This is a genomic window from Aurantiacibacter hainanensis (assembly GCF_036321025.1).
In the GTDB taxonomy this organism is placed as follows: domain Bacteria; phylum Pseudomonadota; class Alphaproteobacteria; order Sphingomonadales; family Sphingomonadaceae; genus Alteraurantiacibacter; species Alteraurantiacibacter hainanensis.
Map to the genome: position 1 here is coordinate 728660 of NZ_JAZAPB010000001.1, position 113317 is coordinate 841976.

At 65.1% G+C, this 113317-nt stretch carries 103 protein-coding genes and 3 tRNA genes (2 of these 106 cut by a window edge); 56 read left to right on the plus strand and 50 right to left on the minus strand.

The features are described 5' to 3' along the window. Window positions 1-805: the 5' portion of an SPOR domain-containing protein gene (locus AAA989_RS03645; RefSeq protein WP_338241217.1), read on the minus strand. 344 nt of this gene lie to the left of the window's left edge; 805 of the gene's 1149 nt are visible here — the first part of the coding sequence; it begins with the start codon at window positions 803-805; its stop codon lies off the left edge, out of view. A 251-nt stretch (window positions 806-1056) separates the two neighbouring features. Here AAA989_RS03645 and AAA989_RS03650 point away from each other — a divergent pair, with 251 nt between their 5' ends. Genes AAA989_RS03650 through AAA989_RS03660 form a run of 3 tightly spaced genes read left to right on the plus strand, consistent with a single transcriptional unit; the run spans window position 1057 to window position 3694 of the window. Then, on the plus strand, window positions 1057-1779 hold the full coding sequence (locus AAA989_RS03650; protein WP_338241219.1) for an AAA family ATPase: 723 nt from the start codon (window positions 1057-1059) through the stop codon (window positions 1777-1779). A gap of 11 nt (window positions 1780-1790) precedes the next feature. Beyond that, complete coding sequence (locus AAA989_RS03655; protein WP_338241221.1) at window positions 1791-2246, plus strand: hypothetical protein; 456 nt, start codon at window positions 1791-1793, stop codon at window positions 2244-2246. A gap of 14 nt (window positions 2247-2260) precedes the next feature. Further along, the gene (locus AAA989_RS03660) at window positions 2261-3694 is read left to right on the plus strand and encodes an SPOR domain-containing protein (RefSeq protein WP_338241223.1); all 1434 of its coding nucleotides are present in this window, start codon (window positions 2261-2263) and stop codon (window positions 3692-3694) included. A 63-nt stretch (window positions 3695-3757) separates the two neighbouring features. Here AAA989_RS03660 and AAA989_RS03665 read toward each other — a convergent pair whose 3' ends face one another. From AAA989_RS03665 to AAA989_RS03675, 3 genes are read right to left on the minus strand one after another with little or no spacing between them, the layout of a single operon-like run. Next, window positions 3758-4519, minus strand: coding sequence for an SDR family NAD(P)-dependent oxidoreductase (locus AAA989_RS03665; protein WP_338241225.1), 762 nt, complete (start codon window positions 4517-4519; stop codon window positions 3758-3760). After that, window positions 4509-5732 carry a dihydroorotase gene (locus tag AAA989_RS03670; RefSeq protein ID WP_338242175.1) on the minus strand — a complete coding sequence of 408 codons (1224 nt, stop codon included), beginning with the start codon at window positions 5730-5732 and terminating at the stop codon, window positions 4509-4511. Before AAA989_RS03670 ends, AAA989_RS03665 begins: the two co-directional genes overlap by 11 nt. Next, complete coding sequence (locus AAA989_RS03675) at window positions 5729-6760, minus strand: aspartate carbamoyltransferase catalytic subunit (RefSeq protein WP_338241228.1); 1032 nt, start codon at window positions 6758-6760, stop codon at window positions 5729-5731. The genes AAA989_RS03670 and AAA989_RS03675 overlap by 4 nt, the downstream gene beginning before the upstream one ends. 111 nt (window positions 6761-6871) lie before the next feature. On the opposite strand from AAA989_RS03675, the gene sppA reads away from it, so the two are divergent. Together sppA and AAA989_RS03685 are read left to right on the plus strand one after the other, a co-directional pair. After that, window positions 6872-8776: a signal peptide peptidase SppA gene (gene sppA / locus AAA989_RS03680; RefSeq protein ID WP_338241229.1), complete on the plus strand. Its 1905-nt coding sequence runs from the start codon at window positions 6872-6874 to the stop codon at window positions 8774-8776. Window positions 8777-8859: 83 nt separating this feature from the next. After that, window positions 8860-8934: transfer RNA gene (locus tag AAA989_RS03685), tRNA-Val, on the plus strand. Between the two features lie 99 nt (window positions 8935-9033). Here the strand turns inward: AAA989_RS03685 and AAA989_RS03690 are convergent. After that, on the minus strand, window positions 9034-9255 hold the full coding sequence (locus tag AAA989_RS03690; RefSeq protein WP_338241230.1) for a hypothetical protein: 222 nt from the start codon (window positions 9253-9255) through the stop codon (window positions 9034-9036). Window positions 9256-9619: 364 nt separating this feature from the next. Between AAA989_RS03690 and AAA989_RS03695 the strand changes: the two genes are divergently transcribed. From AAA989_RS03695 to AAA989_RS03705, 3 genes are read left to right on the plus strand one after another with little or no spacing between them, the layout of a single operon-like run. Continuing rightward, complete coding sequence (locus tag AAA989_RS03695) at window positions 9620-10717, plus strand: hypothetical protein (RefSeq protein WP_338241231.1); 1098 nt, start codon at window positions 9620-9622, stop codon at window positions 10715-10717. Then, window positions 10714-12189, plus strand: a complete 1476-nt coding sequence (locus tag AAA989_RS03700; protein ID WP_338241232.1) for a lipopolysaccharide biosynthesis protein — start codon at window positions 10714-10716, stop codon at window positions 12187-12189. The genes AAA989_RS03695 and AAA989_RS03700 overlap by 4 nt, the downstream gene beginning before the upstream one ends. After that, on the plus strand, window positions 12186-13430 hold the full coding sequence (locus AAA989_RS03705; RefSeq protein WP_338241233.1) for a glycosyltransferase: 1245 nt from the start codon (window positions 12186-12188) through the stop codon (window positions 13428-13430). Before AAA989_RS03700 ends, AAA989_RS03705 begins: the two co-directional genes overlap by 4 nt. A gap of 61 nt (window positions 13431-13491) precedes the next feature. Here the strand turns inward: AAA989_RS03705 and AAA989_RS03710 are convergent, their stop codons facing one another. From AAA989_RS03710 to AAA989_RS03760, 11 genes are all read right to left on the minus strand, one after another. Beyond that, on the minus strand, window positions 13492-14517 hold the full coding sequence (locus tag AAA989_RS03710) for a histone deacetylase family protein (protein ID WP_338241234.1): 1026 nt from the start codon (window positions 14515-14517) through the stop codon (window positions 13492-13494). A 46-nt stretch (window positions 14518-14563) separates the two neighbouring features. Continuing rightward, on the minus strand, window positions 14564-14860 hold the full coding sequence (locus AAA989_RS03715; protein WP_338241235.1) for an ACT-like domain-containing protein: 297 nt from the start codon (window positions 14858-14860) through the stop codon (window positions 14564-14566). Beyond that, complete coding sequence (locus tag AAA989_RS03720) at window positions 14857-15924, minus strand: Glu/Leu/Phe/Val family dehydrogenase (RefSeq protein WP_338241237.1); 1068 nt, start codon at window positions 15922-15924, stop codon at window positions 14857-14859. Before AAA989_RS03720 ends, AAA989_RS03715 begins: the two co-directional genes overlap by 4 nt. Window positions 15925-16062: 138 nt before the next feature. After that, window positions 16063-16536 carry an Lrp/AsnC family transcriptional regulator gene (locus AAA989_RS03725; RefSeq protein ID WP_338241240.1) on the minus strand — a complete coding sequence of 158 codons (474 nt, stop codon included), beginning with the start codon at window positions 16534-16536 and terminating at the stop codon, window positions 16063-16065. 4 nt (window positions 16537-16540) lie between these two features. Beyond that, window positions 16541-17731 carry a dipeptidase gene (locus tag AAA989_RS03730; RefSeq protein ID WP_338241241.1) on the minus strand — a complete coding sequence of 397 codons (1191 nt, stop codon included), beginning with the start codon at window positions 17729-17731 and terminating at the stop codon, window positions 16541-16543. Continuing rightward, window positions 17728-19308 (minus strand): serine hydrolase, encoded by a 1581-nt coding sequence (locus AAA989_RS03735; protein ID WP_338241242.1) that lies wholly within the window; start codon window positions 19306-19308, stop codon window positions 17728-17730. Before AAA989_RS03735 ends, AAA989_RS03730 begins: the two co-directional genes overlap by 4 nt. Continuing rightward, entirely contained in the window at window positions 19301-20455 is a 1155-nt protein-coding gene (locus AAA989_RS03740) for a YkvI family membrane protein (RefSeq protein ID WP_338241243.1), read from the minus strand. Before AAA989_RS03740 ends, AAA989_RS03735 begins: the two co-directional genes overlap by 8 nt. Beyond that, the gene (locus AAA989_RS03745; RefSeq protein ID WP_338241244.1) at window positions 20452-21459 is read right to left on the minus strand and encodes an N-acetyltransferase DgcN family protein; all 1008 of its coding nucleotides are present in this window, start codon (window positions 21457-21459) and stop codon (window positions 20452-20454) included. Before AAA989_RS03745 ends, AAA989_RS03740 begins: the two co-directional genes overlap by 4 nt. A gap of 56 nt (window positions 21460-21515) precedes the next feature. Beyond that, window positions 21516-23729 carry a TonB-dependent receptor gene (locus AAA989_RS03750; RefSeq protein ID WP_338241245.1) on the minus strand — a complete coding sequence of 738 codons (2214 nt, stop codon included), beginning with the start codon at window positions 23727-23729 and terminating at the stop codon, window positions 21516-21518. A gap of 128 nt (window positions 23730-23857) precedes the next feature. After that, window positions 23858-24868, minus strand: coding sequence for a dipeptide epimerase (locus AAA989_RS03755; protein ID WP_338241246.1), 1011 nt, complete (start codon window positions 24866-24868; stop codon window positions 23858-23860). Beyond that, window positions 24868-26865, minus strand: a complete 1998-nt coding sequence (locus AAA989_RS03760) for a serine hydrolase domain-containing protein (RefSeq protein WP_338241247.1) — start codon at window positions 26863-26865, stop codon at window positions 24868-24870. Before AAA989_RS03760 ends, AAA989_RS03755 begins: the two co-directional genes overlap by 1 nt. Before the next feature lie 138 nt (window positions 26866-27003). On the opposite strand from AAA989_RS03760, the gene AAA989_RS03765 reads away from it, so the two are divergent. From AAA989_RS03765 to AAA989_RS03780, 4 genes are all read left to right on the plus strand, one after another. After that, entirely contained in the window at window positions 27004-27621 is a 618-nt protein-coding gene (locus AAA989_RS03765; RefSeq protein WP_338241248.1) for a helix-turn-helix domain-containing protein, read from the plus strand. Between the two features lie 262 nt (window positions 27622-27883). Next, the gene (locus AAA989_RS03770; RefSeq protein WP_338241249.1) at window positions 27884-28201 is read left to right on the plus strand and encodes a hypothetical protein; all 318 of its coding nucleotides are present in this window, start codon (window positions 27884-27886) and stop codon (window positions 28199-28201) included. Continuing rightward, window positions 28201-28434: a hypothetical protein gene (locus AAA989_RS03775; RefSeq protein ID WP_338241250.1), complete on the plus strand. Its 234-nt coding sequence runs from the start codon at window positions 28201-28203 to the stop codon at window positions 28432-28434. The genes AAA989_RS03770 and AAA989_RS03775 overlap by 1 nt, the downstream gene beginning before the upstream one ends. A gap of 7 nt (window positions 28435-28441) precedes the next feature. Continuing rightward, window positions 28442-29335, plus strand: coding sequence for a sulfotransferase family protein (locus tag AAA989_RS03780; protein ID WP_338241251.1), 894 nt, complete (start codon window positions 28442-28444; stop codon window positions 29333-29335). 3 nt (window positions 29336-29338) lie between these two features. On the opposite strand, the gene AAA989_RS03785 is transcribed toward AAA989_RS03780, so the two are convergent. Next, window positions 29339-30613: a sulfotransferase family protein gene (locus AAA989_RS03785; RefSeq protein ID WP_338241252.1), complete on the minus strand. Its 1275-nt coding sequence runs from the start codon at window positions 30611-30613 to the stop codon at window positions 29339-29341. Window positions 30614-30741: 128 nt separating this feature from the next. Between AAA989_RS03785 and serS the strand changes: the two genes are divergently transcribed. The 3 genes from serS to AAA989_RS03800 are packed head-to-tail and all read left to right on the plus strand — an operon-like array spanning window position 30742 to window position 33884. After that, on the plus strand, window positions 30742-32022 hold the full coding sequence (serS, locus tag AAA989_RS03790) for a serine--tRNA ligase (protein WP_338241253.1): 1281 nt from the start codon (window positions 30742-30744) through the stop codon (window positions 32020-32022). Between the two features lie 3 nt (window positions 32023-32025). Then, window positions 32026-32781: a 5'/3'-nucleotidase SurE gene (gene surE, locus AAA989_RS03795; RefSeq protein WP_338241254.1), complete on the plus strand. Its 756-nt coding sequence runs from the start codon at window positions 32026-32028 to the stop codon at window positions 32779-32781. 17 nt (window positions 32782-32798) lie between these two features. After that, window positions 32799-33884, plus strand: a complete 1086-nt coding sequence (locus AAA989_RS03800) for a potassium channel family protein (protein ID WP_338241255.1) — start codon at window positions 32799-32801, stop codon at window positions 33882-33884. Between the two features lie 12 nt (window positions 33885-33896). Here the strand turns inward: AAA989_RS03800 and AAA989_RS03805 are convergent, their stop codons facing one another. Further along, window positions 33897-34313, minus strand: a complete 417-nt coding sequence (locus AAA989_RS03805) for a DUF1761 domain-containing protein (protein WP_338241256.1) — start codon at window positions 34311-34313, stop codon at window positions 33897-33899. A gap of 85 nt (window positions 34314-34398) precedes the next feature. Between AAA989_RS03805 and rimO the strand changes: the two genes are divergently transcribed. The 4 genes from rimO to AAA989_RS03825 all read left to right on the plus strand — a co-directional run bounded on the left by rimO (window position 34399) and on the right by AAA989_RS03825 (window position 39615). Next, entirely contained in the window at window positions 34399-35769 is a 1371-nt protein-coding gene (gene rimO, locus AAA989_RS03810) for a 30S ribosomal protein S12 methylthiotransferase RimO (protein ID WP_338241257.1), read from the plus strand. Window positions 35770-36121: 352 nt separating this feature from the next. Further along, window positions 36122-37279, plus strand: coding sequence for a PepSY-associated TM helix domain-containing protein (locus AAA989_RS03815; RefSeq protein WP_338241258.1), 1158 nt, complete (start codon window positions 36122-36124; stop codon window positions 37277-37279). Further along, window positions 37276-37476, plus strand: coding sequence for a hypothetical protein (locus AAA989_RS03820; protein ID WP_338241259.1), 201 nt, complete (start codon window positions 37276-37278; stop codon window positions 37474-37476). Before AAA989_RS03815 ends, AAA989_RS03820 begins: the two co-directional genes overlap by 4 nt. A gap of 30 nt (window positions 37477-37506) precedes the next feature. Further along, the gene (locus tag AAA989_RS03825) at window positions 37507-39615 is read left to right on the plus strand and encodes a TonB-dependent receptor (RefSeq protein WP_338241260.1); all 2109 of its coding nucleotides are present in this window, start codon (window positions 37507-37509) and stop codon (window positions 39613-39615) included. Window positions 39616-39633: 18 nt separating this feature from the next. Here the strand turns inward: AAA989_RS03825 and AAA989_RS03830 are convergent, their stop codons facing one another. The 5 genes from AAA989_RS03830 to AAA989_RS03850 form a co-directional block, all read right to left on the minus strand. Further along, window positions 39634-40857 (minus strand): amidohydrolase family protein, encoded by a 1224-nt coding sequence (locus AAA989_RS03830; RefSeq protein ID WP_338241261.1) that lies wholly within the window; start codon window positions 40855-40857, stop codon window positions 39634-39636. Continuing rightward, window positions 40854-42182: an amidohydrolase family protein gene (locus tag AAA989_RS03835; RefSeq protein WP_338241262.1), complete on the minus strand. Its 1329-nt coding sequence runs from the start codon at window positions 42180-42182 to the stop codon at window positions 40854-40856. The genes AAA989_RS03830 and AAA989_RS03835 overlap by 4 nt, the downstream gene beginning before the upstream one ends. A gap of 55 nt (window positions 42183-42237) precedes the next feature. Next, window positions 42238-42975, minus strand: coding sequence for a hypothetical protein (locus tag AAA989_RS03840; protein ID WP_338241263.1), 738 nt, complete (start codon window positions 42973-42975; stop codon window positions 42238-42240). A gap of 8 nt (window positions 42976-42983) precedes the next feature. Then, on the minus strand, window positions 42984-43367 hold the full coding sequence (locus AAA989_RS03845; protein WP_338241265.1) for a DUF6152 family protein: 384 nt from the start codon (window positions 43365-43367) through the stop codon (window positions 42984-42986). Window positions 43368-43432: 65 nt separating this feature from the next. Next, complete coding sequence (locus AAA989_RS03850; RefSeq protein ID WP_338241266.1) at window positions 43433-44008, minus strand: alpha-ketoglutarate-dependent dioxygenase AlkB; 576 nt, start codon at window positions 44006-44008, stop codon at window positions 43433-43435. A 20-nt stretch (window positions 44009-44028) separates the two neighbouring features. Between AAA989_RS03850 and AAA989_RS03855 the strand changes: the two genes are divergently transcribed. Further along, entirely contained in the window at window positions 44029-44445 is a 417-nt protein-coding gene (locus AAA989_RS03855) for a secondary thiamine-phosphate synthase enzyme YjbQ (protein ID WP_338241268.1), read from the plus strand. Here the strand turns inward: AAA989_RS03855 and AAA989_RS03860 are convergent. Further along, window positions 44442-45983 carry a hypothetical protein gene (locus AAA989_RS03860; RefSeq protein WP_338241269.1) on the minus strand — a complete coding sequence of 514 codons (1542 nt, stop codon included), beginning with the start codon at window positions 45981-45983 and terminating at the stop codon, window positions 44442-44444. The genes AAA989_RS03855 and AAA989_RS03860 overlap by 4 nt on opposite strands. A 108-nt stretch (window positions 45984-46091) precedes the next feature. Here AAA989_RS03860 and AAA989_RS03865 point away from each other — a divergent pair, with 108 nt between their 5' ends. From AAA989_RS03865 to AAA989_RS03895, 7 genes are all read left to right on the plus strand, one after another. Next, window positions 46092-46892 carry a transglutaminase-like domain-containing protein gene (locus tag AAA989_RS03865; protein ID WP_338241270.1) on the plus strand — a complete coding sequence of 267 codons (801 nt, stop codon included), beginning with the start codon at window positions 46092-46094 and terminating at the stop codon, window positions 46890-46892. A gap of 151 nt (window positions 46893-47043) precedes the next feature. Further along, window positions 47044-48474: a glucose-6-phosphate dehydrogenase gene (gene zwf, locus AAA989_RS03870; RefSeq protein WP_338241271.1), complete on the plus strand. Its 1431-nt coding sequence runs from the start codon at window positions 47044-47046 to the stop codon at window positions 48472-48474. Continuing rightward, window positions 48467-50281: a phosphogluconate dehydratase gene (gene edd / locus AAA989_RS03875; RefSeq protein ID WP_338241272.1), complete on the plus strand. Its 1815-nt coding sequence runs from the start codon at window positions 48467-48469 to the stop codon at window positions 50279-50281. The genes zwf and edd overlap by 8 nt, the downstream gene beginning before the upstream one ends. After that, window positions 50281-51255: a glucokinase gene (glk, locus tag AAA989_RS03880; RefSeq protein WP_338241273.1), complete on the plus strand. Its 975-nt coding sequence runs from the start codon at window positions 50281-50283 to the stop codon at window positions 51253-51255. Before edd ends, glk begins: the two co-directional genes overlap by 1 nt. A gap of 4 nt (window positions 51256-51259) precedes the next feature. Continuing rightward, the gene (gene eda / locus AAA989_RS03885) at window positions 51260-51880 is read left to right on the plus strand and encodes a bifunctional 4-hydroxy-2-oxoglutarate aldolase/2-dehydro-3-deoxy-phosphogluconate aldolase (protein WP_338241274.1); all 621 of its coding nucleotides are present in this window, start codon (window positions 51260-51262) and stop codon (window positions 51878-51880) included. Beyond that, window positions 51877-54651, plus strand: a complete 2775-nt coding sequence (locus tag AAA989_RS03890; RefSeq protein WP_338241276.1) for a phosphoenolpyruvate carboxylase — start codon at window positions 51877-51879, stop codon at window positions 54649-54651. The genes eda and AAA989_RS03890 overlap by 4 nt, the downstream gene beginning before the upstream one ends. Before the next feature lie 95 nt (window positions 54652-54746). Continuing rightward, window positions 54747-55436, plus strand: coding sequence for a L,D-transpeptidase family protein (locus AAA989_RS03895; protein ID WP_338241277.1), 690 nt, complete (start codon window positions 54747-54749; stop codon window positions 55434-55436). On the opposite strand, the gene tilS is transcribed toward AAA989_RS03895, so the two are convergent. The 5 genes from tilS to AAA989_RS16440 all read right to left on the minus strand — a co-directional run bounded on the left by tilS (window position 55433) and on the right by AAA989_RS16440 (window position 61410). Beyond that, window positions 55433-56395 carry a tRNA lysidine(34) synthetase TilS gene (tilS, locus tag AAA989_RS03900; protein WP_338241279.1) on the minus strand — a complete coding sequence of 321 codons (963 nt, stop codon included), beginning with the start codon at window positions 56393-56395 and terminating at the stop codon, window positions 55433-55435. The two genes, AAA989_RS03895 and tilS, sit on opposite strands and share 4 nt — an antisense overlap. Further along, window positions 56373-57317, minus strand: coding sequence for a tetratricopeptide repeat protein (locus tag AAA989_RS03905; RefSeq protein ID WP_338241280.1), 945 nt, complete (start codon window positions 57315-57317; stop codon window positions 56373-56375). The genes tilS and AAA989_RS03905 overlap by 23 nt, the downstream gene beginning before the upstream one ends. 169 nt (window positions 57318-57486) lie before the next feature. Continuing rightward, a complete protein-coding gene (locus tag AAA989_RS03910; protein ID WP_338241281.1) occupies window positions 57487-58596 on the minus strand; it encodes a helix-turn-helix domain-containing protein in 1110 nt (369 codons plus the stop codon). Between the two features lie 101 nt (window positions 58597-58697). Continuing rightward, window positions 58698-60968, minus strand: coding sequence for a phosphoenolpyruvate--protein phosphotransferase (gene ptsP / locus AAA989_RS03915; RefSeq protein WP_338241282.1), 2271 nt, complete (start codon window positions 60966-60968; stop codon window positions 58698-58700). 85 nt (window positions 60969-61053) lie between these two features. Next, window positions 61054-61410: a YdcH family protein gene (locus AAA989_RS16440; protein ID WP_434781423.1), complete on the minus strand. Its 357-nt coding sequence runs from the start codon at window positions 61408-61410 to the stop codon at window positions 61054-61056. A 35-nt stretch (window positions 61411-61445) separates the two neighbouring features. Between AAA989_RS16440 and AAA989_RS03925 the strand changes: the two genes are divergently transcribed. Together AAA989_RS03925 and AAA989_RS03930 are read left to right on the plus strand one after the other, a co-directional pair. Beyond that, window positions 61446-61643: a YdcH family protein gene (locus AAA989_RS03925; protein WP_338241283.1), complete on the plus strand. Its 198-nt coding sequence runs from the start codon at window positions 61446-61448 to the stop codon at window positions 61641-61643. 120 nt (window positions 61644-61763) lie between these two features. Next, a complete protein-coding gene (locus tag AAA989_RS03930; RefSeq protein ID WP_338241284.1) occupies window positions 61764-62231 on the plus strand; it encodes a DUF1465 family protein in 468 nt (155 codons plus the stop codon). On the opposite strand, the gene glpK is transcribed toward AAA989_RS03930, so the two are convergent. Then, a complete protein-coding gene (gene glpK, locus AAA989_RS03935) occupies window positions 62210-63718 on the minus strand; it encodes a glycerol kinase GlpK (protein WP_338241285.1) in 1509 nt (502 codons plus the stop codon). The genes AAA989_RS03930 and glpK overlap by 22 nt on opposite strands. A 25-nt stretch (window positions 63719-63743) precedes the next feature. Between glpK and AAA989_RS03940 the strand changes: the two genes are divergently transcribed. Beyond that, the gene (locus AAA989_RS03940) at window positions 63744-64622 is read left to right on the plus strand and encodes an MBL fold metallo-hydrolase (RefSeq protein ID WP_434781424.1); all 879 of its coding nucleotides are present in this window, start codon (window positions 63744-63746) and stop codon (window positions 64620-64622) included. Next, a complete protein-coding gene (locus tag AAA989_RS03945; protein ID WP_338241288.1) occupies window positions 64607-65299 on the plus strand; it encodes a DUF4230 domain-containing protein in 693 nt (230 codons plus the stop codon). Before AAA989_RS03940 ends, AAA989_RS03945 begins: the two co-directional genes overlap by 16 nt. Window positions 65300-65323: 24 nt before the next feature. On the opposite strand, the gene AAA989_RS03950 is transcribed toward AAA989_RS03945, so the two are convergent. Together AAA989_RS03950 and AAA989_RS03955 are read right to left on the minus strand one after the other, a co-directional pair. Beyond that, complete coding sequence (locus AAA989_RS03950; RefSeq protein ID WP_338241289.1) at window positions 65324-66550, minus strand: MFS transporter; 1227 nt, start codon at window positions 66548-66550, stop codon at window positions 65324-65326. Window positions 66551-66621: 71 nt separating this feature from the next. Then, window positions 66622-68322 carry a BCCT family transporter gene (locus tag AAA989_RS03955; RefSeq protein ID WP_338241290.1) on the minus strand — a complete coding sequence of 567 codons (1701 nt, stop codon included), beginning with the start codon at window positions 68320-68322 and terminating at the stop codon, window positions 66622-66624. 318 nt (window positions 68323-68640) lie between these two features. Between AAA989_RS03955 and AAA989_RS03960 the strand changes: the two genes are divergently transcribed. From AAA989_RS03960 to AAA989_RS03970, 3 genes are all read left to right on the plus strand, one after another. Continuing rightward, window positions 68641-69336: a hypothetical protein gene (locus AAA989_RS03960; protein ID WP_338241291.1), complete on the plus strand. Its 696-nt coding sequence runs from the start codon at window positions 68641-68643 to the stop codon at window positions 69334-69336. 37 nt (window positions 69337-69373) lie between these two features. Then, window positions 69374-70363 carry a quinolinate synthase NadA gene (gene nadA / locus AAA989_RS03965; protein ID WP_338241292.1) on the plus strand — a complete coding sequence of 330 codons (990 nt, stop codon included), beginning with the start codon at window positions 69374-69376 and terminating at the stop codon, window positions 70361-70363. 66 nt (window positions 70364-70429) lie between these two features. Continuing rightward, window positions 70430-71764, plus strand: a complete 1335-nt coding sequence (locus AAA989_RS03970) for a DUF2254 domain-containing protein (protein WP_338241293.1) — start codon at window positions 70430-70432, stop codon at window positions 71762-71764. Here the strand turns inward: AAA989_RS03970 and AAA989_RS03975 are convergent. From AAA989_RS03975 to lipB, 3 genes are read right to left on the minus strand one after another with little or no spacing between them, the layout of a single operon-like run. After that, a complete protein-coding gene (locus tag AAA989_RS03975; RefSeq protein ID WP_338241296.1) occupies window positions 71751-72659 on the minus strand; it encodes a DMT family transporter in 909 nt (302 codons plus the stop codon). The genes AAA989_RS03970 and AAA989_RS03975 overlap by 14 nt on opposite strands. 17 nt (window positions 72660-72676) lie before the next feature. Then, a complete protein-coding gene (locus AAA989_RS03980; protein WP_338241297.1) occupies window positions 72677-72985 on the minus strand; it encodes a hypothetical protein in 309 nt (102 codons plus the stop codon). A 2-nt stretch (window positions 72986-72987) separates the two neighbouring features. Then, the gene (gene lipB / locus AAA989_RS03985; RefSeq protein WP_338241298.1) at window positions 72988-73662 is read right to left on the minus strand and encodes a lipoyl(octanoyl) transferase LipB; all 675 of its coding nucleotides are present in this window, start codon (window positions 73660-73662) and stop codon (window positions 72988-72990) included. A 43-nt stretch (window positions 73663-73705) separates the two neighbouring features. Between lipB and AAA989_RS03990 the strand changes: the two genes are divergently transcribed. Then, window positions 73706-74566: a hypothetical protein gene (locus tag AAA989_RS03990; protein WP_338241299.1), complete on the plus strand. Its 861-nt coding sequence runs from the start codon at window positions 73706-73708 to the stop codon at window positions 74564-74566. 5 nt (window positions 74567-74571) lie between these two features. Here AAA989_RS03990 and arsC read toward each other — a convergent pair whose 3' ends face one another. Then, window positions 74572-74916, minus strand: a complete 345-nt coding sequence (gene arsC, locus AAA989_RS03995; protein WP_338241301.1) for an arsenate reductase (glutaredoxin) — start codon at window positions 74914-74916, stop codon at window positions 74572-74574. A gap of 133 nt (window positions 74917-75049) precedes the next feature. On the opposite strand from arsC, the gene AAA989_RS04000 reads away from it, so the two are divergent. Then, window positions 75050-77161, plus strand: a complete 2112-nt coding sequence (locus AAA989_RS04000; RefSeq protein ID WP_338241302.1) for a TonB-dependent receptor — start codon at window positions 75050-75052, stop codon at window positions 77159-77161. 37 nt (window positions 77162-77198) lie between these two features. Here the strand turns inward: AAA989_RS04000 and AAA989_RS04005 are convergent, their stop codons facing one another. Both AAA989_RS04005 and AAA989_RS04010 read right to left on the minus strand, forming a co-directional pair. Next, entirely contained in the window at window positions 77199-77747 is a 549-nt protein-coding gene (locus tag AAA989_RS04005; RefSeq protein WP_338241303.1) for a (2Fe-2S)-binding protein, read from the minus strand. 17 nt (window positions 77748-77764) lie between these two features. After that, entirely contained in the window at window positions 77765-78523 is a 759-nt protein-coding gene (locus AAA989_RS04010) for a class II aldolase/adducin family protein (RefSeq protein WP_338241304.1), read from the minus strand. 116 nt (window positions 78524-78639) lie between these two features. On the opposite strand from AAA989_RS04010, the gene AAA989_RS04015 reads away from it, so the two are divergent. The 10 genes from AAA989_RS04015 to AAA989_RS04060 all read left to right on the plus strand — a co-directional run bounded on the left by AAA989_RS04015 (window position 78640) and on the right by AAA989_RS04060 (window position 89027). Beyond that, entirely contained in the window at window positions 78640-79983 is a 1344-nt protein-coding gene (locus AAA989_RS04015; RefSeq protein WP_338241305.1) for an MFS transporter, read from the plus strand. Between the two features lie 9 nt (window positions 79984-79992). Continuing rightward, a complete protein-coding gene (locus AAA989_RS04020) occupies window positions 79993-80883 on the plus strand; it encodes an alpha/beta hydrolase (RefSeq protein WP_338241306.1) in 891 nt (296 codons plus the stop codon). Further along, entirely contained in the window at window positions 80880-82496 is a 1617-nt protein-coding gene (locus tag AAA989_RS04025) for a flavin-containing monooxygenase (protein ID WP_338241307.1), read from the plus strand. The genes AAA989_RS04020 and AAA989_RS04025 overlap by 4 nt, the downstream gene beginning before the upstream one ends. Before the next feature lie 75 nt (window positions 82497-82571). After that, window positions 82572-83111, plus strand: a complete 540-nt coding sequence (locus AAA989_RS04030) for a 2,4'-dihydroxyacetophenone dioxygenase family protein (RefSeq protein WP_338241308.1) — start codon at window positions 82572-82574, stop codon at window positions 83109-83111. Window positions 83112-83123: 12 nt separating this feature from the next. After that, on the plus strand, window positions 83124-83687 hold the full coding sequence (locus AAA989_RS04035) for a 2,4'-dihydroxyacetophenone dioxygenase family protein (RefSeq protein ID WP_338241309.1): 564 nt from the start codon (window positions 83124-83126) through the stop codon (window positions 83685-83687). Further along, a complete protein-coding gene (locus AAA989_RS04040) occupies window positions 83684-84538 on the plus strand; it encodes an SDR family NAD(P)-dependent oxidoreductase (RefSeq protein ID WP_338241310.1) in 855 nt (284 codons plus the stop codon). Before AAA989_RS04035 ends, AAA989_RS04040 begins: the two co-directional genes overlap by 4 nt. A 13-nt stretch (window positions 84539-84551) precedes the next feature. Then, window positions 84552-85670: an NAD(P)-dependent alcohol dehydrogenase gene (locus AAA989_RS04045; protein WP_338241311.1), complete on the plus strand. Its 1119-nt coding sequence runs from the start codon at window positions 84552-84554 to the stop codon at window positions 85668-85670. Window positions 85671-85691: 21 nt separating this feature from the next. Then, window positions 85692-86582: an MBL fold metallo-hydrolase gene (locus AAA989_RS04050; protein WP_338241312.1), complete on the plus strand. Its 891-nt coding sequence runs from the start codon at window positions 85692-85694 to the stop codon at window positions 86580-86582. 6 nt (window positions 86583-86588) lie between these two features. Further along, entirely contained in the window at window positions 86589-87590 is a 1002-nt protein-coding gene (locus AAA989_RS04055) for an alcohol dehydrogenase catalytic domain-containing protein (RefSeq protein ID WP_338241314.1), read from the plus strand. Between the two features lie 51 nt (window positions 87591-87641). Beyond that, complete coding sequence (locus tag AAA989_RS04060) at window positions 87642-89027, plus strand: MATE family efflux transporter (protein WP_338241315.1); 1386 nt, start codon at window positions 87642-87644, stop codon at window positions 89025-89027. 10 nt (window positions 89028-89037) lie between these two features. Here AAA989_RS04060 and AAA989_RS04065 read toward each other — a convergent pair whose 3' ends face one another. The 3 genes from AAA989_RS04065 to AAA989_RS04075 all read right to left on the minus strand — a co-directional run bounded on the left by AAA989_RS04065 (window position 89038) and on the right by AAA989_RS04075 (window position 91854). Further along, on the minus strand, window positions 89038-89832 hold the full coding sequence (locus AAA989_RS04065; protein ID WP_338241316.1) for a response regulator: 795 nt from the start codon (window positions 89830-89832) through the stop codon (window positions 89038-89040). A gap of 339 nt (window positions 89833-90171) precedes the next feature. Beyond that, window positions 90172-90615, minus strand: coding sequence for a response regulator (locus AAA989_RS04070; protein ID WP_338241318.1), 444 nt, complete (start codon window positions 90613-90615; stop codon window positions 90172-90174). 84 nt (window positions 90616-90699) lie between these two features. After that, window positions 90700-91854, minus strand: coding sequence for an N-acetyltransferase (locus tag AAA989_RS04075; RefSeq protein WP_338241319.1), 1155 nt, complete (start codon window positions 91852-91854; stop codon window positions 90700-90702). A gap of 134 nt (window positions 91855-91988) precedes the next feature. On the opposite strand from AAA989_RS04075, the gene AAA989_RS04080 reads away from it, so the two are divergent. After that, window positions 91989-93080, plus strand: a complete 1092-nt coding sequence (locus AAA989_RS04080) for a fatty acid desaturase family protein (protein ID WP_338241321.1) — start codon at window positions 91989-91991, stop codon at window positions 93078-93080. A 10-nt stretch (window positions 93081-93090) separates the two neighbouring features. Here the strand turns inward: AAA989_RS04080 and AAA989_RS04085 are convergent, their stop codons facing one another. From AAA989_RS04085 to AAA989_RS04110, 6 genes are all read right to left on the minus strand, one after another. Beyond that, window positions 93091-93615: a GNAT family N-acetyltransferase gene (locus AAA989_RS04085; protein WP_338241322.1), complete on the minus strand. Its 525-nt coding sequence runs from the start codon at window positions 93613-93615 to the stop codon at window positions 93091-93093. Next, entirely contained in the window at window positions 93612-94709 is a 1098-nt protein-coding gene (gene lptG, locus AAA989_RS04090; RefSeq protein WP_338241323.1) for an LPS export ABC transporter permease LptG, read from the minus strand. Before lptG ends, AAA989_RS04085 begins: the two co-directional genes overlap by 4 nt. After that, a complete protein-coding gene (locus AAA989_RS04095; RefSeq protein ID WP_338241324.1) occupies window positions 94699-95964 on the minus strand; it encodes an LptF/LptG family permease in 1266 nt (421 codons plus the stop codon). Before AAA989_RS04095 ends, lptG begins: the two co-directional genes overlap by 11 nt. 98 nt (window positions 95965-96062) lie before the next feature. Continuing rightward, the gene (gene clpS / locus AAA989_RS04100; RefSeq protein WP_338241325.1) at window positions 96063-96458 is read right to left on the minus strand and encodes an ATP-dependent Clp protease adapter ClpS; all 396 of its coding nucleotides are present in this window, start codon (window positions 96456-96458) and stop codon (window positions 96063-96065) included. 194 nt (window positions 96459-96652) lie between these two features. Then, window positions 96653-97420: a phasin family protein gene (locus AAA989_RS04105; RefSeq protein ID WP_338241326.1), complete on the minus strand. Its 768-nt coding sequence runs from the start codon at window positions 97418-97420 to the stop codon at window positions 96653-96655. 159 nt (window positions 97421-97579) lie between these two features. Then, window positions 97580-99442: a PHA/PHB synthase family protein gene (locus AAA989_RS04110; protein WP_338241327.1), complete on the minus strand. Its 1863-nt coding sequence runs from the start codon at window positions 99440-99442 to the stop codon at window positions 97580-97582. A gap of 164 nt (window positions 99443-99606) precedes the next feature. Here AAA989_RS04110 and AAA989_RS04115 point away from each other — a divergent pair, with 164 nt between their 5' ends. The 5 genes from AAA989_RS04115 to AAA989_RS04135 all read left to right on the plus strand — a co-directional run bounded on the left by AAA989_RS04115 (window position 99607) and on the right by AAA989_RS04135 (window position 105722). Then, a complete protein-coding gene (locus tag AAA989_RS04115) occupies window positions 99607-100806 on the plus strand; it encodes an LL-diaminopimelate aminotransferase (RefSeq protein WP_338241328.1) in 1200 nt (399 codons plus the stop codon). A gap of 102 nt (window positions 100807-100908) precedes the next feature. Next, complete coding sequence (locus AAA989_RS04120; RefSeq protein WP_338241329.1) at window positions 100909-101634, plus strand: winged helix-turn-helix transcriptional regulator; 726 nt, start codon at window positions 100909-100911, stop codon at window positions 101632-101634. Window positions 101635-101718: 84 nt separating this feature from the next. After that, complete coding sequence (locus tag AAA989_RS04125; protein WP_338241330.1) at window positions 101719-103164, plus strand: MFS transporter; 1446 nt, start codon at window positions 101719-101721, stop codon at window positions 103162-103164. Between the two features lie 12 nt (window positions 103165-103176). Further along, window positions 103177-104838, plus strand: coding sequence for a dihydroxy-acid dehydratase domain-containing protein (locus tag AAA989_RS04130; protein WP_338241331.1), 1662 nt, complete (start codon window positions 103177-103179; stop codon window positions 104836-104838). 65 nt (window positions 104839-104903) lie between these two features. Further along, window positions 104904-105722: a hypothetical protein gene (locus AAA989_RS04135; protein ID WP_338241333.1), complete on the plus strand. Its 819-nt coding sequence runs from the start codon at window positions 104904-104906 to the stop codon at window positions 105720-105722. Here AAA989_RS04135 and AAA989_RS04140 read toward each other — a convergent pair. The 3 genes from AAA989_RS04140 to AAA989_RS04150 all read right to left on the minus strand — a co-directional run bounded on the left by AAA989_RS04140 (window position 105719) and on the right by AAA989_RS04150 (window position 109344). Further along, entirely contained in the window at window positions 105719-106012 is a 294-nt protein-coding gene (locus AAA989_RS04140) for a PilZ domain-containing protein (protein ID WP_338241334.1), read from the minus strand. The genes AAA989_RS04135 and AAA989_RS04140 overlap by 4 nt on opposite strands. Window positions 106013-106120: 108 nt before the next feature. Further along, the gene (locus AAA989_RS04145) at window positions 106121-107602 is read right to left on the minus strand and encodes an FAD-dependent oxidoreductase (RefSeq protein WP_338241335.1); all 1482 of its coding nucleotides are present in this window, start codon (window positions 107600-107602) and stop codon (window positions 106121-106123) included. A 17-nt stretch (window positions 107603-107619) separates the two neighbouring features. Then, a complete protein-coding gene (locus AAA989_RS04150) occupies window positions 107620-109344 on the minus strand; it encodes a SulP family inorganic anion transporter (RefSeq protein WP_338241336.1) in 1725 nt (574 codons plus the stop codon). A gap of 134 nt (window positions 109345-109478) precedes the next feature. On the opposite strand from AAA989_RS04150, the gene AAA989_RS04155 reads away from it, so the two are divergent. From AAA989_RS04155 to AAA989_RS04170, 4 genes are all read left to right on the plus strand, one after another. Beyond that, window positions 109479-109552 (plus strand) — tRNA-Cys (locus AAA989_RS04155). Window positions 109553-109610: 58 nt separating this feature from the next. After that, window positions 109611-109686, plus strand: a tRNA-Thr gene (locus tag AAA989_RS04160). A 179-nt stretch (window positions 109687-109865) separates the two neighbouring features. Continuing rightward, the gene (locus tag AAA989_RS04165; protein WP_338241337.1) at window positions 109866-110951 is read left to right on the plus strand and encodes an alpha/beta fold hydrolase; all 1086 of its coding nucleotides are present in this window, start codon (window positions 109866-109868) and stop codon (window positions 110949-110951) included. A gap of 454 nt (window positions 110952-111405) precedes the next feature. Further along, a protein-coding gene (locus AAA989_RS04170) for an alpha-1,4-glucan--maltose-1-phosphate maltosyltransferase (RefSeq protein ID WP_338241338.1) crosses the window boundary here: on the plus strand, window positions 111406-113317 show its 5' portion. 95 nt of this gene lie beyond the right edge of the window; only the first 1912 of its 2007 coding nucleotides appear in the window; the start codon lies at window positions 111406-111408; the stop codon falls past the right edge of the window.

Sequence of the window (113317 nt, forward strand, 5' to 3'; positions counted from 1 at the left end):
AACCTTGCGCATAGCTGGCGCCCGCCTCGGCCGGATTGCTCGTTCCCGTGGCCTGCCGCGCCTGCGCCACGGCATCGCGCGCCGCAACGACGGAGGGCGACACCGCGACCGCAGCGATCGGGCGGGACGCGGCTGTCTCGACCACTGGCGTTGCGGCCTCGGGCACCGGGTCTTCCCTCGCCGCGCTGAGATCGGCGGCGGCCAGCTGCACAGAGCGTGATTGCTGGGCCTCGCTCTCCAGCATGCGGGCCAGCGCCACGCCCGCCTGCCGTTGATCCAGCGGAATATGACTGTCCATCTGTTCGATCGCAGGGCCCGCCTGAGGCAGGCCCGTGGCGTTGGCGAGGGTCAGCAGCGCATAGGCCCGCTCCCAGTCGCGTTCCACCATGTCGCCGTTGAAGTGGGCGATGCCCAGAAGGTACTGCGCGCGCGGGTCACCCCGCTGCGAGGCCGACAGGACATAGGGCAGCGCCTCTTCCCGGCGGCCGTCCTGGAACAGCATCAGGCCATAGGTGTCGGCGGCCTGTATGTGGCCTGCCTCGGCCGCGGCCTTGTAGAACTGTTCCGCCCGCTGCATGTCGGCGGGAACGCCCCGCCCCAGCCGGTAGGCCTGTCCCATGTTGAACATGGCATCGGGATCGCCTGCCTCGGCAGGGCCCACCCATTCGGCAACCGCGGCGTCATAATCCCCGCGCGACCAGGCATCGACGCCGTCGCGCACGGTGGCCCCCAGCGGCGCGCAGAGCGCAAGAGCCGCCAGTGCGGCGCAGCCCCTGATGATCGCGGAATTCCTTCTGTATGGCATGGCTATTCTCGCATCCCTGCTGATCTCTCGCACGATGCCATAGTAAACAAGCTGTTAGCAAAGCGTTTATTCGGGCCAGATATGGCCGACTTTATCGCGTCCGCACAGTCGCAGAGCGTTCAGCCCGGCGAGCAGAAAGCAACAGCCAATCGCTCGCAAATTAACTCAAAATAAAGGGTAGTCTGCGAAGTCCTTTAGCGAAGGCCCGTAATTGAGACTTGGTCGGGTCGCTTGTTCTAGGGGGAATCGCGTTGCGCGTTTTGGCTTTGGCATCGCAGAAGGGTGGCTCTGGTAAGACCACTCTATCCGGTCACCTCGCTGTCCAGGCGCAGCGCGCTGGCGCTGGCCCGGTCGTACTCATCGACATCGATCCGCAGGGTTCGCTTGCCGACTGGTGGAACGAGCGTGAGGCGGAATATCCCGCTTTCGCCCAGACCACCGTCGCACGGCTGGCGAACGACCTTGCGATCCTGCGCCAGCAGGGTTTCAAGCTCGCGGTGATCGACACTCCGCCCGCAATCACCATGGCTATCCAGTCGGTGATCTCGGTCGCGGAACTGATGGTCGTCCCGACTCGTCCCAGCCCGCACGACCTGCGCGCCGTGGGCGCCACGGTTGACCTGTGCGAACGGGCCGGAAAGCCGCTGATCTTCGTGGTCAACGCGGCGACTCCCAAGGCCAAGATCACGTCCGAAGCCGCTGTCGCCCTGTCGCAGCACGGCACGGTCGCGCCGATCACCATTCACCACCGCACCGATTTCGCCGCCTCGATGATCGACGGCCGCACGGTGATGGAAATTGATCCCGAAGGTCGCAGCGCGCAGGAAGTCACGGCGCTGTGGCACTATGTCGCGGATCGTCTCGAGAAGAATTTCCGCCGCACCGTCTTCGCCGCTCCCGGCAGCAAGGCGGCGCAGGCGAACGGTGCTGGCCGCGCGCAGGGCGGAGGCTTCGGCCGCCGCGTTGCACAGTAATGGGCCGCGCCATGACAGAGAGCAACGCCTTCGCATCGCTCGGTCCGATGCTCCTGGCTCGCAAGGGGACGGCAAAGCCGGCCATGCGCGCCCAGCTGACGCAGAACGACCGCGTGCCCGAACTGGGTGACGATTTCGACGATCTGGCCGAAAGCCAGTCGGACCTGGGCTGGAACGACATGGGCAACGACAACGATGTCGTGCCCCTGCGCCCCGCAAAGGACAGGGTTCCGGTTCGCGTTCACAAGACTGTCAACCTGCGCCGCAAGGCGGTGGAACAGGGTCGCCGCGCGGCCTTTACCCTGCGCCTCGACGACGAACGACACCTGAAACTGCGACTCGCCAGCACAATGCAGGATTGCAGCGCCCAGGCCCTGGTTACCCAGGCGCTCGATCGCTTCCTGAGCGAGATTCCGGAACTCGATTCCATCGCCGCGCATGTCGCCGGCAACAAGACCAAGGGCTGAAGGGGAAACATCCTATGAACGGCAAGGAACACCGCAAAGCGATGATCGGCCTCGGCATTTCGACCGCCATGGCCGCGGTCCTGCTGACCGGTTGCGCAGGTACCCCCGGCCCGCGCGCGAACGTGGCCGCCGCCGACGCGGCGCGCGCCATGGAGAGCGGTCGCACGAGCGAAGCCATCCAGCATGCGGAAGCGGCCGTCGCGGCTGATCCGCGCAATGCCGGCTATCGCATGGTGCTGGGCAATGCCTATCTGAACGAAGGCCGATTCGCCTCGGCTTCCACCAGCTTCCAGGATGCGATGACGCTGGGCGACAACAGCCCGCGCGCTGCGCTCAGCCTGGCCCTCGCCCTGACGGGCGAGGCTCGCTTCGACGAGGCCGCGGCCCTGCTGCGCGACTGGGAAGGCGAGATCGCCGCCCCTGATCTCGGCCTGGCCTATGCCCTTGCCGGAGAACCGGAACGCGGCATCCACATCCTCAGCAATGCGATCCGCCAGGGTCAGAACACGGTCAAGGTTCGCCAGAACCTGGCCTACTCCTACGCCGTTGCCGGTCGCTGGCGCGAGGCCCGACTGATGGTGGCGCAGGACGTGCCCGCCGACCAGGTTGGCGACCGCATGGAACAGTGGGCGCAGCTCGCCCACGCCGAGGCCTATCAGCACCGCGTCGCGACCCTGCTCGACGTGCCGACCGGCGTTCGCGACGGCGGCCAGCCGCAGCACCTGGCGCTGGTCGATCGCCCCGACATGGAACAGCTGGCGTCCGAAGCCAGTGTAGAAGCCAGCGCCGATGTCGCAGCCCTGGCGGTTGCCGACACGGGCGGCGAGCTTCCCGCTTCGACCGAACCGGAATTCGGCTTCGACACCTATCAGACCCGCTCGGACTCGCCGCCGGTCAACTTCGCCGAGTCCTTCGTCTCGGATAAGCCCTCCGGCGCATCGCTGGCGGGCGTGGCCACCGATACGATGCGTTTCGTCAGCACGCCGGTGGTGCAAGCGACCCCGCCGCGTCGCGGCTCCGCACCCGAACAGCGTTCTGCTGCGCCGCGTCCGGTTGCCCGCGTGGAAACGCCTGCCTCGACAGCAAGCGCCGCGTCGGCCCGCAATGCCTCCGCGCCCGAACGCGCCGTGGCTGTGAGCGCGGTGGATGATCCCACGCACCTGGTGCAGCTGGGCAGCTTTGCCAGCGAACAGGGCGCTCGCCGCGCCTGGGGCATCTATGTCAGCCGCCACCCGGAACTGGCCAACCACCAGATGGTGATTACCGAGGCCGTGGTTCGCGGCAAGCGCTACTGGCGCGTTTCGGCAGGCGGCTTCGACAGTGCTTCCAGCCGCTCGATGTGCGCAAACGTCAACAACTCTTCCAGTGGCGAAGGCTGCATCACCTGGGCCGCCAGCACGCCGCTGCCCGGCGCCGTGGACGATGGCGTCCGCCTCGCCAGCCGCTGATCCGAACAACGAGAAGGTCGCAAGGCCCCTCTCCGCCCTGTGCGGGGAGGGGCTTCTTCTTGCCTAGAGCGAATAGCCGCCGTCGCTGACCAGCGTGGCCCCGGTCATCGTGCCGGAGGCCGGAGACAGCAGGAACAGCACCTGCGCGGCGATTTCCTCTGCCGTCTCGAAGCGCCCCATCGGCGTCATCCCCGATGCCAGTGCGTCCAGCGCCCCGGCGCGGTCGCCCTGGTGCTTGGCCTTCAGTTCCTCGAAGAACGGCATGCCGTCCCAGATCGCCGTATCCACGCCGCCCGGCGCGATGGCGTTCACCCGGATTCGCCGTGGGGCGCCCTCCTTCGCGGCGATCTTTGCCAGCTGGATGGCCCCGGCCTTCGACGCTCCGTAAGGTCCGATACCGGGCTCGGCCTTCAATCCTGCCACCGATGCCGTCACGACCATGGCCGATCCGTCGCGCGCCAGCCGCATCGCGGTGCGCAGCGAAAGGAACAGGCCGTCGAGATTGACGCCCATCACGCGCCGCCAGTCGTGCAACGCCAGCTTGGCCAGCGGGGCCGCCGTGCCGGCTATCCCGGCATTGAGGAATGCGGCGTCCAGCGCCCTTCCCTCCTGCTCGATGGCATTCCATAGGTCCTCATCGCCCACGTCTCCCGCATGGCGAGACGTTTTGCAGGGCAGGTCCAGCGCCGCCAGCCGCTCCTCGTCGCGGTCGACCAGGGTCAGGTGAGCCGCGCCATGCTCCGCCAGCGCGCGCGCCACGGCTGCACCGATGCCGGAGGCCGCACCGGTAATCAGCGCGGTCTTTCCTTTGAATTCAGAGGTCAATTGCCAGCCCGCCCTTCCAAAGGGCGGTAACCCGGCCCTGCACCGGCTGCCGGTCGAACGGGGTGTTGCCCGCGCTCGCCGCCATCTCGCGCGAATCCACCACCCACGGCGCTTCGGGATCGAGCACGGCAATATCCGCCTCGAACCCTTCCTCCAGCGCGCCGGCTTCCACGGCCAGCAGGCGAGCGGGATTGCGGGCCAGAAGATCGAAGGCGCGCGGCATGTCGATGACCCCGTCCCGCACCAGCGTCAGGGTCATGGCGAGCAGCGTCTCGGCCCCGGCCATGCCCGGCTCCGCATCGGCGAACGGCAGGTTCTTGTCTTCCGGCCCGCGCGGATCGTGGCCGCTGGCGATCACGTCGATCGTGCCGTCGCCGATCCCCTCGATCACCGCCTGCCGATCTTCTTCCTGCCGCAGCGGCGGAGAAAGCCGGGTGAAGGTGCGGTAATCGCCCATGGCGAGGTCGGAGAGCATGAAGTGCGCGGGCGTCACCCCCGCAGTTATCGCCACCCCCCTAGCCTTGGCCTGGCGGACGAGGTCGAGCCCGGCGCGCGTCGTCACCTGCCGCGCGTGAATGCGCGCGCCGGTCATCTCGGCAAGCGCGATGTCGCGGGCCAGGGCAAGGGCTTCTGCTTCACGGGGAGCGCTTGGCAAGCCCAGGCGGGTCGCCATTTCTCCGGTGGTGGCGGCCGCCTGACCGGAAAGTCCCGCATCCTCTGCATGGGTCACCACGACCATGTCGAGCATGGCGGCATACTGGAGCAGGCGCAGCATCACGCCGCTGTTGCCGATCCACTTCCGGCCTGTCGCAATCGCCCTCGCCCCGGCCTCGCGCATCAGCGCGATCTCGGCTAGTTGCGAGCCTTCCAGCGCCTGGGTCGCGCCAGCCAGCGGATGCACCCACAGGTCCGGCTTGCCGCTCTGCGCCAGGAAACGCACGCGCGCCGCGTGATCCAGCGGCGGTGAAAGATCGGGCATCAGCGCCGCGCGGGTGATACCGCCGTAATGAAACGCCTGCTTGTCGATGGCGAAGACGCCCAGATCGACAAGCCCAGGCACGACCAGCTTGCCCCGGGCATCGACGATTTCGTCGCCGTCCCGGCTTTCGCCGATCGTGATCCGGCCCTCGACAGATCGCAGGGTCGCGTTCTTCACCCCTTGCGGCGTGACCAGCGAGCCGTTGGCAATGGAAAGGGGGCGCTGGCGCTTCATACCCATTCTCCCTCTCCCCAGCCGGGTATGCCGCGCGCCTTTCGCGTCAGCACGTCGAGGCAGGCCATGCGAATGGCGACACCCATTTCCACCTGGCTGGTGATGATGGATCGGCCGTCCAGGTCGGCCACCGAACTGTCGATCTCGACCCCGCGGTTCATCGGGCCGGGGTGCATCACGATCGCATCCGGCTTCGCGCGGGCCAGCCGCTCGGGCGTGAGGCCGTAGAGGTGGCGATATTCGCGTGGGCTGGGAATGAACTGCCCGTCCATCCGCTCCTTTTGCAAGCGCAGCATCATCACTGCGTCCGCCCCGTCCAGCGCGGCATCGAAATCGTGGAAGGGCTGCGTTCCCATCTGCTCGATCCCCGCCGGCATCAGCGCCGGCGGCGCGCACAGTCGCACCGATGCACCCAGCGCCTGCAGGCACAGGATATTCGACCGCGCGACCCGGCTGTGCAGGATATCGCCGCAGATCGTCACCGTCAGGCCGGTAAAGTCCTCGGCATCCTCTCCCCGTTCGCGCAGCTTGTGCCGCAGCGCCAGGGCATCGAGCAGGGCCTGGGTGGGATGTTCGTGCTGTCCGTCGCCCGCGTTGAGGACCGGACAATCCACCTTGCTGGCAATCAGTCCCACGGCACCGCTGCTGCCATGCCGGATAACGATGGCATCGGCATGCATGGCATTGAGCGTGACGGCCGTGTCGATCAGCGTCTCGCCCTTCTTCACGCTGGACTGCGCGGCGTGCATGTTCACCACGTCCGCCCCCAGGCGCTTTCCGGCGATCTCGAACGACAGCAGGGTGCGCGTGGAGTTTTCGAAGAAGGCGTTGATGATCGTCAGCCCGGCCAGCGTTTCCGCGTGCTTCGCCGCCTGGCGATTGAAGGTGACGTACTGTTCCGCCTCCGCCAGCAGGTAGAGGATCTCGTGCCGCTCCAGCGACGAAATGCCGATGAGGTCGCGATGCGGGAAGGCACGCCCTCCCTTGGGGAAGCGGCTGCCGGACGAGGCGTTTTGCGGCGATGTCATTAAAGCATGGCCCTTAGTCGAGGGCTGCGGGCCGCTCAAGCTCTTATCTCTGGTCCTTGTCGTCCTTGCTTCCTAAATAGGCAACGAACCGGAACGAGGGAACGCGATTTCATGGCATTTGCAGGCAAGGTCTGGCGGTTGCTGGTCGGCATCAAGGACGCGCTGGCGCTGATATTCCTGCTGCTGTTCTTCCTGGCCCTGTTTGCCGTGCTCAGTGCCCGGCCCAATCCGGGCATGGTGCGCGATGGCGCGCTGCTGCTCGACATCAACGGCTCCGTGGTGGAGGAAGTCGCGCCGATCGATCCGCTGCAGGCGCTCATCTCGCAGACCTTGCCCGTGCGCGAATATGCCGCGCGCGATCTGGTGCGCGCCATCGACGAGGCGGCCGGCGACGACCGGATCGATGCGCTTGCGCTCGACCTCACCGGTTTCCTGGGCGGCGGTGCAGTCCACATGGCCGAGATTTCCGGAGCACTGGACAGGTTCGGCGCCGCGGACAAGCCGATCTACGCCTACGCCTATGCCTACAGCGACGATTCGATGCTGCTTGCCGCCCACGCGGACGAGGTGTGGGTCGATCCGATGGGCGGCGTCGCGATCATGGGACCGGGCGGCGAGAGCCCCTACTTCGATCAGGCGCTCGAACGCTTCAACATCACCGCCAATGTCTACCGCGTGGGCACCTACAAGAGCGCGGTTGAGCCATACACGCAGTCCGGCATGTCGCCCGAGGCGCGGGAGAACCTGTCGCAGCTGCTGGCCACCCTGTGGCAGGAATGGCGCGCCAACGTGACTTCCGCCCGCCCGCAGGCGGATATCGACCTCGTCACCGAGGACGTGGCCGGATGGCTCGCGGCTTCGAACAACGATATCGCCCAGGCCTCCCTTGCCGCCGGACTTGTCGACCGCATCGGCACGCGCGTGGAATGGGGCGAGCGGATCGCCAACGAGGTGGGCGAGGACGAGTGGTCCGACGAGCCGGGCAGCTTCGCCTCGACCCTCTACGATCCCTGGCTGGCCGACGTGAACCGCAGCCTCGAGTTCGGCAACGAGGGCCGCATCGCCGTGGTCACCGTGGATGGGGAGATCAGCGACGGCGAGGCAGGACCGGGATCGGCCGGCGCGGCGCGCATCGCCCGGCTGCTCGACAACGCGCTCGACGACAACCTCGACGGCCTTGTCGTGCGCGTGAACTCGCCCGGCGGCACCGTGACCGGATCGGAAACGATCCGCCGCGCGATCATGCGGCACCGCGATGCGGGAACGCCGGTGGCCGTCTCCATGGCCAACTACGCGGCCAGCGGAGGCTACTGGATCGCCACGCCAGCGGAGCGCATTTTCGCAGAGCCGGAAACGCTGACCGGGTCGATCGGCGTCTTCCTCGTGGTCCCGAGTTTCGAGGACCTGCTAGCCGAGTACGGCGTGACCACCGATGGCGTGCGCACCACCGGCCTTTCCGGCCAGCCCGATATCCTTGCCGGTTTCACACCGGAGGCTGACGCAGTCCTGCAGGCCTCGACCGAGAACTTCTATTCCCGGTTCCTGGCGCTGGTGGCCCAGTCCCGCAACATCACGCCCGCCCGGGCGGACGAGCTTGGGCAAGGCCGCGTATGGGACGGCGGCGCGGCGCGGCAGCTGGGCCTGGTCGACCAGTTCGGCGATCTCGACGCCGCAATCGCCTGGGCCGCAGGTCGCGCCGATCTGGAGGAAGGCTCCTACGAGGTTCGCTTCCTCGGCGAGGAAGCCGCCACTTACGATACGCTGCTGGCGCAGCTGCTGATGGGCGACGACACTGCGCGCGAGGAAAGCGGATCAGACGTCGCCTCGATCTTCGCCCGCCGGGAAGTCGCCCGGCTGGGCCAGGTCATCGACGGGATAGACCGGCTGATGGCCATGGAAGGTGTCCAGGCGCGCTGCCTCGAATGTGCCCTGCTGCCGGGAAGGACACGCGAGACTTCGCCGTCCACAGGAACGGGTTCCTGGCTGTCGCTGCTCGCGCGGCTGGGCCTCGACTGAAACGGTCGCGCACGCTCGCCGCAATCGTGGTCTTGTCTTGGCGCCGGGAAAGTGGCAAAGGCCCGCCCCTGCCGTGAATCGGCGGGCGCGTAGCTCAGTGGTAGAGCACACCCTTCACACGGGTGGGGTCGCAAGTTCAATCCTTGCCGCGCCCACCATCTTTTCGATGACTTGGAAGAGATTCGCGACCTCCGTATCCAATCCGCGTCTCTAACTGGCCTTTGCGACCCAGGGGTCTCGATGATTTCGCGGAATGCTCAACGCTTACGTCTCGCGATTGCAATGACTGTTGAAACCACGGCAGCGAAGACGAGCGCATATCCCACTTTCTCAAAAGTGTTGTCGTAGAAGCCTTCGGGTCGGTCGAACCATCCATCCATTTCGGGGTTGTTGACCACATAGAGCATGAACACCGCCACCCCTACCAGAAGCGCAAGCATGAGCGGTCCCAGTGGCCCTTTGATGTTGCCCCTCGCCATTTAGTTTCCCTCCCTGCGCCCGATCGACCATAGCAGCTTTCTCGCAGGTTCGATCCCTGCCGCGCCCACCATCCTTTCAAGGCCTTGAGCCTCAAGAGATCAAGGCCGTTCCCTCCGAGCATTGTATCTCGAGCGCAAGATGGCGTTCCACGCGCTGGCCGAGTGTCCGCCGCCGCGTGCCCCCTGTGGCGGACAGGCCGGTTTCCGGCGTCCCGTTCCGATTGCAGCGCAAGCCCGGATGAATCCGGCGGATGTCAGCTACCCCGCAGCATACGACGTAAACCACTGTCTGTTACCTGTGCGCCAGACTGGTCTAGCGACCACTTTGAATCTATTGCGCTGAGGAAGCGACGGGAATTGCGACTTGAAGACGACATTTCAAATGGGGCGGATTGCCGTCGGCCTGCAGGGAAGTGGACAGGTTTTCGACGCGATCCATGCGGAACTCGCCGAGAATCTGGCATTCTCGGAAGCCCGGCCCGATCTGGAATTCCAGATCTCTGCGTCGCTGCCGCGAATGTCCTACCGGCGGAACGGCGACATCCTGATCGGGGACGACCGTCTGCGCATCGAGACTTCGGACATGCGCTACGAGCTCGAAAGCTTGTCGAATCCGGCCCGCGTCGATGTCGCCTTCGATAGCCGCGCTCGATTCCTGGCGCGCCATGCGCCCCTTCTCTCGCGCCTGCGCAACTGGAACTATCTCTATCGCGACCAGGAACTCGCGAAGAATTTCATGTATGATCTCTTCGACTGGACGACGCAGCTCGCCCAGCTGGAGCAGGGCCAATCTTACATTCACGCCAGCTCCCTGAAGCGAGGCGATCGCGGCCTGGCGATCTTGGGCTGGGGTGGAGTCGGCAAGACCACCAGCCTTCTCAAGCTGGTCATGGAAGACGGCTGGAAGTTCCTGAGCGACGATCTGGGGATCATCGACACGGCCGGTAACCTCTATCTCGCGCCCAAGCGGTTGCAGGTCTACGGTTACAACTGTGAGGGTCAGCCCCGAATTGCAGAACAGCTGCTTGCCGGACGTTCGATCGGGGACCGGCTGAACTGGTCGGTCAGGATGGCGCTGTTCGGCGGCAAGGCCGTGCGGCGAAGAATTGGGGCGGCGGACCTGTTCGGACAGGACGCCATCTGCGACACGGCACCGCTTACCGACATCATCTATCTGGAGAGGACCTCGGGCGACAGCTATTCGATCGGGGAACTGCCCTCCCACGAGGTCGCCCGAAGGATGTCGGCGATCGTCATGGCAGAAATGGAGCCCTATCCACGGCTGTTGCGCGAGGCAGCGGCAGCGGGTCTTCCCGACGCTCCAAGCATTGCCGACATTCAGGATCGGACCTGCGAGGTACTGGAGCAGGCCTTTGGCGGCAGGCGCTACGTCCTGATACGAACCGGCCGGACAGCCGACCCCGACCGGCTGACTTCCGCCATCAGGGAAATAGTCGGTTGAGCAGGTCGCTCGGCAATCTGGCTGCGACCGGGACGATGCTCAACGGCATGTCGCAGATCGTTCGCGTCGTACTCGGACTGCTGCTGACGCTGATCGTGTCACGCATGCTCACGCCGGACGATTTCGGCCTGATAGCCATGGTCGCGCCGGTTACGGCGTTTGTTGCACTGATCCCCAGTCTGGGCCTGGGGCAGGCGCTGATCCAGGCGGAAGAGCTTACGACGGACCAGATCAACAGCGCGTTCTGGATCAGCCTGGCGCTTGGTATCGCCTGCGCCGCTGCCTTGCTTGTCGCTGCCCCGTTCGTCGGCAGGTTCTTCGAAGACGATCGAGCAGTCGACCTGACGATGGCGACGGCTGCCAACCTGTTCGTAACCAACCTCTCGACGGTGCCCAGTTCCGTGATCATGCGGGAGATGCGTTTCGGCAAGCTTTCGAGCGGCGATCTTGTCGGATCGATCACTCTTTTTGCCTCGACGCTCGTCGCCGCCCTGTTGCTGGACAACTACTGGGCGCTCTGGGTCGGCGCGTTTGCGAGCGCTGTTCTGACGACGGTCTATTTCTGGACCGTTAGCTCCTGGCGCCCGACTGCAACGCCAAACTTCAGGTCCTCGTCACCCCTCTGGAAACTCAGTTCCGCCGTCACGGGTTTCAATGTCCTGAACTTCCTGGCTCGCAACGCCGACAATGTCCTGATCGGCAAGTTCGCTGGAACGTACTCTCTCGGTCTCTATGACCGGAGCTACCGGTTGATGACCTTCCCGCTTGCGAACCTGACCGAGCCGCTGGGACGGGTCATGCTGCCCGTACTCAGCCAGCTGCGAAAGGAGCCGGAACGCTTTCGCCGGGCATTCCTGAAGGTGGCATGGATAGTCATGCTCTGCACGGCTCCGGCCGCCATCGTCATCGCCTCGGCCAGCGAGACAGTGATCGTGTTCCTGCTGGGAGAGCGCTGGGTGGAAGCGGGAGACATCTTCTTCTGGCTGTCCGTCGGCGCGATCTATCAGCCGTTATCCAGCATCACGGGGTGGCTGTTCATCAGCATGGGCAGAAGCCGGGAGATGCTGCAGTGGGCGCTGTTCTCCAGCGTGACGACGATACTCAGCTTCTGTGTCGGGATTTTCTGGGGAGTCGCGGGCGTTGCCATGGCCTATGTGCTGACTTCCATCGCACGCCTGCCGCTGCTCTATCACGGGACCACCAGGCAGACACCGATCTCGAAAGGTGATCTGTACATGCTTCTGCTGCCATCCTGCGCGGCGGGTATCGTCATCGGCTTGCTCGCATATCTGAGCGAACAGGAACCGACCCTCGTCACACTGCTGACCAGGGCGGCAATCTCATATGCGATATGCGCGGGCGTGACGCTGGCCGTACCGGAAGGGAGGCAGGCGCTGATCGAACTCCGAAGCCAGCTGGCAAGCATGCTGCGGGACATGGGAGCGCGAATTAACGGGACGTCCGAGCGATGAAGGTCGCCCTGTTCCTCTACCATTTCCCCGTCAGATCCGAGACCTTCGTGATCCAGCACGCGATGGCACTCTCCAGAGCGGGTGTAGACCTGACGATCATCACGCAGAAGGACTGTGGTGGTTGGGAAAACTTCGATCCGCGGGTGGCGGCGGAACTGAAGGACCGGATCGTAGTCCTGCCCGCGACCGATCGTCCGCGCTGGCCAGTCCAGCTTCTCAGGACCCTGTTCTCTTCCAGCGCCTTGAAACTGCTTCGCCTCTTGCTGTTTTCCGTGCTGGTTGGCCGCAGAGACATCATCCGGGACCTGCCAGTCTGGACGAAAATGGCGCCGATTGGCCGCTTCGATGTCATCCTGGCGCACTTCGGGCCGGTCGGCGTACTCGCCATGATCCTGCGCAAGGCCGGATACTTCGAGGGGCCGATCGCGACAATCTTTCATGGCTTCGACATGAGCCGTCGCAAGGTGGTCAGGAGATATCGCAAAGGCTACTCGAAGTTGTTCGACCTTGGCGAATTGATGCTGCCCATAAGCGAACTCTGGCGCAGTCGGCTGCTCGAGTGGGGTGCGCCGGCCGAGAAGATCGAAGTGCTGCACATGGGCGTCGACTTGCCCGAAGACAGGCCCGACTATTCGCGGGAAGGAAACGATCCGCTTCGAATCCTGAGCGTGGGCCGACTGACCAGGAAAAAGGCGCACGCCGACGTGATCGAGGCCGTCGCCGGGTGCAAGTGCCCGGTCGAACTCGACGTGATCGGAGCCGGTGAGGAGGAGCCGCGCTTGCGCGCGCTTGCCCGGTCCATTGCAGGCGACCGCGTCAACTTGCTGGGGCCGCGGCCGCACAAGGACGTGCTCAAGGCGTTTGCCGAAGCGGACGTCTTCATCCTGCCGTCGGTCACCGCGGATGACGGCGAGATGGAAGGAATCCCGCTCGTCCTGATGGAAGCCATGGCGGCTGGCACTACCGTCATCACCACGAGGCACAGCGGCATTCCCGAGCTCGTGGAGCACGGCGTAACCGGGTTTCTCGTCGATGAGCACGATCCCGCTGCGATCACGAACGTCGTAGAGGGAATCCTTGCCGGCGCGTACGATCTTCCCGCCATCCGCGAGCAGGCATTCGAACGTGTCCGCGAAGATTTCTACAACCCGGAGCTCAACAACCGCCTGCTTGAACTTCTCGAAGGGCTCGCGGTCCGCCACTCACATGACCGGACACCGGTGCAAACAACCGAGCGGTGATGACTCGCAGCCTAGGGTTTGACACACCGGAGGCGCGCTATCGCCCGGCCAGGTCTAGGCTCTAGGTTACCGAGGCGGGGACGCCCATCCCGGCCAGGAAACTCGCGGTGTTCGCACCGAGATCGGCGATGGCGTAACCGCCTTCCATCACGACGAGCGTCGGCACCTCGATTGTCGAGATGAGCTGCGCCATCTCCCTGTAATCTTCGGTCCGCAACTTGAAATGGGAGATGGGATCGCCGGCGAAGGTATCGGCTCCGAACGAGACGACAAGCAGCTCGGGCTGCCAGTCGATCAGCTTTTCAACCACTCCTGCCAGGGCCTCGCGATACACGTTCCACTGCGTACCGCGCGGCAGCGGGACGTTGAGCGTCGTTCCCTGTCCCTCTCCGGCCCCGCGTTCGTCCGCATGGCCCCAGTAGAAGGGGTAGTCGGTAGCGGGGTCTGCGTGGATCGAGGCGAAGAAGACGTCGGCGCTCTCGTAGAAGATGTCCTGCGTGCCGTTGCCATGATGATAGTCGACATCGAGAACCGCGACCCGTGAAAGTCCCGACGAATGCGCATGCTTCGCCGCGATGGCCGCGCTGTTGAGATAGCAATAGCCGCCCATGTAATCGTGGCCGGAGTGATGACCCGGAGGCCGGCACAGCGCGAAGGCGGTGGATTGCTCGCCGGAAAGCAGATCTTCCACCGCTGTCAGCGCCGTCTGCGCGGACCAGTAGGCGGATTTCCAGGTATTCTCGGAAATCGGCGTGGCCGCGTCGAACGCATACCGGCCAAGCCTGGCGTCGATCCGGTCCAGCGAAAGCGCGCGCCTGCGCCGGACGGGAAAGGTGTAGGGAATTGCGTCACCGCCACGACCGGTCTGCTGCCAGTCCGCCCAGGCATCCTGGAGGAATTGCAGGTAATCGGGGGCATGAACGGCCTCTATCGGCGCCATGCCGAAATCGCGCGCGGGGTGACAGTCCAGCAGCGCGGCAATCGCCTCCGCGCGCGCCGGCACCTCGGCATAGGCGGCCCATTCCCCGTTGTGCAGCTCGCGGTCCGGAGCGTGCTCGATTTGACGGGGATCGAAAACGACATGCATTATCCTGGGCTCCGTTCATGCGCGCGGAAATCCGCATTCGCTCGCGCTATCGATGTGCCGGAAACGCCTGAAGTGCAAGGTCCGCCGCACGATTGGGGGGCTCTTGCGGCACCGCCAGATCCACGGATCGCACGCCCACCAGCGACGCCATCTTTCCCGAGACTATCGGGGCGAGGTGCGCACCGATATCCGGGCTTACCAGCCGCACGATCATCTCCTCGCCGTCCCGCGTCACCGTCAGGTCCGGCGCACCCAGGTCGTGCTGCGAGAAAAAGCCGAGCAGGCGACTGAGGAGCGCCGCCCGTGGCTCGCCAACGACGGTGAAGGAAACGCGGGGGCTCATGCTGCCTTCGTCCGCAAACGCCCGGCCGGTTCGGCAAGCAGCCGGCGCGCCATGGCATCCGCGGCGCGGTGCGGCGCCCGGCCTTGCGCGTCGGCCTCGTCGAGAACCCTGGCGAGCCGATCCCCGGTCGCTCGCACGCGGCTTTCGACTTCGGCAAGCGACCAGCCGAGATACTCGGCGCAGACGTTGATGATCCCGCCGGCGTTGACCACGTAATCGGGAGCATAGAGCACCCCGCGATCGGCCAGGGCGTCGCCATCCTCGGGCCGCGCGAGCACATTGTTCGCCGCTCCGCATACGATCCGTGCGCGCAGTTTCTGCACGCTCTCTGCATTCAGCACCCCGCCCAGCGCGCACGGGGCGAAGACCTCACACGGCAAAGTCGCAATCGCGCTGGTCGAGGCGACCGTCGCGCCGTAGCGGCAGGCTACCGCGGCCGCGACGTCGGAGCGCGGTTCGGATACCACCAGTCTCGCCCCGGCATCGTGCAACAGTGCGCACAGGGCGGACCCGACATGTCCCAGGCCCTGCACGGCGACTGTCATGTCGCGCAGGTCGCTGCCGAACTTGCGTCGCACGGCTTCCTGCATCGATACGAAAACACCCAGCGCGGTCCACGGCGACGGATCGCCTCCTGGCCTGCCTTCCTGTCTAACGAGCCCGGCGACGTGGCGCGTCTCGCCTCGCACCATCTCCATGTCGGGAACGCCGGTGCCGACATCCTCTGCGGTCACGTAGGCGCCGCCCAGTTCCTCCACCGCGCGGCCGAACGCGGCGAAGAGAGCCGCTCGGTCGAAGGGTTCAGCAGGCAAGCGCAGGACGGCCTTGCCACCGCCGAGCGGAAGGCCGGCCATCGCGTTCTTGTAGGCCATGCCCTCGGCAAGTCGCATCGCATCCTGCGTTGCCTGATGGCGGTCGCCATAGGTCCAGAGCCGGCATCCCCCGGCGGCGGGGCCCAGCCGGGTGGAATGGAGCACGATGGCCCCTTCCAGCCCGCTTTCGGCATCGTCGATTACGTGCACCGCTTCGGGCGGATGGGCGGCTGGTTCGGCTGGCAAATTCATTCGATGCTCCTGAAATCTGGAGCCTCAATATTCGCGCAGGAGCCGGGGCATTTCTTGCCTGATTTCGCATCGACGGGCTCATCGGCGGGTCGGATCGACCGCGAACCGGGCTGCGCGCGGTCGGTTCGACCTGCAGCGTCACTCTATCGGAAGCGCAGTCGTCGCCTTGATCTCGGACAGGGCGACCGTCGAGTTGACTTCCTGCACGCCGGGAAGCTGGGAAAGCCGGTCGAAGAAGAAGCGTTCGTAGGCCTCGATATCGGGTGCCACTATGCGAAGCATGAAATCCACCTGCCCCATCAGGACGTAGCATTCCAGCACCTCGGGCAATTCGCGGATGGCCTCGGCAAATTCATCGAGATTGGCGCGGCCGTGTGCGTTGAGCTTCACCTGGGCGAATATGTGGGCGTTCAGCCCGACCTTGTGGCGATCCAGAAGCGCGACCCGGCGGCGGATGAAGCCCTCGCGCTCGAGCCTATCGATGCGCCGCCAGCAGGGCGAGGCCGAAAGCCCGACCCGTTCGGCGATGGCGGCGGTGGAAAGCGAGGCGTCTTCCTGCAACAGCCGCAGGATCTTGCGCTCGTAACGGTCTAGATCGGCTTTCCCGTTCATCGCCTCAACGTCCGGCGGCGGCCTCCGCGGCTCGCATGATCCGCAACACGTTGCCGCTGGTCATCTTCTCGATCTGTGCGGGCGTGAAGCCTTCCTCCAGCAATCGCGCGGTTACCCGCGGCAGGTCGGATACTTCCATCAAGCCCTCGATCCCGCCGCCGCCATCCCAGTCGGCACCGAAGCAGACATGGTCGACGCCCGCGACCTCGATCACGTGCAGCAGGGCGGCGAAGTATTTTTCGAAATCGGTATCCCAGAGCGGCTGAGTCTGATCGAGCGCGCGCCAGCGGCGGACGAGTTCGGCTTGCTCCTCCTCGCTCATCGAGGCGATGCTCTCGTACTGCGAGAAGAGTTCGCCGCGTTCTCCTTCGAGGTTTATCTCGCTGAGGAAGATCGTCGACATGCAGATCGCCCCGCCATTATCGGCAAGCTTGCGGATACGGGCATCGTCGAGGTTGCGCGGATGGTCGTAGGCGGCGCGCGGCGAGGTGTGCGAAAGGATGATCGGCGTGGCCGAGAGTTCGATCAGCTGATCGAACGCCGTATCGGAGGCGTGGCTGGCATCGATTACGATGCCAAGCCGGTTCGCTTCGGCCACCCATTCGCGACCCAGCGGACTGAGTCCGTTCCAGCGCGGATCGCCGGTCGCCGCATCGGCGAACTGGTTGGTGCCCGAATGGACCGGCCCCGCCATCCGAACGCCGCGGTCGAAGAACTCCTGCAACAGCGAGACGTCCTCGCCCAGCGGATAGGAGTTCTCGATGCTCTTGAAACCGAACAGCAGGCCCTGCGCGGCAAGGGTTTCCGCCTGCGCCGCCGTTGTGACGGAGCGGATCAGGCCGGGATGCAGGGCAAGTTCCTGGTCGATCGTGTCGGAACGGCGCCGGGCGAAGGCCAGCGCCTCGCGGTATCCCGCGTCGGTAAGCTCACCCTGTTCGGTGTAGACGACGAAGAACCCGCCATCGAGGTTGCCCGCAGCCATCCGTCCCAGATCGACCTGCGCGATATCGTTGGCGAGCGTGTGCGCTTCGGCGAAATCCCAACCCGGACGCCCGAAATTCAGCGGCGTGTCGAGATGGGTATCGAGCACCAGCAATTCCCGGTGCACAGCTTCGGCATCGACGGGCGCTGACGTCGTGGTGGTGCAGCCTGCCGTCGCCAGCAGCGCCGCGACGGGAGCGAGATATCGGATCATTGCGTGTCTCTCACGGGATGCAGGTCGAGGTCATGGTAGTTGAAGCTGAAGTCGGCAATCGGCGAGGCGGCGGCCATCTTCACGCTCTCCACTCGCCCTTGGGCGTCGAGCTGGAAGGTGACCAGCGCGGGTTCGATGCCGCCGTCGGTCAATTCGGTGATGAAGGTATCGTACTGGTAGTGCACCAGCGGGCCCTGCATGTCGGGAGTAGTGGTGAAGTCGATCCACAGGCCGCCGTCACGCTCGCTCACTACAACGTCGCCGTACCAAGGGTCGCGATAGGTCGCGGCATAGGCGGCAAGGGGAAGCGAGGGACCGACCTCGGCGGGTTCGTTCTGGATCGCAGAGACCGCGGCAATTCCCTGGCGCTGCATGTCGGCGATCAGGTCGTCGAACTTGGCCGGCCAGTCATTGAACGGCGCGTCGATGTAATGATCCAGCAGTTCGTACATGAGCCCGCGCCGCAGAGCGCCCTCCTCCGCGTTGACGACGATGGCCAGACCGACATCCTGATCAGGCAGGATCGCCACGGCGGCAATGGAGCCGAACACCGCGCCGTTGTGCCATACGAGCTTGTGTCCGCGATAGTCCTCCACCGTCCAGCCGAGCGCGTAGGCCGTGTAGTCCGCGTTCGCCAAGGCGAGCTCGCCCGGCCACGTGGTGGGCGGCATGACGGTGACGGGCTGCCACATCTCGCGCGCCTGCTCCTCGCTGAACAGCCGCCCGCCTTCGGGCATCGCGCCCTGTGCCAGCTGGATCTTCAGCCACTGCGCCAGATCGTTGGCGCTCATCGCGATACCGCCCGCAGGCAGCGCGGCTGCGCCCAGTTGCTCGTCCTCGTCGAGCACCGTCACTGGACCGTCGCCGCGCACCCGGCCGCTGACGCGCGCGTGCCCCAGGGCGCGGTTCTGCACGGCGCGGCGCGTTTCGTAGCTGGTTGTGGATGAGGTCATGCCGCCGGCATCGAGCACCTCGTCCTTGACGTAGTCCTCCCAGGTCCGGCCCGTGACTTCCTCGATCAGCTGGCCTGCCACGATGTAGAGAATGTTGTCGTAGGCATAGGCCGAGCGAAAGCTGGTCGCCGGCTCGATATAGCGCAGCCGTTCCACCGTCTCGCGGCGCGACAACTGGCCGCGCGGCACGTAGAGGAGGTCGCCCGCCCCCAGCGCCAGGCCGCTGCGATGGACCAGCAGGTCGCGTATGGTGATCTCATTGGTGACCCACGGATCGTACATGCGGAACCACGGCATGTGGTCGATCACCTTATCGTCCCAACCAATGACGCCATCGTCGACGAGCGTCGCGAGGGCGGCGGTGGTAAGCGCCTTCCCGGTCGACCCGGTGTAGAAGATGGTATCGGCATCGACCGGCTGGTTCCCGCCCATCTCGCGCACGCCCCAGCCGCGCGCCAGGGTGGTCTCCCCATCCTCGACGATGGCAATGGCGATGCCCGGCGCGCCAGATTGTTCGCGCAGGGTCTCGACCCGTTCGATGAAACCTTCGGGAGGATCGGCCAGGACCGGCGCGGCAAGCAGGGCCAGCGGAAGGGCGGCCAGTGCGGTGATAGCTCTAGACATGGGCAGTATCCGTTCGAGGGGGAATCTCGCCGTCATCGGCCGGTCCGCGCAGTCGCAGGACCCCGACCGTCAGCAGCGGTACGACGAAGGTGACGAGGAAGACCAGCGCCATCAGGCGGTAGCCCGAGGCGATGAGATCGACGAGGCCGATTGCAGTGGCGGCGAACATGCAGCCGACAAGTACGGCGACGGTCAGGGCCGGGCGCAGCCAGCGCGGTGCCTCCCTGTCGGGCCGGCGCTTGTCGTGCAGGTGCAGAGCGCGCTCGTTCAGGGCATGGATCACGCCAACGCCGCTTTCCAGCAGCGCGCCCAGCACCATGATCTGGAAGGCAAAGCGGAAGGCCGGGCTGTCGAGGCGCTGGAGGATGTAGTCCGATGGCAGGGTGGCGCCCAGGATATCGGGATAGAATGCCATCATGGCGATCAGGAATGCGAGCGCTGGCAGCATGGCCATCGGTCCGGCGATCGCGCCCGCCACCGCTGCGTTGCGGCGCGAGGTGAAGTGGCTCAGCAGCGGCAGGATCATGACGGCGGCAACGATGTTGTAGACGCCGTAGGTGATGCCCGAGACGGGCCATTCGGGAGCGAGGCCCCCCGCCGCCAGTGTCTCACCGATAGGACCGCCGAACCGCGACAGCGCCAGCACCAGGAACAGCGCGTAGACGAGGTAGAGAAAGCCGGAGACGAACTTGAACATCGTCTCCACCGCTGCCTCGCCCGCACCCGCAACCAGCGCGATGGCGACTGCGAGCAGAACGGTACCCACCCACGACGGGACGGGAAACAGGCTGGCGACAACTTCCCCCGCCGCCGCACCGAACACGGCCAGCAGGAGGATGCAGAAGGTGATGAAGCACACCTCGAACACGATGGCCGCCGGGCCGAGCAGTCTGTCCATGAAGGCGCGGTAGTCGAAAGCCTGCAGGTGGAACGCGAGCGCGAAGGTAAGCGCCGCAACGACGCTCCACATCGCGGTGGCGACCACCATTGCCAGCAAGGCACCGTAGGGCCCCTGGCTGAGAAAGTACTCGGCCAGTTCGCGGCCCGTGGCATAGCCTCCGCCGATGATGATGCCCTTCAGCGCGAAGGCGGGCAGCAGGTAGCGCCGGAAGAAGGTATTGCCGTCCGCTGGCGCTAGCGCTGTCACGACAGGCAGTTGTCGACGAGCCGGTCGAAGTCCGCCCCACCGCGGACAGGATCGGCAACCGGGAGGCCCAGTCGCTGGCTTTCCGCAGCGCACAGCCTTGCGGCCTCGTCGGCTGACATGCTGGCGGTGTTCAGGCTTACGCCGCCACAGCGGATTGCAGGGTTGGTCAGCTTGCCCAGACGGACGGTGAGGTCGATCACCTCCTCCACGCTCGGCAGGGCAAAGCCGTCGAGCCCGAGGATCATCTTGCGGCCGGGGTGATGGCACACCACGAAGACATCGGGCTGGCTGCCATGCAGCAGACCCAGGGAAACCGCGGCGTAGGACGGGTTGAAGAGCGAGCCCTGCCCTTCGATCACATCCCAATGGCCTGGCGCGGCATCGGGACTGAGCCTTTCCGCCGCCCCCGATTCGAAATCGCTGACGACGGCATCCATCGGTATGCCCCCGCCCGCAATCATGATGCCGGTCTGTCCGGTCGCCCGGAAGTCGGCGTCCTCGCCCCTCGCCACGAAGACGCGGTGCAGCGCCAGGGCGGTGTACTTCTTTCCCAGCGCACAATCGGTGCCGACGGTGAGCAGTCGCTTGCCGCTCCGCTTCCGGCCGCTGGCAACCGGGATGTCGGACGGTGGCACGCGAACATCGATCAGCCGCCTGCCACTACGCTCCGCAGCAGCGGCCAGGCCGGGAATGTCCACCAGTCGCTTGTGCAGACCGCTGATCACATCGAGCCCGGCTTCGACCGCTTCGAGCAGGGCCGCACTCCAGCTTTCGGGAATGACGCCGCCGGGGTTGGCGACGCCGATAACCATCGCCTGCGCACCCGCGGTGCGCGCCTCGGCCGGGGTCATGGCTGGCAGCCCGGTTGTTACGCCGGTTTCGCCCAGCGCATACTCGCCGACGCACTTGTCCGATGCCCAGTCCGCAAGACCGAACGCAGTCTTGGCGAAGCTGGGCTCGGTCACGTCGCCCAGGAACAGCAGGTATGGCTGCGGCAGCCCCATGCCTTCTGCCTCTGCGCCTGCAGGCCTTTCGGCAAATATCGCGGAGGAGGACAAGGTTAGAGCCCGGCCGTCAGCGACACGCCGAAAGTGCGCGGACGGATTACACCCGTGGCGATCGCGCCACCCGGGTACAGCGGGAAACCACCGAACACGTCGACCGCGGTGGTCGACGTGCGTCCGCGGCTGTTGCCAAGGTTCTGCACATAGAGGTCCAGCTCGACCCGGCCGAAATCCACACCGGCCCTGAGGTCCAGGACGTTATAGCCATCAACCGTGCGCTGGCGGCCATTGGCGAGGCGGAAGGCTTCGTCGAAGCTGGCCGACTGTTCCGATACATGCCGCAGCGATCCGCCCAGGCTCGCCTCGATTCCGTTCGAGAGTTCCCAGTTGTAGTCGGCGATGACGGCGGCGCTGAATTCGGGGGTGAAGGGAAGCTTGTCGCCGTCGAACCCACCGATCTGCGTATCCGCGGTGAGTTCGGCATCGGTATAGGCGCCGTTCACGGTCAGGTTCAGGCCGGGCACCGGCTCGGCACCGGCCGAGAATTCCACGCCCTGACTACGGGCGCTGCCACCGTTGGCGTTAAACCCGAAGCCGTCCTGTATGGCGAGCAGCTGGATGTCTTCCCAGTCGATGTAGAAGGCGGCGACGTCCAGGTAGAGACCCCGATCCGGCGTCTGGGCCTTGAGGCCCACTTCATAGCTGATCACGGAGTCCGAACCGTAGGTGGCGAACTCCTCGGGTGCTCCGGGGGGAAGCACGTTCGGGCCGCCGGGGCGGAAGCCCTTGGCGACACGGGCGAAGATCGAGGCATCGGGACTGAGTTCGAAGCGGGGTGCAACCGAATAGGTGAAGACGTCTTCCTCGGACCGGAAGGTGGGGAACTCGGTGAATCCGCCCACGAGGATGCCGTCGGTCACCTGGCTCGCGGACTGCTCGTTGTCGCTGTAGCGACCGCCGATGTCGATATCGAACCGGTCGCCCAGATGCAGCGTGACGTTGGCGAACCCGGCGACCTCGCGATAATCCGAAAGAACCTGCGCGAAACCGATGGCCGGGAGCCCGTCGATCGGGGTCACGGTGCCGGGCGTGGCGACGACGAAGTCCTGTTCGATCTCGCCGTCTTCCTCGGTGTAGTAGATGCCGACAAGCCAGTCGATCAGCGTGCTCGTCCCGGTCAGGCGGACTTCCTGCGTGAACTTCTCGGAATCTGTGATCTGGTCCTGGAAGAAGTCGTTCGGCGTGCCCAGAACGGCCTCGATCAGGCCCGAGAGGGCGAAGGTGTAGTCGGTCCTCAGATCCTGTTCCTGCGTGGAAAAGCTGGTCGAGGAGGTGAGCGTGCCGAAGCCCAGGTCTATGTCGGCGGTGGCGTTGTAGACACGGTAGTCGAGGTTGCTGAAGCTGGGCGTGTACTGCGCATTCGTGAGACCGTCGGGTAGGATCTCAAGCGTATCGGGATCGGCCAGGACGAGCGAGGGCGCATCCGCCCGAATGTTCTGCATGATCGCGGTCAGGCGCAGGTCGATGGTCTCGGTCGGCATCAGCAGCAGTGACGCGCGTCCGCCATAGGACTTGGAATCGTTGATGTTCTCCTCGACGTCGGAGCCGGCGGTGCCGATCGAATCCACGAAGCCACCATTCTCGCGGTAGACGCCAGAGGCGCGGAAGGCCGCCGCATCCGAAAGCGGGAGGTTGATCACGGCATTGCCGTAATAGCTCATGTCTCCCCCGTCGGTCGTTTCCAGCCCGACCCGGCCGCGCGCCTCGATGCCTGCGGTCGACGGGGCATTGGTCACGAACTTGAGAACACCGCTCAGCGAACTTGCGCCGTAGAAGGTGCCCTGCGGGCCGCGCAGCACCTCGATCCGGTCGATGTCGAAGGTGTCGAAATCGCCTGCCAGCACCGCGCCGTTGACGAGACCGCTGCTCGAACCGAACGGCGTTTCATCGACATAGACGCCGACGGTGGACGCGACCCCCTCCGTATTGACGCCGCGAATGATGAGGCGGCCCTGGCCGGGGCGGCTCTGGTCAAGCTGAAGCCCGGGAACATTCACCAGGTAATCCTGGAAGCTGTCGGCATGCTGGTCTTCCAGCGTGCTGCCATCAACGACGGTCAGCGACTGCGGAACTTCGATCAGCGTCTGGGAGCGCTTCTGCGCGGTGACGATGATCGGGTCGTTCGTCGACGTCGATGCGTCCTGCGCGTAGCTTGGTGCGGCAAGCACCAGAATTGTCGCGGAGGCGAGAAAAGCGGCTTTTACCCTCATGGTCTGGTCCCTCGATCTGGTCGCCCGTCTGGCCAGCGTGATTGGCAGCCCTGTACGCGACACGTGAATCGTAATCCGAGGACTATTGTCCTAATTAGAAAATTGTCAACCTGTTCAGGATTTTTGTTTTACGGCCATCCCCAGATGTCCTGAGGGGCAGTGATCTGTCCGTGCGCATAGGACACGCCCGGTGCGCGGTCGCGGGCGAGAAACGTGGGGCCGTCGAGGTCCACGATGTCGCACAACTGGCCCAGCAGGTATGACGGTGCCATCGACAGGCTCGTGCCCATCATGTTGCCCACCATCAGGCCAAGCCCCAGCGCGCGGGCGCGCCGCGCTATCTCAAGGCCCTCTGTCAGGCCCCCGCACTTGTCGAGCTTGATGTTGACGATGTCGAACCGGCCAAGCAGCGCCTCTGTATTGGGAAGCGTCACCGCGCTTTCATCGGCGGCGAAAGGCAAGGGGCGATCGAAGCCGTCGAGATCGGCTTCCCGGCCGCGCGCCAGGGGTTGCTCAAGCAGAGCGATCTCGAGCCGAAGCATGGCCGGCAGGATTTCCCGCAGCGCCGGCAGGTCGTACCCCTGGTTGGCGTCGACCCCGATCCAGGCCTCCGGCCTCGCTTCGCGAACCGCGGTCATCCTTTCGGCATCGAGTTCGGTCTCGCCGGTCAGCTTGAGCTTTACCGGTGCCTCCGGATCGAGCGCGATGGCCGCCCGCGCCATCGCATCCGGTTCGTCAGCGCCGAGCGTGATGGTAGTCCTCAGCGGTCCCGGCTCCGGCAACTCGGCCAGCTGCCAGACAGGTTGGCCCGACTGCTTGGCCTCGAGATCCCAGTAGGCGCAGTCGATGGCGTTGCGTGCCCCGCCCGGCGGCAGGATGCCCTGCAATTCCTCCCGAGTGGCGCCGCCCTCGATCAGCGATTGCGCGCCTTTCGCCTCGGACAGCATGTGATCGGCATCGTCGCCGAGGTAATAGACCCCCGCGCCCTCGCCCCTCCCCGTGTGAACGTCGTCCGAAAGTTCGGCCAGCAGCACGGTTGTCGCCTCGAAGACATGCCCGGAGATCCGGAACGGGCGCTTGTAAGGGAATTGCTCCAGCTTCAGGTCGAGCGAGAGACGGCTTCCACCTGCCCTGCCCATCAGTAGACCAGGCCGAAGCCGTAGAGGTTGAAGCGAATAGTGATGTAGGCGAGGACGAGGGCAGCAAGGACCAGCAGGGCGGCCCCCAGCTTCATCGTCCAGTGACGCCCGTTCCTGAAGCAGTTCCACAGGTGCCAGATGGCCAACAGCAGCAGGCCGATCGTGGCCACGGGCGTCAGCACGCGTAGCGACTGTAGCAGCCAGTCGAGACTGCCGCTCAGCGATCCGATATCGGCGGTGAAGGCCGCTACGAGCGCTACCCAGCCACCCAGCGCCAGCAGCACCAGCCAGCAGAAGATCCGCGTCAGGCGGTAAGCCAGCAGGGAACGCTCGGTAAGAACGAACTCCGCCTTGAACCTGCGCCGGACCAGCGCACGCACCGGCCAGGCAATTGCCGCAAGGAGGACCATGGCAAGGGCGAAGGCCGCAGCCGGGAGCAGCCAGCCCGGATCAGCTCCGAACGGTACGGGTTCGAGCACCGTGAAAGGAGAAATGGTGTCGATGCTGAAGCGCACGACCTCTCCGTCCTCAACCTGCGCCGCCAGGCGTTCGCCGGTATTCCGGTCGCGCCAGACGAACGGCTCCACCTCGACCCAGTCGCGCGGCCCCGCGGACAGTCCGTCCAGCGCGGGGAACTGCAGCTGACCGTTTTCCCCGACCGTGACTTCGGCGGGGCTGAGCAGGCGCAGCGCGCTCATGAAATTGGTGAAGGAGCCGCGGCTCATCGTGTAACGACCCGCCATCATCTCTGCGTGCTCGCGCGCGGTTTCCGCATCGATAGGCGTATAGTCCACGTTGCCCGGCAGGTAGCGCTCGGCGAAATTCTGCACCAGCGCGCTGCGGATGGCCTGCGGAGCGCTATCCGTGCCGTCGCTGTTGACGGAGATGTAGATGCCGACGTCCTGCTCGGGAAACAGCACCAGGTTGGTATGGAAATACCCCGTGTCGCCGGCATGCGCGATGGCGCGATTGCCGTTGATCCACTGCTCGTAGAAACCCAGCGCCATGGTGTTGAGCGGACCCACGCCCGGGGCACGGTATTCGTGCATCATGCGAGCCGTCTCGGGCTCGAGCAGCGGACCGCCATCGGCCAGATGGGCCTTCATGAAAGCCGCCATCGCCGCGCCGCTCGCCGACATGCTGCCGGCCGGCGCGGGTATCACGATCTCGAATGGTTCGGCTTCGCCCGAAACCGTGGTGTAGCCCTCGGACATGAAGGGCTCGAACCGCTCCGGCAGCGGCTGCCGGAACGTGGCGTAGGTCATTCCCAGGGGCGTGAAGATCCGCTCGTCGACGTAGTCGTCGAAATCCATGCCGCTGGTGCGCTCCACGACACGGCCCGCAAGCGCGGTGGCATAGTTCGAGTAGGCGGGCGTGGTCCCCGGCGCGAACACGCGTTCGGGCAAGGATTCCCGCGTGTAATCCGCCATCGTCATCACCGTGTCGGGATCGCTGCTTATGAGGTTTCGCACTGATTCCTCGAAACCGGCCGTATGCGTCATGATCTGGCGCATCGTGATAGGCTCGCCGTCGTAGGGCGGTATCGTGAAATCGAGATATTCGTTCACATCGGCGTCGAGGTCGATGCGCCCCTCTTCCACCTGCTGCATCACCGCCGTCCAGGTGATCAGCTTGGACACCGAGCCCGGACGGAACAACGTCGTCTCGGGATCGACCGGCTGACGCTCGGCGACGTCCGCAAACCCGTATCCCTTCTGCGTCACCGTCGTGTCGCCCTCGACGACGACCACCACGGCACCTGCAATCTCGCCGCGTGCCAGAGCGTAGGGAAGGAAGCCGTCCAGCCAGGCCTCGACATCGGCTTGATCCAGTTGCGCGGTCGCGCCCTGAGGATCGGCGCTCTCGGCCAGACTCTCTTCGGTTTCGGTTTCCTGTGCGTCGGCCGTCGACAAAGTTTGCGGCACCTGCCCCTGCGCGGCGAGCGATCCGAGCGCGAGCAAGGCGGCCAAGGCGGCGAATTTTCTGGTCAGGCGCATCACGGTTCCCTGATTTACTTGGCGAGCTTCTTGCAGCTAGCCGATAGTGCTAATAGGATGACCGCCATCAAATTGGCGTCACGGGGACATAATGATCCTGATTAGAAAATTGTCAATCCAAGTGTCGAAAGGATCGTTGTGACTGCCAAGACCCCGACCCTGGGACGCGTCATGCGCGATATTCGGAAGCGCAAGGGGTGGACCCTCAAGGAGATGAGCGCGAAGACGGGCATTCCCGTCTCGACCTTGTCCAAGGTCGAGCACGATCGCCTCACGCTCACCTACGACAAGTTGCAGCAGGTCAGTCGGCGCCTGAATATCCGCATGTCGGATCTCTTTGCCGAGGAAAACGAGGAGGAAGTCCAGCCGGTCACCGCCCGCCGCAGCATCGCGACACTGGACAATGCGGTGCAGGTGACGACCGACAATTACGACTATCATTACCTCTGCACCGACCTGCGCAAAAAGCGCATGATCCCCATCGTCACCCGCATCCGCGCCCGGAGCGCCAGCGAATTCGGCGACCTTGTTCGTCACCACGGCGAGGAATTCATCTACGTGATGGAAGGCCGGATAGAGGTCATCTCGGAATACTACGACCCGGTCACGCTCGAGGCGGGAGAGGGAATCTATCTGGATTCGACCATGGGCCACGCATACGTGACCGCGGAAGGCTGCGACGAGGCGGTGGTGCTGGGCGTCTGCTCCAGCGCGGATGACGGACTGCTGGATTCACTCATCAACCTGCGGGGCTGATCGAACGGACCGCCCGCGCATCCGGGTCTAGCAACGATCGCCGCCATCCGATCAAGCGCCCCTTTTCCAAAGACATATCCTTCGAATTAGCCATTGTGATTATGTGCCTGTCCTAGCGGGCACCGGACTATACCGATGCCCCCTTCCTGCATCGGGCGAGTTTCTGCATTCTTGCGACCTACCTGGGGAATGTTGGCCGGATACCAGTCGGCGAACCCGTTCGAACCGATCGTGCAGAAAGCTGAATGAGGGAAGACCGGGTTTGATATTCACAGATCCTCTTTTCCTTTTCGTATTCCTCCCAATCGCGCTGATTGCATTCCACCCGATCGCCAGGTCGGTCTCGGCGGCGTTCTTTCGCTACGGCACCTTCGTCAGCTTCTTCCCGCAACTGATCATCGGGCCGATCACCTACGTCGGCGAAGTCAAACCGCAGATCCAGTCAAGGCGCTTCCTTCGCCTCAATCCCGTCGACCTGGCCGCGGGGCTGGGCTTCATTTCGATCGGCATGTTCAACAAGGTCATCACACGTGGCTGCAATCGTGCCGCGTGCTGGAACGCGGTGGGGAACGGCGCGTGATGAAAGGCCTTTTCGAAACCGCCGCGCAGGCCGGCGTCCAGACATTACGCGCTGAATACGTTCCGGCGGATCGCAACGGCATGGTGTCGGATTTCTACAGCAGGCCGGGTTTTACCGTATCCGAAGAACACGACGATGGCACAGTAATCTATTCTTGTGACGTTCCGGACTATGAAAGCCATCCAACTTTCATAGAAGTGAGCGTGGTCAGATCGTCACAACCAGGTATATGAAGAACCAATGCAATTTCGTGACATAGATTTCATCATCATTGGCGCCGCGAAGTCGGCGACTACCTGGTTGCAGACCCAGCTGCAGGCGGATCCGGCCATCTACATGCCTGATCCGGAGCTTCACTATTTCTCGCGCGAGTATGATCGCGGCGAAGACTGGTACCTGTCGCATTTCAAGGATGCGAAGCCGGGCAATACGATTGGCGAAAAGTCCAATTCCTATCTCTATCAGACCGAAGCCGCCGCCCGCCTCCACCGCGACGTGCCGCAGGCGAAACTGATTGCCCAGCTGCGCAACCCGATCGAGCGGGCCTATTCAAGCTATTGCATGCTCTACAGGCGCGGCGAAGTCAGCGCGGACATCGCATCCTACCTGGATCCCACGGTCAGCCAGCATGTGCAGATCCTGGGTTCCGGAAATTTCCCTTCGCACCTTGAGCGGTTCATCGACCTCTTCGGGCGCGAAAAGCTTCTCATCCTGTTCTTCGACGGGGTGAAGGCCGATCCCGAGGCGCAGATGACACAGGTGCGTGCTCACCTGGGCCTGCCGCCCCGACCGCTGGCCACCAAGGCGCGTCGAAAGGTGAAGGACAAGTCGGCGCCGCTGGTCCCCGCCGGTTTGCGAAAGCATCTTGGGTGGATGAAACCCCTGGTGCGCCCCCTGCGCGGTTTCGGCCCGTTCGAGGCCGCCCGCGGAATGATTGCGCGCAAGGTCGACTATCCGCCGCTTACGGACGAGCTGCGCGAACGTCTGAACGAGTATTACGGCCCCTCCATCGAAGTTCTGGAGCAGATGAGCGGCCAGTCGCTCGCCCATTGGTACACGCCGAAGGACGACCCCGTTGAACAGGTCTGCCCGGAAGTGGAGCGCCGGGCGCGAATTGCTTCCGTGACTGGCTGAGGCCTAGCGACCGATCGCGCGCGTTTCCCGCAGGACGTCGAACCGGCGGGCGTAGTCGCCCAGTTCATCCATCACGTCATCGTCCGTCAGCCCGAATTCGTTCAGGCTATAACGATGCGGCTGACGCTTGAGAGCGCTGGCCTCCTCGCAATAGGCCTCCATGGCAGGCCACGCATGGGCGACATCGAGGTCGAGAAAGCGGTAGATCCGCTTCATCGCCGCGCGCCAGTCGCGATCGACATCCTCGAAATGCACGTCGATCATCCGGTCGGGGGCGATCGACCTGCGGCTCTTTTCCATGCGCTGGATCTGCACACGCGTCTTGCGAAGCCATTCCCGGCCCACGTCCTGCGCATCGGCGTGGTCGGAATAGATGCAGGTCTGGTTCCAGGCGAGCGATGACGAGCTGGCGACCACCTGCCGGGGGTCGCGGTGCGTGAAAATGAAGCGCGCATCGGGAAAAACGCGGAGCAGGGCATCCAGATCGAGCATGTGCTGCGGCGTCTTGAGCACCCAGGGCTTGAGCGAACTGGCCTGCTGCGACCAGCCGATCAGCCGCAGCAGGCGGGCCATCTGCGTATAGGCCGGTGACGCATCCTGCGCTTCGCACCAGCGACCGTAGCTCGGCACGTGCCACTGCGCCTCGTGCTTCATGCCCCAGAACGAGTTCACGAACAGGCCCAGCTCCTCTTCGGGCTGCATCGGTCCCGTGGGATGGATGGAAAGCGTCCGCGGGTTGGCGAGGTCGGCGACCTTGCGAGCTCGCCTCGCCAGCGTGACCCGGTCGTCCTTCCCCTCGAACGTGAAGCCGGGATAGGGCACCGGCGAAATCGTCTCGAAGCTGCGCATGTGCGCGAAACGCCGGTCCGCGGCGAGCAGCCGGTGCAGCCGCGTCGTGCCAGAACGCATGGGACCGACCACGAACACCGGGTTGAGCAGGGGCCGAGCAAGGATTTCGGGATGCGTGGCAAACCACTGCTGCGCCCGCAACCGGTCCACCAGCACCTTCTCGCACTGCTTCATCGCCACCCAGGCGCCGGCCTCGTGCAATTGCGCTTCGGATTCGAGAGCCTGCAGCAGAACGGCAAACGGTTGTTCGAACCACGGATCGCCGAAATCGTCGGATCCGGCCCGAACCGCCGCGCGATCCATCAGGGTCTGCTTGTCGAAGGTCGCGGGCTGCATCAGCCCTGCACCGATAGCTAGGCGCGTGGCGCCTTTCACGATGTCCACGAAGCGGGTGCGCCGCGGAGGTTTCTCTATAGTCCTGTCCAGCAAATCAGGTCCTTGTCCATCTCCTCCGCGTGCCTTTTCCAGTTCCCGAACCGGCCAAAAGTTCCCGCCGTGCGCAATCGCGCGCCTCTATGCTGGACAAGCGGCAATCTGGCGGGGCATAGCCCGCGGCCATGCATGACTTGCGCTATATCCGAGAGAATCCCGACCAGTTCGATGCTGCCCTCGCCAGGCGCGGGGCAGACCCCGTTTCCCGGCGGATCCTCGAGCTCGACGAGCAGCGGCGCCAGCTGACCACGCGCCTGCAGGAGATGCAGAGCCGCCGCAACGAAGCGTCCAAGGCGATCGGCCAGGCCATGGGCCAGGGCGACAAGGACAAGGCAGAGGCGCTGAAGGCCGAAGTGGCAGAGATCAAGCAGTCCATGCCGCAGGTGGAGGACGAGGAGAAGGAGATCGCGGCGGCGCTCAATGCTGTGCTGGCCTCTCTCCCCAACCTTCCCGCTGATGGAGTTCCGGAAGGAGAGGACGAAAGCGACAATCTCGAGGTCAGCCGCTGGACGACGCCCCACAGCCTGCATTTCAAGGCGAAGGAGCATGCCGACCTGGGGCCGCCGCTGGGCATGGATTTCGAAACCGCGACCGCAATGTCCGGCGCGCGCTTCACTTTCCTGCGCGGCCAGATGGCGCGCCTCAACCGGGCGATCGCGCAGTTCATGCTCGATCTGCAGGCAGGCGAGAACGGCTATACCGAGTGCGCCCCGCCCCTGCTGGTGCGTGACGAGGCGGTATTCGGCACCGGCCAGTTGCCCAAGTTTGCCGAAGACCTGTTCCAGACGACCGACGGGCGCTGGCTGATCCCCACGGCCGAGGTTTCGCTCACCAATTCCGTGCGCGAACAGATCCTCGACAACATTGCCGAGCCGATCCGCCTCACCGCGCTGACGCCCTGCTTCCGGAGCGAAGCCGGTGCCGCGGGCAAGGACACGCGCGGCTTCATCCGTCAGCACCAGTTCGACAAGGTCGAGCTCGTCTCGATCTGCCGGCCCGAAGACGCCCATGCCGAGCACGAGCACATGGTGGAAAGCGCCGAGAGCGTCCTTCGCGCGCTCAAGCTGCCCTATCGCAAGATGCTGCTGTGCACGGGCGACATGGGTTTCGGCGCTCGCAAGACCTTCGATCTCGAGGTATGGCTGCCGGGGCAGGATGCCTACCGCGAGATCAGCTCGATCAGCTGGTGCGGCGATTTCCAGGCCCGGCGCATGAATACGCGCTACCGGCCGGAGGACGGCGGCAAGAAGACCGATTTCGTCCACACGCTGAACGGTTCGGGCCTGGCCGTGGGTCGCACGCTTGTGGCGGTTCTGGAAAACTACCAGCAGGAAGACGGTTCGGTCGTGGTGCCCGAAGTCCTGATGCCCTATATGGGCGGTACCGAAAAACTGGTACCCGCCTGATCCATGCGCATCCTGCTTACCAACGACGACGGCATCCATGCTCCCGGGCTCAAGGTGCTGGAAGACATTGCCAGCCAATTGTCCGACGATGTGTGGGTCTGCGCTCCGGCAGAAGAGCAATCGGGTGCGGGCCACTCGCTGACCCTGCACCATCCCGTACGCCTGCGCGAGCACGGGAAGCGGCGGTACAGCGTGACGGGGACGCCCACCGACTCCGTCAATCTGGCCCTGCGAAAGCTGTTCGCGGATCGCAAGCCCGACCTTGTGCTTTCCGGCGTCAACGCGGGCGAGAACCTGGGCGACGACATCACCTATTCGGGCACCATTTCCGCGGCGATGGAAGCCGCGCTAGCAGGCATTCCGGCCATCGGCCTCAGTCAGGCGTTCCGCGAAAAGGGGCCGGGTTTCGACGCGGCCTCGCAGTGGGGCAAGCGCGTGCTGGAACCGCTGATCGACATGCAGATGGCCAAGCGAACCCTGGTGAACGTCAACTTCCCGCCACTGCCCGCAGACGACGTGCGCGGCATCCGCGTCGTGCGGCAGGGCTTCCACGACTATGCCCGCGGCTCCCTGGCGGAGGGCACGGATCCGCGCGGGCGCAAATACTACTGGTTCGGCCTGCAGGATGCAGAGCACACGCTGGACCACGGCACCGATCTCGAAGCCGTCGATGATGGCTACGTCGCGGTGACGCCCCTGCAACTCGACCTGACGCACCACTCCGCAATTTCGGATATTGCCGACAGGTTCGTTGCGTGACCGGAACGCGCTGAGGGATGGCTCGCTCGCACATCAAGCCGGAGCCCCGGCGGGTAGGCAAGCGCCGCTTTGCCCCGCTGCGCCGGGCGGTCAACATTCCGGTCTGGGGCGACCTGTTCATTCGCCTGGGGCTGGCCGTCTTCCTGATCTTCATCGTGGTGATGATCCACTGGTGGGACCGCGAAGGTCTGGTCGACAATCTCGACGGCCATGTCAGCTTTCTCGATGTGATCTATTTCACGATGATATCGATCACGACGACCGGCTTCGGCGACATCGCCCCCATCAGCGACAGGGCGCGGCTGGTGGAAGCGCTGATCGTGACGCCGGTGCGTTTCGCCGTGCTGTTCATTTTCGTGGGCACTGCCTACAACTTCCTCATCAAGCGTAGCTGGGAGAAATTCCGCATGGCCCGCATCCAGGACCAGCTTTCCGATCATGTCGTCGTCCTCGGCTTCGGGGTCTCCGGATCGGAGGCCGTGGGCGAACTTATCGAGCGCGGCACCGACCCCGCCTGCATCGTCGTGATGGACATGGACGAGGAACGCCTCGAACAGGCCGAAGCGCTGGGCTGCAACGTCATCGAGGCAGACGCCACGCGCGACGAGAACCTGGAGGCGGTTCGCATCAGCAAGGCCCAGACCGTGCTGGTATCCGCCGGCCGCGACGATGCCTCGATCCTGATCGTCCTGACCGTGCGGCACCTCGCGCCCAAGGTCCCGATCAGCGTCGTCGTGCGCGCCGCCGACAACGAACTGCTTGCGCGCCAGGCGGGTGCGGACAACGTCATCAACCCGGTGCGGTTCACCGGCCTGCTGCTGGCAGGCAGCGCGCGCGGGGCGCACATCGCCGACTACCTGGGCGACCTTGCGTCCATCACCGGGCGGGTGCAGCTGGTGGAACGCGAAGTCCTGCCCGAGGAGATCGGCAGACCGCTCAGCGAACTTTCCACCGGCGGCCGGGGCCTGCGCATCTACCGCAACGGCGGTGCCTGCGGGTTCTGGGAACACGAGGCGGATTGCCTCCAGGCCGGAGACATCGTGGTCGAGATCCGCCCCTCGGTCGACCAGGAGGACCAGGACAAGGCCGGAGCAGAGGCCTAGGCCTCCCTTTTCTCAGCCCAGCGCGACGAAGACCCCGCCAGCCGCTGCCATGCCGACGACCAGATAGGCGGCGTCGATCGCGAACAGCTTCCCCGGGCGCATCTGGAACAGGTAGTTGATCCCCAGCGCCGGGGCCATGATCAGCGCACCGAACCCTACGGCCATCATCATGATGACATGCGGCTGTGCGCTGGTGCGGGCGATATTGTGACCCAGCATCAGCACCACCAGCATCTCCAGCAGGAAGGCCAGCAGCATGATCAGCCAGGTCGGGTTCTGCCCCTCCCGCGGTCCCTGCTTCACCATTTCGTCGGTAATGCCGTTCATCTCGCGCCACGGCTTGCCGAACAGCGGGCCGTACCAGAGCGCCCCGATCACGAAAAAGGCCAGCGCGCCCAGCACCACGGCCAGCAGATTCACATCGCCCATATTCCCACTCCCCAAGTCGACCCGGGTCCGCGTCCCGATACGGCTCTAGCCCAAAGGCGCAATCGGGTGTAGGGGGCCGCGCATCATGGCATCGCAGATTCCCGAACAAAAGCGCGTGGGCATGGTCAGCCTCGGCTGTCCCAAGGCGCTGGTCGATTCCGAGCGCATCCTCACGCGCCTGCGGGCGGACGGCTACGCAATGAGCCCGGACTACCAGGGCGCCGACGTCGTTCTGGTGAACACATGCGGCTTCCTCGACTCCGCGAAGGAGGAGAGCCTGGAGGCCATCGGCGAGGCGATCAACGAGAACGGTCGGGTCATCGTGACCGGCTGCATGGGCGACGAGGCGGAACTGATCCGTGCCCGCTTCCCCCAGGTGCTCGCCATCACCGGCGCGCACCAGTACGAGGACGTGGTGGAGGCCGTGCACGAGGCCGCTCCTCCCAGCCAGGGGCCCTATATCGACCTCGTCCCGCAGCCCGACGTCAAGTTGACGCCGCGGCACTATTCCTATCTCAAGATCAGCGAGGGGTGTAACCACTCCTGCGCCTTCTGCATCATCCCCACGCTGCGCGGAAAGCTGGCCAGCCGCCGGATCGATGCGGTGCTGCGCGAGGCGGAGAAGCTGCTGGCCGCCGGCACGAAGGAACTGCTGGTGATCAGCCAGGACACCAGCGCCTACGGCGTCGACACCCGGCACGAGGAGCGCGAATGGAAGGGCCACCCGGTCCGCGCCCACATGACCGACCTTGCCCGCGAACTCGGCCAGATGCGCACCACCGAGGGCGCGGTGCCCTGGGTGCGCCTGCACTACGTCTACCCCTACCCCCACGTGGACCAGGTCATCCCGCTGATGGCCGAGGGATTGCTGACCCCCTACCTCGACATTCCCTTCCAGCACGCCAGCCGCAGCGTGCTGAAGGCCATGAGGCGCCCGGCGAACGAGGCGAAGGTTCTCGAACGGCTGAAGGGCTGGCGCGAGATCTGCCCCGAGATCGCGGTGCGGAGCAGCTTCGTGGTCGGCTTCCCCGGAGAGACCGAGGACGACTTCAAGTACCTGCTGGACTGGCTGGAAGAAGCGCAGCTCGACCGGGTGGGAGCTTTCCGCTTCGAACCGGTGGAAGGCGCGGCGGCCAACGCCCTGCCCGATCCCGTGCCCGAGGCGGTGAAGGAAGAACGCTTCGCCCGCGTGATGGAAGTCACCGAACGGATCAGCGCCGCCAAGCTGGCCGCCAAGGTCGGCAAGACCATCCCCGTGATCATCGACGAGGTGGGCGAACCCGACGAGGACGGCGACGTGGGCGCCACGGGCCGCAGCCAGGCCGACGCTCCGGAAATCGATGGGCAGGTGTTCCTGCGCAACGTCACCGAAACTCTGGAACCCGGCAATTTCGTGGACGTGGAGGTGGAAGACGCCGACGCGCACGACCTGTTCGGGGTCATCTCCGCCGGCTGAATCGAGGAAATGCGGAACGCCCAGGCGGGTGTTTCGAAAATTTCCGTTCCGTTGCAAACATCTGAGAACAAATGCTTCGCCGACAATTTCGCGGAGAAAAATGTCACCTTCCGCAGAGTTGAAGCCGGAGGCGCACCGATACGTCAGAACGGACGGTGTGAAAGAGCGGCATCGGGCTGAAGGCTTGTGGCTTTGTAGGACAGCCGTCAGTCATCCGGGACACCCCTGGGCGACGTCGCGCGACCTCCTGCTATTGCAAATGATTATCATTGACCGTCGCGAGTGCAATCTCTAGCCAGCGCCACTGCCGCCTGTGGATTCGCCGCGGGCGTGAAGAGAATCTGGGGCGCGCATGCGACGGTCGACGATCAAGGGGTGGTTCCTGGTCCACAAGTGGACCAGCCTCGTCGCGACCCTGTTCCTCCTGATGCTTTGCGTCACCGGACTGCCGCTCATCTTCCATGACGAGATCGACGCGGCATTCGGCGAAGACTACGACGCGACCCTGCCCGGTGCGCCTTCCGCCGAATCCGGGCTGCCTCTCGATACCATGCTCGAAACCGCGCTGGCCCAGCGGCCCGGCGAAGTGCCGCTGTTCATGGCCTTCAGCCAGGAAAGCCCGCTGCTGACCGTTACGACCGGCCCCGCGCCCGATGCGCCGGGCGATGAGATGACCCTGCTTTTCCTCGACCGTTCGACCGGAGAATCGCTCGGTCCCGCCCCCGGCGGCGGCTTCATGGACTTCATCCTCCAGCTTCACACGGACCTCTTCCTCGGCCTGCCGGGCATGCTGTTCCTGGGAGTGATGGGCGTGCTGTTCGTCACCTCTCTCGTTTCCGGGGTCGTGCTCTACGCGCCGTTCATGCGCCGCCTCCACTTCGGCACACTGCGCACGCGGCGGAGCCGGCGGGTGCGCCGGCTGGACCAGCACAACCTGATCGGCATCGTCGCGCTGGGATGGATGCTGGTGGTCGGCCTGACGGGGGTTATCAACGCATTTGCCGACCCCCTGGTCGACAGCTGGCGCAACGGCGAACTGGCCGAGATGACCGCGCTCTACGAAGGGCGCGGCGCCCTGCCCCCAGAAGACTACGGCTCGCTGGACGCGGCCATGGCCTCCGCGCAGGAAGCGCTGCCGGGGCGGTCGCCGCAGTTCATCGGCTTTCCCGGCGGCGACTGGAGCACCGGACATCACTACGCCGTGTTCTTCCAGGGTGACCGTCCGCTGACACAGCACATCCTCACCCCGGCCCTGATCGACGCGCGCAGCGCCCGGCTTACCGATGCGCGCGCGATGCCCCCACTGAACCAGGCGCTGATGCTGTCGAAACCGCTCCACTTCGGCGACTATGGCGGACTCCCGCTGAAATTCGCCTGGGCCGCCATGACGCTGCTGACGATCTGGGTCCTGTGGACCGGCGTCATGCTGTGGCTTCGTCGCTCGCCCGCACACATGGAACGACGGATCGACGAGATCGCGCTGGGGGCGATGGAAGGCCAGCCGGCATGAAGGCCATGGCACCCCACCGCCGGCGGCGCCGCGCGGGCGTCGCAACCGTATTCGCCATTCCCGCCCTTCTGCTGGTGGCAACCGTCGCGGGTCTCGTCATCGGCCTGACCGGCGACGGATTACCCGATCTGCTTTCCTGGGGCCTGCTTGCCTTGCCCCTCGTCGTGCTCGCCCGTTGCTGGGCGCGGCGCGGCTGACCCATCTTCTCCACACAGACAGGACCACTCATGACGCACCGTCTTTCTGCCATTTCTTTGTCCGCACTGGCCGCCGCCCTTGCCGTCCCCGCCGCTGCGCAGGATAGCGATGCCATCATCGTGACGGCCCAGCGCAACAACGCCACCGAAGTCGTCAACGGCGGCGATGCGGGCGTGCTGGGATCGCAGCGCGCCGAAGACCTGCCATTCGCCATCCGCAGCTTCGACGAGACGCTGATATACAACCAGCAGCCGCTCACTATCGGAGAGGTGCTGGAGAACGACCCCACCGTGCGCACCACCTACGGTTTCGGCAACGCGGCCGAACAGTTCGTGATCCGCGGCTATTCGCTGTTCGGTGACGACGTGGGCGTGAACGGCCTGTACGGCATCGCCCCGCGCCAGCTCGTGGCCCCGGAACTGTTCGAGCAGGTGCAGGTGCTCAACGGCTCCAGCGCCTTCCTCAACGGGGCGGCGCCGGGCGGATCGGGCATTGGCGGCAGCGTCAACCTGGTGCTCAAGCGGGCTGGCGAGGATGGCGCCCGCGCCACCGCGACCTTCGTGGGCGACGGCCATGTCGGCGGCAGTTTCGACGTGTCGCGCCGCTTCGGTGAGAACCGGGAATTCGGCCTGCGCGTGAACGGCGCCTATCGCGATGGCGAAGTCGCCATCGACCGCGAGGATCGTCGCACGCAGGTTCTTGGCGGGGCGCTGGACTACGATGGCGGGGCTTTCCGCGCCGCGCTGGACATCGCCTACCAGGAAGTGCGCGTGGACTCGCTGCGTCCCAAGGTCAGCTTCCTCACCGACGAGCTGCCGCGCGTGCCGGATGCCGATGCCAATTATGCGCAGGACTATACCTACACCGAACTCACCGACGTGTTCGGGACGCTCAGCTTCGAGCTGGACCTTGCCCGAAACGTGCTGGCCTATGCCAAGCTGGGCGCGCGCAGCGGGGACGAGGAAGGCATCTACGGCGGCATCCAGGTGACCGATGCCGACACCGGCGCGGCGACGAGCGGCTTCCACTCCTTCATCCCCTACGAGCAGGACAATCAGGCCGTGGAGGCCGGGCTTCGCGCACAGGTCGCGACGGGACCGATCACGCACAGCCTGAACGTGGGCGGCAACATGATCTGGCAGGAAGACCGGACCGCCTACGACTTCTTCAGCCCGTTCGAGACGAACCTTTACGACACCGTGCAGGTGGCTCCCCAGCCCACCGCCTTTGCCGGGGGCGACCTCGACGATCCCTACCCCATCACCAAGCGCGAGCTTTCCAGCCTGTTCGTCTCCGACACCATCGGCCTGCTCGACGATCGCATCCTCGTGACCGGCGGGCTGCGCTGGCAGGATATCGAGATCGAGCGTTTCAGCTATTTCGGTGGCGGGCTGGACACCAGCTATGTCGAGGACGCGGTGACCCCGGTTGTCGGCGTGGTGGTGAAGCCGGTCGAGGGGCTGTCGCTCTACGGCAATTACATCGAGGCCCTGCAGGAAGGGCCGGTCGCCCCGCTGGACCCGGAAATCTCCAATCCCGGCGCCGTGCTGGCACCGCGCATGTCGACGCAGTACGAGGTCGGAGGGAAGGTCTATTTCGACCCTTCGATCTTCGCCACCGTGTCGCTGTATCGCATCGAACGACCCGGCGAGGGCTTCGTTACCGACGGATCGGGCGAGACCCGCTTCGACTATGTGGGCGAACAGTCCAACAGCGGGATCGAGCTGACCCTGAACGGCGAGGTCGCCCCCAGCCTGCGCGTTATCACCGGCCTGGCATGGGTCGACGCGGAATTCGACAGCGGGCTGGACGCGCCCGGCGTGCCCGGTTTCGCGGCGATCGCGAACGTCGAATGGGATGTGCCCTTCGCGCGCGGGCTGACGCTGAACGGCCGCGTGACCCACACCGGCGAGCAGGAAGCGAATGCGGCCAATACGCTGCAACTCGACAGCTGGACCGTGCTGGACCTTGGCGCGCGCTATGTCTTCGCGGCGGGCGAAAGCCCGGTGACCCTGCGTCTCACCGTCGATAACGTGACGAACGAGGCCTACTGGGCGTCGGCTTTCGACGCCTTCAACCCGGCGCTGCTGCAGGGCACGCCGCGCACGGTGAGGGCTTCCGCCTCGATCGCTTTCTGATCGCCTGTGGCGAGGCGGTCAGCGTACCGCCTCGCTCACCACCTCGCCCTCGATCACCACGCCCGTTACGTGGCTGGTGTATTCGAAGGGGTCACCGTCGAACATCGCCACGTCGCCGTCCTTGCCGACTTCGAGGCTGCCGATGCGCTCGTCCATGCCGATGATGCGGGCGGCGTCGATGGTGACGCTGGCCAGCGCATCTTCACGCGAAAGGCCGTTGCCGGCGGCGAAACCGGCCTCCCACAGCACCACGCGGGTCTTGGGCACATAGGCCTCGTATCCCGATTGCAGCGCGAAGGGTATGCCAGCCTCGGCCAGCACGCTGGCGGTGGTGAAGGCGGCGTTTTCCATCTCGCCCTCGTTGCGGGCCATGGTGGGGTGGAGGATGACCGAGACGCCGGCCTCGCGCAGTTCGTCCAGCATCATGTGCGCATCCGCCGCGCCGTCTATCACCACGTCGATGTCGAACTCGTCGGCCAGCCGCAGGGCGGACTGGATATCCTGCGCACGGTGGGCGGTGACGAGCAGCGGGCGTTCGCCCTGGATGACCGACCGGAACGCCTCGTTCACCAGGTCGCGCGTGCCGTTTTCCTCGGCGTCGTCATCATCGTCTTCCATGTCGCCGCTCTGCGCCTGCACCAGTGCCTGGCGCAGCATGGCCATCTGCTTGGCGCGCGTGCCGGGAGAGCCTTCCTGGTCGAGCGCCCAGGCACCCAGGTTGGCGACGACCATCGTGCCGTCCTCCACCAGCGCTGTATCCACGGTATTGCCCACGGTCTTCACCACCATGGTCTGTCCGGAGACCAGCGCGCCGGGGCCGTGGCCCGTGTGCAGCGTGGTGGTGCCCAGTTCGCGCACCCACTGCACCAGCCGGTCGTGCGGGTTGTAGGCGTCTACCGCGCGCAGGTGCGGCTGCACCGGTTCGGAGTCGTCGAGCTGGTCCTGATCGTCAGGCTGGTTCAGGTAGCCGGTCAGGCCGACGGTGGAATGGGCATCCACCAGTCCCGGCGTCACGATGGGCGCTTGCAGCACCTGCATGCCGGTGGGGATGGTCGTGCTGGCAGCCGGGCCGACCGCGGTGATGCGCCCGTCCTCGATCACCACCACGCCGTCTTCGATCACGCCTGCCGAACCCATGGTCCACACCTGTCCGCCGCGCACGGCGACGTCCTGCGCGAAAGCGGTGGTGGAAAGCAGCGCGGTCGTGGTTGCGGCGAGGATCGTCTTGCCAAGAGTGTTCATCGGGCGTCTCCCAGCATGCGCGCTTCGCGTTCGAGAACGTGGGTGTTGGTCTGCGGATTGCCCGCGCCGTAGCCTCCTGTGGCCATCAGCAGGTCCTCCGGATCGGAGCTGTCGTAGAGCAGTTCGCCCATTACCCAGGTTTCCGCAACGTCGGTATAGACCGACAGCGGATCGCCGGTGAGCACGACGATATCGGCCATCTTGCCGACTTCCAGGCTGCCCACGTGTTCGTCCAGGCCCAGCTGCACCGCGCCGTTGATGGTGATCGCGCGCAGGGCGCCTTCGCGGCTCATGCCCGCACGCACCGCGATGCCGGCCTGGCGGAACATCATCCGGCTATCGACGATGTTGTCGTCCGAATGCAGCGAGACAAACACGCCCGCCTGTTCCAGCCGGGCGGCGGTGTCGATATCGGCCTCGGCCGCTTCCAGCTTGCCGCCGGGGCTGTCGATCAGGATGGCGGAGACGGGCACGCCCGCCGCGGCAATCTCGCCGGCCACCTGCCCGCTTTCGATGCCGTGCTGGATCAGCATGTCGAACCCGAACTCGCGGTGCAGGCGCAGCGCGGTCATGATGTCGTCGCTGCGGTGGGTGTGGAAGTGCACCAGGCGGGTGCCGTCCAGCACCTCGCACATGGCATCCATCCCGAGGTCGCGCGGAGAGCGGTCGCCCTCGCAGTATTCCTGCGCGGCGACGAAGTGCGAGCGCACCATGGCGGCGCTGCGCGCACGGGTGGAGGGAAAGGCGGTGCTTTCGCGCAGGGGATTGGTGCCGTTGGCCATCTTCATCCCGCCCAGCACGTTGCCGTCCTCGTCCATCCAGGCATAGTCCTCGATGGTGTTGCCGTCGGCCAGGTGCATGTAGAAGGTCTGCCCGCTCATCAGATAGCCCGAACCCGGCATGATGTTGGCGGTGGTGACGCCACCCGAACGGGCGCGGTTGATGGAACTGTCGCGCACGTTGATCGAATCGAGCGCGCGCACGTCCGGCTGGATCGCGGCGGAGCTGTCGGCCCCGGAAACCTGCCCGATATGCGAGTGGGTATCGACGATGCCCGGCAGGATCACCATGCCCGTGGCATCGCGCCGCTCGGCATCGGCGGGGACGGCCACGTCCGCGCCCACGGCCACGATCTCGCCGCCCTGAATAACCAGCGTACCGCCTTCTATCGCACCAAGGCCACTATTGCCTGCCATGGTGTAAATGGTGGCATTTTCGAAGGCGATGGGCCGATCCTGGGCCAAGGCCTGCGAGCCGAGGGCCGATGCCGACAGCGCGGCCGCCATGGCGGTGACGGCCATGGCCGCGCGTTTCAACGAATGCATGAAAGTCCCCTTTTCGTTGCAGCGGAGACTAACGCCGGAAAAGGTGCGCGCAAGCCTATTCGGCGGCGGAATATTCCAGCGCGAAGGAAGGATCGCATTCGTAGGGATAGACATGCTGCCCTTCGCGCTTTTCCCACTCGATCCAGCGGACACCGGCGTTGGTTATCATCGCCGGATCGGAAAACCACTGCGTGGCTACCAGCCGCCCGCTCTCGTCATCCAGGCGATAGCGTTCGACCATGCGCAGGTCCTCGGAATGATCGAGGCCGTTGTTGGTGATGGTGCTGGGCGTGATGTGGCTCGTCTCGATCACCAGGTCGCCGCCCTCCCAGTGCCCGGTGGAGAAGCCCATCTTGGAATGTGGGTAATTGTCCGGCGCCTCCCGGCCGTCCATGAACACCAGCCGCACCTGATCGAAATATTCGTAGCGGATCACCACCAGTTCGTCGGTCTGGTGGATCTCGAACGGGAACGGGCCTTGCAGCGCGTAGACGATGCTGGGCGGCAGGCAGACGCGCGACAGGGTCATCTCGTCTTCCGGCTGCCAGTCCTCGGCTCGGGCGAGGGCCTCTTCCGTCGGCTCCAGCCCGCCGTATTCGCCGCGCGGAAATTCCACCACGCCGGTGTCCTCCACCAGCACGGTTCCCTCGGGCAGTCTCTCCAGCATGTCGGGCGCCGGCTCTCCCAGGTCGAAGACGGGGCCCCAGAACCCCGTAAGGTCGGGCGGCGCGTCCTGCCCCTGTGCGGGAACGGCAAGCAGCAGCGCGGCGGTAGCGGCGGCAGTCAGTCGCATGGATGCCATCAATCGTCGTTCTGGCCGAAAGGCGCGTTGCCGATCAGCGCGCCGCCGGCATCGCGCGCCGATTGCAGGCGAATGTAGCGCCGGCCGTCGCGCGCGCGCCAGCCGGTCAGCGTCACGGTTTCTCCGGGTCTCAGGCTGGACCTGTCCCAGCCGCGTCGGCGCAGCACGACGGGCGCATTGGTTTCAGCGCGCCATTCCTGGCCGTCGACATCCAGCACCACGGTGCCGTGCGGATTGGTGAAGCGGAAGGAGGTGACCGTCCCTTCCAGCGATACGGTATCCTCCGGGTCGAAATAGACCGCGAAGGAATGGTGGGCAAAGGCCGGGATGGCCAGCGCCAGGCCCAAAGCCGTGATGGGCGCGATAAATGCCGCGATACGCATGATTTCTCCTTCCCGCAGCCAGCATGCCGCGAAATCGCGGAGGGGTCCAGCCGTCTTTGGGGGAGTCAACGCAAGCTGCGGAAGGTGATCGACCAGCGCGGCTGGTCCATCGGCGTTATCGAATGTTCCCACTCATCGCGCACCTCGTCCGCCAGCAGGTAGGCGGCGCGCGGAGCCAGTGGCACGGCGCGGCGTTCGAATCCGTTCTCCCCGCGTCGACGGCGCAGGCGCAAGGTGGCTGGCGCGCCAAGCGAAAGGCCCACTACGGTGTCGTACTGCGGGCGATCCCGATGCCAGCCAATGCCCGCGCCGGGATCGTAACGGATCAGCAGCGCCTGCTGCAGTGCCTGCGGCGACAGCCCCAGTTGCGGAGCCAGCCTTTCGCGCAGGTCCAGCAGCCATTCGGGTAGCGGCGGCGCGGGCGAGGTGCGGCCGCGCTGGAAATCGTAGGCGGAGCCGTAGTAGGCGGTCAGCCGCTTGCCGGTCCATTGGCCGAAGCGGAACGGTTCCAGCGGCGCGGCGTCGATCCGCGCGATCAGCGACTTCTCAATCGCGAGTGAGATCGCATCGGGCACCAGCCGCAGGCCCGGGACGGGCGGCGACGCGGGGGCATCGGGAAACAGGTCTATCTGCGCAGTCATGCGTCCCTATATAGGAAGCCATGCAACACGATCAGCACCGCTTCACCATCCAGACCGACGGCCAGGCCCTGTACGAATTTACCGACGAGGTGGCGGGTTGGCTCGACCAGACAGGCATCGAGACCGGCCTTGTCACGCTGTTCTGTCGCCACACCTCAGCCAGCCTGCTCATCAACGAGAACGCAGCGCCCGCCGTGCAGCGCGATCTGCTGCGCTGGCTTGACCGGGCCGTGCCCGAAGGCAGCCAGTACGAGCACGACAGCGAAGGCCCGGACGACATGCCCGCGCATATCCGCACCATGCTGACGGGCGCCTCGCTCAGCGTGCCTGTTGCGAACGGGCGCATGCTGCTGGGCACCTGGCAGGGCCTCTACCTCGCCGAACACCGCCGCGCACCGCACCGGCGCGAGATCGTGGCACATATTGTCGGCGCCTAGCGCGCGCGGCTTCCCGCCAGATCTGCACGGCGAATGGCCAGACGCGGGGTAAATCGCTCCGGGATTTGCCGCACGCGCTTCTCGAAGGCAGAGACAAGCTCGGGATGGGTGTCGAGCAGATCGTGCACCCTGGGTAGCAAGCCAGGCAAATGGAAGAAGCCGAAGGTTTGCGGCTGATAGGCATCGGTGATCTTCTCGTATCGATCATCGTCGGCAAGCACTTCAGCCACCAATCCTGCCGACTCATCTTCGAGCCCCGCGCAAAGAAGAGCGTCGGCGGCGACGCCGGGATGTTCGGCGGCATTTTCGCGGAGGAATTCGAGCTCGACGGCCGCGTCCTCCCCGCGATCGAGCGCCGATAGCGTGCACAACTGCGTGCCAGCCACCAGCATACGTGCATAGGTAGTGCCCTCGGTGGTGGCGATCTCGCGCGCCAAGGCATTGGCTTCCAGCGCCTCGTCCCAGCGACCAAGCCGGGCCAGGCGAATGGCGCGGTTGATAACGAAATTGACGACCCACAGGTTCTCCTTGGGGTCGTAGCTCGCCAGTCGATCGAACACGGCGTCGGCCTCTTCCTCGCGGCCCAGCGTATCAAGCGAGTAGCCTTCTATGTTCATGGCCCAGGCCTCGCCCTCTGCGATGCCATCATCGCGATGGTCGATGGTGGTGCGTGAAAGGGCGACAGCCTCCTCGAAGCGGCCATCCATGTAGAGCGCACGCACGGCATCGCCGAAGAGATCGCGATCAGTCGGATCGGCTTCGAGTTGCGCGGCAGTCCAGTCGACATAGGCGCCGCTCACATTCGCCAAGTTTTCGCCCGCTCGGGCTTCGATCTGCGGCCACAGAGAGGCGAGTTCGCGGTCGGCCAGCATCACTGCATAGTCGTTCGGCAGGCGAATATGATCCAGCAGGTCGAGCGCGATCTCCGGGCGATCGTCCCGGGCCGCGCGATTCAGCGCCCGTGTGGCAAGCGAACTGTGCAGCACCGGGTCGAGCCTCTCGAACAGACCGCCTTCGTAAATTTCGAGGGCGAGCAAGTCGAATTCGTCGCTGCGCCCGGTGGAGCTCATCGTGCGGGAAAACGCCCAGACGCTTTCGGGTGGCAAGGCCGTCAGCCCAGCCCCCGAGGTGTCCGTCATGAGATTGGTGAAGCGCAGGAGGGCGGCATCTGCCTCGTCCAGTTCTTCGTAAAGAGCGAATGCCATCGCATCGAAGGCGGGCATTGGCTGGCGGCGTTCCAGGGCCTGAAGCGCGTCCATGGCGCGGCGATATTCCCCCTGCTGCGTTGCGCACAGCAGTTTGGCGATCTGGGTCGCTGCGTCCGCCATGTCGGGCGGACTGATTTCGCGTCGGGATATCTCGGCGACCAGCGCCCTGCCGAAATCGCAAGGTTCGTTCATCCAGCGATCGCCGCCAAGCTGCTCGAGCAAAGCGTCGTCCGCGAGCTTCGACAGGTCCGCTTCCTGTGCAACCGCCGGCTGCGGCAGGACGGCCAGCCACAGGGCCGCGCCCGCAAAGACATTAATGCTCAATTTCATGGACTTGCCCTCCCCTTCCGCCTTGCATGCCGATTGTCGCCAGAGCTGACCAGCATTTTGTCGGATTTTGGCAGAAACTTACCGACGCTCCACTCGTTCGCCCCGCATATGCCAATCGATATCTCCGCCAACTTTGCGTTTCACCTCGACCAGCCGACAGACCTGCTCCTGCAGTTCGAGGCCGCGGCGATCCCCGAACAGAAGATCCTCTCCAGCGACACGCAGCTGTCGCCGGCCATGCACACGGCACGCGTGCCCGCCCACAACAGCGTGGGCGAACGCATCTGGGTGCGCGCGCAGGGCGACTACAGCGTGGAATACACCGCGCGGGTAGAGGTCGAGCGGATGGTGCCTGACCTTGCCGGCCTGAAGCGCATGGACCCGCACGACCTGCCGGGCGAGGCGGTCGAGTACCTGTTCGATTCCCGCTACTGCCAGGCGGAACGGATGCAGAGCTTCATCGCCGACCGCTTCGGCCACCTGTCCGGCGGCGAGCAGATCGTCGCCATGTGCGACTGGATGGCGGACAATTTCCACTACGAACCCGGCGCATCCGACGCCACGACCACCGCCCTCGACACTTTCGTGGAACGGCGCGGAATCTGCCGCGACTACGCGCACGTGATGATCTGCTTCGCCCGCGCCTCCACCATTCCTGCCCGCTACGTCAGCTGCTATGCGCCCGGGGTGGAGCCGCCCGATTTCCATGCCGTGGCGGAAGTGTTCCTGAACGATCCCACCACGCCCGGCGGCGGCGCGTGGTACATCGTCGATGCCACCCGCATGGCCGAATCGGATCGTACCGCGAAGATCGGCATCGGCCGTGATGCCGCCGACGTGTCCTTCCTCACCACCTTCGGCTTGTCCAAGTTCAAGGACTGCAGTGTATCGGTGAGCGAAAGCGATTAGACCGGCAAAGTTATAATTCGCTTCTTGTGAACGTTCACAGGATAACCTAGACAGCGCGGCGGGCAAGGAAAACGAATGTTAATGTTGCGACGCAGCATGGAGGGACGTTAGAACTGGCCCCGATATCCTGCACGCAGACCACGGAGACCGCGTGAGCACCAAGGCACAAACGCTCATTCTTTTCGGCGCCACGGGCGACCTGTCGCGGCGCATGCTGCTGCCGTCCCTCTGCGCGCTGGACGCGGAAGACCTGCTCCCCTCCGAACTGGAAATCATCGGCACCGCCCGCTCGGAACTGACCAACAACGAGTTCCGCAGCTTTGCGCGCGAGGCGATCGAGAAGTTCCTTCCGGCAGAGCGCCGCGGCGGAATGGCGGATTTCCTCAACCGGCTGCGCTACAGCCAGATGGATGTGACCACGCCCGAAGGCTACGCCGAACTGGCCGAGAAAGTGGGCAAGGATCGCGAGATCGCCATCTTCCTGTCGACCGCTCCCAGCCTGTTCAAGCAGACGATCGAAGGGCTGGCCACGCACGGGCTGGCCGACGATCGCTCCCGCATCTGCCTGGAAAAGCCGCTGGGCACGGATCTGGAAAGCAGCTGCACCATCAACGATGCGGTGGCGGGCGCATTCCCGGAAAGCCGCATCTTCCGCATCGATCACTACCTCGGCAAGGAGACGGTGCAGAACCTTATCGCCCTGCGCTTTGCCAACATCCTGTTCGAGCCGCTGTGGAACTCGCAGCACATCGACCACGTGCAGATCACGGTGGCGGAGACGGTGGGCCTGGAAAGCCGGGTGGATTTCTATGACGGCGCGGGCGCGCTGCGCGACATGGTGCAGAACCACATGCTGCAACTGCTGGCGCTGGTGGCGATGGAGCCGCCCAGCAGCTTCGATGCCGGCGCCGTGCGCGACGAGAAGGTGAAGGTGCTGCGCGCCCTGCGCGGCCTGACCGACGAGGAGAGCGTGACCGGCCAGTATCGCGGCGGGGCCTCCAACGGCGAGATCGTCCCCGGCTATGACGAGGAACTGGGCCGCGAAAGCGATACCGAGACATTCGTCGCGCTGAAGGCGCATATCGACAACTGGCGTTGGCAGGGCGTGCCCTTCTACATGCGCACCGGCAAGCGTCTGCCCGAGCGCGTGACCGAGATCATCGTCAATTTCCGCAGCGTGCCCCACTCGATCTTTCCCGACGCGAGGCTGAAGCCCAACAGGCTTGTGATCGGCATCCAGCCCGAGGAAAACATCTCGCTGTCGATGATGGCCAAGGTGCCCGGCATCGAGCACGAGGGGATGACCCTGCGAGAAGTGCCGCTCGACATCCGCATGCCCGACGCCTTTACCGGCAAGCACAAGCGCATCGCCTACGAACGCCTGCTGCTGGACCTGATCGGCGGCGACCAGACGCTGTTCGTGCGCCGCGACGAGGTGGAGGCGCAGTGGAAATGGATCGACGCGATCCGCGCGGGCTGGGAAGCGGAGGGCAAGACGCCCAAGACCTACAACGCCGGAAGCTGGGGCCCCAGTGCGGCCATCGCCCTGGCCGAACGTGACGGAGTAAGCTGGCATGAGTAGCCTCGACCCCATCGTCGAACGCGTGACGCAGCGCATCATCGAGAAATCGAAGGATACGCGCCGTGCCTATCTCGACCTGATCGACCACGAGGCCGACAACCAGCCCGAGCGGAGCCAGGTATCCTGTTCCAACCTCGCCCACGCCTATGCCGGCGCGATGGAAGACCAGGATGCGCTGAAGGCCAATCGCGGCCCCAACATCGGCGTTGTCAGTGCCTACAACGACATGCTGAGCGCCCACGCGCCCTACTATCGCTATCCCGAGCGGCTGAAGATCTACGCCCGCGAAGTGGGCGCGACGGCGCAGGTCGCCGGCGGCACGCCTGCCATGTGCGACGGCGTGACGCAGGGCGAGACGGGCATGGAGCTTTCCCTGTTCAGCCGCGACGTGATCGCGCTTTCCACCGGCATCGCCCTTTCCCACGCCATGTTCGACGGCATGCTGCTGCTGGGCATCTGCGACAAGATCGTACCCGGCCTGCTGATGGGCGCGCTGCGCTTCGGCCACCTGCCCGCGGTCTTCGTGCCCGGCGGCCCCATGCCCAGCGGCGTTTCCAACAAGGAAAAGCAGCGCGTTCGCCAGCTCTATGCGGAGGGCAAGGCGACGCGGCAGGAACTGCTCGACAGCGAACTGGGCAGCTATCACTCGCCCGGCACCTGCACCTTCTACGGCACCGCCAATTCCAACCAGATGATGATGGAACTGATGGGCCTGCACGTGCCCGGCGCCGCATTCTTCCAGCCCGGCACGAAGATCCGCCAGGCGCTGGACCGTGCCGCCGTGCACCGCGTCGCGGCGATGGGCCGGGGCGGCAACGACTACCGTCCGCTGGGCCACTGCATCGACGAGAAGGCCGTGGTCAACGCCGCGGTCGGCCTGCTGGCGACCGGCGGCTCCACCAATCACGCCATTCACATCCCCGCCTTCGCGCGGGCGGCAGGCGTGCAGATCGACTGGACCGATCTCGCCGAGCTTTCCAGCGCGGTGCCGCTGCTCGCGCGCGTCTATCCCAACGGCTCGGGGGACGTGAACCACTTCCACGACGCGGGCGGCATGGGCTTCGTCATCAAGGAACTGCTGGGCGCGGGGCTTGCCCATGCCGACGTGATCGGCGTTGGCGAGGAACGCGGCATGGCGCAGTACGCGCAGGAGCCGTGGCTGGAGGAAGACACTCTCGGCTGGCGTGACACCGGGCCTTCCGGCGACAAGGAAATGCTGCGCCCCGCATCCAGCCCGTTCCAGCCCGACGGCGGCATGCGGCTGGTCGAGGGCAATCTCGGCCGCGCCTGCTTCAAGTCCTCCGCCGTGGAGCGCGAACGCTGGACCGTCGAGGCACCATGCCGCGTCTTCTCGACGCAGAAGCAGGTGGCCGATGCCTTCAAGACCGGCGAACTGGACAGGGACGTGGTGGTCGTCGTCCGCTTCCAGGGGCCGCGCGCCAACGGCATGCCAGAACTGCACAAGCTTACCCCGCCGTTGGGCGTCCTGCAGGATCGTGGATACCGCGTGGCGCTGGTTACCGATGGCCGCATGAGCGGAGCGAGCGGCAAGGTGCCCGCCGCCATTCACTGCTCGCCGGAAGCGCTGGGCGGTGGCCCGCTGTCGCTGCTTCGGGATGGCGACGTGGTGAAGGTCTGCGCCGAGACCGGCACGCTTTCCACCACTGCCGATCTCTCCACCCGCACTCCCGCACCCGACCCCAAGCCCGACATGGGCACGGGGCGCGAACTGTTCGCCATGATGCGCGCCAGCGCCGACGAGGCGGAACGCGGCGGCAGCGCGATGCTCGCACTGGCGGGGCTGTGATGGAACTGGTCACCGTAGATATCGGCGGCACCCACGCCCGCTTCGCCATCGCCAGCAAGAGCGGTGACGGCACGATCGTGCTCGACGAGCCGATCACACTGCACACCGAGGATCACGCCAGCTTCCAGACCGCGTGGGAGGATTACCGCGCGCAAAAGGGCGGCAGTCTGCCCGATGCGGTGTCCATGGCGATTGCAGGGCCAGTGGGCGGCGACGTGATCCGGTTCACCAACAACCCGTGGATCATCCGCCCTGCCCTGGTCGAATCCAAGCTGGGCGTTTCGCGCTTCACCATCGTCAACGATTTCGAGGCCGTGGCCCACGCCGTGGCCCTTGCGAGCGAGGACGAATACATCCACCTGACCGGGCCGGAAGGACCGCTGAAGCCCACCGGCCGCCTGTCCGTTCTCGGCCCCGGCACCGGATTGGGCGTGGCGCACCTCTACCGCGAGCCCGATGGCAGCTACCGCGTTTCCGCTACGGAGGGCGGTCACATCGATTTCGCCCCGCTCGACCCGATCGAGGACGCGATTCTCGCCCGTCTGCGCAAGCGGCACCGGCGCGTGTCGGTGGAGCGGGTCGTTTCCGGTCCCGCCATCGTCGATATTCACGCCACCCTCGCTGCGCTGGAAGGCCGCGCGGTGCACGAGCAGGATGATGTCGCGATCTGGACCGCGGGCATGAACGGCTCTGACAGCCTGGCCGAAGCGGCCATCGACCGCTTCTGTCTCTCGCTGGGCGCGGTCGCGGGCGATATCGCGCTGGCGCAGGGCGGCTTTTCCGGCGTCGTGATCGCAGGCGGGCTCGGCTACCGGCTGCGCGACCACCTGCCCAAGTCGGGCTTTGCCGAGCGTTTCCGCGCCAAGGGGCGCTTCGAGAACCTGATGGCGGGCATTCCCGTCAAGCTTATCACCCATCCCCAGCCCGGCCTGTTCGGTGCTGCGGCGGCATATTTCCAGAGCCACGGAGACTGACACCATGAGCGCACCCGACAACATCGAGGAAATCATGCTCAGCGCGCCGGTCGTCCCGGTTCTGGTGGTGGACGACGTGGGCCACGCCCGCGAGACGGCAGAGGCACTGGTGGCCGGCGGGCTGACGGTCCTCGAAGTGACGCTGCGCACGCCCCATGCCATCGAGGCGATCAAGCGCATGAACCTGGTGCCCGGCGCCATCGTCGGCGCGGGAACCGTTACCAACAAGAAGGAACTCGATGCCGCTCTTGCGGCGGGCGCGGAATTCATTGTCTCCCCCGGCCTTACAGAGCCGCTGGGCCAGGCCGCCATAAAGTCCGGCATACCGTTCCTGCCCGGCATCGCCACCGCCAGCGAGCTGATGTTCGGCCTCGACATGGGGCTGACCCATTTCAAGTTCTTCCCCGCCGTAGCCAATGGCGGCGTCCCCGCGCTGAAGGCGCTGGCCGCGCCGTTCCGCCAGTGCAAGTTCTGTCCGACCGGCGGCATCACGGCCGAAACCGCGCCCGACTGGCTTGCGCTGGACCCGGTGCTGTGCGTCGGCGGAAGCTGGGTCGCGCCCAAGGGAGCCTCGCCGGAAGAAATCGAGAAACTGGCCGCAGAAGCCAGTGCGATGGGCCGATGACCGGCGTCTCCGACCTTACGCAGCGCCTGCAGGACCTGCACCAGCGCACGGTGGAAACGCCGCTGTTCAACCCCGTCTTCCAGCTGGCGCACGATCTTTCGCGCGACCTCGAAGCGGGCGAGATGACGCTCGACGATTTCGAGTCGCTGATTGGCGAGCTCGAGGTTGCCGCGCTTGGCGACAGGGCCGAACGGCTCGAGCGCATGGCATCGCCCATTGGCGCCGACGCCAACCGCGCGGCGCTGGGCGAGACGCTGGAGACACGGGATTTCGATGCCTTCCGGGCGCAGTGGGAACGCCCGCAGCTGCACGCGGTCTTCACCGCTCACCCCACCTTCCTGCTCACTCCTGCGCAGTCCGATGCGGTGGCCGATGCCGCCAGCGGCGGCGCGCCGATCTCCGCCGATTGCGTGGGCGGCGAACGCCCGCAGGTCACGCTGGCCTACGAGCACGAACGCGCCATGCGCGCCATCGCCCATGCGCAGGACGCGCGCGATACCATCGTTGCGCAGCTGCTGGCCCATGCCCGCGACACCTGGCCGGACAAGTGGCACAAGCTGGTGCTGCTGCCGTTCCGCTTCGCCAGCTGGGTGGGCTACGACATGGACGGGCGCACCGATATCACCTGGTCCAATTCCATCGGTTTCCGCCTGGCGGAAAAGGCCGAGCGGCTGGCCCGCTACGTCACCTCGCTGGAGGCGATCGATCCCGATCACGACCTGCTGGCGGAACTTCGTCCCGCTGCCGACTATGCCGCCGAGCGTGCGCAGGATTTCGCCGCCGACCTTTCCGATCCCGCCGCGCTGTCGGTCGCGGCCAATCGCCTGACGGCCAGCGATCCGCGCAAGCTGCTGAGCCTCGACCGCTATATCGACGCGCTCGAAGTGGAAATGCAGACCTGCGGCGACGGCGACAGGGCCGTCGCGCTGAAGACGCTGGCCGCCGCTATGCGCGCCGACGGGCTCGGCATGGGCTGGATCCATTTCCGCGTGAACGCCAAGCAGCTGCACAACGCCATCCGCCGCCGGATCGACCCTGACGGCAATCTCGACCTCGCCAGCAAGGGCGCGGTAGTTCACCTCAACCGCGCGATCGAGAAGCTGGAGCCGCGCCGCAGCAATTTCGGCGCGCTCGCCATCGAGGCGAGCACCGCCATCCGGCAGTTCCTGGCCATGGCGCAAATCCTCGCGCACATCGACGCGGATGCTCCCATCCGTATGCTGATTGCCGAGTGCGAGGAGCCTGCCACGGTGCTCGCCGCGCTCTATTTCGCGCGGCTTTTCGGGATAGAGGGCAAGGTCGACGTCTCGCCGCTGTTCGAGACCGAAAGCGCGCTGGAACACGGCGGTCGCCTGCTGGACGAACTGCTGGCGGAGCCGGTCTACCAGCAATACGCCAAGAAGCGTGGCCGCGTGGCCATCCAGACCGGGTTTTCCGACGCGGGTCGCTTCGTGGGCCAGATCCCCGCCAGCCTCGCCATCGAGCGGCTGCAAGGGCGCCTGGCGGCAGCGATGGACGCGAACGGGCTGAACGATGTCGCCGCGCTGATCTTCAACACCCACGGCGAAAGCATGGGCCGCGGGGCGCATCCTTCCAAGATGGCGGACCGGCTCGACTGGGCTCTCTCCCCCTGGGCCAAGCGCCGTTTCGGGCGCGCGGGCATCGTTCTGGAACCCGAAGTCAGTTTCCAGGGCGGGGACGGCTACCTGTGGTTCTCGACGCCCGAGCTTGCCCGTGCCACGCTGACGCGCATCGCCGTGCTCAAGCCCGCACAGACCGCGCTCGATGTGCCAAAGGACATCTTCTACCAGCGCACCGACCTGTCGCTGGATTTCTACCGCGCGGTGAAGGAACACCAGCGCGAGCACTTGGAAAGCCGCACCTACTCGCGCGCCATCACCGCCTTTGGCCTCGGCCTGCTCAATTCCACGGGCAGCCGCGTCAGCCGCCGGCAGAGCGACCTCAACGCCGACCGCGAGATGAGCCTGCGGCAGATCCGCGCCATCCCGCATAATTCCATCCTCCAGCAGCTGGGCTACCCGGTGAACGTGATCGCCGGGATCGGCGACGCGGCCGAGGGCAACTACGAGGAAATCGGCGCCCTCCTGTCGGAGAGCGCGCGTGGCCGCGAACTGATGCGGCTCGTCCGCGCGGCGAACGCGCTCGCCAGCGTGAAGACCGTGGCCGCCTACGGTGAGCTGTTCAATTCGGCCTACTGGGCCAGCCGCCCCTATCGCGGCACCGAAAGTCACCTGACCGCGGCATGCGAAAGCCTGAGCGAATACCTGGTGAAGGACGACCGCGTGGGCGTGTTCCGCCGCCTCGCCAGCCGCCTGCGCGTGGACGCCATGAAGTTTCACCGCCTGCTGGACCACGTGCCCGACGACGCGCCTACCGAGAACCGGGAGGAAAAGCGGCGCATGATCGGCGTGCTGCAGGCCCTGCGCCTTGCCCTGCTCCAGGCGATGTTCATTCGCGCCGTCAGCGTGCCGGTGTTCAGCCGCGCCAACGACGTGTCGCGCGACGACGTGCTGGAAATGGTCTTCACCCTGCGCGTGGACGAGGCGCTGGCCCAGCTGCGGCGCGCCTATCCCACGCACTTCCCACGCATCGACCGCTTCGACCTGACCGAGCCGACCGACTGGCCCGACGGCGGAGACGAGGGATACGAGGCCATCCACCGCGACTTCATCGACCCGATCGAGCGCGCCCACGGACTCAGCCTGCGGATCTCCACCGCCATCGCCAACGTGTTCGGCGCGCATGGTTAACAATTGCCGGCGTGCGTTTCAATCAGGGACGCGGGCGGCCTGCCCACTGGCGCGCGGGCGCGAAAAGGCGCATTATCCGCAGCATGACCGGTAGCATGAAATGGATCGCAGGCCTTCTTGGCGTCGTTGCCCTAGCGGGCAGCGCGCTGCTGCTTGGCCAGGGCACCCAGGCCCATGCGCAGATGGAAGACTGGCTGGCGTCCGAGGACGTGCTGGCGGACAGCGCCGAGGTCGTGAGCAGCGCGGCGGGCGATGCCGTCACCTTCGTCGCCAGCGAAATGGTGCAGGACGTGCCGCCCTACGATCCCGACGATCCCTTCGTCATCAAGCGCGTGCTGCCCATCGAAGGGCCGATCCGCTACGGCGAATGGCACTGGGACGATGAGGGCGTGCCTGATGGCCCGCTGGTGGTGACGGTGGACCTGCAGGCGCGCGTGATCAGCGTGTTCCGCAACGGCTACGAGATCGGCGCTGCCGCGGCCCTGCTCGGCACGCCTGAGCATCCCACGCCCACCGGCACCTTCCCGATCCTGACCAAGGAACGGCACAACGTTTCGGAGAAATACGACAACGCCCCCATGCCCTGGACCCTGCGCCTGACCTGGGACGGCGTGGCCATCCATGGCGGCTCCACGGTGGAACGCGGCTATGCCAGCCACGGATGCATCGGCGTGCCGGACGAATTCGTCTCCCGCCTCTACGAGATCGCCGAAGTGGGTGACGTGGTGATCATCACCGATGGCGTGATGACGGGCGTTGGCGGGAGCCTCGCAGTCGAGAGCTAACCGGTCCTGCGGGGCGGCTCGGGACGAAAGACCCAGTTCCCGTCTTCTACGGAAACCATTACGCCGGCCAGGTTTCCTCCTCGACCTGCAAGCAGGTGTTTGACCAGTTCGGCAACCTGTCCGCCCCTCGCGACCCCACCGAATTCGTTGAGGCCCTCCTCGACGAAGCTCAATTGCAGGAGCCGCGGCAACCTCTGGGGCTTCTCGATGCCGTAAACACCGCGGTCTGCATAGCAGTGCGTTTCGCGCAGCAAATTTGTGCACCACTCGAGGGCGGAATCGGCATCCGCCAGGTGGCGCGCCGAGGCGGCCACCGCTTCGATATCGAGCCAGTCGGCATTGGCGAGAGCCTTTCGCAAACGAGACCTGTCGAAACGGTCGTCGGCGTTGCTCGGATCATCGACAAATCGAATTCCGGCTTCGGCCAGCGAGCGCAGTTCGGCCCGTCGAAATCGCAGAAGTGGCCGGATGAGTCGTCGCAATCGCGATGGCGTCCATCCTTGTTCGCGGACACCGGCGAGGCCCGACAGGCCGCTTCCCCGGTTGAGACGCATCAGCAAGGTCTCGGCGTGGTCGTCGGCATGGTGGGCAGTCGCGATCGCCGGTAAACCGCGGCGCTTCGCCCAATCGGCCAGCGCTCGATAGCGTGCCTCGCGCGCTTGCGCCTGCACGTTCCCCTCGCCCACCTCGACGCTCAATACCTCGCACCGAACCCCGCGTTCCTCGCAGGCGGCGACCACCAGCGCGCACTCGTCTTTCGCTTCGGGTCGCAAGCCATGATCGACCGTAGCCACCTCGAACCCGCCGGGAATTGCCTCCTGCGCCAGGAGCAGCATGGCCATGGAGTCGGGCCCGCCGCTGACGGCGAGGCCGAGCTTGCCGCCCTGGGGATTCAGCCGGTCGAGCGCCTCTCTGAAGCGCTCGACCAGGGCGGGATCAATTGCAGTCGACCCGGCCATTCAGGCTGCCGTACTGGTCGGCAAGGCGCCCGGCGGCGAGCGCCGCGTAGGTTTCGCCGAACTCGGCCAGCGCGATGCAGGCGCGGCCGGTGTCGCCTAGCGCGATCATCGATTCGGCGAGGTAGAGCAGGCTGTCTGGCGCACGTGCGGCATTGCTGTCGGACTGGTAGTTCTCGAAGAAATGCGTCGCTGCCGCGCGCGGCTCTCCCGCATCCAGGAACGCCCGGCCCAGCAGGTTGCGGCCGTAGGTGGTGCGCCAGTGATCGGGATACCGCTCCACGAACATGGAAAGCTGCTGCTGCGCTTCGGGATAGAAGCCGGCGTCCCACAGGCGGAAGCCGTAGACGTACTCGTCGTCGCCAGCATCGCCGGTCGCCGGCTTGGCGATGGCCTGCACGGCCTCCACACGCTGGGGCGACGGACCGCTCGCGGCCTCGTTGCCACCGCCGCTCGCGGTGATGTCATCGTCTTCACCGGCGAAATCCACACTCTCGCCTTCGTCGGGAATGGGAATGACGCCGGACGGACCGGAGCTCGTGGCCGTGGGCGGCGCGCTGTAGGTTGCCGCCAGGTCCTCGAGCTCGCCCAGACGCGCTTCCACCGCGGCCAGCGCGTTCTCGTTCACTTCGGTCGCGGCGGTCAGGCGGGCCAGCTGGCCTTCGATGGAATCGAGCCGCGAGAGCACGTCCGTCAGGGCGGACGTCGTGATCTCGGGCGAATTGTTCTGCGGCTGGCGCACTTCGGGGGTAATCTCGGGCTCGAAGAAACGCTCGTCGCCGCCGGGGAAGACCTCGCGCTGCAGCGCGTTGATCTGTCTCTCGATGCGATCGAGCCGGTCGTTCACCTGCGCCACGGCAGGCATGGGGACAGCAATCGCGACCAGCCCGGCACAGATGGCGCCGCGGGCAATGGCAAATGGCATTTTCGATTTTGCTGGCATTGCCGGCAATCTCCTTGGATTCGATACGGACCTTCGCATGCGAACATGCCAGTCGCTTGCAAGATAGACGATTAACGCGAGCGGGAAACCGTCCCGTTCGCGCATTTCCCCCGTGAAGGACGCATCGCCTTCCCGGCAGGTGGCCGACGGATCACTCGACCTCGGGCGATACGCCGCCTTCATCGGGTTCCGCCGGGATCGCGCGGGGCGGCGCGGTGGCGGCCGGCGAGGGCGTCGGTTCCGGATCGTCGGGTTCGCTCGTGGCGGTCTGAGCAGGCGTCGGCTGGGCCGTGCGCGTCGGTGTAGGCGTGGGCTCGGGCGGCGGTGCAGCCGTCGTGGTGGCAGCCGTCGGCTGAGTGCTCGCCGCGGTCGTGGTAGAGGCCGTGCCCGCCGCGTCTGCGGGCGCCGGCGTACCCAGGCCAAAGCCGATCGTCTGTGTAACGCCCGTGCGCGCCAGCAGCGCCTCGGCTGAAATCGGCACGTCCTGAACGGTTTCGAGTTCGTTCGAGAGCTTGCCCACGGGTCGACCGCCGATCGTGATGGCCAGCCTGTCCGGCCTGCCGGTGATCAGTTGCGGGTTCTGCGCATCGGCGGGCACGGTGAAGGTGTCGCCTTCCTGCAGCGTGCCTTCCTGCAGCACGTTGCCTTCGCCGTCGTAGAAGCGCACCCACGCCTCCCCCTCGGCCGTGAAGACGACTTCGCCGCTGGGCTGCGGCGCGGCAGTCTGTGCCCGCGCCTGCTGCGCTTCCTGTGCACGCTGCTCGGCAAGCGCCTCGGCCTCTTGCCGCTCCTGCTCCACCAGCGAGGGGATTTCCGCTGCCGGGGCGAACAGCGCCCGGGCGGCGAAGAAGATGCCGATCAGCAGGATGACGACCGCGAAAAGCGAGAAGTACAGCAGCCGCCCGCCCGGCGCGCGCGAGGGATCGCCCGGTTCGAAAGAGCCGCGTGCCTGCGTATCGTAGCGTGCTTCGGCCGAGGCGAGTTCCATTTCCTCGCGCACCATGGCCACGGTCTCGTCCTCGTTCAGGCCCAAGGTCTTGGCATAGGTGCGCGTGAAGCCAATCGCATACGTGCGGCCGGGCAGGGAATCGAACTCGCCCGCCTCGATATGTTCCAGGTGGCGCCGCGAGATACGCGTTTCGGAAGCGACCTGGTCTATCGTCAGGCCCTTGCGTTCGCGCGCGCCGCGCAGGTAGGGGCCGACGCCGCCGCTGGCATCCCCGGTCTCTTCGATATCGATGTCGTCTTCAGAATCGGTCATTACCGCTCCAGCAGAATTGTGCTGGGTTGTTTGCGAACCCGTCGTCACTACCCCAATCGACCCGAGCCTTCCAAGTCAAGCGATTGTGCCGCGCTAGGGCGCTATTCCACTTCTATTTCGCGCGCCTGGGCCCAGGCCTGCAATTCGGCGCGCATATTCGCCGGCGGATTGGCCAGCCAGCCCGCCATCGCATCGCCGATCTCGCGCGTGTCGACCTTGCGAATCAGTTCCTTGATCGGGCCGACAGCCGCTGGCGTGATCGACAGGCGGCGAATGCCGATGCCCAGCAGCGCCAGCGCTTCCAGCCGCCGTCCGCCCATCTCGCCGCAGACACCAAGATCGACAGGGTGGCCCACGCAGGTCTGCACCACGCGCCGCAGGAAGCGCAGGATGGCGGGACTGAGCCAGTCGTAACGCTCTGCCAGCATGGGGTTGGCCCGGTCGGCGGCGAACAGGAACTGGGTGAGATCGTTGGTGCCGATGGAAACGAACGACAGTCGCGGCAGCAGCATGTCCAGCGTTTCCGCCAGCGAGGGCACTTCCAGCATCACGCCGTAATTGATCGCGCTGGGCAACTTGTGCCTGCGGCCCTTCAAGTAGGTGAGCTGGTGGTCGAACACTTCCTTCGCGGCATCGAACTCCCACGGTTCGGAAACCATCGGGAACATCACGTTCAACTCGCGTCCCGCCGCGCCTTCAAGCAGGGCGCGGGCCTGCGCCTTCATCAGACCCTCGCGTTCCAGCGCCAGGCGCAGCGCACGCCACCCCATGGCGGGGTTCTCGTCTTCCTTCGCGATATCGCTGGAAATGTAGGGCAGCGACTTGTCCCCGCCGATGTCCACGGTGCGGAAGATAACCTTCTTGCCCTTCGCCGCGTCCAGCACGTCGCGGTAGAGCCGGGCCTGCCGCTCGCGCTGGGGCAAGGCAGCGGAGACCAGGAACTGGAACTCGGTGCGGTAGAGGCCGATGCCATCGGCCCCCGTCATGGCCACCATGCCCACGTCGTCGCGCAGGCCGGCATTCATCATCACCTGGATCCGCTCTCCGTCGCGCGTGAACGGCTCCACGTCGCGCAGCTTGGCGTAGGACGCCTGCTTCTCGCGGCTGCGTTCGAAGCGCGCTTCGAACGCGGACAGCACGCCAGCCGAGGGGCGCACCGTCACCTTGCCGGCATCGCCATCCACCAGCATCTCGTCGCCCTCGCGCACCAGGCCGCGCACGTTGGGCACGCGGCCGATGACAGGGATGCCCATGGCACGCGCGACGATCACCACGTGCGCGGTGAGCGAGCCCTGCTCCAGCACCACGCCTTTCAGCCGGCGCTTGTCGTATTCGAGCAGTTCGGCCGGGCCGAGGTTCTTGGCGACCAAGACGGAATCGTGCGCCAGGCCCTTCTGCGCCGCCGTGCCCAGCTGCCCGGAAACGATGCGGATCAGGCGATTGGCCAGGTCTTCCAGGTCGTGCATGCGGTCCTGCAGCAGCGGGTCCTGGATTTCGCGCATCCGCATGCGGGTACGCTGCTGCACGCGCTCGATGGCGGCCTCTGCCGTGAGGCCGGAATCGATCGCCTCGTTGATGCGCCGCGCCCAGCCCTCGTCGTAGGCGAACATCTTGTAGGTCTCGAGCACCTGCTCGTGCTCTCCGCCAGCGCCGAAATCGGCTTGGTTCGCCATGTTGTCGATCTGCTCGCGCATGCGATCGAAGGCAAGGTAGACGCGCTCGCGCTCGGCCTCGATATCCTCGGCCACCGTCTGTTCGATGTGAACGCGCGGCTGGTGAAACACCGCCTTTCCGATGCCGAGACCCTTCACCAGCTTCAGGCCGTCGATGATGTTCTGCCCAGTCTGCGCGGTGGACATGTCGTCCAGCGCCTCGCCATCCACGAGGCCTGCGTTGTGGATCAGCTCTGCCAGCACCATCGCAGTGGTCTGCAGCGCCTCGATCTCCACTTCCTCGTACTTGCGCGGCTCCACATGCTGCACGGTGAGCACGCCGATGGCGCGTTCGCGCCGCACGATCGGAACCCCGGCGAAGGAATGGAATTTCTCCTCCCCGGTTTCGCTGCGGTACTGGAATTCGGGGTGGGCGGCGGCCTCGTCGAGGTTCAGCGTCTCGATGTTCTGGGCGATCGTGCCGGTCAATCCTTCGCCCACGCCCAGCCGCGTAACGTGGACGGCGGCCTGGTTCAGGCCCCGCGTCGCAAAGAGTTCAAGCATTCCTTCGCGCAGCAGGTAGATCGAGCAGACCTCGCTCGACAATTCTTCTGCAATGATCTCAACCACCTGGTTCAGCTTGGCCTGCGCATGGGTGCGCGAGGCCATCACTTCGTGAAGGCTGGTGAGAATCTGTCGTGCGGAAGCGGCGGCGGTCATTGACTAACCGCCTATAGCACAATGCGCGATTTGCAAATTCCCGGCCCCGCAACCTGTGCGGTGCGAGGCCCGGAATGAGGAAGGATCAATGCAGCGCGATCTCTTCCTTGAGGCGCAGCTTCTGCTTCTTGATTGCCTGGATTTTCGCGGCATCGGGTGCGGGACGGTTCATCTCTTCACGCAGACGACGGTCGAGCCCTTCATGTTTTTGCTGGAGGGCTTGGACGTGCGAAGTTTCCATGGGGGCAGTCTCCTTGACAGTCTGGGCCGGAACAGCCCGGCCCGCGTGGTGACCCATCGCGGCAACTGCAATTTCGACTCGCGAGACAGCAGTCGCCGCGTGATTGTCATCAAACCATAATAGTCCTAATTCTCCAAACACCATGGCGACGAAACGCCCCAGACGGGCGCTGTCACGCTGGCGGGCACGGTGCTCGCTCAAAGCAAGCCGCAAGAGAGGGGAGCCTGACGGCGAGCATGACCGAGGACGAAATGCGCAAGCGCCTGGCCGCCCTTCGGGTGGAGCATCGCGACCTCGACTTTGCGATAGATGCGCTGGTGCAGGCGGGCGGGCCGGACCAGTTGCAGGTCGCCCGGCTGAAGAAGCGCAAGCTGCGCCTGCGGGACCAGATCTCGTATATCGAGGACAACCTCACGCCCGACATAATTGCCTAGAATCAAGCGCTCGGGTCGCTGCCCGATTTCCGTATCCGAACGGGACAGACCGGATTCCCTGTCGGAATTTACCATTCGGCGAGTGGCCTGCCGCGCGGCAGGGCGCTAATGCTGCAAGCGATGACACAGCACGCCACCATATCCCCCTCGATCATAGAGACACTCTACGAAGACGCGCTGCTTCTGGCCGAGGAGGCACGCGTCGTATTCGGCATGGACGACGATGCCGACGACCTGGGCGAAGACGCCAGCGTGGCGCATGTGGTGATGAGCTGCGAGGCGCTGCGCACCACGACCCGCATGATGCATGCCATTGCCTGGCTGCTGAACCAGAAGGCCTATCTCGCCGGAGAAATCAGCGAATTCCAGCTACGCCACCACGGGCGCCTCCCGCCGGCCCAGCCATCGCTTTCGGTGGACGACCTGGCCGTGCTGCCCATCTACGTGAGGGACCTGGTGGATCGGTCCGTGGCCTTTTACGAGCGCGTGGAGCGACTGGACGGCGGCTGGCGGCAACGCTTCGAACCGCGGCCCGCCGCCGTGCACCGCCTGCGCGAGCGGCTGGGCTACGCCTTCGCCGTGCGCTGATCGGGCAAGGGGCGCACTCTCGCAATAGCATCGCTCCAGCGGGCGAGCCGCTGCTGGCGCACGGCATCGTCCATCTCCGGCTCGAAACGACGCGTTGCGCCGATCATCGTGCGCGCCGCCTCATCGAGATCGGCCTTCATCCCGCAACCCACCGCCGCGAGCATTGCCGCGCCCAGCGCCGTTGTCTCGACGAAATCCGGGCGAGTGACCGGCAGGTTGAGCAGGTCGGCGATATCCTGCGCCATCCAGTCGTTCACGGCCATGCCGCCGTCGATCCGCAGCCCCGTCCATTCGCAACCATCGGCAGCGAAGGCTCCGGCAAGATCGTGCGTCTGGTGCGCCATCGCCTCCAGCGCAGCGCGGGCAATGTGCGCGCGGCCGGTATCGAAGCCGAGCCCGGCGATCATGCCGCGCGCGTCGGGCTGCCAGTGGGGCGCGCCAAGGCCCGACAGCGCCGGCACGATCACCACCCCGCCGCTGTTCGGGATGGAACGCGCAAGCCCCTCGGTCTCCGCCGCGGTCTCGATCAGCCCCAGCGTATCGCGCAGGTACTTCACGAGGCTGCCCGCCACGAACACCGCGCCTTCGATGGCGTAGTGCCGCTTTCCCTCCAGCTGGTAGAGCACCGTTCCCAGCAAGCGGTGGTCCGATGACGGCACCTGCGTGCCGGTATTGGCGAGGATGAAGGCGCCCGTGCCGTAGGTCGCTTTCGTCTGGCCGGGCGCAAGGCAGCCCTGGCCGATGGTGGCCGCCTGCTGATCCCCCGCCATGCCGCAGATCGGGATTACCCCGTCGAACAGGTCTTCATGCGTGCGGGCCAGTTCGCCGGCGCTGTCCGCCACGGCGGGCAGCGCGGCCATGGGCACCTGGAAGAGGTCGCACAGGTCCGCATCCCAGTCGGCGCCGTCCAGCGCCAGCAGCAGGGTGCGGCTGGCGTTGCTGGCGTCGGTGACATGGTTGCGGCCCGCGGTCAGCTTCCACACCAGCCAGCTTTCCACCGTGCCCAGCGCAAGCCGTCCGCCTTTCGCCGCATCGGCCACGGCCTCCTCGTTCTCGAGCAGCCAGCGCATCTTCGTGCCGGAGAAATAGGGATCGAGAAGCAGGCCGGTCTTCGCGCGGACCGTATCCTCGTGACCCGCTGCCTTCATTCGCGCGCAGATATCCGCCGTGCGGCGATCCTGCCACACGATGGCGCGGGACAGCGGCTCTCCCGTCGCCCTGTCCCAGGCCACCACGGTCTCGCGCTGGTTGGTGATGCCGATGGCGGCGATGCGCGCGGCCCCTCCGGCCTTCTCCATCATGGCGCGGGCGCAGTGCAGCGTCTTCGACCAGATTTCGGCAGCGTCGTGTTCCACCCAGCCGCTGCGCGGATAATGCTGCGTCAGGTCCGCCTGCTCCACGCCGCGCAGGGCTCCGTCCTGCGCGAACAGCATGGCGCGCGTGCTGGTCGTGCCTTCATCCAGAACGAGGATTGACTGGTCGATCATTGGCTTTCCTCTCCTGCCTCGCCATATGCGCAGCATGGCGCTTCCCCCGCAACCCTGGCCGACAGGCGAAATCGAACAGCTCGAACCGCTGGTGGAGCGGGTGCTGGCACCCAACGCCTCGCCCTTCACCTACACCGGCACGCAGACCTATATTGTGGGCACAGAGGAAGGGATCGCGGTGATCGATCCCGGTCCGAACGAGCCAGCGCATCTGGACGCGCTGGCCTGCGCCATTGGCGAGCGGCCGGTGCTGGCGATCATGTGCACCCACACCCACCGCGATCATTCTCCCGCCGCCGCGCCGCTGGCGGTGATTAGAAATGCGCCCATCGTCGGCTGCGCGCCGCTGCACATCCACAGCGACGCCCCGCGCGTGGATGCCCCGTTCGACCAGACCTACGAGCCCGACCGGGTGATGGAAGACGGCGAAGCGATGACCGGCCCCGGCTGGACCCTGCGCGCCGTGGTCACGCCAGGCCACACCTCCAACCACCTTTGCTTCGCGCTGGAGGAATCGGGCGCGCTGTTCACCGGCGACCACGTGATGGGCTGGTCCACCAGCGTCGTCGTGCCGCCCGATGGCGACATGGCCGACTACATGAAGAGTCTCGCGACCCTCTACGAAAGGGAGGATCGCATCTACTACCCCGCCCACGGGCCGGCGGTGGAGAGGCCGCGCCAGCTGGTGCGCGGGATGATCGGACACCGCCGCCAGCGCGAACGGCAGATCCTGCGCCTGCTGGGCGAGGAAGCGCGCAGCATCGATGCGCTGGTGCCGGTTATGTACAAGGGCGTGAACGAGAAACTGTGGCCTGCCGCTGCGCAAAGCGTGCTGGCCCACCTGCTGGATATGGAACAGCGCGGCGAGGTTCGCCGTTCGGGAGAGATATGGTCGACGATCTGAAGCAGAGCGAGGGCAGCCGCGTGCGCCCGATGGACCCGCCCGCAGGCCCGCCGCCCGCGCGCACCATGCAAAGGGGCGCACCCTGGCTGGTGGTGCTGCTGCTGGTGGCGGCGCTGGCATGGCTCGCGTGGGAGAAGTGGGGGCCCGAAGAGCGCGGCGACATCGTCGCCACTTCCATGCTCACTTTCGAGCGACAGAACGCGCTGACGGTCTTTTCCAGCCGGTTCGACGTGGTGGCCGAAAGCGTCAGCACGCCCAGCGTCGGCCCGTTCGACGTGGATGCGCTGCAATCGCGCCAGGCCATGATCGTGCCCGCGACGGTGGAATACCGGCTGGACCTGTCGGACATGGACCGGGGCGATTTCGCCTGGGACGAGGCAAGCCAGCGCCTCGACGTGACCTTGCCCCCGATCGAGGTTTCCACTCCCAACCTCAATGAGGCGGAGGCGCGGTATTTTACCGACGGGCTCTACGTCAGCCGCGACGCTTCCGTCTCGCTCAGCCGCAACAATTCGCAGCAGGCGATGGAACGAGCGGTCGATTTTGCCAGCAACGCCGAAGTGATGGGCCTAGCCCGCACGGCAGCCCGCAGGGCCGTGCAGCAGAACCTCGAGATACCGTTGCAGGTCGCAGGTTTCGGCGAAGTCGACGTGAACGTCCGCTTCGAGGACGAATAGGATCGCCGCGCCCGGACGCGCGGTCTAGGCCGGGCTCTCGCTCTCTTCCTCCAGCACCGCCGCCATCGGCGTGGTGCGGGGCAGGGACTGGAAGGCCTGCTGCTCGGCCCCCGGCACCGGCGCGCTGACCGCCGTGCGCCACAGGCCGAACACTGCCGCGAGCACGGAGACCACGCCGATTGCACCGAACAGTCCCGGCGGGCCGAGGGTGGCCATCGCCGCCGAACCCAGCATCGGCCCGACCGCCGCGCCTACCGAATAGATCAGCACCAGCCCGCTGCTCGCCCCCACCCGGTCGCTTTCGGAAAGGTGGTCGTTCGAATGGGCCACGCACAGCGGATAGAGCGCGAAGGAGAAGCCGCCGAACAGGGCGCCGATGGCGAATATCGCGATCGGCTGGCGGACCATTGCAAGAGCCGCGCACAGGATGGCCGTCGCCAGCAGGCAGGCAATGATGACGCGGCGCCTGTCGAACCGGTCGGACAGTCGGCCGAGCGGGTATTGCAGCGCCACGCCGCCGCTGATGACGATGGAGGTGAACAGCGCGATCTGTGACAGCGGCAGGCCCACGCGCTGCACGAAAACAGCGCCCAGCGCATAGAACGCGCCCAGCATCACGCCTGTTGCCACCGTGCCCACGATGCCGAGCGGAGACGCGTCGTAAAGCCGCCGCAGCGAGAAGGGAGCGACCTCCTCCAGCACTGGCTGCTCGATGCGGGTAAGCACCACAGGCAGCACCGACAGCGAGAGCAGGACGGCGGAGGCCATGAAAGGCAGGGCGGGCGAACTGTCGCCGAGGTTCAGCAGGAACTGCCCCACTGCCTGCCCGGCGTAGAGCGCGATCATGTACGCCGCCAGGATCGCGCTGCGATTGTCGGGCCGCGCCACCCGGTTCAGCCAGCTTTCCAGGCATACGAACACGCCGCTCATGGCAAAGCCGTCGGCAAAGCGCAGCACCACCCAGAAGGCGGGCAGGTCGACGATGGCATAGGTCAGCGAACTGGCGGAATAGAACGAGACGAAGGCGGCGAAGGCGCGGATATGGCCGACGCGCGCGATCAGCGGCGATACGCGCAGGGCGCCAAGCGTCAGTCCGCCGAAATAGCTGGTGGCGACCAGGCCGATCAGCAGCGCGCCCTCTCCCGCCGCTTCCAGCCGGATCGCGATCAGCGTGCCCAGAAAGCCGCTGCCGGCCATCAGCACGAATATCGCCACCAGCAAGGTGCGCACATTGTTGAGCGAGGCGATCATGTCGCGCCCCTAATCCCCTTGGCCCGGCTATGCCACCCCGCAGTGATCCGGGATCCTGCGGATGGCCGGGCTTACTTGCCTGCCGCGAGGGCCTCGCACCCCTCTGCAGTAGTGGGCACCCCGTGCCGCTTGCGGATCAGGTCGTAGATCACGGCTTTCAGGATCGATGCCGCCATCAGCGCCACCACGATCGAGAATGGCAGCGCCCCGATGATCATGGTGACGCGAATTGCGTCGATCCCGCCTATGATCAGCATCGATCCCACCATGAAGGCGAGGGCCGCTCCCCAGAACAGGATATGGCGGCGACGCTGCCCGTCCGTCTCGCCCGCGCCGTTGATCGTGTTGACGATCAGGATGGCGCTGTCGGTACTGGTGATGAGGTAGGTCATCAGCAGCACAACCACGAGTGCGGACACAACCCAGGCAAGTGCCGGATCCAGCAATACCGCCAGCGTTGCATAGAGCTGGTCCGAGATGCCGGTCTCCACGATGCTGCCGTTTGCCACGCCGCTCAGTTCGAGTTCTATCGCGGTGCCACCGACCAGGGCCATCCACACGAAGCACATGAGCGATGGCACCAGCAGCACGCCGAGCACGTATTCGCGCACCGTGCGCCCCCGCGAAATCCGGGCGATGAACATGCCGACGAAGGGCGCGAAGGCGATCCACCACGCCCAGTAGAACACGCTCCAGTCGAGCTGCCACTGCACCAGCGCGTCGCCGGTCTCGCTACCGCCTTCGAACAGCGTCAGCGCGGTGTAGGGGAGCGTGCGGAGATAGTCGTACAGACCCACGCCGAGCAGTTCGAGGGCATAGAACTCGGCACCGGCCACGGCGAACAGCGCAAGCAGCGCGAAGGAAAGGCCCATGTTGAGGTTGGACAGCCACTTGATCCCCTTGCCCACGCCCGAGAGCGCGCTGAGCGTCGAGGCGCCCACTAGCAGGACGAGGGAGATGATGATGGCGGCGGGAGTGGAACTGCCCTCAGCGTCCACCAGCCAGTTGCCCAGACCCAGCCGGTCCAGCCCGGCGACGAACTGCTCTACGCCCAGGCCCATCGTCACCGCCACGCCCAGGATGGTGGCCACGACGGCGACGACATCGACGACGTGCCCCGCCCCGCCCGACATGGCCTTGCCGAACAACGGCGCGAGGGCCGAGCGGATCGTCAGCGGCAGGTTGCGGCGATAGGCGACGTAGCCGATGGCCAGGCCGACCAGGCCGTAGGTGGCCCATGCGGCCAGTCCCCAGTGCAGGAAGGTGTAGATATAGGCCGGGCGTACCGCCTCCTGGCTCAGCGGCTCGATGGCGCCCCTGATGATATCGGGGTTGTTCTGGAAATGCGCCAGCGGCTCTCCGGTGGAGTAGGTCAGCATGCCGATGCCGATGCCCGCGCCGAACAGCATGGAAAACCAGCTGAAGCGGCCGAATTCGGGCTTCTCCCCCGGATTGCCGATGCGCAAGGTGCCCGACTGCGGAATGACGGCAAGCACCAGCGCGGTCAGCATGACCGCGGCGACGAGATAGACGTACCAGCCGGAAAAGGTGGCGATGATCGTGCTGTTTGCCGCTGTCAGCGTCTCGGTCGCGCTGATGGGAAAGAATATCGCCCACATGATGATCAGCGACACGATAATCTTGGAAGGGATCGTCACCGACCGGCTGAACCCGTCGTAGAAGCCGCGGTCGTGGGTGTTGATCGGCAGGTCGACCAGGGGCGGATCGATCGGGGCACTCTGCGCCGTCGCTGTCGGGACCTGCTGTGTCACTGGTGTCTCTCTCCGTTTCGGCCCGCCATGCTTACTCTCCTACGCGGCAGGCGCAGGCTTGATCCGCAGTTTCCGGGAGGACGCGAAGCATAGGCAAGGGACCGGCAGATGCAAACCGGGGCCGGAAACCTGGCCCAGGGCCCTCGAACAGTCCCTCCGCGCCACTCGATTTTCGATCTTCCGCGACTCGTTGCGTGAGAGTATCAGAGCTGTCGGGACGCTAGACTGGTTCGAGGTAATCGAGACATGGCTTCCGTGCCCTTTTCTACTCAGACGGAGCGGGGGGAACTCCGCTTTTTCTTCGTCATGGCCTGCGTAATGGCGGCGACCATAGTCGGAGGCTTTTCATTCAATCTCGCGGCTGGACGCTCTACCTTCGCGGTTCCGCTCGTCGTTCACCTGCATGCCGTGATCTTCATGGGCTGGGTGGCTCTCTACCTCGCCCAGAACGCGCTGATCTTCGGCGGCAATCGCAAGCTGCACCGCAAGCTGGGCTGGGTCTCGCTCATCTGGGCGCCGCTGATGGTAGCGGGCGGACTGGCCATCATGCGCTTCACGCTGCAGGAAAGGGGCGGTCCGCCCTTCTTCGACCAGAACCAGTTCCTCATCAGCAATCCGCTCCTGCTGTTCGGCTTTGCCGGGCTCGTGGCGTGGGCGGTGACGATGCGCAGAGATACCGGGTGGCACAGGCGCCTGATGTTCGTCTCCTTCGCCATGCTGACAGGCCCGGGGTTCGGTCGCCTGCTGCCCATGCCTCTGCTCATTCCCTATGCATGGCATCTGACGGCGATCCTGCTTCCGCTGGTCTTTCCGCTGATCGGCATGCTTGCGGACAAGCGCCGCTACGGGTCGGTGCATCCCGCCTGGCTGTGGGGCACGGGGATCTTCATCGCGCTACAGGTGCTGGGCGACGTGATCGCCTACAGCTCGCTGGGCTACCAGTTCACCGAGTGGTTCCTGGCCGGAACGCCGGGGGCGGAGCGAGGGATGCAAGCCTTCATGCCGCCAATGTAGCCTTGTTGATCGGTGCCGGAGTGTCTATCTCCTGCCCATGACAACCCAGCCCGACCGTCCGCTTTCCGGTACCGACCTGCGCGAGGAGATCGAGCGCCTGCGCAAGGAGCGCAACGCCGTGATTCTGGCCCACTACTACCAGAAGCCCGAATTGCAGGACCTGGCGGATTTCGTGGGAGATTCGCTCGAGCTGTCGAAGAAGGCGGCGGAAACCGATGCCGACGTGATCGCCTTTTGCGGCGTGAAGTTCATGGCCGATACCGCCAAGATCCTGTCACCCGAGAAGATCGTGGTGCTGCCCGACATGGAAGCCGGCTGCTCGCTGGAGGATTCATGTCCGCCCGACAAGTTCCGGGCCTTCCGCGAGAAGCACCCCGATCACATCGCGCTGACCTACATCAACTGCTCGACCGAGGTGAAAGCCCTGTCGGACGTGATCGTCACCTCGTCCAGCGCGGAGACGATCCTGGAGCAGATCCCGAAAGACCAGCCGATCATCTTCGGCCCGGACCGTCACCTGGGCGGCTACCTCAACCGCAAGTTCGACCGCGACATGCTGCTGTGGCCCGGCGTCTGCATCGTGCACGAGGCTTTCAGCGAGCGCGAGCTGATGAAGCTCAAGGCCCAGCATCCCGACGCGCCCATCGCCGCGCACCCGGAATGCCCGCCGCACATCATCGACCATGCCGACCACGTGGGCTCCACCAGCTCGATCCTGCAGTTCGCCAAGACCTTCGAAGGCGATACGCTGATCGTCGCGACCGAGCCGCACATCATCCACCAGATGGAAAAGGCCCTGCCGGAAAAGACCTTCCTCGGCGCGCCGGGTGCGGACGGCAACTGCAACTGCAACATCTGCCCCTACATGGCGCTCAACACCATGGAGAAGCTCTACCTCTGCCTGCGCGATCTGGAACCGCGCATCGAGATCGAGGAAAGCCTCCGCATCAAGGCCAAGGCCAGCCTCGACAGGATGCTGGAGATGGCCAGCGGGACGATCGGCAAGGGTGATCTGGGTCGGGCTTGAAGTCCATTTGCGCGCCGCGCTGCGAGGGGATGGCAACCGCTGCCCTTCTCGGGCATTACATAGGTTATGAAAGCCGAAATCCTGTGGGCGTGGCGGCGGCTTAACGCCAATTACTGGTTCTACCCCGCGCTCTTCGCAGTGTCGGCGCTTTTGCTGGCCTTCCTCTGCCTATGGGTGGATCGCAGCGGCAATGCCGACTGGCTGAACAATCTTGCCTGGAAAATCGCCTGGCTCGATCCCGCTCGGCCCGAAGGCGCCTCCACGATGCTGCAGGTGATTGCAGGCAGTATGATTGCGGTGGCTTCCACCGTATTTTCCATCACCATCGTGGCGGTCAGCTATGCCAGCGCCAACTACGGCCCGCGCTTGCTGATCAATTTCATGGAGGACAAGGGAAACCAGCTCTCGCTGGCCACTTTCATCGGCACTTTCGTGTTCGCGCTTACCGTACTGCGCACCGTGCGCGCGGCAGACGAACCTCCCACCAATCCGCTCGGCGCTGCAACCACGTTCCCTGGCTTCGTGCCTCAACTCTCGCTGCTCTTGGCCTTCATCCTGATGATCGTATCGGTCGGTGTGCTGGTGTTCTTCCTCAATCACGTGCCTTCCAGCATCCGCATCAACAACGTCATCAAGGACATCGGCAAGCGCTTGCTGACCGCTGTTGAAGATACCTATCCAGACAAGGGCGAAGATGACGAACCCGGCGATCGGCCGCGGGGATGCGCGCTGAAGGCGACCAAGGCAGGCTATATCCAGTTGATCGACTTCGACGATATCCAGAAGCTGGCCAGCAAATGCGAGTGCGATATCACCCTGATGGTGCGCACCGGCGATTTCGTGCACGAAGGCCTGCCCATCCTGGAAATCGCAAACGGCGATTGCGACGATGACTGCATGGAAGATCTTCGGGCCTGCTTCACGCAAGGATCTTCGCGCACGCCCGAGCAGGATCCGGAATTCCTGATCGACGAACTGGTGGAAATCGGGCTTCGCGCGCTTTCTCCCGGTATCAACGATCCCTTCACCGCCGTCACGTCGCTACACTGGCTCGGGGCCGCCACGGCGGACCTTGGCAGCAGGCGTCTGGTCAAGGCAGTGTGCAGCGAGGATGTGGACGAATGCCGCATCTATCCCGTGGCGGACGATTTCAAGCACTTCGTCCAGCGCGGCTTCGGCGCGATCCGCAGCGCCGTGGCGACCAGCCCGATCGCTACCAAGATCATGCTCGACGTACTGCGCGACGCGGCGCTGACGATGGACGGCGAAAAGCGCCGCGAGCTTCTGCTGGGCGAGGCGGCGCAACTGCGTGAACAGGCAAGGCTGGCGCTGGAAGGGCCGGACAGGCGCGAGGTGGAAGATCGCTTCGACGCCATCATGGACGACTTCAAACGGGATTGACGCGCGGGCGCGGCGGTTCCTTCGGAGCGGTCACGCGCGCCAGCACCAGCGCACTGGCCACCAGCACGATCCCCACCAGGTCCAGCGGCACAAGCCATTCCCCGAAGGCCAGCCATCCCACCAGCGCGGCGACCGCCGGCTGCGTCAGCAGGGCAATCCCGATGACGAGGGGCGAGAAGAGCTTCAGCGAATAGACCAGCAGGCCCTGCCCTACGAGCTGGCTGGAAATGGCCAGCATCACCACCGGCGTCCAGTCGCCCGGCCAGAACGGTTCGCGCAATGCCATGGCGACGACGAACAGCACCGCCACGCTGGCGCTGCTGGAGACGGCCAGCAGGCTCCAGCTGCCGAAACTGCGACGGGCGTCCTGCAACAGTATCAGGTAACCGGCATAGAGCAATCCCGCGAGCAGGCAGAACAGGTCGCCCACGAAATTCGCCGCTGACAGTTCGAGGGAGCGACCCAGCAGGATGCCGGCCCCGGCAAAGGCGGCAAGGATGGCGGGCCACTCGCGCCCGTGCGGCAGGCGCCGCAGCATCACGAAGCCCCATACCATCAGGATGACGCTGCCCGAGTTGCCGAACAGCACCGCATTGGCCAGCCGGGTGTCGCCTATGCCCACGTGCCATGTCGCGATGTCGAGGCCGAAGAATACGCCGCCGGCCAGCACGGCCAGCACCGCCTTTTTCGAAATGCCGCCCAGTCGTTCGCCGCGCATAGCAGCGATGAGGAACAGGAATGGCAGCGCCAGGGCCACGCGCCAGAACCCGGCGCTGACCGGGCCGGTATCGGCCAGGCGCACCAGCCACGGTCCGCAGGCCAGCGCGACGTTGCCCACCAGCAGGGCCGCCAGCCCCAGCGCCCTTGTCGCTATCGGTTCTGGCTCGCCGTCCATCCTTTCGGCACCAGCGCCTAGTCTTCGACCTCGGTCCCGGCCTCTGTCTCCACTGCGTCCGCGGGCGCATCGGCAGACGTATCCGCGGTTGCATCCCCCGGCGCGCTTCCGGCGGCGTCCTCTGCCTGTTCCATCAGCGGCGCCTGGGAGCGCACCTGGTCCAGCGGCAGCATCTCGTCGCTGATGGTGCCTTCCAGCACTTCGCCCGATGCCTCGCGGCCGTCGTTCTCAACCGTGGGCTCGGCATCGTCACCGCAGGCCGAAAGGGCCAGCAGCAGCGGCGAGGCCACGAGGATGGCAGCGGCTGTCTTGGGGCGAATGGACATGGTCAGGCAGTCTCCGGAGTCGACATCGCGCCGAGGAAGTCCGCAGCGCGCGCCAGCAATGCCTCATCCCATTCGTCCGAGGCAACCGTCTTTCCCAGCGCCGCCATGCTGGTGACGCCATATTCCGCGATGCCGCAGGGAACGATGCCGCCAAAATGGGAAAGGTCGGGCGAAAGGTTCACGGCAAATCCGTGCATCGTCACCCACCGCCGGACGCGAACGCCGATGGCACCGATCTTGGCCTCGGCGCCGCTGGCATCGTGGGTCCAGATGCCGATGCGTTCTGGCACGGCGAACGCATGCACCCCAAAATCGCCCAGGGTGGCGATCACCCAGTCTTCCAGCGCGTGGACGAACTGCCTTACGTCGCGCGATCGCTTGCGCAGGTCGAGCAGCACGTAGGTCACCCGCTGGCCGGGGCCGTGATAGGTATAGCGCCCCCCGCGCCCCGTCTCCACGACGTCGAACCGGGGATCGACCAGTTCGGCCAGGTCTGCGCTGGTGCCCGCCGTGTAGACGGGAGGGTGTTCGAGCATCCACACCAGTTCCTGCCCCTCGCCCGCCGCCAGCGCGGCATTGCGCGCCTCCTGCTCGGCCAGCGCCTCGCGATAGGGCACCTGCCCTATGGATCGACGCCATTCGATGGCCGGATCGGGAGCGGGATGGGCAAAGGTCATGGTTTGGCGATTGCGTGGCGGGTGCGAAGGCGCTTATCAAGACATGATTTCGCAAGGGGTGGACGGCATGCAGGAAAAACTCGATCTCGAACGCGCGTGGAACCGGGCAACCGCCCTGATTTCCGCCAACCGCGACGTGATCCTGGTGGTTGCCGGCGTGTTCTTCTTCCTGCCCAACGTGATTTCCACCCTCCTGCTTCCCTCGGGGGAATCCCTCGCCATGCAGATGGACGCGCAGGGCGACCAGCCCGATCCGGCCGAGATGATGGCACTGTTCGTAGATTACTTCGGGCAAAGCTGGTGGATCTACCTGCTGCTGGGACTGGTGCAGGCAGTCGGCGTGCTTGGCCTGCTTGCCCTTCTCACCGACCGTTCGCGACCGACCGTGGGTGAAGCGCTGGGCTTCGGGGCGAAAGCGCTGTTGCCCTATATCATTGCCCAGTTGCTGATCGGGCTTGCCCTGATGCTCGCCCCGATCCTGCTGATTTTCCTCGGCGCGGCGGTCAACCCCGGCGTGGCGGTGATCCTCGGCTTCGTGGGACTGATCCTCGCCATCTACCTGTGGGTGAAGTTCTCGCTGCTTTCGCCGGTGATCGCGATCGACCGGATAATGAACCCGGTGGCCGCGCTGCGCCGGTCGTGGCGGCTGACCAAGGGCAATTCGCTGCGCCTCTTCGCGCTCTACTTCCTGCTGATCATCGCCGTCTTCGTGCTCTCGCTGGTCGCCAGCATGGTGTTCGCGCTGTTCACGGTTCTGGGCGAGACGATCGGGCTGTTCGCTGCGGCGATCGGCGGCGGGCTGATCTCCATGGCGTTCACCACGGTGATGCTCGCGGTGCTGGCCGCGGTCCACCGCCAGTTGAGCGGCGGCACCGCAGAAAGCGCACGCGAGACCTTCGAATAGTCAGGTCAGAGGATTTCCTCGACCCGCTCCACCGGGCGGCATAGCCGCACGCCCTTCCCGGTCTCCACCAGCGGACGTTCGATCAGTTTGGGATCGGCTGCCATCGCATCCAGCACGGTGTCGGCATCGGCATCGGTCAGGCCGCGCTCCTTCGCGTCGGTGCCGCCGAGGCGCAGGCCCTCGCGGGGCTCCATTCCCGCATCGGCGTAGAGCTGCGCCAGCTTCTCGCGCGAAGGCGGGGTCTTGAGATACTCGACCACCTCCACGTCCACGCCTTCGCGATCCTGCAGGATCGCCAGCGTGGCGCGAGACTTGCTGCATTTCGGGTTGTGCCAGATGGTTGCCTTCATGGCCGCGTAGCTCCTCGTTTGCCGTTGCCCGCCCCTAGCGCGCGAACTTTTTCACGCCAATGGCACATTGGGTGTTGTCACTGATAATCATTCTCAATAGAGGCGTCTTGCAAATGAATTGCATTAACGACTCATGAGGGAATTTCTTATTCGTACGACCACCGCCCGCTTCGCCCTGCTGGCCAGCGTTGCCTTCCTTCCGACCCCCGCCCTGGCCGATGCCGCCGCGGAAACGGAGGCGCAGCGCGACTACCTGCCCAACAACATTCTGGTGACCGGCGCGCGCGATACCTACGTCGGCGACGACGGCAGCAGCGCAACCAAGACGCCCACCCCCATCATCGACGTGCCCCAGGCAGTCACCGTCATCACCGCCGACCAGCTGGAAGACCAGGGCGTCACCAGCCTGAACGATGCGCTGCGGTTCGTGCCGGGCGTCAGTCTCGAAACCGGTGAAGGCCACCGCGACGAGGTGTTCATTCGCGGCCAGGAAACGACCGCCGATTTCTACCTCGACGGCCTGCGCGACGATGCCCAGTACTATCGCCCGCTCTACAACGTAGAGCGCGTGGAGGTGCTGAAGGGCGCCAACGCGCTAATCTTCGGTCGAGGCGCGGGTGGCGGCGCGATCAACCGCGTCTCCAAGATCGCCAGCTTCGACATGGCGGAATATGCGCTTGGCGCGCAGGTCGATACCTTCGGCGCCTTCGCCCTCTCCGCCGATGCAAACATGCCCGCCGGTGAAGGCGTGGCCGTGCGTCTCAACGGCACCTACGAGGAATTCGACAACCATCGCGACGTCTACGAAGGCCGCTTCTACGGCTTCTCTCCCACGCTGACAGCGCAGCTTGGTCCGGACACGCGCCTCTATGCCTATTACACCTACGACGATGACGAACGCGTCGTCGATCGCGGCCTTCCTTCGCTGAACGGCGGCCCGCTGCGCGGCTATGACGAGACCTTCTTCGGCGACCCCGACTACAATTTCAGCGACGTCGCGGTGCATATCGCCCGCACCCGCCTGGAACACGATTTCAGCGAGGCCTGGAGCGTGAATGCCAGCCTGCTGTTCGCCGATTACGACAAGTTCTACGCCAATATCGTGCCCGGTGGCGGCGCGACGACCAGCACGGTCAACCTGAGCGGCTATGAAAGCGGCACCGACCGGCAGAACCTGATCGGTCAGGTCAATCTCGTCGGCCAGTTCGACACCGGCTCACTGGGCCACACCCTGCTGCTCGGCGCCGAATTCGGGGCACAGGATACCGATTCCGTGCGCGATCGCGCGCTGTTCAACAACGGGGCGGACACCGGCGTTACCGTCGCGCTGGACGACACGATCTCGGTTCCCGCCTTCACGCTGGAGCCGCAGCGCGCCAGCACGTCGGAACTCTCCACCTTCTCCTTCTACGCGCAGGAGCAGCTGGATATCGGCATGCTGCAACTGGTCGCGGGCGTGCGTTACGACCGCTTCGACCTGGAAAGCACCGACCTGATCACCGGGTTCGACGGGGCGCGCGTGGACGAGCGCTGGAGCCCGCGCTTCGGGGCCATCCTGAAACCGCAGGAGAACCTCTCCTTCTACGCCAGCTACGCCGAAAGCTTCCTGCCGCAGTCGGGTGACCAGTTCACCGTCCTCGGCCAGCAGGACGAGGCTCTGGATCCGGAAACCTTCGAGAATATCGAGGCCGGCGTGAAGTGGGCGCCGCATCCCGAGCTGCTGCTGACAGCTGCCGTGTTCCGCCTGACCCGTTCCAACACCACCGCGCCCGATCCCGCCAACACCGGCCTGGTGATCCTGGCGGGCGAAAGCGAGGTCGAGGGGTTCGAACTGGGCCTGGTGGGCGAACCGGTCGACGGCCTCTCGCTAAGCCTTGGCTACGCCTATCTCGACGGCGAGATCACGGCAGACACGACCTCCGCCGACGCCGGCACCACGCTGCAGCAGGTGCCCGAGCACCAGGTCACCGCCTGGGCGCGTTACGACTTCACCGAGCGGCTGGGCTTCGGCGCCGGTGTGACGCACCTGTCCGAACAGTTCGCCAGCCTCAGCAACAACGTGGTGCTACCCGCCTATACCCGCGTGGATGCTGCCCTGTTCTTCGAGGCGACCGACAACCTGTCCTTGCAGCTGAATGTCGAGAACCTGTTCGACGAGGACTATTATCCCTCGGCGCACGGCGACAACAACATCCAGCCCGGAGCGCCGCTGAATGCGTCGCTGGGTGCAAGGCTGCGGTTCTGAGTCGACTATCCTCCCTGTCGCGAGGCGACGGGGAGGATTATTCCTGCCGGGCCCCTCCGCGCATGCCGGGCACGGCACGCGCGGCGTCTTCCGGATCGATCCCCGGCGCCGGAGCGGCGCTGATGGTTTCGCGTCGCTGCATCACGCGGCTTGCGCGCTGCACGGCGCGCACAAGGCGGGGATAGACCCCGCACCGGCACAGGTTCGGGATGGCTTCGCGGATCTGCTCCTCCGACGGGTCGGGGTTTCCGCGCAGCAGGCTTGCCGCCGCAATCGCTATCCCCGGCGTGCAGAAGCCGCACTGGATCGCCTGCTCGGCCACCAGGGCCTGTTGCACCGGATGGCTGCGATCAGGGCTCAGGCCTTCGATCGTGGTGATATAGCGACCTTCCGCCTCGGCCAGCGTGATCAGGCAGCTGCGCAGCGCCTCGCCATCAACCAGCACCATGCACGCGCCGCAGTCGCCCACGCCGCATCCGTACTTGGTGCCGGTCAGATTGGCCGCATCGCGCAGGGCGTGCAGCAGCGGGGTTTCCGGGTCCATGTCGAAATCGACCGGACGCTCGTTCACCGTCATGGCTGTCATGGAAATGGGTTTGCTCGTCAGTTGCGCCAGCTAGAATCGATCTGGTCGATCTTGCGCGTCCAGGCGGCGAAGTCCAGCTTGCCGAAGTCGTCCGTCAACTGTTTGTCGCGGTCGCGCTGGTGCTGCTCGATGACGTCGGGCGGAACGACGATGGGGGCGCCAAGGCTGGCGGTCTTCACCTGCACCTCGCAGGCGCGTTGCAGCATGTAGTAGAGCAGGAACATCTCGTAGATCGTCCGCCCCATCACCACCGGGCCGTGGTTCTTCAGCATCAGGATTTGGTGATTGCCGGCGTTCTTGACCAGCCGCTCCCCCTCTTCGGAACGCACAGTGATGCCTTCGAAATCATGGTATCCGATCGCGCCTTCGAAGAAACACGAATAGAAGTTGCTCGCCTGCAGCCCGCCTTCGGTGGCGCATACCGCCATGGTGTCGGGCGTGTGCGTGTGCACGATGGCGTGGGCGTGCGGCAGGTTCTTGTGGAACACGCTGTGCTGGGTGAACCCGGCCAGGTTCACCGGGTGCGGATTGTCGCCGACCTTCTTGCCCTCCTCGTCGATCTTCACGAGGTTGGACGCGGTGACTTCCTCCCACAGCAGGCCGTAGGGATTGATCAGAAAGTGGTTCTGCGTTCCCGGAACACGCAGGGTGATGTGGTTGTAGATGCTCTCGCACCAGCCAAGATGCGCGAAGATGCGGTAGGCCGCTGCCAGGTCCAGCCGGGCCTGCCATTCCTCGGCGCTGCAATCCATTTGCGGCTTCAGCTGCGTTGCCATGTCGAACTCTCCCTTTCGCCGCGGACTATAGCACCGCAAGATTGACTTTGTCACAGGGCTAGGCAAACCCCGCATCAAGCCGCGAGAAAGCGGCATGGGAGAGGATTGTTTCAACAATGGCCACGCAACCGGCACATTCGCAAGGACACGAGAGCGCTGCGGGCAATTGGGTTACCAATTCGCCTGCCTACCAGACGCTGCTGGTCCTGCTGCTCAGCCTGAATTTCGGCATCGTCTTCTTCGACCGTCAGGCACTGAACGCGCTGATGCCGATGGGGGTGCAGCAGGAATTGCAGCTGTCGCAGACGGAGATCGGGCTGCTGGCCGGCGGCCTTTCGTTCAGCTGGGCCATCGCCGCCTTCTTCGTGGGCCGCCTCTCCGATAGCCTCGGCAAGCGCAAGATCCTGCTGGTGATCGCCACCATAGCCTTCTCTCTGTGCAGCTTCCTCTCGGGCCTCGCCACCAGCTTCCTGTTTCTTTTCGCGGCGCGGCTCCTGATGGGCGCGGCGGAAGGCGGCGTGATGCCGATCAGCCATGCGATGGTGGCAAGCGAGGTGAACCCAGAACGGCGAGGCCTGGCGCAGGGCGTGGCGCAGAACCTCGGCTCAAACCTGCTCGGCAGCTTTGCCGCGCCCGTGGTGCTAGTGGCCTTCGCCACGGCCTTCAGCTGGCGCGAGGCTTTCTACCTCGCCGCCCTGCCCGGCCTGGTGAGTGCGGCCATGATCTGGTTCCTTCTGCGCGAGCCGGAACCTGCCGCCGAAACACCCGCGCAGGTCGGCGAAACCGGCGATCACCATTCCTCGATCGGTTTTCTCGAGGCGCTGAAGGTTCGCAACATGTGGATCTGCGTGGTCGTGGGCGTACTCCTGGTGGCGCATTTCGTGATCACCTGGGCTTTCATGCCCAACTTCCTCGTGCAGGAACGCGGCATGGACGCAACCTCGATGAGCTGGCTGGTCGGCTCTCTCGGCATCGCAGCGGCAATCTACAGCTTCGCGGTCGCCGGGCTGTCAGACCGCATCGGACGCAAGCCCGTGATGGTGTTCCTGCCTTTTCTCTCGCTGGTCGGTCCGCTGGGGGTGATCTTCCTTGATCCCGCCGCCTTTGCGGGAGACGGCCTGCTTGGCCTTTCCGGCTATGCCACGGTGCTGATACCCATCTTCTTCATCGGCTGGATGGTGAACGGCATCTTCCCGATCTTCATGGCAACGATCCCGTCGGAAAGCTTCCGCCCGATCCACCACGCCACGGTTCTTGGCCTAGCCATGGGCAGCTGCGAAGTTCTGGGCGGCGTGTTCGGGCCGCCTGTCGCAGGCATGTTGAACGATCTCTTCGGCGCCGACACATTCCTCTATGTCCTGATGGTGCTCGCCGTCATCGCGGGCTTCGTTTCTATGGGTCTGCAGGAAACGGCTCCTGCCGCCCTGCGCCGCCGCGGCGCGACCGCGCGACCGGCCTGAGGTAGCCCGATGACGGACCCCGCCCTTGCCGAACTGATCGCGGGCCTTCGCGAAGGCGGGCCGGACCTTGCCGCCGATCCGGAAACGCTGCGCCCCGCCTACGAGGCGCTGTTCGCGACATTGCCCGTGGCGGACGACCTCGCCATCGCAGAGAGCGAACTGGGCGGCGTTCCCGCGCTGCGCGTCGCTGCGCCGGGTGTGGATGAGAGCAAGGCGATCCTCTACCTGCACGGCGGCGGCTATGTCGTCGGCAGCGCGCAGGGCTATCGCGGACTGGCAGGCGAAGTATCGCGGGCGGCCAACATGCCCGCGCTGGTGCTCGACTATCGCCTCGCCCCCGAACACCCCTTCCCCGCCGCGGTGGACGATGCCGTGGCCGCCTACCGCGCCCTGCTGGCGGACGGTCCGGCCCCGGAACATATCGTCTTCGCCGGAGATTCCGCAGGCGGCGGCCTTGCCCTGGCGGCCATGATCAGGCTGCGCGACGAGGGTGCCCCCCTACCCGCCGCAGCCCTGCTGATATCGCCATGGGCCGATGCCACCTGCACCGCCGCATCCCTCGAAAGCAAGGCCGCGGAAGATCCCTCGCTGACAACGGAGGGGCTGGAGGCCTGCGCCCGCCACTATCTTGGCGAAGGCGACGCCGCGCATCCGCTCGCATCACCCGCGAGGGCCGACTTATCGGGTTTGCCGCCCTTGCTGGTGCAGGTCGGTTCCATAGAGATCCTGCTCGACGACGCACTGGCGATCGCCGCCAACGCGGGCGCGGCGGGCACAATGGTGCGGCTGGAGGTGCATCCCGGCCTCCCCCACGTCTTCCATGCCTTTCAATTCATACTCCCCCAGGCCAAGGCCGCGCTGGTCGAGGCGGGAGCCTTCCTTTCCGGGCACACGGGATGAGCGCCGCCCACCGCCTGGATGCGCTGGTGGTGGGGGCGGGATTTGCCGGGCTCTACATGCTGCACAAGCTGCGGCAGGAAGGGTTCGACGCAAAGGTGGTGGAGAAAGGCTCCGGCGTCGGGGGCACCTGGTTCTGGAACCGCTATCCCGGCGCGCGGTGCGACATTCCCAGCATCGAATACAGCTACAGCTTCGATCCCGAACTCGAAGCCGAGTGGCGCTGGACCGAACGCTACGCCGCCCAGCCGGAAATCCTGCGCTACCTGGAGCACGTGGCGGAGCGATACGACCTCAACCGCGACATCGTGCTGGATACGCTCGTCACCTCGGCACAGTGGAACGACGACAGCCAGCGCTGGACGGCCGAAACCGATGGCGGCGATACCTACGACGTCCAGTTCCTGATCCTCGCGACCGGCGCATTGTCCGAGCCGAAGCAGCCTGACATTCCAGGGCTGGAAAATTTCGAAGGCCAGGTGCTCCATTCGGCCATGTGGGACGACAGCGCCGACCTTGCGGACAGGAACGTCTGCCATTTCGGCACCGGCTCCACCGGAATCCAGGTGGTGGGCGAGGTGGCGAAGATCGCCAGGCACCTCACCGTGTTCCAGCGCACGCCCAATTTCGCGGTGCCGGCGGGCAACCATCCCTTGCCGGAGGACTATCTCGAAGACCTGCTGCCGCAGTATCCCGAACTGCGTGAAAGAGCGCGCACGTCGCCGCTCGGCTGGTTTCAGGGGCCGTGGCCGGGCAGCGCCAAGGCCGACGATCCCTCCGCGCGCGAGGAACGGCTGGAGGAAGCCTGGAAGGCCGGCACCACCGGACTGCTGCAAGCCTATGCGGACCTGCTGTTCGACGAGGAATCCAACGCCTACGCCGCCGATTTCGCACGCCGCAAGATCGCCGAACTGGTCGACGATCCGGAAAAGGCCCGCAAGCTGACGCCCCACGGTTATCCCATGGGCTCGCGCCGCCTGTGCACCGAAGTCAGCTTCTACCAGTCGATGAACCGCGACAACGTGGACCTGGTGGACGTTCGCGAGGAGCCGGTGAAGACGGTAACTGCCGATGCGGTGGTGACGGAAAGGGGCAGCTACCCCGCCGACGTCATCATCCTTGCAACCGGCTTCGAAGCCTGCGTCGGCGCGATCAGGGCCATCGACATACGCGGACGCGACGGGCGTTCGATCCGCGACGAGTGGGACAACGGGCCACGCGCCTACCTTGGCCTGGCGGTAGAGGGCTTCCCCAACATGTTCGCGATCACCGGTCCCGGCAGTCCCTCGGTCCTGTCGAACGTGGTCGTTTCCATCGAACAGCATGTCGAATGGATCGCCCGGTGCATGGCGGACATGCGCGAGGGCGGGCACACGGTAATCGAGGCGACCCCGCAGGCGGAAGCGGACTGGATGCAGCACGCGCACGAGGTTGCGCACCAGACGCTCTTCCCGCGCGCCAACAGCTGGTACCAGGGGCGAACGAAGGACGGCCGACAGGTCTTCATGCCCTACGTCGGCGGCGTCGGTGCCTACCGCGAGAAGTGCGAGGCCGTCGCGGCAAACGGATACGAGGGGTTCGCGCTGCGACAGGTCGACCGCAAGACGGTCGCATAATAACGGCCGTTAGGGTAAGACAGAGTCAACACGAGTCTCCGCCAGGCGAGACCGGACACACGAAGGAGAGTTGAAATGGCCACCCAGATGAAGGCACCGCCGTCCAGCAAGAAAGAGATCGTCGACGTCGGCTACGCCTACAAGGACCTCGTTCACCGCACGAGCCCCGGTGGACGCTACATCGACACGCCCAGCGACGAGGAAAGCCCCTGGGTTCCCTTCGGCGACAATGCGGCCATCAAGCACGTCGCTTTCGACGTGCGTCAGAACATCTTCTCCAACATCCTGTGGGTGAAGAGCCCGGGCACGATCGGCACACACCTGCATCGCGGGACGATCCTGATGGTCTGCCTCGAAGGCAGCGTGCGCTATCTGGAGTACGACTGGGTGGCGACCCCGCCGGGCGTGATCCTGGAAACACCGGGTGAGAGCCATACGCTGGTCACCGAGCATCCCGAAGGCGTGAAGCTGTTCGGCTGGATGCAGGGCCCGATCGAGTTCTACGACGAGAACGCCAACCACATCGAGACGACCGACGTGTTCTGGTTCATGAACCACTACGAGACCTACTGCCGCGAGAACAACCTGCCCATCAACGAGAAACTCTACCTCTAAGGGAGCCGAAAGATGGCCACGCAGGACAAGCCCAAGTCGACCCTGGGCGCGAAGACCGCTGCCGAAGCGGGCGCGTTCAGGATCGTGAACGTGCCCGAGACCTACAAGCACGTGATCGACGAATACGTGCGCGACGGCACCTATGTCTCCACCGACGAGGCGGAGAGCCCGTGGGTGCCGTTCGGCGACAACGCCGCGATCCGGCACCTCGCCTTTGACATCCGCAACAACGTCTACGCCAACGTGCTGTGGATCAAGAGCGCGGGCGTGATCGGCACGCACAAGCATCGCGGCATGGTGTGGGCGATCGGGCTGGAGGGCAGCTTCCGCTACCTCGAGTACGACTGGGTTTGCCGCCCGGGCGATTTCATCACCGAATTCCCCGGCCACGCGCACACGCTGGTGACGGACGAGCCCGACGGCATGAAGGCCTTCTTCTGGATGCAGGGCGCCAACGAGTTCTACGACGAGAACGGCGATCACGTGGAAACGCTAGACGTGTGGTGGTTCATCAACCACTACGAGAGCTACTGCAAGGAACAGGGAATTCCGATCAACCGGCAGCTGTATCTGTGAGCGAAGAGCCAGCGACTCTCGATCAGTTCGACATCAAGGGCCGCTCGGCCCTCGTTACCGGCGCGGCGTCGGGCATTGGCCTCGCCTATGCCGAGGTGATGGCCGAAGCCGGCGCGAAGGTGACGATCACCGATATCGATGCCGAAGGCGCCGCGCGCGAGACGGACCGGCTGGTTCACGAAGGCTTCGAAGTTCGCTGGGACACCTGCGACGTTTCCGACTTCGACCAGGTGGCCCGCGCGTTCGACCATCACGTAGACGCCTATGGCGGCTGCGACATCGCTTTCGCCAATGCCGGGCTGGACGTGGGCAACGGATTCTGGAGCCCGGAAGACAAGCGCAATCCCGAAGGCCAGATCGACGTCTACGACAAGGACAGGTGGGACAGGTCCATCGCCATCAACCTCACCGGCGTGTTCCACACCGTGCGCGAGGCGGCGCGGGTGATGAAGGCCAACACGGAACGCCGGGGCGGCTCCATCGTCATCACCTCGTCCAACGCGGCCGAGGTGAACGAGGCGATCGTGGGCGTACCCTACATGGCGGCCAAGGCGGGGGTGAAGCACTTCATGCGCCACGCCGCCTATGAACTGGCCGCCTACGGCATCCGCGTGAATGCCATCGCGCCCGGCCCCTTCGTCACCAATATCGGCGATGGATGGGTAAAGAAGAACCCCAAGGCGAAGGAAGCCTGGGACAAGCTGGTGCCCGTCGGCCGCATGGCCGAGACCTACCAGATAAAGCCGCTCGCCCTGCTGCTGGCCAGCGATGCGGGCAGTTATATGACCGGCAGCCACGTGATGATCGACGGCGGAATGCAGCTGGGTCCGATCAAGCCCCTCGACGACTAGGATAGATGCAACGATGACAACACCCGCGCGCGCCGCAATCTGTCGCGGCAACAGCGAACCCTTCAAGATCGAGGACGTCGAACTGGACGACCTGCGCCCCGACGAACTGCGCGTCCGCGTGGTCGCCTGCGGCGTGTGCCATACGGACATGGCCGTGCGCGACGAGCAGTTGCCCGTTCCGCATCCGGTGGTGCTGGGCCACGAGGGCGCTGGCATCGTGGAGGAAGTGGGCAGCGCGGTAACCGTCGCCAAGCCGGACGACCGAGTGGTGATGAGCTTCAACAGCTGCGGCGACTGTCCCTCGTGCGAGGTGGATGCGCCGACCTATTGCTACAATTTCTTCCCGCACAACTGGTCCGGCGCCAGGGCTGATGGCTCGCCCGTCATGTTCAAGGACGGCGAGAAGATGAACGCCAATTTCTTCGGCCAGTCCAGCTTCGCCACACACGCCATCGCGCACCAGGCGAACACCGTGAAAGTGCCGGACAGCGCGGCGGACATCCCGCTGGAACGTCTCGCGCCCATCGGCTGCGGCCTGATGACGGGCGCGGGCGCGGTGTTGCGGTCGATGGAAGTGCGCAAGGGCATGCCGATCGCCGTCTTCGGCGCGGGCACCGTGGGCATGGCCGCAATCATGGCGGCGAAGATCGTGGGCGCGGAGCCCATCATCGCGGTGGACGTGAACGACGAACGTCTCGCCCTGGCGAAGGAACTGGGTGCCACCCACACTTTCAACGGCAAGGACGGCGCGATCGACAAGATCAGGGACCTTGTGCCCCAGGGCCTCGGCTATGCGTTCGACACCACCGGCATCAACACCATTATCCAGGACGCATGGAGCCTGCTCGCCCCGATGGGCATCTGCGGCATCGTCGGCGCGTCCTCACCCGAGGACAACCTGACCTTCAACGAGAGCCAGATGATGGGCGGCGGTCGCCGGGTGATGGGAATCCTCGGCGGCGACAGCGATGTCGGCCCGTTCCTGTGCGAATTGCTGGATTACCACGTGAAGGGTCAGTTTCCCTTCGAAAAGCTGATCGGCTATTTCGATTTCGACCAGATCAACGAGGCCATCCACGCCAGCGAGGATGGCAGCGTGGTGAAGCCGGTCCTGCGTATTTCGCAGGAGTAACTCGTCCGGGGGGAAGGGATCATGTTTCGGATCATTGCCGGCTGCCTCGCACTGGCCCTGGCCAGCCCCGCGCTGGCAGACCATCACGACGAACCGCCGCTGAAGGTTGAAGTGCTGCGCACCAGCGCGGGATCGCTGCATGTCAATTCCGCCCTGATCATGGGCGAACGCGATGCCGTGCTGGTCGATCCGCCGTTTACCCTTGCCGACGCGCACCGCGTGGCGGCCATGGTCCTCGATAGCGGCAAGAACTTGACGCATATCTTCGTGACGCACGATCACCCGGATCACTTCTTCGCTATGGAAGTGCTGGCCGATGCCTTCCCCGAGGCGGAGATCGTCGCGCACGAGACCGTGGTCGCCGACATCTGGCGCTCGCTTCCCTTCAAGGTGGAGCGGTGGAGTCCGATGCTGGGAGACAACGGCCCCGCCCATCCCAGCGCCCCCCACGCGCTGGAGGGCGATACGATCATGCTCGAAGGCCACGAATTGAGGGTGCTCGGCCCGATGCAGGGCGACCACGTAAATTCCACCGCCCTGTGGGTGCCGGAAATCCGTGCCCTGCTGCCTGGAGACCTCGTGTTCAATGAAGTTCACCTGTGGCTGGGCGAACATGACATGGACCGCGTGGTTGCCTGGGGCCAATCGATCGAGACACTCGCCGCGCTGGAACCCGAGATCGTCGTCGCCGGTCACGCCCGGCCCGGCTTGCCCGACGATGCCAGCGGCCTCGCCTTCACCGCCGACTATCTGGAGGCCTGGCCAAGCCTTGCAGCGAACGCAGCAGATTCGGACGACATGCAGAGGCTGGTCCGCGCCGCCTATCCCACGACGATCGACGTGCTCGACGATTTCATCCTCGTCAATTCCACCGAAGTGGCCGTGGGCGAACAGCCCATGTGGACGGAATAGCCCGCCATGAAAGCCGTCACCTTCCAGGCCCTGCACCAGCCGCTGGCGTACGAGGACGTGCCCGACCCGGTGCCGGACGAAGGCGAACTGGTGATCGAGGTGGGGCGCTGCGGCATATGCGGCAGCGACCTCCACATGACCGAGGACGCGGCCTACGGCTGCCAGCATGGCGACGTGCTGGGCCATGAGTTCGCCGGCGAAGTGGTCGCCCTGGGCAAGGCTACGCAGGGACACAGGGTGGGCGACCTCGTCTCGGTCATTCCGCTGATGAGCTGCGGCGCCTGCGAAGCGTGCCGCAAGGGCGCGGTGCAATGGTGCAAGAGCTTCGGCCTGCAAGGGGGCGGCTATGCCCAGTACGCGGTTACGCGGCCCAACCAGTGCGTGCCGCTGCCCAGCGACCTGACGCTGGCAGACGGCGCGATCATAGAGCCGCTGGCGGTTGCGCTGCACGGCATCAACCTTTCGGGGATGCGCACGGGCGACCGGGTGCTGGTGCTGGGTGCAGGGCCGATCGGGCTTGCCGTAGCCTTCTGGGCCAAGCGTTTCGGCGCGGGGAAGGTGGCCGTGCAGGACATCGCCACCTACCAGCAGGCCCGCGCGCTGGAGATGGGTGCGGACGTGTTCGTGGTCGATCCCGAAAACCCGGTCGAGAGCGCCAAGCAGGGCCTTGGCGGCGAAGCGGACCTCGTGTTCGAGTGCGTGGGCATTCCCGGCCTGATCGACCAGGCCGTGAAGCAGGTGCGCCCCGACGGCACGATTATTCTGCTGGGCCTGTGCACCAAGCCCGATACGCTGAATACCTTCGCCATGCTGTCCAAGCAGGTGAAGCTGGTGACCAGCGCCTTCTTCACCGTGCCCGAGTATGAGGCCGCCCTGGCAGCTCTGGATGCGGGCGCGATCGCTCCGCGCCTGCTGGTGACCGATACGATCAGTCTTGCCGACACGCCCGAGGTTTTCGAGAGCCTCAAGCGCCGGACGGAGCAGTGCAAGGTGTTGATCGCGCCGTGACAGGCCCTTAGGGCAGCTTGTGGCCACCCCGGCCGCTCGCCAAGGGGGCGCATGACCAAGGATATCGCCGAACAGCGCGGCAAGCGCGCAAAGCTTGTCGATGGCTCGATTGCCGGCCATCTCGTCAGGCAGACGACGCCCGCCGTGATCGGCGTGGCCGCGATCATGTCGGTCGGCGTGATCGACGCCTATTTCATCGGTCAGCTGGGGGCCAACGAACTCGCCGCCATCAGCTTCATCTTCCCCGTCATCACCGCGCTGCAGAGCCTTGGCGTCGGGGTGATGGTCGGCATCAACTCGGTGGTCAGCCGCGCCCTTGGTGAAGGCGACGAGGAACGCGCCCTTGCCCGGGCCAACCTGGGGCTGATGCTGGGCCTTGCCGCCGGAATCACGCTGGGATTGCTGCTTTTCCTTCTGCGCCAGCCGCTGTTCCAGTTGATGCAGGCCGATCCCGAGATCCTGCCCCTGATCGACGAATACATGATGCCCTATTCGTTCGGGTTCGTGATGATGATGACGATGATGGGCGCCAACGGCGTGCTGCGCGGACAAGGCGCGGCCAAGAGCAACACGGCCGTGCTGGTGATCTATTCGGTGGTGAACTGGATACTCGACCCGCTGCTGATAACCGGCGCTTTCGGCATCGAGGGGTTTGGCGTGGCGGGCGCGGCCTATGCCACCATCGGCGGCTGGGTGGCGGGCATCGTGGCCGCTTTCGTGCTGATCCAGCGGCACGACCTGCCGCTGAAGCCATCTGCCGTGCGCAATTGCCGCGTGGCCGTGCAGTTGAAGGCGCTCACCCGCGTGGCAGGGCCTGCGGCCTTTACCAATTCCATCAATCCCGCGGGCCTGGCGATCCTCACCTCGTTGCTGGCGGCAGAGAGCACTGCCGCGGTGGCCGGGTTCGGCGCAGGCGGGCGGCTGCAGAGTTTCGCGGTCGTGCCGCTGCTCGCGCTGTCGGGCTCGATCGGGGCCATCGTAGGCCAGAACTGGGGAGCGCGGCAATATCAGCGGTCGCGCCGCGCGCTGCTGCAGGCGGGCATGTTCTGCCTCGGTTACGGTCTTGCCGCCGCGCTCGTCCTCTACAGCTTTCGCGGCTGGTTCGCGGAACTGTTCAGCGACGACAGCCGCACGCTGGAGGCGACTTCGGCCTATCTCGCGATATCGGTGTGGGGGTATGCCGGCTACGGCGTGCTGATCGTGGTCAACGGCGCGCTCAACGCCATCGACAGGGCGAGCAACGCCCTTGCCCTGTCGATTTCGCGCGTGCTGCTGGTGATGGTGCCCTTCGCCTGGCTTCTGCGCGGAGCCCTGGGCACCGAAGCGGTCTACCTGGCGGAACTGACGGCAAACCTGCTGGGCGGCCTTGCCGCCGCAGCAATCGCCTGGTGGGTGCTGTGGAGGCGCCCCGGCGAGGATGGTGCCGGGAGCGCCTGATCAGCCTGACCTAGTCGAGGGGACGGCTCGAGCCGAAGAACAGCGCCTGGCTGATCGCCGCGCGCACCGTGTCTTCCTGGAACGGCTTGGTGATGAGATAGGTCGGCTCCGGCCGATCGCCCGTCAGCAGGCGTTCGGGATAGGCGGTGATGAAGATCACCGGGACGGATTCGATGGCGAGAATGTCGTCCACCGCATCGAGACCCGAGGAACCGTCGGCGAGCTGGATATCCGCCAGCACCAGTCCGGGTGTCTTTTCGGCGACTACGTCCTGCGCCTGGGTGCGCGTGGCGGCGGTGCCGCAGATTTCGTGTCCGAGCGACTTCACGAGGTCTTCAAGCTGCATCGAGATCAGCGGCTCGTCCTCGATGATGAGGACGTTGGTGCTGCTCTCGCGCTCGATCTCGGAGACGGCTTCGCGCACCAGTTCGTCGACATCGCTCTCGTCGATGTCCATGATCTCGGCGGCTTCGTCGTGAGAAAAGTCCTCGACCGTGGTCAGCAGCAGCGCCTGCCGGTTGATGGGCGTGATGCGCTTCAGCTGGTCCTGGGCGGCGACCTCGTGCGCGCTGCCCGTGCTCTGCGCCTCTTCCACTTCCATGTAGGCGCTGGACCAGACCTTGTTGAATGCCTTGTAGAGGGGAACTCGCCCGCCTCGAAGACTGTCGGCAAGATCGTCATCGGCGAGGGCCGCTTCTAGCGTGGCCTGAACGAAGGCATCGCCGGTCGACTGGGAGCCAGTCAGAGCCCGTGCATAACGGCGGAGAAATGGAAGATGTGCGGCGACTTCTGCACCAATACTCATAGATACCCTTCCCGGTAATTCATTCCACGTGAACGCGCGCAAGGCGGATGGGTTCCGCATGACTTGCCGCGCTAAATCCTAGCCTCGAATGGCCCCTAAATCGGGCCATTGCAAACCCCCACGAAAATAAATTCAAAAATTTTTATCGGGGCGGGAACTGCATTCGCAGACGGTCATTTAGCCTATGTCACCGCCGAGACCCCCCCTCCCGTCCAAGCGGCTGGTGATACGATCCCGAAAGGCCTCCGATCATAAGATCGGAGGCCTTTTTTTCGTCTGACATTGGGAATGGAGAGGGCGCGAGCCCATCGTTGCCTGGCGCGCCGTTGCCTTGCGCGCCTAGCCCAGCAGTCGGGAAAACAGGCCGCGCTTGCGATCGCCGGCCAGTACTTCGACGAGTTGTTCGGGATCGTAGGGTTTCTCGAAAATCGGTCCCATCTCGGCGATTTCTGGAGGAATGTCTTCCGGCGATCCGGTGGAGAAGGCGATCCGTGGCCGCTTGGGCCCCAGCATGTCCACCAGCTCCGCAAGAGCCCACCCGTCGTCGCGATCGGCAAGGTGCACGTCGAGCACGAGAGCGTCGAGCTTCTCGTCCTTTTCCAGTTCGGCCATCGTCGCCTGCATCGTGTGGCACACGATCACTTCCGTGGCGCCGCCATCCAGCAGCGCCTCCTGCAGCGACATGGCCAAGACGGCATCATCCTCAACCAGCAGCACGCGGCCAAGCGACTTGGGCTTGGCCTTCTTGCCGCGGCGGGATTTCGGGTCAGGGGTTTTCGTCATTTGCCTCCGGCAGGATGCAGAACCGCATCAGCATTCCAAACGAGATGAAAAGCCAGAGAGTTCCCCGGCTTTGCCAGGCCGCCGTCAGAGCCGCTTCTCGTAGAGACGGTATTCGCGGTTGACCGAGGCGCCGATGGCATCGGCAATGGCCTTCATCCCCTGGTTATCCTCCAGGATCCAGCCGACCTCGGCCCGCTCGGCATCGAAACGGCCGACGGAATAGCGCCGGATGTATTCGATCATCATGAAGGCAAGCTGGCTGGCCATGCGGCTGTTCTGGTACTTGGGGATCACGCCCATCAGCGGCACGCGCCAGTTGATCGAATCCGGATTGCGCAGCCACCACAGCAGCTTGAGCCAGTTGAACGGCAGCAGCTTTCCGCCGTAGTTGATCAGCTTCAGGTTGATGTCGGGCCAGGCCAGCATGAAGGCGGCCGGCTCTCCGTCGACAAAAGCGATCATGTTGGCGCCCTGCTTGGTGAGCGGTTTCAGCTTGTTGGCAGCGTAGACCTTCTCGCTTTCCGTGAACGGCACGTAGCCCCAGTTGGTCGACCAGGCGGCATTGAGGATATCCATGCAGATCGCGGCATCGGATTCGAAATTGTCGACGTCCACCATGCGCACCTTGATGCGGCTCGACTTTTCGCCCGAGGCGACGATGCGATTGATCAGCTCGGGAAAGCCGCCCTCCACCTTCAGGTCGTAGGTGAACAGCTTCTTCGCGACTTCGTATCCCTGCGCCTCGACCCAGCCTTCGTATTCGGTACGGTGATGGCCCATCATGATCATCGGGGGGTGATCGTGCCCCTTCACCAGCAGGCCGGGCTCGTCCCACACCGACAGGCTGAGCGGCGCCAGCACGCGGGTCATGCCCTGTTCGCGCAGCCATTCCTCGGCACGGGCGATCAGCGCGGCCATGACCGCCTCGTCCTGCGATTCCATCATCCCCCAGTTGCCCGTTCCCGGCCCCATGCCCTGCTCGGGGGGCTGGGACAGCGCCAGTTCGTCGTAGTGAGCGGATATGCGGCCGACGACCTTCCCGCCACGGCGGGCGAGGAAGAGTTGCACCTTGGCATGTTCGAAAAACGGGTTCTTCCCCGGTGTCAGCAGCGCGCGCACTTCCGAGCGCAATGGCGGCACCCAGTTCGGGTCGTCCTTGTTCACTTCGTAGGCGATATCGATGAACGCGTTCAGGTCTCCCTTGCCCGAAACGGGTGCAATATCTATCTGCTCGCTCACTCGGTGGGCCTTTCGTTCATTGCAGGTTCGCTCTCGATAGGCACAAACGCCGAGTCAAGCGCCGCGCCCCAATGCCACGGGGATTGAATGGGCGCATCGCACTTTTGGAAATTTTGCACTATAGAGCCCGCCTTATGGACGCGACGAGCAACACCACTGAGCAAGAGGCCGCTGCCAATCCCGTGCAGCGTCGGCGCATTCACGCGCAAATTCCGGACGACAAGGCCATGCTGCGGGCGGCCGCCGAACTGACGCGCGATATCAATACCGCGCGCCCGGACATCTACTGGCCGGACATGATCGGCTCGGCCCTGCTTGGCTATGGCACGCTGGCGGGTGCGATCCTGGTGGAAAGCACCTGGCTGGCGGTGGCGCTGGGCATCGTCTCGGTCTTCGCGCTCTACCGCGCGCTGCTGTTCATTCACGAGATCACGCACCTTCACCGCGATGCCCTGCCGGGCTTCCGCACCGCGTGGAACCTGCTTGTCGGCATCCCGATGCTGACGCCCAGCCTGATGTACGAAAGCGTCCACACGCTCCACCACGCGCGCACCAAGTACGGTACGATCGAGGATCCGGAATACATGCCCCTGGCGCTGATGAAGCCCTGGAGCCTGCCGGTCTTCGTGCTGATCGCGGCGCTGGCGCCCATCGCACTTATCGTGCGCTGGGGCGTGATGGCCCCGCTCGGCCTGGTGTTTCCCCCGCTGCGGCGTTTCGCCTGGCAGCGGCTTTCGGCGCTTTCGATCAATCCCTCGTTCCGCCGCCGCCCGGCGGACGAGAAGGACCGGGGCTGGTTCCTGTTCCAGCAGATCGGCGCGAGCGTATGGGCGATATTCCTGATGACCACGCCGTTCTGGCTGGGCTGGCGGCCGCTGCTCATCGCCGCCGCAATCACGGCCGCCGTCGCGGTATTCAACCAGCTGCGCACGCTCGTGGCGCACCTGTGGGAGAACGACGGCGAGGCCATGACGGTGACGGCCCAGTATCTCGACAGCGTGAACGTTCCGCGCTTCATTGCCGGCATCTGGGCACCGGTGGGCCTGCGTTACCATGCCCTCCACCACCTGATCCCGTCCATGCCCTATCACTCGCTGCACGAGGCGCATCGCCGCATCAGCGCGCACCTGGGCGAAGGATCGACCTTTGCCGAGGCCAGTCATGGCGGCATGTGGCCGCTGGTGGGAAGGATCGCGCGCAGCACGATGGGGCGGCGCGAAAGTTGAGAACGGCTGGCTAGTCCAGCGTACAGATCATCGCACAACGCCGATCGCGCGGCAGCCCGGCGGCCACGGCCGCCTCGAGACCCGCGGCAAGCCGGGGATGGTCGCGCACCTGCTCCACCTCGACGAATCCGTGCCGGGCGTAGAAGGGCGCATTCCAGGCAACATCGCGAAACGTGTGCAGCGTGATGGCGCCGAAGCCTGCGTTTCGGGCGTCGATCTTGAGCGCGCGCAGGAGGGTCCCGCCGATACCCCGACGCTGGAAGGCAAGGGCGACGCTCAGTTCGTGGAGGTGTAATTCCCGCCCCGCCGGCCGCGCGGCGGCGACGCCCACGACTTCGTCATCGCAGGTGGCGGACAGGCTCTGGCGCTGGTCGATGATGGCTCGGTACTGCTCGGCGGTACGCGCAGGCGGCATGGCGATGCCCGCCAGCGAAGCATCCGAACCGAACAGGCGCGCGGCATCTTCCTCGACTTCGGCGAATTTCGGAGCGTCTTCGGAACGCGCCAGGCGCAGGGACCAGTCGAGGTCGCTCATTCCTCGGTGCGGATCAATACCGTCTCGCCAACCAGCAGGAACAGGAAGAACGGGGCCCAGGCTGCCAGCAGGGGCGGATAACCGCCGAAGCTGCCCATTGCGAGCGCGGCATTGTCGACCACGAAATAGGCAAAGCCCAGCGCCATGCCGATCACCGCGCGGGCAAACAGCTTTCCCGACCGCGCGAGGCCGAAGCCCGCAACGGCACCCAGCAGGGGCATGAGGACGGCGGAGAGCGGACCTGAGATCTTGTGCCACCACTTCGCCTCGAGCTCGCCGGTTCGCCTGTCCGCGCCCTGCAAGGCATCGATGCTGTCGGATAGTTCGGCCAGCGGCTGCCCGTCCGGGTCCACGCGGCGCAGTTCCACCTGCGAAATCTCCACGCCGGGAGCGACCACGACCCGGTCCAGCTGCTGCGTGGAGGCGCTGGCGACATTGAAGCTGGAGGCATCTTCGAGCAGCCAGCCAGGCGATGCGAAGCTGGCGCGATCGGCGGTCACCTGGCGGGTGATCATCCCGTCATCGTCGCGTTCGTAAAAGGTGACGTCGGTCAGCACCGTGTCCGTACCCGCGCCCGACAGCGTCGCCCCCATCAGCACGTCGTTGCCGTCGTTGAAATAGACATTGCTGCGCACCTGCCGGTCTTCGGGGATCGCGGCATATTCGACGTTTTCCCACGCCTTCAGCGTTGCCGTGGCGCGGGTGACGATGCGTTCGTTGAAGACGAATGAAATGGCCGCGACGACAACGCCCATCAAGAGAAGGGGCGCCAGGATCTGGTGCGCGGACATGCCGGCCGCCTTCATCGAGATCACTTCGGAGTTCTGGTTGAGCCCGGCCAGGGTGATGATCGTCGCCAGCAGCACGGAATAGGGCAGGAACCTCGCCACCAGCTGCGGACCTCGCAGGGAGGCATAGAGCCAGATTTCCGCGTCGCCATTGCCTTCGATGGCCAGGATGTCCCCGGTCTTGCCGAGCAGGTCCAGCATCAGCAGCACCAGCACCAGCATCGCCAGGACGGCGATGATCCGCATGGCGAACATCTTCGCGAGGTAGATCGTCAAGGTGCGTGACGGGAAGAAATCAAGCAGCATGGGGCATCGCTTCGTGATCCTCGTCCTGCATCTGCAAGTCGTCCTCCGGCACCAGGCCCCGCAGCTTGTCGCGGCCGACCAGCTTCTTCAGGCGGCGTGCGATCTTGGCGTAGAAGCTTTCCAGGAAGCCGATGGCCTGCCCGCCGGGCACGAAAGCCACCTGGTAATACATCCAGGCAATCAGCGCGAAGAGCACGGCAAACGGTCCCCAGAGGGCAAGGAACGGGTCTATGCGGCCAATCTCGGCCACCTCGGCCCCGTACTGGTTGATCTTGTGATAGGCGACCACGATCACGATCGACAGGAACACGCCGAGCGCCGACGTGCTGCGCTTGGGCGGTACGGCCAGCGCCACCGCCAGGAACGGCAGCATCAGCATCATCACCACCTCGACCATGCGATAATTGAAATTGGCCTGGCTTCCCACGCGCTCGTCGGCGGTACTGTCGGGGTTCCAGCCGATTTCCAGCAGTTCGGGCAGAATGTATTCGCGTTCGTCCTCGCCCCGGTCGCGGAACTGCTCGAGCGCGGGCAGGTCGATCGGCAGGTCGTGCTGGCTGAAACTGAGCACGCGGGGGCTGCCTTCGGGCACGCCGTGAACGATGACCCCGTCCATCAGCCTGAGGATGATCGTGTTGCGATCCTCACGGTTGGCGAGGAACCGCCCCTCACGGGCGGATATGGACAGCACCTGCCCCTGATCGTCGGCGACGCGCGCGAACACGCCCATCAATTGCCGGCCCTCGTCCTCGCTTCCCTCGATGCGCAAGGCCATCCGGTCCTCGATGGCGTTGAATTCGCCAACCTTGATCGATGCGCCCAGCGCGCCCGATCGCAGTTCGAATTCCATCTCCTCGTAGGCGAAGCGCGCCTGCGGCTGGATGTAGCCGACGATGGCGAAATTCACCGCGACGAGCGCGAAGGTGATCAGGAAAGGCACGCGCAGCAGCCGGGTGTAGGACCAGCCGACGGCGCGCATCACGTCCAGTTCGCTCGACAGCGCCAGCTTGCGGAAGGCGAAGAGGATGCCGAGCATCAGCCCAAGAGGAATGGCCAGTCCGGCGTATTCGGGCACGAGGTTCACCAGCATTTCGAAGACGACCCCGATGGGCCCGCCCTCGGTGCTGACGAATTCGAACAGCCGCAGCATCTTTTCCAGCAGCAGCAGGCTGGCCGCCAGAACGAACACGCCGATCATCGGCACGACCACGAGCCGGAAGATATATCGATCTGTGGCGGTAATGAAGCGGGACACGTGCCGTCTCGACGCTGCGGGATAATTTCAGTTCCCGCGGGCCTTAGCGGCAAATCGCCTCGCGGTCATGTATTGATTGGCTGGGTTAACGAACCGGCTCAGGCCTTTTCCAGCGTGCACTGCAATGGGTGCTGATTTTCGCGAGCGAAATCCATCACCTGGTTCACCTTGGTCTCGGCGACCTCGTAGGGGAATATGCCGCAGACACCGACGCCGCGCTGGTGGACGTGCAGCATCACCCGCGTCGCCTGCTCCAGGTCCATCCGGAAGAAGCGCTTGAGAACCATCACGACGAATTCCATCGGCGTGTAGTCGTCGTTCAGCAGCAGCACCTTGTACTGGCTGGGCTTCTTGGGCTTGGCGCGCGTCTTGGTGGCAACCCCGACCTGGCCCGCGCCATCGGCGTCGTCGCCATCCACGCCGCCCTCGTCGCCATCGTCTGCGGCACGGACGGACCAGCGCTGGGCGGTCAGGTTGTTGTCGAGGGCGTTCATTTCAGGCGCGAATATCGTATCAAATGGGCTGGCTGCAAGTCCGCGGCTGCAGATTGTCGGTTAGCATACGCGGTTAAGCGACGACACGTGGAGCCTGCACAGCATTCGGGCCGGACAGCATGGCTGCCCGGCCCGTCAACTGGTCGCCTTGGGAGAGGAGAGGTTAGGCGACCGGAGGAGAGCTCGCGAAGGTCTTAGGCGACCTTCGACATCTTTTCGGTGGCGACGTTCACGCGGCCGGTGATCGGCGCGACCACGTCGTTGGCCAGCTTCATCGTGGCGTCGGTATTCTTCGAGGTGGCGGCGATCATCGCATCGAAGTTGCGACGCATGATCTTGCCCTGCAGCTGGAACAGCTCGGTCGGGCTCTTCACGCCGGCCATTTCCTTGATGTCGGCAGTGGCGGTCTCGTAGGCGGTCTTCGCTTCGTCGGCGAAGGTCTGGCCCATGCCCTGCACGCCTTCGGCGAACAGCTTGCCACTCTCGACGACGGCTTCGACATTGCCCTTGGCGAACTCGGTCATCTCGGTCATCGCTTCGGTGCTCTTGTCATAGGCAGCCTGCGTACGAGCCTGCATTTCGTTGACGGCGCTGGTCATCGATTCAGTGATCTGAGCGGTATAGTCGAAGTTCTTGGTAGCCATGATTTTTTCCTTGAGCTGGGTAACTGACGGTTGGGTCTTGGTCGCCTTGGCGGTCTTGGCTGCGGGGGCCTTGGAGCGCTTGGCGGCGGGAGATTTCGCAGTAGCCGGCTTCTTGGCCGGAGCAGCCTTCTTGGCAGCTGCCTTCTTCGGCGCTGCCTTCTTGGCGGCTGGAGCCTTCTTCACCGGAGCCTTCTTTGCGGCGGCAGGCTTTGCCTCGCTCTTCGCCTCGGGCTGCTTCGCGGCCGGCTGGGCGGTTTCGCTGGCGGCAGCGGAAGTCTTCTCAGCACTGTCTTCGGTCTTGGACGTGGACTCTGCCATGTTTCCTCGCTTGCGTTTCGTAGCATCCTGAAGCCCTGATACTCTCTCGGGCCTCTTGCTGCACTGCACAAATAGTATTCTGCAGGCGCGAAGTCAAGGAAAAATGTTGCACTGCACCATAGCCCCGAGAACGGCCCGTTTCGGCCGTTTTAAGGGGCCTCAGCGCATCTTCACGAAGCGTCCTGGCGCGTCTTCCAGAGCCGGGTTCGACTTGCTGCCCGGCTTCCGCCGACCGGTTGCCTTCACCTTGCCGCCAGACTGCGCCTCCAGCCACTGCAGCCAGTCCGGCCACCAGCTGCCGGGATGCTCGGTCGCCCCCTCGACGAATTCCTCCAGCGAGGCGAATTCGCCGTCGTTCGTCCAGTACTGATACTTGTTCGCCTCGGGTGGGTTGACCACCCCCGCGATGTGCCCGCTTCCGGCCAGCACGAAGCGATTGGGGCCAGAGAAGTGCTTCAGCGCCTCGAACACGCTTTCCGGCGGAGCGATGTGATCCTCCCTGCCGGCCTGGATGTAGGTGGGCACCTTGATCCGGGTCAGGTCGATCGACGTGCCGCCCGCTCCCAGCGCGTCGGGCTGAACCAGCAGGTTGTCCCGGTAGAGGTCGCGCAGGTAGGCCGCATGCCATTTCGATGGCAGGTTGGTGACGTCGCCGTTCCAGTAGAGCAGGTCGAAGGCCGGATAGTCCTCGCCCAGCAGGTAGTGATTGACGACGTAGTTCCAGATCAGGTCGCTGCCCCGCAGCATGTTGAACGTGGCTGCCAGATAGCGTCCGTCGAGATAGCCGCCCTTGCTGGCCTGGCGGATGAACTCGAGCTTCCCCTCGTCGATGAACAGCTTGAGATCGCCTGCATGTTCGAAGTCGACCTGCGCGGTGAAGAAGGTTGCGCTCTTCACCTTGTCGCCCTCGCCGCGCCGCGCAAGGACAGCCAGCGTCGCCGCCAGCGTCGTGCCGGCGACGCAATAGCCGATGGTGTGGACACTGGGCACCTTCAGCCGCTCGCGAACAACGTCGATCGCCTCGATCTGCGCGAGAATGTAGTCGTCCCAGTCGACATCGGCCATGCTCTCGTCGGCCGATCGCCAGCTGACCAGCAGCACCGAAATGCCCTGCTCCACCGCCCAGCGCACGAAGCTCTTCTTCGCGCTCAGATCGAGGATGTAGAACCGGTTGATCCAGGGCGGGAAGATCAGCAGGGGCACGTCCATCACCTGCTCGGTCGAGGGCGTGTAATGGATGATCTGGAACAGCTTGCTCTCGTAGATCACCTTGCCCGGCGTGGTGGCGATATTCTCGCCCAGGGTGAACTTGCTGGTATCGGTATGCGTCAGCTGCCCTTTTTCGAGGTCGTGCGTCAGGCGCTCCAGCCCGCGAACGAGGTTCTCCCCTTGCGTTTCCACCGTGCGCTCCAGCACGACGGGGTTCATCAGCGGATAGTTGGCCGGGCTCATCGCATCGAGAACGCCCTTGGTGGCGAAGCGCAGGTTCTCCCGGTCCTCGCGCGACAGTCCTTCGGCGGAATCGATGCTTTCGGAAAGCCGCTGCGCGAACAGCAGATAGGTCTGGTGGATCAGGGCATAGACGGGCTGTTCGCGCCACGCCGGATCGGCGAAACGGCGATCCCGGAAGGGCAGTTGCGCTTCCTTCTTTTCCCCGTCCTGACGGTACTGCGCCAGCACGTCCTGCCACAGCTGCACCCCGTCGGCCCACAGCTTCTGCTGCCCCTCTGCATCCAGCAGGGGGTTAGCGGCGGACCACTTTCGCATCGCTTCCATCCAGCTTGCCGGATCGGTCAGCAGGGGAGCGGCGCGCTGGTCTTCGGGCAGGCAGAACTGCAACCAGGTCTCCTGGAATTCCATCAGCGCCTGCCCCATGGCGTCGATGGCGTTCTCGTCAGGCACGGAGTCGGCCGCCTGCGGCGCTATCGTCTGCATCATCTGACGCGCGGCCTCGCCCTGAATGCGCAGCATTTCGGTGAAGATGTCGGCGGCCTCTTCGCCGCTCTTGGTGTCTTTCGCCATGGCCTGGCCCTTATAGGGAAGTTTGCGGCAATTGGGAGACGCGTTCGGGGAACGATTGCCAAAGCGACCATTTTCAGGGGAGAAGCGCAGCTGCGTTGCGCTCCGCCGGGCTTTCAGCCAGATAGGCGGCACTCCACACGAGCCACACCCGAAAGAAGGAACAGATGGACCAGCAATTCTACCGCATCAAGCGCCTCCCGCCCTACGTCATCGCCGAAGTCAACGCGATGCGAGCGGCCGCGCGTGCGGAAGGGCGGGACATCATCGACCTGGGCATGGGCAATCCCGACCTGCCCCCTCCGCAGCACGTGATCGACAAGCTTTGCGAGGTGGCGCAGAAGGCCGACGCTCACGGCTATTCGCAGTCGCGCGGCATCCCCGGCCTGCGCAAGGCCCAGGCCAATTATTACCAGAACCGCTTCGGCGTCGATATCGACCCGGAGACAGAGGTCGTCGTCACGCTGGGGTCGAAGGAAGGGCTGGCCAGCCTCGCCACGGCGATCACCGCGCCGGGCGATACGATTCTGGCGCCCAACCCCAGTTATCCGATCCACACCTTCGGCTTCATCATCGCCGGTGCCTCGATCCGCAGCGTGCCGACCACGCCCGATGCGCGCTATTGGGAGGAGCTGGAGGCGGCGATGAACTTCACCGTGCCGCGGCCCACCATCCTGGTGGTCAACTATCCCAGCAACCCGACGGCCGAAGTGGTCGATCTGGCGTTCTACGAACAGCTCGTCGACTGGGCCAAGTTCCACAAGGTCTGGCTGCTGTCCGACCTCGCCTATTCCGAGCTCTACTACGACGGCAAGCCGACGCCCTCGATCCTTCAGGCCAAGGGCGCGAAGGACGTGGCGGTGGAATTCACCAGCCTTTCCAAGACCTATTCGATGGCCGGTTGGCGGATGGGCTTCGCCGTGGGCAACCCCACGCTGATCTCTGCCCTGTCGCGCGTGAAGAGCTACATCGACTACGGTGCCTTCACTCCGATCCAGGCGGCGGCCTGCGCGGCGCTGAACGGTCCGCAGGACATCGTCGAGAAGAACCGCAACCTCTATCACAAGCGGCGTGACGTGATGGTGGAAGCCTTCGGCCGCGCGGGCTGGGAAATCCCGCCCCCGCCCGCCAGCATGTTTGCATGGGCACCGCTTCCCGAACCGCTGAAGGACATGGGCAGCCTGGAATTTTCCAAGCAGCTGCTGACCAAGGCCGAAGTCGCGGTGGCGCCCGGCGTAGGCTACGGAGAGGACGGCGAGGGCTATGTCCGCATCGCCATGGTCGAGAACGAGCAGCGGCTGCGCCAGGCGGGCAGGAACATCAAACGCTATTTCCAGGACATGGGGATGGAAATCCCCTCGACCTGAGGCCGCCGCGCGGCCTGTTGTTGCCTGAATGGTGGCAAACCCGGATTGATAAGGTGCCCGAATGCTGCTGCCTTGCCGCACGGGCAGGGTAGGAAAACACGCATGGCCGTTTTCGGCTGGATAGCTGGCGAGGACGCTCCTCCCGCACGGTGGGATCTGCGCCGCGCGGGCTGGACGCTATGCGCCGGGCGCGACGGGTGCCGGGCCGAATGTCGGCACGTGCTGATCTGCGATACCCGCCTCCTCGACATGTCAGGCCGCCTGGCCCTCGCGCAGGCGGACCGCCCTGCCTGGCGCCTGATCCTGCTCGGGGTCGAGGACGCCGCCGAGCGTGGTCGCCTGTTGTCGATGGGATGCGCAGAAGCGCTTTCCGGAGATACCGGTCTGCACGAACTGGAGGCACGCTGTCGGCGGGTGACGGACATGTTCGGCATGCTCCCCCGATGGCGGGACGTCGGCCCGCTCACGCTCGACCTGTTCCATCGCGATGCCAGATCCGGCCAGCGCTGGCTCGGCCTCCACCCGCGCGAGTTCAGCCTGTTGTGGAGGCTGGCCGATACGCCAGGCCAGCGCGTCAGCCGCAGGCAACTTGTCGCCGATGTCTGGCGACTCAATCACGAGCCGGAAACCAACAGCGTGGAAGTCCACGTATCCAGATTGCGCGCCAAACTGGCGGCGGCAAAATGCGATTCGCTGGTCGAGACGGCTCCTGAAGGCGGGTATCGCCTGGCCGATCCGCGACCCTTCATGCTGCCGGTAACGCCGGTGCAGGCCGATGCGCTGGACGAATACCTTCGCGACCTGGGGTGGACCGGCGCAAAGGTGTGATACGCCCCGCTATGTTGGGGCTGGCGCAGCGGCGCGTTGGCGTTTAGTCTCCCCCGGACAAAATCAATAAGGGAGAGAACCGCAATGGCGAGCACGCCCGAAGGCAGCAATGGCCGCACGCTGGACATTGCCAAATTCCTGGGAGACGTGCGTCCGACGCGGTTCTCGCTGGGCGGGCGCAGCGTCACCCTGCCGTTCAACGGCTTTCAGCTGCGCATCCTGATCCTGTGCAGCCTCGTCACCTTCTTCGACGGGCAGGATTTCACCGCCCTTCCCTACGCTCTCCCCTACATCCGCGACGAGTGGGGCATCAGCGACGACATGACCGCCTATGTCACCATGGCCGCATTCGTCGGGCAGATGATAGGTTCGCTGTTCGGGGCCTATCTGGGTGACGTGTTCGGACGGCGCCCCGTCATCATCGTCTGCACCGTCGGCAGCGCCATCCTCACCACGCTGGTGGGCTTCGCCACGACTCCCGAGATGCTGATCGGCCTGCGCTTCATTTCCGGCCTTGCCATTGGCGGGCTTCTCGCCCCGGTGTGGGCCCTGAGTATCGAGAGCATGCCCAAGTCCATGCGCTCCACCTCGGTCACCGTCATCATGCTCGGTTTCAGCTTCGGTGCTTCCTCTGCTGCGCCGATCGCCAACTGGACCGCGCCCTACCTCGGGTGGGAGGGCATCTTCTGGGTATGCGGCGCGATGACCGGCGTGTTCGCCATCGTCCTGTATTTCATGCTGCCCGAAAGCGCGCGCTGGATGGTTGCGAAGGAAAAGCCGCGCGCGAAGATCGTGCCCATGCTCTCGCGCTTCGATCCGGGATATGAGGTTCAGGCCTACGAACGCTTCGAACTGTCTGACGAGCGCAAGGCCACGACCAGCGAGAACCCGTTGCTGAAATTCCGCGAACTGTTCCAGGGCGCGCTGCTGATCGTCACCCCGCTGATCTGGTTCGCCTACTTCTTCTCCAGCATCGCGATCTACCTGAAGAATGCCTACGGCGTCCTGTTCATGGAGGCGCTGGGCATCGCGCGAACCGATGCCGCCTGGCTGGCCGCGGCCAGCGGCATGGCGGGTGCCATCGGCGGCGTGGTGCTGCTGGCGCTGACGGAAAAGCGTGGACCGGGCTGGATCGCCTCCGCTCCGCTGATCGGGATCCCGATCGTGCTGGTCGTCGGCTTCGGTTTCGTCACCGGCGGCTGGCCCTTGGCCGGAATGCTGCTGGTCGGCGCTATCTTCGTGGGCGCGGGCCATGCAGCGGTGATCTCCATCACCAGCATCTATTACCCCAGCGCGGTGCGCAGCTTCGGCGGGGGCTGGGCCAGCTTCATGGCCAAGTTCGGTGCCGTCGCCGCGCCTTGGATCGGGGCGACCGCGGGCTTCCTCCAGGGGGCGCAAGGTGCACGGGAAGGCTATGTCTTCACCGCCGCCTGCCTGCTGGGGATCGTGATCTGCGTGCTGGCCCTCGCCTACTACGCGCGCGGCCTGAAGCAGTCCGACATTCCTGCCGCCGCCCAACCAGCAGAATAGGATCACCCAACCATGGTCGAATTGCGCTCGCTCGCCGCGAACAACCCCGGTCGCCGTGCCAACTGGAAGGCCCTGGGCCTGTCGAAGGAGGACATGGAAAAGCCCAAGATCGCGGTGGTGAACAGCTCCAGCGAACTGGCGATATGCTATGCCCACCTCGACGGCATCGCCCAGATGGTGAAGGAGGAAATCCGCAAGGCAGGCGGCGTGCCTTTCGAGGTGCGCACCTCCGCCCCCAGCGATTTCATAACCGGCGCGAACAAGGCAGGTAGCTACATCCTGGCCGGGCGTGACATCATCGCCAACGACATCGAGGTGCAGGTCGAAGGCGCCCTGCTGGACGGCATGATCTGCCTCACCAGCTGCGACAAGACCCCGCCGGGTCACCTGATGGCGGCGGCCAGGCTGAACATTCCCACCATCCTGGTCATCGGCGGCTATCAGCAGGCGGGCGAGATCGACGGCGAACCGGTGGACGTGGAAGACGTGTGGTCGGGCCAGGTCGGCGCGATCTTCGGCAAGGAACCCAAGTTCCCCATTCCCGACATGGCCGAGAACGCGATAATGGGCCCGGGCGTGTGCGCCGGCATGGCCACGGCCAACACCATGCACTCCGTCGTGGAGGCGCTCGGCATGTGCCTGCCGGGCAATGCCCCCGTGCGCGCGAACAGCCCCAAGATGCAGGCCAATGCCCGCGCGGCGGGGCGGCGGATCGTGGAAATGGTGAACGAGCAGCTGCTGCCGCGCGACATCATGACGCCTGCCGCGTTCCGCAACGCGGTTGCCACCCTGCTGGCCGTCGGCGGCTCGATCAATGCCATCAAGCACTTGCAGGCCACGGCCATCGAAGCCGATAACGGCGTCGACGTGTTCGCCCTGATGGAGGAGTTCAGCGACGTTCCCCTGCTCTCCCCCGTGCGCCCGACCGGCGCGGTGCGGATCGAGCAGTTCGAGGATGCGGGCGGTGCGCGCGCCGTATTGAAGCGCCTGCAATCCCGCATCAATCCCGAGGCCTTGACCTGCACCGGCAAGACGCTGGCCGAGAACCTGTCGGACTACGAGATCGAGAGGCCGGAGATCATCCAGTCGCTGGACGAACCGTTCAGCGAAGGGCCGACCATTGCCATCCTTTCCGGCAGCTTCGCCGATACCGCCGTGGTGCGGCTGGGTATTCGCGACGGCAGCCGACCGGAAGAATTCACCGGCACCGCCCGCGTGTTCGAGGACACGCAAAGCTGCATGGCGGCGATCGAGGCAGGCGAGATCAAGGATGGCGACGTCGTGATCACCCGCAACCAGGGCCTGAAGGGCGGCCCGGCCATGGGCGGCGGCGCGTCGCTGATCCTTTTCGCGCTCGATGCCGCGGGCCTTGCCAAGACCACCGCTTTCGTCACCGACGGACAGCTCTCGGGCCTATGCCTGAAAGGCCTGACGGTCGCCGAAGTCTCTCCCGAGGCGGCCGAGGACGGTGCGCCCATCGGCCTCGTGCGCGACGGCGACACGGTAAGCGTCTCCGTGAGGAACCGCCGGCTGGACCTCGACGTACCGGCGGAAGAACTCGCCAGGCGCGAGGGCCCTGGACTGCGGACCGAGGCGACGGGCTACCTCTCCAACTTTCGTGAGTCGGTGCGTCCCATGCGCACCGGCGGGGTCCTGCTGCCGGAAAGGGACTGAGCCATTTTCGAAGTCGGAGTTTAGGTATATACGATTAGCCGGGTCGCCATGCGGGGGGATGGCAGATGGCTACGCAATCGTCCGAGTTCTACGTCAAGCCACCGCCAGGAATTGGCGCCTTGGTCGATCGCTGGATCTTCTTCGGCATGGCCGGCCTGTTCTTGCTTACGGTCCTGGTCGGCTTCGTTCCCAATTCGATCAGCATCCTTGGGGAAGTCGGGGCCGGTCTTCGCCCCGCTCTGCCGCCCGCCCTGCACGCACACGCCCTGCTGATGGGAAGCTGGCTGCTTCTGCTGCTGGCGCAGACTTGGCTGATGGCGACAGGCAGGAAGGGACTGCACACGAAATTGGGCATTGCGGCATTTGCCGTGGTGCCTGCCATGATTGTCGCCGGCATCATCGTCGTCCCGACCATGATCGAGTACAACTGGGCGCGGATGGCAATGGCTCCGCCCGATGCGGATCCTGCGCAATTCCATGTCCTGTCCAGATTCCTGCTGAGCGTGTTTGCATTGCAGATTGCCGTCGGTCTGCTGTTCGCAACTTTCGTGGGCATCGGCCTTGCCGCCCGAAAGCGCGATCCCGGCATGCACAAGAGGATGATGATCCTCGCCACGGCGGTGCCGCTGGCGGCAGCCATCGACCGGATGGCTTTTCTCCCGACCACCTATCCCTTCAGCGCCCTTTCACCGCCCCTGTACACGGTGCTGTGGATCAGCCCGATGCTGGCGTGGGACCTGGTCCGCAACCGCCGATGGCACAGGGCCTATACGATATGGTTCGCCATTTTCGTGCCGACTGCGATGCTTGTCGAACTCCTGTGGTGGCATCCTGCCTGGCTGGAATTCTCCGCCGGAATTTTCGGCGTGGACCTCCCCGCCTAGCGCCCCATCAGTCCTTCGAGCCGGCTCAGAACCGTTTCGTGGAGCGGCGCCTCGAAGGCGATTCCTGCACGGCCATCTTCCGCCCATACGAGGTCGCCAGGAAGGGCCGAGAGGCCCGGCAAGGTCACCAGCACGCGTTCGCCGGGGCGAGCAGCGGACCCGTGGAAATCGACCATGCAGCCACCGGCGGAAATATCGAGAACCTGCAAGTCGATGGAGCCGCCACTCTTGGCGCGAACCTTCACCCGAACAATGTCCGCGTCTTTCTGCTGCATAAGCCCTGCCGCCATCTGTCCTGATCCTTCCGGGTGCCAGGGCGAGCCTAGCGACGAGGTCTTTACCGCAAGGTTACCGGCAAGCCGGTTTCAGCCCCTATTTTCGGAATGGCCTCGCCAGGTCTATTCGGCAGGCACCTTGCTGGCATTGCGAACGGCGGCGACCGCCTCATCGTCGTGCAGGTGCGCGCCCTGTTCGCGCAGGATCTTGCGGATGGCATCGACATCAACCGCCCGCGGCTGAATACCCTGGTCCGCCGCCAGTGCCGCACCCACGCCAGCCGCATGGCCGGTCAACCAGCATTGCGGGATTTCGCGCATGAAGCCGTGGCTGTTGGCATCGCAGCTGATATGCCGCCCGCCCACCAGCAAGCCGTCCAGAGCGCGCGGCACGATGCTGCCGTAGCCTACCGAAACCACCGGGAACTTGGGGCTCAGCGAGGGCGAGACGCCGATTTCGTCGGGCATCGGATCGGCATCGCCCCAGCTTCCGCGCTCGACCCGGCCAACCCCGGCCAGCCGGCGCGTATGGCGCACCCCAAGCTGGCTGGCGCTCTGCAGTGAATAGACATTCTCGAAACCCGGCGCATGGCGGCGGAAGAACTGGCAGTGCCCTTCCATCAGCCGGTGGCTGCGGATTTCCACCTCGGTCTGGTCGTCCACGTCCAGCGCGGAAAGCCCACTCTGCCGCGGGCCGAGGAACAGCGCGATGTCGGGCCGCCAGCTGACATAGGGCGTCTGGAAATAGCCCAGCTCCTCGCGCCCGCGCTCCATGAACTGGCGCAATTCGTCGGGATGGTGGACCTTCCAGTCGATCCAGCGATCCATGTCCACGCCGCCCAGCACCCAGCCGGTGTTCATCGAGTGGTGGACGTCGCCTTCCTCGATGTCGTCCTCGTATTCGGCGCCCGCGCGGGCGAACATGTCGCCGTCGCCGGTGGTGTCGATCACGACCTTCGCCATCAGGGCGTTACGGCCCATCTTGCTTTCGAACACGGCCCCCTTGGCCACCCCGTTCTCCACCAGCGGGCGTGCGGCCCATGCGTGAAAGACGATGCGCACACCGGCTTCCAGCAGCATTTCCTGGTTGTTCAGCTTCATCCGCTCAGGGTCCAGCGTGGGCGCCCATTGCACGATGCCGTGAAAGGCCGTGGTGCGCTGCCCCCAGTATCCGGCCTTGACCTTGTCCTGGCTTCCCCAATCCTCCCGCGGCGGTCCGGCGACCCCTTCCGGCGGCATGCGGTCGATGAAGTGGCGCGCGAAGCCCTGGATTACGTGATTGCCCTGCCAGTCGGTCATGCGGTCGATCCACATGACGAGGCCGCCTGTCGAAAGCCCGCCAAGGCAGTTGTAGCGTTCCAGCAGGCACACGTCCGCGCCAGCCTTCGCCACGGCCCAGGCAGCCGCGCATCCGGCAGGGCCGCCGCCGATCACGGCGACGTCGCACTTGTGGTAGATGTCGATATCGCGCGCATCCTCGCGTACGGTTCCGCTGCCGTTCGGCGGCGGCAGGTTGCGTTTGTCGCTCGAGAAGACGTCGGAGCCAAGGAAGCGTTCTTCCTTGTGCCCCTCGATCCGCTGCATTTTCGGCTTGTCGTCGGCCATGTCCGCACCTGTCGTTGCTATCGCGGCCAGATGCCTACTTCATCATCGTTGACTTCGTCCAGAGATACCCCGCACGACTGTACGGCCTCGCCCACGGTCCGATGGAAATGGCAGACACCTGGATCGAGCTTGCGCAGCTTGTCGAGCACCGGCGCATGGGTCTCCGCGAAATGGACCGACATGTCGGCCAGTTCCAGGCGCTCCACCAGCCGGCGCAGCATGGCAAGTCCGCTGGCATCGACGCTGTTGACCGAGCGCATGTCGAGCACGATGCATTCGAGCTCGTCGTGGCGGTTCATCAGCTTGAAGATCTGCTCTTCCACGAATTCGGCATTGGCGAAATAGATCGATCGGTCGATCCGTATGCCGAGCACCGGCAGCGTGATGATCTCCACGTCGTCGCGGTCGACCGACCGGAACGAGGCTCCGCCGTCGTCGCTGCCGATCCTCGTCACACGCGGCACGGACGAAAACCACAGGAAATGGATGACTCCGGCTGCCGCGCCCATGGCAAGGCCCAGCCGCACACCGAAAAGCAGCGTTGCCGCGAAGGTCACGGCGATGATCAGCGCCTCGATGCGGTCGTGCCGCCATACGGCGCGGATGGCGCGTGGCTTTATCAGGCCGAAGACCGCGCTGATCACGAGGGCCGCCAGCGCCGTTCGCGGCAGGTAGGCCAGCAGCGGCGCGAGAAACAGTATCGTGGCCAGCACCACCAGGGCCGCCACCACGGAAGCGATCGGCGACCGTGCGCCGCTCTCCTCCACCAGCGCCGACCGGCTGAGGCTGGCGCCAACGGCATAGCCGCCGGTGAGAGCAGCAACGAAATTGCCCGCGCCAAGCGCCACGGCTTCGCGACTTGTGTCGAGGCCGCTTCGATCCGAACCCGCCAGCGACTTGGCGACGGCCGTGGCAGTGACGAAGACGATGATGGCGACGGCAAGGCTGGACGGGGCAAGCGCCAGCCACATGCTCGCGGCTCCCAGTGATGGCATGCTCGGCAGGCCGGGCTCGATCGCAGAGACCTTGGCGATCTCGCCGCCGATATACGTCGCTGCGACTGCGGCGCCGACGATCACCAGGAAAGGCAGGGACTTGGCGAGGGCCTGGCGCCAGGGGGGACGCACGCCGATCTTCCACAACAGCGGCGCGGCGAACTGGTTGATCAGCACCAGCAGCACCAGCGCAGCCCCGCCCACGAGAGTAGTTGGAAGGTCGAGGCTGGGCAGGCCCCTCCACAACCCGGCAATCGCTCCCGGGAGATCGCCTTCTCTTTCGGTCTCGAGACCAAGCAGGGTGGGCAGCTGGCTGGCAGCGATCAGCACGGCAGCGGCGGCGGTAAAGCCAAGCAGCGCCGGCTCGCTGACGAAATTCACCAGTCTGCCCAGGCCGATGGCACCCACCAGAAACAGCATCAGCCCCGCCTCGATGGCGATGATGGTGACGACCGACATCGCGTCTCCGCCAATTGCGCCGCTGGCTTCGGCAACGATCAGCGAGACCAGCGCGACCGGTCCGACTGAGACATACTGACTCGTTCCGAAAATGGCGTAGAGCACAGGCGGCGTCATCGCGGCGAACAGGCCCGTTTGCGGGGGCAGGCCTCCCAGCTGCGCATATGCCATGGCCTGCGGCACCAGCAGGATCGAGAGAATCAGCCCGGCGATGCCATCCTTCGCCAGCGCGCGGCCGCCGTAATCTTTCAGCCAATCGAGCCTAGGAATGATCGCCTTTCCCGCCATGTCCCTCCTCTGCCCCTTGCAGCCAACGGATATTTCTTCGCTCGATCAATGCACGAAGCAGTCCTTCGGCACCCGCCCCTCGCCGAAGAAAGGATTGCGTTGCCGCAAACAAGCCGCTAGTTGGCCGCCCTTCCGGCCCGATGGCGGAGTGGTTACGCAGAGGACTGCAAATCCTTGCACGCCGGTTCGATTCCGGCTCGGGCCTCCATCGCCTCCTGTTCCCCGTTGCCGACAGGCGATGGTGGCATTAAGGGGCTGCGCTGGATGCCGCTTTAGCTCAGTTGGTAGAGCACATCATTCGTAATGATGGGGTCACAGGTTCGAGTCCTGTAAGCGGCACCAGAGCTTTCCCGACAGATAGGCAAGCACGTCCGCCCGAGGACTGCCGGACCGCCTGCTCACCCCGCGCTTGCTGCGCTGTTCAAGACCCTGGTTGCTGAGTTTCTTGGCTTGATCTGGGAGGTAAGATAATCTCGCGTGCGCGCAGCGACCCAGATTGCGCCCGGCCGGGGGAAATACAGATGCGTCTAGCTTGCCTTTTGTCGGTGGTTGTCCTCACGTTCTTCAGCAGTCCCGCGATCGCGGAGGATTGGGCCGAGCGCGCGGAAAGGCACACGTTCGAGTTGCGCGATTTCACCTTTCACACGGGTGAAACGCTCCCCTCGGTTACGATGAATGTCTACACGCTGGGGGAGCCGCAGCGGGACGCAGCCGGGCGGATCGCCAACGCCGTCATGCTTCTGCACGGAACTGGCGGTAACGGTCGATCGCTCCTGCGACCGTCATTCGGTGACGAGTTGTTCGGTCCGGGGCAGCCGCTGGATATCGGACGTTACTATATCATCTCGCCCGACAATCTGGGTCACGGAGACAGTTCGAAACCCAGCGACGGTCTGCGGGCCCAGTTTCCTCGTTATGACTACGACGACATGGTTCTCGCCCAGTACAGGATGCTGACCGAAGGTCTCGAGGTCGACCGGTTGGAATTGATCCTGGGCACATCGATGGGGTGCATGCACAGCTTCATCTGGGGGCCGGACTATCCAGGTTTCGCTCGCAGACTTGTTCCGCTGGCTTGCAACGCGATCGAGATAGCGGGGCGGAACCTGGTATTTCGTCAGATGGTAATCGACGGCTTCGAAAGCGATCCCGCCTATGCCAACGGGAATTACCGCGATCCGGCCGATCTCATCCAGGGGCAGCGAACCTACGCGAACGGGTCGGTCGTGGCCGGCAGCAATCCCTACCGTCTGCAGGCGCAATATCCGACGCGTGAAGGCGCCGTCGAATATCTGCAGGAGACCGTCAGCCGGAGGCTGGGCAACCCATCCGACCCGAACGATACGATTTACCAGTTCGCCGCTTCGAGGAACTACGATCCCTCTTCCCGGCTGGCAGAGATCACCGTGCCCGTCCTCTGGATCAATTCGGCTGACGATTTCATCAATCCTCCCGGACTCGGCAATCCCGAGGGACTTGCCGAGCGGATGCCGAACGCAGAGTTCGTGCTCATTCCCGCGAGCGAGGACACGCGGGGGCATGGAACGCATACCTATCCGGAATTCTGGAAGGCCGAGCTTTCGGAATTCCTGGCGCGGAATCCATAATCCTTTCCGCGTCCTGCGCGCGGACTGCCTGACATAGGTCTCGGCCGGTTGTCAGCTGAAGCCCTCGCAGGCTTCGCGAGATTGCGTCTTCCCGAGCCTTCGTCATTCGAGACGAGTGTGGCCCGGCCGTCGGGCCACGCGGCGCTCTCATTTCCGGCTGGCGACGATGTGGTTGAAGTTTGCGGGAACGATGGGTGCCTCCAGCGTCTTACATAAGCAGGCCCCAACCCGTTTTACCGATAGAGATGCCTTTGCAGCTGGACAGCCACCGCTTTCGTAACGTTTCCTACAGGACTGCAGGAGCAGCCGTTGCGCAGGACGAGATTGGCCAGGCAGATGGCAAGCTAGGTACCGGTGCTCTCCAGATCAGCGCCCACGACGGAATTTCCGGCCTTTCATCTGCGGTGCGCGGGCCGCAGACCCCCTCCCTCCTCACGCAAAACGGTACATGCCAATGACGCAATCCAAGCCCATCGCCGGAACAGCCAAACGCCAGTCCACTAGCGGGCTGCGCGACCTCCCACGGTTGGTGCTGGAGGATCTGACCCCGTCGGTGGAAGGGGGACAGTTCCCCGTCAAGCGGGTGGTGGGCGATGAGGTGCAGGTTGAGGCCACGCTTTTCGGCGACGGCCACGAACAGCTGGCCGCCGAACTGCAGTGGCGCGCGGTCGACGAGAAGAAATGGCAGCGCGCCCCGATGGAAGCCCTTGCGAACGATCGCTGGAGCGGCGCCTTCCCGCTCGATCGCCTGGGACGCTACGAATATGCCATCGAGGGCTGGCTCGATCGCTTCGGCGGTTTCCGCCGCGACTTCCGCAAGAAGCTGGATGCTGGCGTCGCTCAGGCGGTGGAACACGCCGAGGGCCGTCAGCTGGTCGAGGAGGCCGCCGCGCGCAGCAAGGGCAAGCTGGCGACCGCTCTCAAGAAGCGGCTCGCGGCCCTGGAAAAGGCCAGTGACGAGGAGAGCGCACGCCTGCTGCTCGACGATGATCTCGCGGGGCTGATGCACGAAGCCGATGACCGGCCGCATGCGATCCGCTCGGCTCCGCAACCCGTAGACGCCGAGCGCGTCGCCGCACGCTTTTCGAGCTGGTACGAGCTCTTCCCCCGCTCGATGACCGACGACAAGGCGCGCCACGGCACTTTTGCCGACGTGATCGACCATCTGCCGCGCGTGCGGGACATGGGTTTCGACACGCTCTATTTTCCGCCGATCCACCCCATCGGCCGCATCAACCGCAAGGGACCGAACAACACGCTGACGCCCGAGGAAGGCGACCCCGGCAGCCCCTATGCCATAGGCAGCGCGGAAGGCGGGCACGATGCGATCCATCCCGAGCTGGGCACGTTCAAGGATTTCGACAGGCTGGTGAAAGCGGCGGCCAAGCACGGGCTGGAGATCGCGCTCGACTTCGCGATCCAGGCCGCGCCCGACCATCCCTGGCTCGAGGAACATCCCGGCTGGTTCGCCTGGCGGCCCGACGGCAGCATGAAGTATGCCGAGAATCCGCCGAAGAAGTACCAGGACATCGTGAACGTCGATTTCTACGGTCCGGACGCGGTGCCCGGCCTTTGGGAGGCGCTGCGCGACGTGATCCTGCTGTGGGTCGGGCACGGGGTGAAGACCTTCCGTGTCGACAATCCGCACACCAAGCCCCTGCCGTTCTGGGAATGGATGATCGGCGAGGTGCGGGCAAAGCATCCCGACGTCATCTTCCTTTCGGAAGCCTTCACCCGTCCGACGATGATGTATCGCCTCGCCAAGGTCGGCTTCAGCCAGTCGTACACCTATTTCACCTGGCGCAACGAGAAGCACGAGCTGATGGATTACATCACCGAGCTGACGAGCGAGGCGCCGAAGGATTTCTACCGCCCGCATTTCTTCGTCAACACGCCGGATATCAACCCGGTCTTCCTGCAGAAGGGCGGACGACCCGCACACCGCATCCGCGCCGTTCTGGCCGCGACGCTATCGGGCCTGTGGGGCGTCTATTCGGGCTTCGAACTGTGCGATGCCACGCCGCTGGGGCCCGACAAGGAAGAGTATCTCGACAGCGAGAAATACGAGATCCGCCCGCGCGAATGGCGCACTTCTCGCGATATCGTGGATGACATCACCCGGCTTAACGAGCTGCGCCGGGCCTATCCCGCGCTGCAGACCCATCTCAACACGCGGTTCTATCTCGCGCACGACGACAGCATCATCCTCTACGGCAAGCCCTCGCCCGATGGATCGGAAATGATCCTCGTCATGGTCAGCCTCGATCCGCACTATCCGCACGAATGCGATTTCGAAGTGCCGCTGTGGGAGTTCGGCCTGAGTGACGATGCCTCGATCGCAGTTGAGGACCTGTTCGGCGGCTATC

What these genes read in the sequence shown, in the direction of transcription:
- AAA989_RS03655 (WP_338241221.1), top strand. Translation starts at nt 1,791, where the DNA reads ATGACAGAGAGCAACGCCTTCGCATCGCTCGGTCCGATGCTCCTGGCT.
- AAA989_RS03660 (WP_338241223.1), top strand. Translation starts at nt 2,261, where the DNA reads ATGAACGGCAAGGAACACCGCAAAGCGATGATCGGCCTCGGCATTTCG.
- AAA989_RS03670 (WP_338242175.1), bottom strand. Translation starts at nt 5,732, where the DNA reads ATGAAGCGCCAGCGCCCCCTTTCCATTGCCAACGGCTCGCTGGTCACG.
- AAA989_RS03675 (WP_338241228.1), bottom strand. Translation starts at nt 6,760, where the DNA reads ATGACATCGCCGCAAAACGCCTCGTCCGGCAGCCGCTTCCCCAAGGGA.
- sppA (WP_338241229.1), top strand. Translation starts at nt 6,872, where the DNA reads ATGGCATTTGCAGGCAAGGTCTGGCGGTTGCTGGTCGGCATCAAGGAC.
- AAA989_RS03690 (WP_338241230.1), bottom strand. Translation starts at nt 9,255, where the DNA reads ATGGCGAGGGGCAACATCAAAGGGCCACTGGGACCGCTCATGCTTGCG.
- AAA989_RS03705 (WP_338241233.1), top strand. Translation starts at nt 12,186, where the DNA reads ATGAAGGTCGCCCTGTTCCTCTACCATTTCCCCGTCAGATCCGAGACC.
- AAA989_RS03710 (WP_338241234.1), bottom strand. Translation starts at nt 14,517, where the DNA reads ATGCATGTCGTTTTCGATCCCCGTCAAATCGAGCACGCTCCGGACCGC.
- AAA989_RS03715 (WP_338241235.1), bottom strand. Translation starts at nt 14,860, where the DNA reads ATGAGCCCCCGCGTTTCCTTCACCGTCGTTGGCGAGCCACGGGCGGCG.
- AAA989_RS03720 (WP_338241237.1), bottom strand. Translation starts at nt 15,924, where the DNA reads ATGAATTTGCCAGCCGAACCAGCCGCCCATCCGCCCGAAGCGGTGCAC.
- AAA989_RS03725 (WP_338241240.1), bottom strand. Translation starts at nt 16,536, where the DNA reads ATGAACGGGAAAGCCGATCTAGACCGTTACGAGCGCAAGATCCTGCGG.
- AAA989_RS03730 (WP_338241241.1), bottom strand. Translation starts at nt 17,731, where the DNA reads ATGATCCGATATCTCGCTCCCGTCGCGGCGCTGCTGGCGACGGCAGGC.
- AAA989_RS03735 (WP_338241242.1), bottom strand. Translation starts at nt 19,308, where the DNA reads ATGTCTAGAGCTATCACCGCACTGGCCGCCCTTCCGCTGGCCCTGCTT.
- AAA989_RS03745 (WP_338241244.1), bottom strand. Translation starts at nt 21,459, where the DNA reads ATGGGGCTGCCGCAGCCATACCTGCTGTTCCTGGGCGACGTGACCGAG.
- AAA989_RS03750 (WP_338241245.1), bottom strand. Translation starts at nt 23,729, where the DNA reads ATGAGGGTAAAAGCCGCTTTTCTCGCCTCCGCGACAATTCTGGTGCTT.
- AAA989_RS03755 (WP_338241246.1), bottom strand. Translation starts at nt 24,868, where the DNA reads ATGGGCAGGGCAGGTGGAAGCCGTCTCTCGCTCGACCTGAAGCTGGAG.
- AAA989_RS03760 (WP_338241247.1), bottom strand. Translation starts at nt 26,865, where the DNA reads ATGCGCCTGACCAGAAAATTCGCCGCCTTGGCCGCCTTGCTCGCGCTC.
- AAA989_RS03775 (WP_338241250.1), top strand. Translation starts at nt 28,201, where the DNA reads ATGAAAGGCCTTTTCGAAACCGCCGCGCAGGCCGGCGTCCAGACATTA.
- AAA989_RS03780 (WP_338241251.1), top strand. Translation starts at nt 28,442, where the DNA reads ATGCAATTTCGTGACATAGATTTCATCATCATTGGCGCCGCGAAGTCG.
- serS (WP_338241253.1), top strand. Translation starts at nt 30,742, where the DNA reads ATGCATGACTTGCGCTATATCCGAGAGAATCCCGACCAGTTCGATGCT.
- surE (WP_338241254.1), top strand. Translation starts at nt 32,026, where the DNA reads ATGCGCATCCTGCTTACCAACGACGACGGCATCCATGCTCCCGGGCTC.
- AAA989_RS03800 (WP_338241255.1), top strand. Translation starts at nt 32,799, where the DNA reads ATGGCTCGCTCGCACATCAAGCCGGAGCCCCGGCGGGTAGGCAAGCGC.
- AAA989_RS03805 (WP_338241256.1), bottom strand. Translation starts at nt 34,313, where the DNA reads ATGGGCGATGTGAATCTGCTGGCCGTGGTGCTGGGCGCGCTGGCCTTT.
- rimO (WP_338241257.1), top strand. Translation starts at nt 34,399, where the DNA reads ATGGCATCGCAGATTCCCGAACAAAAGCGCGTGGGCATGGTCAGCCTC.
- AAA989_RS03815 (WP_338241258.1), top strand. Translation starts at nt 36,122, where the DNA reads ATGCGACGGTCGACGATCAAGGGGTGGTTCCTGGTCCACAAGTGGACC.
- AAA989_RS03820 (WP_338241259.1), top strand. Translation starts at nt 37,276, where the DNA reads ATGAAGGCCATGGCACCCCACCGCCGGCGGCGCCGCGCGGGCGTCGCA.
- AAA989_RS03825 (WP_338241260.1), top strand. Translation starts at nt 37,507, where the DNA reads ATGACGCACCGTCTTTCTGCCATTTCTTTGTCCGCACTGGCCGCCGCC.
- AAA989_RS03830 (WP_338241261.1), bottom strand. Translation starts at nt 40,857, where the DNA reads ATGAACACTCTTGGCAAGACGATCCTCGCCGCAACCACGACCGCGCTG.
- AAA989_RS03835 (WP_338241262.1), bottom strand. Translation starts at nt 42,182, where the DNA reads ATGCATTCGTTGAAACGCGCGGCCATGGCCGTCACCGCCATGGCGGCC.
- AAA989_RS03840 (WP_338241263.1), bottom strand. Translation starts at nt 42,975, where the DNA reads ATGCGACTGACTGCCGCCGCTACCGCCGCGCTGCTGCTTGCCGTTCCC.
- AAA989_RS03845 (WP_338241265.1), bottom strand. Translation starts at nt 43,367, where the DNA reads ATGCGTATCGCGGCATTTATCGCGCCCATCACGGCTTTGGGCCTGGCG.
- AAA989_RS03850 (WP_338241266.1), bottom strand. Translation starts at nt 44,008, where the DNA reads ATGACTGCGCAGATAGACCTGTTTCCCGATGCCCCCGCGTCGCCGCCC.
- AAA989_RS03855 (WP_338241268.1), top strand. Translation starts at nt 44,029, where the DNA reads ATGCAACACGATCAGCACCGCTTCACCATCCAGACCGACGGCCAGGCC.
- AAA989_RS03860 (WP_338241269.1), bottom strand. Translation starts at nt 45,983, where the DNA reads ATGAAATTGAGCATTAATGTCTTTGCGGGCGCGGCCCTGTGGCTGGCC.
- AAA989_RS03865 (WP_338241270.1), top strand. Translation starts at nt 46,092, where the DNA reads ATGCCAATCGATATCTCCGCCAACTTTGCGTTTCACCTCGACCAGCCG.
- edd (WP_338241272.1), top strand. Translation starts at nt 48,467, where the DNA reads ATGAGTAGCCTCGACCCCATCGTCGAACGCGTGACGCAGCGCATCATC.
- glk (WP_338241273.1), top strand. Translation starts at nt 50,281, where the DNA reads ATGGAACTGGTCACCGTAGATATCGGCGGCACCCACGCCCGCTTCGCC.
- eda (WP_338241274.1), top strand. Translation starts at nt 51,260, where the DNA reads ATGAGCGCACCCGACAACATCGAGGAAATCATGCTCAGCGCGCCGGTC.
- AAA989_RS03890 (WP_338241276.1), top strand. Translation starts at nt 51,877, where the DNA reads ATGACCGGCGTCTCCGACCTTACGCAGCGCCTGCAGGACCTGCACCAG.
- AAA989_RS03895 (WP_338241277.1), top strand. Translation starts at nt 54,747, where the DNA reads ATGAAATGGATCGCAGGCCTTCTTGGCGTCGTTGCCCTAGCGGGCAGC.
- tilS (WP_338241279.1), bottom strand. Translation starts at nt 56,395, where the DNA reads ATGGCCGGGTCGACTGCAATTGATCCCGCCCTGGTCGAGCGCTTCAGA.
- AAA989_RS03905 (WP_338241280.1), bottom strand. Translation starts at nt 57,317, where the DNA reads ATGCCATTTGCCATTGCCCGCGGCGCCATCTGTGCCGGGCTGGTCGCG.
- AAA989_RS03910 (WP_338241281.1), bottom strand. Translation starts at nt 58,596, where the DNA reads ATGACCGATTCTGAAGACGACATCGATATCGAAGAGACCGGGGATGCC.
- ptsP (WP_338241282.1), bottom strand. Translation starts at nt 60,968, where the DNA reads ATGACCGCCGCCGCTTCCGCACGACAGATTCTCACCAGCCTTCACGAA.
- AAA989_RS03925 (WP_338241283.1), top strand. Translation starts at nt 61,446, where the DNA reads ATGACCGAGGACGAAATGCGCAAGCGCCTGGCCGCCCTTCGGGTGGAG.
- AAA989_RS03930 (WP_338241284.1), top strand. Translation starts at nt 61,764, where the DNA reads ATGACACAGCACGCCACCATATCCCCCTCGATCATAGAGACACTCTAC.
- glpK (WP_338241285.1), bottom strand. Translation starts at nt 63,718, where the DNA reads ATGATCGACCAGTCAATCCTCGTTCTGGATGAAGGCACGACCAGCACG.
- AAA989_RS03940 (WP_434781424.1), top strand. Translation starts at nt 63,744, where the DNA reads ATGCGCAGCATGGCGCTTCCCCCGCAACCCTGGCCGACAGGCGAAATC.
- AAA989_RS03945 (WP_338241288.1), top strand. Translation starts at nt 64,607, where the DNA reads ATGGTCGACGATCTGAAGCAGAGCGAGGGCAGCCGCGTGCGCCCGATG.
- AAA989_RS03950 (WP_338241289.1), bottom strand. Translation starts at nt 66,550, where the DNA reads ATGATCGCCTCGCTCAACAATGTGCGCACCTTGCTGGTGGCGATATTC.
- AAA989_RS03960 (WP_338241291.1), top strand. Translation starts at nt 68,641, where the DNA reads ATGGCGGCGACCATAGTCGGAGGCTTTTCATTCAATCTCGCGGCTGGA.
- nadA (WP_338241292.1), top strand. Translation starts at nt 69,374, where the DNA reads ATGACAACCCAGCCCGACCGTCCGCTTTCCGGTACCGACCTGCGCGAG.
- AAA989_RS03970 (WP_338241293.1), top strand. Translation starts at nt 70,430, where the DNA reads ATGAAAGCCGAAATCCTGTGGGCGTGGCGGCGGCTTAACGCCAATTAC.
- AAA989_RS03975 (WP_338241296.1), bottom strand. Translation starts at nt 72,659, where the DNA reads ATGGACGGCGAGCCAGAACCGATAGCGACAAGGGCGCTGGGGCTGGCG.
- AAA989_RS03980 (WP_338241297.1), bottom strand. Translation starts at nt 72,985, where the DNA reads ATGTCCATTCGCCCCAAGACAGCCGCTGCCATCCTCGTGGCCTCGCCG.
- lipB (WP_338241298.1), bottom strand. Translation starts at nt 73,662, where the DNA reads ATGACCTTTGCCCATCCCGCTCCCGATCCGGCCATCGAATGGCGTCGA.
- AAA989_RS03990 (WP_338241299.1), top strand. Translation starts at nt 73,706, where the DNA reads ATGATTTCGCAAGGGGTGGACGGCATGCAGGAAAAACTCGATCTCGAA.
- arsC (WP_338241301.1), bottom strand. Translation starts at nt 74,916, where the DNA reads ATGAAGGCAACCATCTGGCACAACCCGAAATGCAGCAAGTCTCGCGCC.
- AAA989_RS04000 (WP_338241302.1), top strand. Translation starts at nt 75,050, where the DNA reads ATGAGGGAATTTCTTATTCGTACGACCACCGCCCGCTTCGCCCTGCTG.
- AAA989_RS04005 (WP_338241303.1), bottom strand. Translation starts at nt 77,747, where the DNA reads ATGACAGCCATGACGGTGAACGAGCGTCCGGTCGATTTCGACATGGAC.
- AAA989_RS04010 (WP_338241304.1), bottom strand. Translation starts at nt 78,523, where the DNA reads ATGGCAACGCAGCTGAAGCCGCAAATGGATTGCAGCGCCGAGGAATGG.
- AAA989_RS04015 (WP_338241305.1), top strand. Translation starts at nt 78,640, where the DNA reads ATGGCCACGCAACCGGCACATTCGCAAGGACACGAGAGCGCTGCGGGC.
- AAA989_RS04020 (WP_338241306.1), top strand. Translation starts at nt 79,993, where the DNA reads ATGACGGACCCCGCCCTTGCCGAACTGATCGCGGGCCTTCGCGAAGGC.
- AAA989_RS04025 (WP_338241307.1), top strand. Translation starts at nt 80,880, where the DNA reads ATGAGCGCCGCCCACCGCCTGGATGCGCTGGTGGTGGGGGCGGGATTT.
- AAA989_RS04030 (WP_338241308.1), top strand. Translation starts at nt 82,572, where the DNA reads ATGGCCACCCAGATGAAGGCACCGCCGTCCAGCAAGAAAGAGATCGTC.
- AAA989_RS04035 (WP_338241309.1), top strand. Translation starts at nt 83,124, where the DNA reads ATGGCCACGCAGGACAAGCCCAAGTCGACCCTGGGCGCGAAGACCGCT.
- AAA989_RS04045 (WP_338241311.1), top strand. Translation starts at nt 84,552, where the DNA reads ATGACAACACCCGCGCGCGCCGCAATCTGTCGCGGCAACAGCGAACCC.
- AAA989_RS04050 (WP_338241312.1), top strand. Translation starts at nt 85,692, where the DNA reads ATGTTTCGGATCATTGCCGGCTGCCTCGCACTGGCCCTGGCCAGCCCC.
- AAA989_RS04055 (WP_338241314.1), top strand. Translation starts at nt 86,589, where the DNA reads ATGAAAGCCGTCACCTTCCAGGCCCTGCACCAGCCGCTGGCGTACGAG.
- AAA989_RS04060 (WP_338241315.1), top strand. Translation starts at nt 87,642, where the DNA reads ATGACCAAGGATATCGCCGAACAGCGCGGCAAGCGCGCAAAGCTTGTC.
- AAA989_RS04065 (WP_338241316.1), bottom strand. Translation starts at nt 89,832, where the DNA reads ATGAGTATTGGTGCAGAAGTCGCCGCACATCTTCCATTTCTCCGCCGT.
- AAA989_RS04070 (WP_338241318.1), bottom strand. Translation starts at nt 90,615, where the DNA reads ATGACGAAAACCCCTGACCCGAAATCCCGCCGCGGCAAGAAGGCCAAG.
- AAA989_RS04080 (WP_338241321.1), top strand. Translation starts at nt 91,989, where the DNA reads ATGGACGCGACGAGCAACACCACTGAGCAAGAGGCCGCTGCCAATCCC.
- AAA989_RS04085 (WP_338241322.1), bottom strand. Translation starts at nt 93,615, where the DNA reads ATGAGCGACCTCGACTGGTCCCTGCGCCTGGCGCGTTCCGAAGACGCT.
- lptG (WP_338241323.1), bottom strand. Translation starts at nt 94,709, where the DNA reads ATGCTGCTTGATTTCTTCCCGTCACGCACCTTGACGATCTACCTCGCG.
- clpS (WP_338241325.1), bottom strand. Translation starts at nt 96,458, where the DNA reads ATGAACGCCCTCGACAACAACCTGACCGCCCAGCGCTGGTCCGTCCGT.
- AAA989_RS04105 (WP_338241326.1), bottom strand. Translation starts at nt 97,420, where the DNA reads ATGGCAGAGTCCACGTCCAAGACCGAAGACAGTGCTGAGAAGACTTCC.
- AAA989_RS04110 (WP_338241327.1), bottom strand. Translation starts at nt 99,442, where the DNA reads ATGGCGAAAGACACCAAGAGCGGCGAAGAGGCCGCCGACATCTTCACC.
- AAA989_RS04115 (WP_338241328.1), top strand. Translation starts at nt 99,607, where the DNA reads ATGGACCAGCAATTCTACCGCATCAAGCGCCTCCCGCCCTACGTCATC.
- AAA989_RS04120 (WP_338241329.1), top strand. Translation starts at nt 100,909, where the DNA reads ATGGCCGTTTTCGGCTGGATAGCTGGCGAGGACGCTCCTCCCGCACGG.
- AAA989_RS04125 (WP_338241330.1), top strand. Translation starts at nt 101,719, where the DNA reads ATGGCGAGCACGCCCGAAGGCAGCAATGGCCGCACGCTGGACATTGCC.
- AAA989_RS04130 (WP_338241331.1), top strand. Translation starts at nt 103,177, where the DNA reads ATGGTCGAATTGCGCTCGCTCGCCGCGAACAACCCCGGTCGCCGTGCC.
- AAA989_RS04135 (WP_338241333.1), top strand. Translation starts at nt 104,904, where the DNA reads ATGGCTACGCAATCGTCCGAGTTCTACGTCAAGCCACCGCCAGGAATT.
- AAA989_RS04140 (WP_338241334.1), bottom strand. Translation starts at nt 106,012, where the DNA reads ATGGCGGCAGGGCTTATGCAGCAGAAAGACGCGGACATTGTTCGGGTG.
- AAA989_RS04145 (WP_338241335.1), bottom strand. Translation starts at nt 107,602, where the DNA reads ATGGCCGACGACAAGCCGAAAATGCAGCGGATCGAGGGGCACAAGGAA.
- AAA989_RS04150 (WP_338241336.1), bottom strand. Translation starts at nt 109,344, where the DNA reads ATGGCGGGAAAGGCGATCATTCCTAGGCTCGATTGGCTGAAAGATTAC.
- AAA989_RS04165 (WP_338241337.1), top strand. Translation starts at nt 109,866, where the DNA reads ATGCGTCTAGCTTGCCTTTTGTCGGTGGTTGTCCTCACGTTCTTCAGC.